At 60.8% G+C, this 108,703-nt stretch carries 91 protein-coding genes, 1 tRNA gene and 2 pseudogenes; 40 read left to right on the forward strand and 54 right to left on the reverse strand.

Going from position 1 to position 108,703, the window contains the following annotated elements; all coding sequences use genetic code 11:
• Positions 1-217 precede the first annotated feature (217 nt).
• Complete coding sequence (locus FJ417_RS19360; RefSeq protein WP_140784583.1) at positions 218-1,456, forward strand: MFS transporter; 1,239 nt, start codon at positions 218-220, stop codon at positions 1,454-1,456.
• A gap of 136 nt (positions 1,457-1,592) precedes the next feature.
• Here the strand turns inward: FJ417_RS19360 and FJ417_RS19365 are convergent.
• The 7 genes and pseudogenes from FJ417_RS19365 to FJ417_RS19395 form a co-directional block, all read right to left on the reverse strand.
• Positions 1,593-1,970, reverse strand: a pseudogene (locus FJ417_RS19365) (IS481 family transposase); the annotation flags it as partial.
• Between the two features lie 112 nt (positions 1,971-2,082).
• Positions 2,083-2,895 (reverse strand): amino acid ABC transporter ATP-binding protein, encoded by an 813-nt coding sequence (locus FJ417_RS19370; protein WP_281405926.1) that lies wholly within the window; start codon positions 2,893-2,895, stop codon positions 2,083-2,085.
• 2 nt (positions 2,896-2,897) lie between these two features.
• On the reverse strand, positions 2,898-3,806 hold the full coding sequence (locus FJ417_RS19375) for an amino acid ABC transporter permease (protein ID WP_140784584.1): 909 nt from the start codon (positions 3,804-3,806) through the stop codon (positions 2,898-2,900).
• A 126-nt stretch (positions 3,807-3,932) separates the two neighbouring features.
• On the reverse strand, positions 3,933-5,189 hold the full coding sequence (locus FJ417_RS19380) for an aspartate aminotransferase family protein (protein WP_140784585.1): 1,257 nt from the start codon (positions 5,187-5,189) through the stop codon (positions 3,933-3,935).
• 94 nt (positions 5,190-5,283) lie between these two features.
• Positions 5,284-6,210 (reverse strand): ABC transporter substrate-binding protein, encoded by a 927-nt coding sequence (locus tag FJ417_RS19385; protein WP_140784586.1) that lies wholly within the window; start codon positions 6,208-6,210, stop codon positions 5,284-5,286.
• A 180-nt stretch (positions 6,211-6,390) separates the two neighbouring features.
• Entirely contained in the window at positions 6,391-7,854 is a 1,464-nt protein-coding gene (locus FJ417_RS19390) for an aldehyde dehydrogenase family protein (RefSeq protein WP_140784587.1), read from the reverse strand.
• A gap of 149 nt (positions 7,855-8,003) precedes the next feature.
• Entirely contained in the window at positions 8,004-9,122 is a 1,119-nt protein-coding gene (locus FJ417_RS19395) for an FAD-binding oxidoreductase (protein ID WP_140784588.1), read from the reverse strand.
• Positions 9,123-9,238: 116 nt separating this feature from the next.
• Between FJ417_RS19395 and FJ417_RS19400 the strand changes: the two genes are divergently transcribed.
• The 5 genes from FJ417_RS19400 to FJ417_RS19420 all read left to right on the forward strand — a co-directional run bounded on the left by FJ417_RS19400 (position 9,239) and on the right by FJ417_RS19420 (position 15,966).
• Complete coding sequence (locus FJ417_RS19400; RefSeq protein WP_140784589.1) at positions 9,239-10,144, forward strand: LysR family transcriptional regulator; 906 nt, start codon at positions 9,239-9,241, stop codon at positions 10,142-10,144.
• Positions 10,145-10,234: 90 nt separating this feature from the next.
• The gene (locus tag FJ417_RS19405) at positions 10,235-12,313 is read left to right on the forward strand and encodes a hydantoinase/oxoprolinase family protein (RefSeq protein WP_140784590.1); all 2,079 of its coding nucleotides are present in this window, start codon (positions 10,235-10,237) and stop codon (positions 12,311-12,313) included.
• Between the two features lie 4 nt (positions 12,314-12,317).
• Positions 12,318-14,303 (forward strand): hydantoinase B/oxoprolinase family protein, encoded by a 1,986-nt coding sequence (locus FJ417_RS19410; RefSeq protein WP_140784591.1) that lies wholly within the window; start codon positions 12,318-12,320, stop codon positions 14,301-14,303.
• Positions 14,300-14,602: a (2Fe-2S)-binding protein gene (locus FJ417_RS19415; RefSeq protein WP_140784592.1), complete on the forward strand. Its 303-nt coding sequence runs from the start codon at positions 14,300-14,302 to the stop codon at positions 14,600-14,602. Before FJ417_RS19410 ends, FJ417_RS19415 begins: the two co-directional genes overlap by 4 nt.
• A complete protein-coding gene (locus FJ417_RS19420) occupies positions 14,599-15,966 on the forward strand; it encodes an FAD/NAD(P)-binding oxidoreductase (protein ID WP_140784593.1) in 1,368 nt (455 codons plus the stop codon). The genes FJ417_RS19415 and FJ417_RS19420 overlap by 4 nt, the downstream gene beginning before the upstream one ends.
• Positions 15,967-16,007: 41 nt before the next feature.
• Here the strand turns inward: FJ417_RS19420 and FJ417_RS19425 are convergent, their stop codons facing one another.
• On the reverse strand, positions 16,008-17,333 hold the full coding sequence (locus tag FJ417_RS19425) for an FAD-binding oxidoreductase (RefSeq protein ID WP_140784594.1): 1,326 nt from the start codon (positions 17,331-17,333) through the stop codon (positions 16,008-16,010).
• Positions 17,334-17,556: 223 nt separating this feature from the next.
• Here FJ417_RS19425 and FJ417_RS19430 point away from each other — a divergent pair, with 223 nt between their 5' ends.
• Positions 17,557-18,033, forward strand: coding sequence for an Lrp/AsnC family transcriptional regulator (locus FJ417_RS19430; RefSeq protein WP_140504424.1), 477 nt, complete (start codon positions 17,557-17,559; stop codon positions 18,031-18,033).
• Between the two features lie 31 nt (positions 18,034-18,064).
• On the opposite strand, the gene FJ417_RS19435 is transcribed toward FJ417_RS19430, so the two are convergent.
• A complete protein-coding gene (locus FJ417_RS19435) occupies positions 18,065-19,006 on the reverse strand; it encodes a LysR substrate-binding domain-containing protein (RefSeq protein ID WP_140784595.1) in 942 nt (313 codons plus the stop codon).
• Positions 19,007-19,078: 72 nt separating this feature from the next.
• Between FJ417_RS19435 and FJ417_RS19440 the strand changes: the two genes are divergently transcribed.
• Together FJ417_RS19440 and FJ417_RS19445 are read left to right on the forward strand one after the other, a co-directional pair.
• Positions 19,079-21,154, forward strand: coding sequence for an NADH:flavin oxidoreductase (locus tag FJ417_RS19440; protein WP_140784596.1), 2,076 nt, complete (start codon positions 19,079-19,081; stop codon positions 21,152-21,154).
• Positions 21,155-21,163: 9 nt separating this feature from the next.
• Positions 21,164-21,640 carry an Lrp/AsnC family transcriptional regulator gene (locus FJ417_RS19445; RefSeq protein ID WP_140784597.1) on the forward strand — a complete coding sequence of 159 codons (477 nt, stop codon included), beginning with the start codon at positions 21,164-21,166 and terminating at the stop codon, positions 21,638-21,640.
• On the opposite strand, the gene FJ417_RS19450 is transcribed toward FJ417_RS19445, so the two are convergent.
• The 7 genes from FJ417_RS19450 to FJ417_RS19480 all read right to left on the reverse strand — a co-directional run bounded on the left by FJ417_RS19450 (position 21,641) and on the right by FJ417_RS19480 (position 30,037).
• Positions 21,641-23,296 carry an ABC transporter ATP-binding protein gene (locus tag FJ417_RS19450; protein ID WP_140784598.1) on the reverse strand — a complete coding sequence of 552 codons (1,656 nt, stop codon included), beginning with the start codon at positions 23,294-23,296 and terminating at the stop codon, positions 21,641-21,643.
• A complete protein-coding gene (locus FJ417_RS19455; RefSeq protein WP_140784599.1) occupies positions 23,293-24,138 on the reverse strand; it encodes an ABC transporter permease in 846 nt (281 codons plus the stop codon). The genes FJ417_RS19450 and FJ417_RS19455 overlap by 4 nt, the downstream gene beginning before the upstream one ends.
• A gap of 2 nt (positions 24,139-24,140) precedes the next feature.
• On the reverse strand, positions 24,141-25,091 hold the full coding sequence (locus tag FJ417_RS19460; protein ID WP_097572240.1) for an ABC transporter permease: 951 nt from the start codon (positions 25,089-25,091) through the stop codon (positions 24,141-24,143).
• A gap of 84 nt (positions 25,092-25,175) precedes the next feature.
• Complete coding sequence (locus FJ417_RS19465) at positions 25,176-26,786, reverse strand: ABC transporter substrate-binding protein (protein WP_140784600.1); 1,611 nt, start codon at positions 26,784-26,786, stop codon at positions 25,176-25,178.
• Positions 26,787-26,850: 64 nt separating this feature from the next.
• Entirely contained in the window at positions 26,851-27,573 is a 723-nt protein-coding gene (locus FJ417_RS19470) for an HAD-IA family hydrolase (protein ID WP_140784601.1), read from the reverse strand.
• Between the two features lie 237 nt (positions 27,574-27,810).
• Positions 27,811-29,184: an aspartate aminotransferase family protein gene (locus tag FJ417_RS19475; RefSeq protein ID WP_140784602.1), complete on the reverse strand. Its 1,374-nt coding sequence runs from the start codon at positions 29,182-29,184 to the stop codon at positions 27,811-27,813.
• Positions 29,185-29,197: 13 nt separating this feature from the next.
• Positions 29,198-30,037: a GNAT family N-acetyltransferase gene (locus FJ417_RS19480; protein WP_140784663.1), complete on the reverse strand. Its 840-nt coding sequence runs from the start codon at positions 30,035-30,037 to the stop codon at positions 29,198-29,200.
• 319 nt (positions 30,038-30,356) lie between these two features.
• Here FJ417_RS19480 and FJ417_RS19485 point away from each other — a divergent pair, with 319 nt between their 5' ends.
• Together FJ417_RS19485 and FJ417_RS19490 are read left to right on the forward strand one after the other, a co-directional pair.
• A complete protein-coding gene (locus FJ417_RS19485) occupies positions 30,357-31,025 on the forward strand; it encodes a haloacid dehalogenase type II (RefSeq protein ID WP_140713573.1) in 669 nt (222 codons plus the stop codon).
• Positions 31,026-31,041: 16 nt separating this feature from the next.
• Complete coding sequence (locus tag FJ417_RS19490) at positions 31,042-32,316, forward strand: FAD-binding oxidoreductase (protein WP_140784603.1); 1,275 nt, start codon at positions 31,042-31,044, stop codon at positions 32,314-32,316.
• Between the two features lie 22 nt (positions 32,317-32,338).
• Here FJ417_RS19490 and FJ417_RS19495 read toward each other — a convergent pair whose 3' ends face one another.
• From FJ417_RS19495 to argE, 6 genes are all read right to left on the reverse strand, one after another.
• Positions 32,339-33,796: an NAD-dependent succinate-semialdehyde dehydrogenase gene (locus FJ417_RS19495; protein WP_140784604.1), complete on the reverse strand. Its 1,458-nt coding sequence runs from the start codon at positions 33,794-33,796 to the stop codon at positions 32,339-32,341.
• A gap of 17 nt (positions 33,797-33,813) precedes the next feature.
• On the reverse strand, positions 33,814-34,857 hold the full coding sequence (locus tag FJ417_RS19500; protein ID WP_140784605.1) for a tartrate dehydrogenase: 1,044 nt from the start codon (positions 34,855-34,857) through the stop codon (positions 33,814-33,816).
• Between the two features lie 10 nt (positions 34,858-34,867).
• Positions 34,868-36,331: an aldehyde dehydrogenase gene (locus FJ417_RS19505; RefSeq protein WP_140784606.1), complete on the reverse strand. Its 1,464-nt coding sequence runs from the start codon at positions 36,329-36,331 to the stop codon at positions 34,868-34,870.
• Between the two features lie 144 nt (positions 36,332-36,475).
• The gene (locus FJ417_RS19510; protein ID WP_140784607.1) at positions 36,476-36,829 is read right to left on the reverse strand and encodes a cupin domain-containing protein; all 354 of its coding nucleotides are present in this window, start codon (positions 36,827-36,829) and stop codon (positions 36,476-36,478) included.
• Between the two features lie 23 nt (positions 36,830-36,852).
• A complete protein-coding gene (locus FJ417_RS19515) occupies positions 36,853-37,776 on the reverse strand; it encodes a glyoxylate/hydroxypyruvate reductase A (RefSeq protein WP_140784608.1) in 924 nt (307 codons plus the stop codon).
• 11 nt (positions 37,777-37,787) lie between these two features.
• Positions 37,788-38,912, reverse strand: a complete 1,125-nt coding sequence (gene argE, locus FJ417_RS19520) for an acetylornithine deacetylase (protein WP_140784609.1) — start codon at positions 38,910-38,912, stop codon at positions 37,788-37,790.
• Between the two features lie 235 nt (positions 38,913-39,147).
• Here argE and FJ417_RS19525 point away from each other — a divergent pair, with 235 nt between their 5' ends.
• The gene (locus FJ417_RS19525) at positions 39,148-40,050 is read left to right on the forward strand and encodes a GNAT family N-acetyltransferase (protein WP_140784610.1); all 903 of its coding nucleotides are present in this window, start codon (positions 39,148-39,150) and stop codon (positions 40,048-40,050) included.
• A gap of 93 nt (positions 40,051-40,143) precedes the next feature.
• On the opposite strand, the gene FJ417_RS33810 is transcribed toward FJ417_RS19525, so the two are convergent.
• Both FJ417_RS33810 and FJ417_RS19530 read right to left on the reverse strand, forming a co-directional pair.
• A complete protein-coding gene (locus tag FJ417_RS33810; RefSeq protein WP_281405927.1) occupies positions 40,144-40,275 on the reverse strand; it encodes a hypothetical protein in 132 nt (43 codons plus the stop codon).
• A 590-nt stretch (positions 40,276-40,865) separates the two neighbouring features.
• Positions 40,866-41,369, reverse strand: coding sequence for an Lrp/AsnC family transcriptional regulator (locus FJ417_RS19530; RefSeq protein WP_140784611.1), 504 nt, complete (start codon positions 41,367-41,369; stop codon positions 40,866-40,868).
• 384 nt (positions 41,370-41,753) lie between these two features.
• On the opposite strand from FJ417_RS19530, the gene FJ417_RS19535 reads away from it, so the two are divergent.
• From FJ417_RS19535 to FJ417_RS19565, 7 genes are read left to right on the forward strand one after another with little or no spacing between them, the layout of a single operon-like run.
• Positions 41,754-43,136: an aspartate aminotransferase family protein gene (locus FJ417_RS19535; RefSeq protein ID WP_140784612.1), complete on the forward strand. Its 1,383-nt coding sequence runs from the start codon at positions 41,754-41,756 to the stop codon at positions 43,134-43,136.
• A gap of 35 nt (positions 43,137-43,171) precedes the next feature.
• Positions 43,172-43,948 (forward strand): amino acid ABC transporter ATP-binding protein, encoded by a 777-nt coding sequence (locus FJ417_RS19540; RefSeq protein WP_140784613.1) that lies wholly within the window; start codon positions 43,172-43,174, stop codon positions 43,946-43,948.
• A gap of 36 nt (positions 43,949-43,984) precedes the next feature.
• Complete coding sequence (locus FJ417_RS19545) at positions 43,985-44,803, forward strand: transporter substrate-binding domain-containing protein (protein ID WP_140784614.1); 819 nt, start codon at positions 43,985-43,987, stop codon at positions 44,801-44,803.
• A 59-nt stretch (positions 44,804-44,862) separates the two neighbouring features.
• Positions 44,863-45,576, forward strand: a complete 714-nt coding sequence (locus FJ417_RS19550; protein WP_140784615.1) for an ABC transporter permease subunit — start codon at positions 44,863-44,865, stop codon at positions 45,574-45,576.
• A gap of 1 nt (position 45,577) precedes the next feature.
• A complete protein-coding gene (locus tag FJ417_RS19555; protein WP_140784616.1) occupies positions 45,578-46,270 on the forward strand; it encodes an ABC transporter permease subunit in 693 nt (230 codons plus the stop codon).
• Positions 46,271-46,280: 10 nt separating this feature from the next.
• Positions 46,281-46,634, forward strand: a complete 354-nt coding sequence (locus FJ417_RS19560) for a cupin domain-containing protein (RefSeq protein WP_140784617.1) — start codon at positions 46,281-46,283, stop codon at positions 46,632-46,634.
• A gap of 39 nt (positions 46,635-46,673) precedes the next feature.
• The gene (locus FJ417_RS19565) at positions 46,674-48,008 is read left to right on the forward strand and encodes an FAD-binding oxidoreductase (protein ID WP_140784618.1); all 1,335 of its coding nucleotides are present in this window, start codon (positions 46,674-46,676) and stop codon (positions 48,006-48,008) included.
• A gap of 628 nt (positions 48,009-48,636) precedes the next feature.
• Here FJ417_RS19565 and FJ417_RS19570 read toward each other — a convergent pair.
• The 10 genes from FJ417_RS19570 to FJ417_RS19615 form a co-directional block, all read right to left on the reverse strand.
• Positions 48,637-48,861: a helix-turn-helix domain-containing protein gene (locus tag FJ417_RS19570; protein WP_140784619.1), complete on the reverse strand. Its 225-nt coding sequence runs from the start codon at positions 48,859-48,861 to the stop codon at positions 48,637-48,639.
• A 429-nt stretch (positions 48,862-49,290) separates the two neighbouring features.
• Entirely contained in the window at positions 49,291-49,749 is a 459-nt protein-coding gene (locus FJ417_RS19575; protein ID WP_140784620.1) for a MucR family transcriptional regulator, read from the reverse strand.
• 544 nt (positions 49,750-50,293) lie between these two features.
• The gene (locus tag FJ417_RS19580) at positions 50,294-51,610 is read right to left on the reverse strand and encodes an ArgE/DapE family deacylase (RefSeq protein ID WP_140784621.1); all 1,317 of its coding nucleotides are present in this window, start codon (positions 51,608-51,610) and stop codon (positions 50,294-50,296) included.
• Entirely contained in the window at positions 51,610-52,569 is a 960-nt protein-coding gene (locus FJ417_RS19585; RefSeq protein WP_140784622.1) for an ABC transporter permease, read from the reverse strand. Before FJ417_RS19585 ends, FJ417_RS19580 begins: the two co-directional genes overlap by 1 nt.
• Complete coding sequence (locus FJ417_RS19590; RefSeq protein WP_140784623.1) at positions 52,566-53,513, reverse strand: ABC transporter permease; 948 nt, start codon at positions 53,511-53,513, stop codon at positions 52,566-52,568. The genes FJ417_RS19585 and FJ417_RS19590 overlap by 4 nt, the downstream gene beginning before the upstream one ends.
• 46 nt (positions 53,514-53,559) lie before the next feature.
• Positions 53,560-54,546 carry an autoinducer 2 ABC transporter substrate-binding protein gene (locus tag FJ417_RS19595; protein WP_140784624.1) on the reverse strand — a complete coding sequence of 329 codons (987 nt, stop codon included), beginning with the start codon at positions 54,544-54,546 and terminating at the stop codon, positions 53,560-53,562.
• Positions 54,547-54,577: 31 nt separating this feature from the next.
• The gene (locus FJ417_RS19600) at positions 54,578-55,348 is read right to left on the reverse strand and encodes an ATP-binding cassette domain-containing protein (RefSeq protein ID WP_140784625.1); all 771 of its coding nucleotides are present in this window, start codon (positions 55,346-55,348) and stop codon (positions 54,578-54,580) included.
• A 28-nt stretch (positions 55,349-55,376) separates the two neighbouring features.
• Positions 55,377-56,153, reverse strand: a complete 777-nt coding sequence (locus FJ417_RS19605; protein ID WP_140784626.1) for a glutamine amidotransferase — start codon at positions 56,151-56,153, stop codon at positions 55,377-55,379.
• Positions 56,154-56,221: 68 nt separating this feature from the next.
• Complete coding sequence (locus FJ417_RS19610) at positions 56,222-57,406, reverse strand: PfkB family carbohydrate kinase (protein WP_140784627.1); 1,185 nt, start codon at positions 57,404-57,406, stop codon at positions 56,222-56,224.
• A gap of 1,218 nt (positions 57,407-58,624) precedes the next feature.
• Positions 58,625-58,867 carry a hypothetical protein gene (locus tag FJ417_RS19615; RefSeq protein WP_181183264.1) on the reverse strand — a complete coding sequence of 81 codons (243 nt, stop codon included), beginning with the start codon at positions 58,865-58,867 and terminating at the stop codon, positions 58,625-58,627.
• A 2-nt stretch (positions 58,868-58,869) separates the two neighbouring features.
• Between FJ417_RS19615 and FJ417_RS19620 the strand changes: the two are divergent.
• Positions 58,870-59,081 (forward strand): annotated as a pseudogene (locus FJ417_RS19620) (hypothetical protein); the annotation flags it as partial.
• On the opposite strand, the gene otnC reads toward FJ417_RS19620, so the two are convergent.
• The 12 genes from otnC to FJ417_RS19680 all read right to left on the reverse strand — a co-directional run bounded on the left by otnC (position 59,032) and on the right by FJ417_RS19680 (position 71,608).
• Entirely contained in the window at positions 59,032-59,694 is a 663-nt protein-coding gene (gene otnC / locus FJ417_RS19625) for a 3-oxo-tetronate 4-phosphate decarboxylase (protein ID WP_140784629.1), read from the reverse strand. The pseudogene FJ417_RS19620 and the gene otnC sit on opposite strands and share 50 nt — an antisense overlap.
• On the reverse strand, positions 59,691-60,953 hold the full coding sequence (gene otnK, locus FJ417_RS19630) for a 3-oxo-tetronate kinase (RefSeq protein WP_140784630.1): 1,263 nt from the start codon (positions 60,951-60,953) through the stop codon (positions 59,691-59,693). Before otnK ends, otnC begins: the two co-directional genes overlap by 4 nt.
• 32 nt (positions 60,954-60,985) lie before the next feature.
• Positions 60,986-61,972, reverse strand: coding sequence for a D-erythronate dehydrogenase (gene denD / locus FJ417_RS19635; RefSeq protein WP_140784631.1), 987 nt, complete (start codon positions 61,970-61,972; stop codon positions 60,986-60,988).
• 17 nt (positions 61,973-61,989) lie between these two features.
• The gene (locus FJ417_RS19640; protein ID WP_140784632.1) at positions 61,990-62,763 is read right to left on the reverse strand and encodes an enoyl-CoA hydratase-related protein; all 774 of its coding nucleotides are present in this window, start codon (positions 62,761-62,763) and stop codon (positions 61,990-61,992) included.
• A gap of 1 nt (position 62,764) precedes the next feature.
• Complete coding sequence (locus tag FJ417_RS19645) at positions 62,765-63,529, reverse strand: 3-ketoacyl-ACP reductase (RefSeq protein ID WP_140784633.1); 765 nt, start codon at positions 63,527-63,529, stop codon at positions 62,765-62,767.
• A gap of 11 nt (positions 63,530-63,540) precedes the next feature.
• Positions 63,541-64,401, reverse strand: coding sequence for a carbohydrate ABC transporter permease (locus FJ417_RS19650; RefSeq protein WP_140784634.1), 861 nt, complete (start codon positions 64,399-64,401; stop codon positions 63,541-63,543).
• Positions 64,401-65,441 (reverse strand): sugar ABC transporter permease, encoded by a 1,041-nt coding sequence (locus FJ417_RS19655; protein ID WP_140784635.1) that lies wholly within the window; start codon positions 65,439-65,441, stop codon positions 64,401-64,403. The genes FJ417_RS19650 and FJ417_RS19655 overlap by 1 nt, the downstream gene beginning before the upstream one ends.
• 82 nt (positions 65,442-65,523) lie before the next feature.
• A complete protein-coding gene (locus FJ417_RS19660; protein ID WP_140784636.1) occupies positions 65,524-66,807 on the reverse strand; it encodes an ABC transporter substrate-binding protein in 1,284 nt (427 codons plus the stop codon).
• Positions 66,808-66,853: 46 nt separating this feature from the next.
• On the reverse strand, positions 66,854-68,377 hold the full coding sequence (locus tag FJ417_RS19665; RefSeq protein WP_140784637.1) for an aldehyde dehydrogenase family protein: 1,524 nt from the start codon (positions 68,375-68,377) through the stop codon (positions 66,854-66,856).
• A 54-nt stretch (positions 68,378-68,431) separates the two neighbouring features.
• Entirely contained in the window at positions 68,432-69,610 is a 1,179-nt protein-coding gene (locus FJ417_RS19670; protein WP_140784638.1) for a Gfo/Idh/MocA family oxidoreductase, read from the reverse strand.
• Between the two features lie 15 nt (positions 69,611-69,625).
• Entirely contained in the window at positions 69,626-70,627 is a 1,002-nt protein-coding gene (locus FJ417_RS19675; RefSeq protein ID WP_181183262.1) for a LacI family DNA-binding transcriptional regulator, read from the reverse strand.
• Between the two features lie 132 nt (positions 70,628-70,759).
• A complete protein-coding gene (locus FJ417_RS19680; RefSeq protein ID WP_181183263.1) occupies positions 70,760-71,608 on the reverse strand; it encodes a sugar phosphate isomerase/epimerase family protein in 849 nt (282 codons plus the stop codon).
• A gap of 88 nt (positions 71,609-71,696) precedes the next feature.
• On the opposite strand from FJ417_RS19680, the gene ugpC reads away from it, so the two are divergent.
• The 5 genes from ugpC to FJ417_RS19705 all read left to right on the forward strand — a co-directional run bounded on the left by ugpC (position 71,697) and on the right by FJ417_RS19705 (position 77,695).
• Complete coding sequence (gene ugpC / locus FJ417_RS19685) at positions 71,697-72,827, forward strand: sn-glycerol-3-phosphate ABC transporter ATP-binding protein UgpC (RefSeq protein WP_140784641.1); 1,131 nt, start codon at positions 71,697-71,699, stop codon at positions 72,825-72,827.
• 32 nt (positions 72,828-72,859) lie between these two features.
• Positions 72,860-74,068 carry a CaiB/BaiF CoA-transferase family protein gene (locus FJ417_RS19690; protein ID WP_140784642.1) on the forward strand — a complete coding sequence of 403 codons (1,209 nt, stop codon included), beginning with the start codon at positions 72,860-72,862 and terminating at the stop codon, positions 74,066-74,068.
• Positions 74,069-74,077: 9 nt separating this feature from the next.
• Positions 74,078-75,046: a dihydrodipicolinate synthase family protein gene (locus FJ417_RS19695; RefSeq protein WP_140784643.1), complete on the forward strand. Its 969-nt coding sequence runs from the start codon at positions 74,078-74,080 to the stop codon at positions 75,044-75,046.
• A 96-nt stretch (positions 75,047-75,142) separates the two neighbouring features.
• Positions 75,143-76,801, forward strand: coding sequence for a choline dehydrogenase (locus FJ417_RS19700; RefSeq protein ID WP_140784664.1), 1,659 nt, complete (start codon positions 75,143-75,145; stop codon positions 76,799-76,801).
• A 117-nt stretch (positions 76,802-76,918) separates the two neighbouring features.
• Positions 76,919-77,695 (forward strand): TIM barrel protein, encoded by a 777-nt coding sequence (locus tag FJ417_RS19705; RefSeq protein ID WP_140784644.1) that lies wholly within the window; start codon positions 76,919-76,921, stop codon positions 77,693-77,695.
• Between the two features lie 394 nt (positions 77,696-78,089).
• Here FJ417_RS19705 and FJ417_RS19710 read toward each other — a convergent pair whose 3' ends face one another.
• On the reverse strand, positions 78,090-78,518 hold the full coding sequence (locus FJ417_RS19710) for a nuclear transport factor 2 family protein (RefSeq protein ID WP_140784645.1): 429 nt from the start codon (positions 78,516-78,518) through the stop codon (positions 78,090-78,092).
• Positions 78,519-78,654: 136 nt separating this feature from the next.
• Here FJ417_RS19710 and FJ417_RS19715 point away from each other — a divergent pair, with 136 nt between their 5' ends.
• From FJ417_RS19715 to FJ417_RS19750, 7 genes are all read left to right on the forward strand, one after another.
• Complete coding sequence (locus FJ417_RS19715) at positions 78,655-79,587, forward strand: LysR family transcriptional regulator (RefSeq protein WP_246687496.1); 933 nt, start codon at positions 78,655-78,657, stop codon at positions 79,585-79,587.
• A gap of 456 nt (positions 79,588-80,043) precedes the next feature.
• Positions 80,044-82,410, forward strand: coding sequence for a hypothetical protein (locus tag FJ417_RS19720; RefSeq protein ID WP_140784665.1), 2,367 nt, complete (start codon positions 80,044-80,046; stop codon positions 82,408-82,410).
• Positions 82,411-82,687: 277 nt separating this feature from the next.
• Positions 82,688-85,579, forward strand: a complete 2,892-nt coding sequence (locus FJ417_RS19730; protein ID WP_140784647.1) for an SNF2-related protein — start codon at positions 82,688-82,690, stop codon at positions 85,577-85,579.
• On the forward strand, positions 85,576-87,270 hold the full coding sequence (locus FJ417_RS19735; protein ID WP_140784648.1) for a site-specific DNA-methyltransferase: 1,695 nt from the start codon (positions 85,576-85,578) through the stop codon (positions 87,268-87,270). The genes FJ417_RS19730 and FJ417_RS19735 overlap by 4 nt, the downstream gene beginning before the upstream one ends.
• On the forward strand, positions 87,270-89,957 hold the full coding sequence (locus FJ417_RS19740; RefSeq protein ID WP_140784649.1) for a DEAD/DEAH box helicase family protein: 2,688 nt from the start codon (positions 87,270-87,272) through the stop codon (positions 89,955-89,957). The genes FJ417_RS19735 and FJ417_RS19740 overlap by 1 nt, the downstream gene beginning before the upstream one ends.
• Before the next feature lie 62 nt (positions 89,958-90,019).
• Complete coding sequence (locus tag FJ417_RS19745) at positions 90,020-90,811, forward strand: HipA family kinase (protein WP_348639938.1); 792 nt, start codon at positions 90,020-90,022, stop codon at positions 90,809-90,811.
• The gene (locus FJ417_RS19750) at positions 90,808-91,659 is read left to right on the forward strand and encodes a DUF3037 domain-containing protein (RefSeq protein ID WP_140784651.1); all 852 of its coding nucleotides are present in this window, start codon (positions 90,808-90,810) and stop codon (positions 91,657-91,659) included. Before FJ417_RS19745 ends, FJ417_RS19750 begins: the two co-directional genes overlap by 4 nt.
• Positions 91,660-92,106: 447 nt before the next feature.
• Here the strand turns inward: FJ417_RS19750 and FJ417_RS19755 are convergent, their stop codons facing one another.
• Together FJ417_RS19755 and FJ417_RS19760 are read right to left on the reverse strand one after the other, a co-directional pair.
• Positions 92,107-92,355 carry a conjugal transfer protein TraD gene (locus FJ417_RS19755; RefSeq protein WP_140784652.1) on the reverse strand — a complete coding sequence of 83 codons (249 nt, stop codon included), beginning with the start codon at positions 92,353-92,355 and terminating at the stop codon, positions 92,107-92,109.
• 1 nt (position 92,356) lies between these two features.
• Entirely contained in the window at positions 92,357-92,683 is a 327-nt protein-coding gene (locus tag FJ417_RS19760; RefSeq protein WP_140784653.1) for a conjugal transfer protein TraD, read from the reverse strand.
• A gap of 172 nt (positions 92,684-92,855) precedes the next feature.
• On the opposite strand from FJ417_RS19760, the gene traA reads away from it, so the two are divergent.
• Positions 92,856-95,903 carry a Ti-type conjugative transfer relaxase TraA gene (gene traA, locus FJ417_RS19765; RefSeq protein ID WP_140784654.1) on the forward strand — a complete coding sequence of 1,016 codons (3,048 nt, stop codon included), beginning with the start codon at positions 92,856-92,858 and terminating at the stop codon, positions 95,901-95,903.
• Positions 95,904-96,033: 130 nt separating this feature from the next.
• A complete protein-coding gene (locus tag FJ417_RS19770; protein WP_140784655.1) occupies positions 96,034-96,249 on the forward strand; it encodes an AlpA family phage regulatory protein in 216 nt (71 codons plus the stop codon).
• Positions 96,250-96,392: 143 nt separating this feature from the next.
• Here FJ417_RS19770 and FJ417_RS19775 read toward each other — a convergent pair whose 3' ends face one another.
• Entirely contained in the window at positions 96,393-98,165 is a 1,773-nt protein-coding gene (locus FJ417_RS19775; protein WP_140784656.1) for a DNA methyltransferase, read from the reverse strand.
• 365 nt (positions 98,166-98,530) lie between these two features.
• Between FJ417_RS19775 and FJ417_RS19780 the strand changes: the two genes are divergently transcribed.
• Positions 98,531-100,519, forward strand: coding sequence for an ATP-binding protein (locus FJ417_RS19780; protein ID WP_210240658.1), 1,989 nt, complete (start codon positions 98,531-98,533; stop codon positions 100,517-100,519).
• Positions 100,520-100,734: 215 nt separating this feature from the next.
• Here the strand turns inward: FJ417_RS19780 and FJ417_RS33365 are convergent, their stop codons facing one another.
• A complete protein-coding gene (locus tag FJ417_RS33365) occupies positions 100,735-100,881 on the reverse strand; it encodes a hypothetical protein (protein ID WP_210240659.1) in 147 nt (48 codons plus the stop codon).
• A gap of 36 nt (positions 100,882-100,917) precedes the next feature.
• On the opposite strand from FJ417_RS33365, the gene FJ417_RS33370 reads away from it, so the two are divergent.
• Positions 100,918-101,526 (forward strand): AAA family ATPase, encoded by a 609-nt coding sequence (locus FJ417_RS33370; protein WP_246687497.1) that lies wholly within the window; start codon positions 100,918-100,920, stop codon positions 101,524-101,526.
• A gap of 352 nt (positions 101,527-101,878) precedes the next feature.
• On the opposite strand, the gene FJ417_RS33570 is transcribed toward FJ417_RS33370, so the two are convergent.
• Positions 101,879-102,115: a helix-turn-helix domain-containing protein gene (locus tag FJ417_RS33570; protein ID WP_246687498.1), complete on the reverse strand. Its 237-nt coding sequence runs from the start codon at positions 102,113-102,115 to the stop codon at positions 101,879-101,881.
• Positions 102,116-102,268: 153 nt separating this feature from the next.
• Here FJ417_RS33570 and FJ417_RS19790 point away from each other — a divergent pair, with 153 nt between their 5' ends.
• Together FJ417_RS19790 and FJ417_RS19795 are read left to right on the forward strand one after the other, a co-directional pair.
• Positions 102,269-102,859, forward strand: a complete 591-nt coding sequence (locus FJ417_RS19790; protein WP_140784657.1) for a hypothetical protein — start codon at positions 102,269-102,271, stop codon at positions 102,857-102,859.
• Positions 102,860-103,245: 386 nt separating this feature from the next.
• On the forward strand, positions 103,246-104,835 hold the full coding sequence (locus tag FJ417_RS19795) for a recombinase family protein (protein WP_140784658.1): 1,590 nt from the start codon (positions 103,246-103,248) through the stop codon (positions 104,833-104,835).
• On the opposite strand, the gene FJ417_RS19800 is transcribed toward FJ417_RS19795, so the two are convergent.
• Both FJ417_RS19800 and FJ417_RS19805 read right to left on the reverse strand, forming a co-directional pair.
• Positions 104,803-104,876, reverse strand: a tRNA-Gln gene (locus tag FJ417_RS19800). The genes FJ417_RS19795 and FJ417_RS19800 overlap by 33 nt on opposite strands.
• Positions 104,877-105,078: 202 nt before the next feature.
• Positions 105,079-106,011: a YbhN family protein gene (locus FJ417_RS19805; protein WP_140784659.1), complete on the reverse strand. Its 933-nt coding sequence runs from the start codon at positions 106,009-106,011 to the stop codon at positions 105,079-105,081.
• Between the two features lie 265 nt (positions 106,012-106,276).
• On the opposite strand from FJ417_RS19805, the gene FJ417_RS19810 reads away from it, so the two are divergent.
• Positions 106,277-107,644, forward strand: coding sequence for a Ppx/GppA phosphatase family protein (locus tag FJ417_RS19810; RefSeq protein ID WP_140784660.1), 1,368 nt, complete (start codon positions 106,277-106,279; stop codon positions 107,642-107,644).
• 337 nt (positions 107,645-107,981) lie between these two features.
• Positions 107,982-108,695 (forward strand): RlmE family RNA methyltransferase, encoded by a 714-nt coding sequence (locus tag FJ417_RS19820; RefSeq protein ID WP_140784661.1) that lies wholly within the window; start codon positions 107,982-107,984, stop codon positions 108,693-108,695.
• Positions 108,696-108,703 lie beyond the last annotated feature (8 nt).

Below are 108,703 nucleotides of genomic sequence, written 5' to 3' on the forward strand. Positions count from 1 at the left end.
GCGCTGTTCTCGCTGACGGAAAAAGGACACGAGGTGCTCAAGCGAGGGTTGCCGCTGTGGGACAGTGTGCAGCATGGCATAGAGAGAAACCTCGGGGCCGACAAAGCGAGGCAACTTCAACGCCTTCTGGCAAGCCTCTAAATTTTGCCAGATGTGGGTATATACCCTAATAATCCGTGGAACCGCTCCCTGGAGGACCGGTAGCAGGAGCAGCGAAATGCCGTCATTGCAAGTAGAGCGCGGGCTAACGAGCAGAGCGAGGTCGCACCTCTCGGGCGGGATTATCCTCACGCTTGCCTTTGGGTGCGGACTGCTGGTTGCCAATCTCTACTTCGGGCAACCGCTTGCGGCTCCGATCAGCGCCTCTACGGGCTTGCCGCCATCTCTGGCCGGTGTGCCCGTCACCCTGACCCAAGTGGGCTACGCCATAGCGCTCCTTCTGTTGGCACCGTTGGGCGACATTTGCGAAACGCGAGCAGTCGTCGTTCCGATCGTCTTGATTGGCCTGTTAGCCCTCGTCGCTGCTGCCTTGAGCTCGACGCCAGGACCATTCTTGTTATCCTCCTTTGGGATCGGCATCTCTCCTGTCGGCGGCCAAATTCTGCTTCCCTATGCCGCTCGCTTGGCGCCGGAGCATGAGCGGGGCCACGTCGTCGGCAAGGTCATGAGCGGCCTGCTTCTTGGCATCATGCTGTCACGGCCGATGGGCAGCTTCGTGGCAAGCGTCGCGGGATGGCGGGCCATCTACTGGCTCATCGCTGCGGGGGAAGCGGTCCTGGCGGTGCTCCTGTTGAAGGTGTTACCCTCTCTTCGACCGCACACATCCCTCAGCTACACGGCGTTGCTGCGCTCTCTTTTGCCGATCTGGCGCAACCATGCGGAACTGCGCTACCGGGCGGTTATCCACGCGGGTCTTTTGGCCGCCTTCATTCTATTTTGGACGGCTGCCCCCCTTCACCTCGCAAGAGATTTCGGCCTGGGCCAGCAGGCTATCGGCTTGTTCGCGTTGGCTGGCGTTTCAGGCGCGTGTGTGGCTCCCTTCGTCGGGCGCATTGCAGACGCGGGACATCGCCAGCCGCGCATTGCCCGGGCTGCGCAGCTCGTTGCGCTCACCACAGCCGTCATTCCTTTCATCATATCGTTTTTTGGTCAGCGCATTTGGGCTGTGGGATTGTTGGCTTGCGCGGGCATCGTTCTGGACGCAGCCGTGACCGCAAATATGATCCTTTCGCAGCGCGCCATCTTTTCACTGGGGGACGACATTCGGACGAGAGTGAACGCCCTCTACATGGCGTCTATCTTTCTCGCCGGCGCCTGCGGCTCCGCCCTCGGTGGTTGGGGTATCGCCACGGGCGGATGGCCGCTCGCGGCTGCTTTCGGGGTTGCTTTGACCGGCGGTAGCCTGCTCTTCGCCTTGCTATCAGGGGTTCCACGCTCAAACCCTCGAAATTTTTGATCCAAAGGGTTTGAGTGATATGCCGGAGAAAACGCCCCGTTTGTCAGTCTGTCTTTCCAGAAGTCGTTGAAGCGGGCTATCTGCCTTCGCCCAATCCGGCGGCTAGCTGCTCTTCCACCTGGTCGGCTTGCCGTTCGGTGCGCACCTCGGCAACGTCGATGTGGAAGTAGCCAATCGGGTAGCTCTTGAACTTCCTCTTCGCCGGCGTGTCGCCCTCGACATCGGGCAGGCGGCCAATGCCATGGCGCCGCAGGCAGCGGTGCAATGAAGATCGCGTCAGGTGCGGGATCGTCGGCTGTAGCGCATAGAGGCTGTCGTCGAGCGGCAGCAAGGTGTAGCGTCGGAAGGCGACGATGACCGCCTCCTCCTCGACCGAAAGCACTGTCGATCTCGGTTCCTTCGGCCCAGTCGGAAGGTCAGCTGTTGAGCTCCGCTCCCGCCACTTCGCAACCGTCTTCTGGTTGATCCCGTATCGCTTTGCCAGCGCCCTCAAGCTCTCTTGACTATGTTGCATCGCTCGACGGACCGCCTTTGTCGTCGTGGCGCTCCCACATGCAAGGCGCGCCCGCAAACTCACGAACAACGGCAGTCTCCATTCCCACAAAAGGCCACGCGTAGGCAGATATCTAGCCACGATGGTGCCTGTTGACGCGTGCGATGAACGCCCTGGTTCGATCATGGGAAGGCGCAGTCAACACTACTTCAGGAGCTCCCGATTCCACGATCTGGCCGTTGTCCATAAACACGACAATGTCGGCGACATCACGCGCAAAATCGATCTCATGTGTGACCACCACCATCGTCTGGCCGTCCCTCGCGAGCGACCTCATCGCTTCCAAAACCTCTTCCACCAGTTCTGGATCGAGCGCTGACGTGGGCTCATCGAACAGAAGCAGTCGCGGTCGGACCGCCAGGGCGCGTGCAATTGCTACGCGCTGTTTCTGTCCGCCGGACAATTGCTGCGGATAAGCGTCTTCCTTCCCGGTAAGACCCACACGTTCGAGAAGTTCACGGGCGTAGGCCTCGGCCTTCGCGCGCGTCTCCTTTTTCACGTAGATTGGCGCCTCGGTGATGTTTTGCAGAACGGACAGATGCGGAAAGAGATTGAAATGCTGGAACACCATGGCCGTATCGGCGCGGGTCGCGGATGCCTCGCGATCGCGAAGTTCGTAAAGTCTGCCGTTGTGCTCCCGGTAGCCCACAAGCTGCTGGTTGACATAGATCCGGCCCTTTTGAACCTTTTCGAGATAATTGATGCAGCGAATCAGCGTGCTCTTGCCGGCTCCCGAAGGGCCGATGAGGCAGCAAACCTTTCCTGTGTCCACCGTTAGGCTGATATTGTTCAGCACTTGATGGGTACCAAAGCGCTTGAACACATTTTCAATGCGAACCATTGGTTTGGTGTCGATCGAGGATGCCTTTGAACTGTGCGATGTCATCCTCATCCCCTTCTTTTCGAACCGAGGAGGAAACCGGGTCGCGATAGCGAGAAGAGGCCGGAGAGCGCGTCATGATGGCTCGAACGATGTCCGCGACCGTAGTGTCGTTCAATTGCGCGCTGGACGGTCGTCAAAATCGTCGATGCCACGAGATACCAGATCGATGCGACAATCAGCAGCGGGATCGTCTGCAACGTCCGACCGTAGATGCCTTGGACCGAATAGAGTAGATCGGAAATCGACAGGACGCTCACCAGAGATGTCGCCTTGAGCATTCCGATCACTTCGTTGCCAGTAGGCGGAACGATAATCCGAAGAGCTTGTGGGATGATAATGCGGCGCAGCGTGTGCGCCGGCGACATACCGAGCGACTGGGCGGCCTCGCGTTGCCCGGGATCGACCGAGAGAAGTCCGCTGCGGACGATCTCAGCCATGTAGGCGCCCTCGTTGAGCCCAAGTCCCAGCAAAGCGGCGACAAGCGGCGTGATGATGTCGTTCGTGGGAATAGTGCCGATCGGCTCCGCAAATGGCAGCCCGATCGAGATCGCCGGATAAAGTGCCGCAAGATTGTACCAGAAGATCAGTTGGACGAGCAGTGGAACCCCGCGGAAGAGCCAGATGTAGATGGCCGCGATGGTTGCGAGCACCGGATTTGCCGACTGGCGCATAAGCGCGGCTATGATGCCGAGGATGACCCCAATCGTCATCGATGCGATCGTCAGGCCCAAAGTCCAGCCGAGCCCGGTAAGTACCGTTGTCGCCGAGAGATATTTCACGACGATCGCCCATTGGTAGGCGGGATTTTGGAGCATCGAGACGATGACCAACCCCGCGATGGTGATGCACAGCACAGCGGCTACCACGCGGCCCGGATGTCGGGCTGGGATTATTTCATCCTGATGCTCGTTCATTCAGTCCCTGATCCGCCTAGGAACAAGACGCGTCGCGATCCGTCAGTTTCGGCGTCCTGCGCTCGGCTTTCTGCTTCGCAAATGTCTTGCATGGCAAGGCCGCTAAACAATTTTGCGCGGCGTACCTTACCGCAGCACTTCGGCAAGCGCTTCATCCCAGATGCGAATTGCCCGATCCACCTCGGCCTGCGAGATGACCAGCGGCGGTATCATGCGAATGATGTGACCGTATGGGCCGCAGGTGAGAACGATCATGTTGCGCTTCAACGCCGCCATGCGCACGGCCTGCGCAAGCTCCGGCGCCGGGGCACGGTCTTTCTCGGAAAATTCGGTGGCCTGCATCAAACCGAGGCCCCTGACTTCGCCGATTGCATGGTAGCGCTGGGAAGCCGCCTCGAGGCCCGCTCTCAGCCGCTCGCCCATTTTGGCCGAATTCGAAACGAGGTTTTCCTCCTCGATGACCTCGAGCGTGGCGATGGCTGCCGCGCAGGCCACGACGTTCGCCGAATAGGTCCCGCCCTGCGAACCTGGAAGGGCGGATGCCATAATTTCGGTGCGTGCAGCAATGCCCGACAGTGGCAGGCCGCTGGCGATCCCCTTCGCGAAGATCAGGATGTCCGGCTTGAGCTTGAATTGTTCGCAGGCCCAAAACGTGCCGGTGCGGCCGACGCCGCACTGCACTTCGTCGGCGATCAGGACGATACCATATCGGTTCGCGCGCTCGCGCAGTCCCTTGAAGAAGGCCGTCGAACCCGGCATGTAGCCTGCCTCCCCTTGAACGGGTTCGACCAGAATGGCAGCCGTATCGTCGGGCGACGCGATGGTCGCGAAAATGTGGTCGAGCTCTTTCAGGCAAAAAGCATCGGCGGTTTCCCGATCCCAGCCATAGCGGTAAAGATGGGGAAAGGGCGCGACGACGACGCCCGGCGGAAGGGGGCCGGAACGGGTCGAGCGGAAACGCGCTCCCGAAGTGGTCAGGGCAGCCGAGCCCAAGGTGCGCCCATGGAAGCCGTTCTGAAAGACGATGACGTTTTGGCGGTTGGTGTGGTTTCGGGCAAGGCGGACAGCCGACTCGACCGCTTCGGCACCGGAATTTGCGAAGAAGAAGGCATCCAGACCAACTGGCATCGTGCTACCGAGCTTGTCCATCAGCGGCTGGAGTTTGTCGTGGCGGAATATGCCATATTGCCCATGCATGAGCTGGCCCAGCTGCGCTTGAGCTGCGGCAACCACCCTTGGGTGGCAATGACCCGTTGATGTAACCCCAATTCCCGACGTCATGTCCAGGAACGTGTCTCCATTGCCGTCGAAGATTTCACATCCCTTCGCACGGGAAACCTCCAAAGGTGTGGCTTGCAGCAGCGCCGGCGACAGATGAAACATGTCGGTATCCTGTAGGTCACGAGTATTGAAAATGTCCCGGCCAACGGCCGGGACGACTTGCAAAAGCGAAGTGCATTAAGCTATCGCGCCGCAGTCAGCCCGCCGTGGCCTGGTTCTTCAGCGGCTTATCGATGCCGCCGTCGGTGATGCCCCACTTCGTCATGATCTCCTTGTATTTGCCGCTTTCCATCAGCACCGCCATGGCGTCGAAGAGCGGCTGGTAGAGCGGAGAGCCCTTCGGAACGGCGATGCCATAGTAAGGCCTGTCGCCGTACACCGTGAAGCCCACGTTCTTCAGCGCACCGCCAACCTGCTGTGCCGAGTAGCCGTTCGTCGCGCCATCACCGGAAACGGAATCCACCCGGCCGGAGGTAAGCGCCAGAACCGCGTCGTTCTGCGTCGGATAGGCGCTAACCTGAATTGCGGGCAATCCCTGCTTGACGCATTCCTTGCTGCTGTCTTCTGCTTGCGTTTCCGAGGACGTGCCCTTCAGGGCGCCAACTTTGGCGCCGCAGATGTCGGTCAACTTCTCGGGAGCCTTCCCGTCGGCCTTGATGAGAAACGAGGTTCCACCCCGGTAATAGTCGATGAAATCGACAGTAGCCTGCCGCTTGAGATAGTCGCCCATCGACGAAACGCCGATGTCGTAGCGCTTGGACTGGAGACCGGGCATGATGTTGGAAAATTCGGTGGGATTGTTGACGATCTTGACGCCCAGGATCGTGCCTAGAGCCACGGAAATGTCGAGATCGGCGCCGATCAGCTTATTCTGTTCATCGAGAAACTCGAACGGCGGGTAGTCGGAGGCGGTAGCAGCGTTGATGACGCCTGCTTCCTTCACGTGAGCAGGCAGAGAATTGTAGATATTCTCGGAGCGGGTGAGATCCGCCGCCGAGGCGAGGCTGACGGACGTCGTGAGAAACGCCGCGCCTATCGATGTCAGGACAGCTGTTTTGATCATGTCGTTCCCCTTGTTATTCTGCTGACTAAATCGGCAGCACCTTTTAATGGCGCGGAACACAGCAGTTTAGCCAATCGAAATGTGCCCCCCACCCATAGGCTCGACTTATGGGCAGGCGGCAGCGCTTCCTAACCAGTCGCCTCTCCCAATAGCGATCGTTGACGTTCCGGCTGAGAGCTTTCTGCTTAGGCCGCCCGTTTCGTGGGCGAAGCGGCAGTGCCTTTAAAGGATCCGAAAGGACTAAAGCGCAATGAGCACGGTCTTGCTTTTGCGGTTGGCCTGATAGGCCTCACGACCGAGGTCCTTTCCGATACCGGATCGCTTATAGCCGCCGGTCGGAAGGATGTGGTCGCGCGAGCGATTATAGCGATTGACCCATACGGTGCCAGACTGGAGCAGGCGACTCAATCGCAAGGCGCGCGATACGTCTCTTGTGTAGAGACCAGAGGCGAGGCCGTATTGCGGGTGATCGGCGAGCGAGATCGCTTCCTCTTCGGTCGTGAAGCTCTGCATCGTCAACACCGGGCCGAAGATTTCCTCGGTAATCGCGGGAGACGATTGATCGATATCAGCGAGCAAGGTAGGCTGATAGAAATAACCTGAACGGTTCATCATCTCGCCGCCTAAGAGGCATGTTCCGGCCTCGGAAACAGCAGCCTTCACGATCATGTGGATACGGTCGATCTGCCGGCGCGAGATGATCGGTGAATACTGAGTTTCTGCATCCCATGTCGGGCCGGGGCGAACCGCCTTCATGTGCTCGATGATTGCACTTGTGAATTCCTCGGCAATGGACTCCTCGACGATCAGGCGTGAACCGGCGACGCAGGCTTGGCCAGCGTTTCCGAGAATGCTGCTGATGATCGCGGCTGCCGCCTTTTTTAGGTCTGCGTCCGCAAAGACGATCTGCGGGCTCTTTCCGCCAAGTTCGAGGGTCATCGGCTTGATACCCGTTCGGGCAACGTTAGCCATGATGGCCGACCCGGCGGCCGTGGATCCTGTGAAGCTCACCTTGGCAATGTCGGGATGGCCGGTGATGGCATGTCCGGTCGTCGCGCCATCGCCAAGAACGATGTTCAAAAGTCCATCAGGAAGCCCGGCTCTGGTGGCGAGTTCAGCCATGTAGAGCGTCGAGAATGGCGTCATCTCTGACGGCTTCAGCACGATGGCGTTGCCTGCCGCTAGCGCCGGGCCAATTTTCCAGCCAGCCATGTTGATTGGAAAGTTCCATGGGGTGATGGCGCCGACCACACCATAGGGCTCTGTGATGATCATGCCGACGCTGGCGTCGTCGGTCGGCGCCACGGCCCCGCCCTCCTTGTCTGCGAACTCCGCGAAAAATCTCAGTTGTTCAGCCGTTACCGCAATATCGCCTTGCACCAGTTGCCCGATCGGCCGCGTCGAATAGCTCGCTTCAAGCCTGGCTAACGTCTCAGCTTCTGCTTCGATGAGATCGGCCCAGCGATGCAGGATTTTCGTGCGCTCGCGTGGACGCACGCCTCCCCAGTTGGAAGTCTTCAGCGCGCGCTTGGCCACCTGCACCGCTTCGTCGACCAGCCGCTCATCCGCGATCGGGCACGCTGCGGCAATTTTACTGTCGGACGGGCGCGTCACGTCAATTTCGCCCTTCGCGTGCACGTAGTGGCCGCCGATGTAGTGCCCCGCGGGTGGGGAAATGTCATCAGGGTTGAAGCTTTTGCTCATCGCGTTTCACCTTGTTTGCATTTCGTTAAGGCTGTGAGGCCATCAATCTGGGGCGCCCATGACTTCGACACGTCGAAGAACAGACTGCGCTCATGTTCGTCTACCCGACAGCGCCCCCTGAGCATCGAATTACCAGCCTCACGAGAGCGTCAAGCGGCGCGGCTGAAGCGATCGATCCTGAAATCCTCGAGCGGCGTTTCGCAACGGTCGGTCATGATAAGCTCGGCCATGACGTCGCCCACGCCAGGGCCGAGCTGAAAGCCATGCCCGCAGAATCCGAAGGCATGGAAGAGGCCTGGCGTTGTTGCCGAGCTTCCCATGACCGGCAGCATGTCCCGCACGTAGCCCTCGCAGCCCGACCAGGTGCGGATGACCGCGACCCGCGCAATCGCCGGCAACAACCGAGCGACGGCGCGCAACTGCACCGGAAGTCGTATCGAATCGGCGGTCGCATGACCGGGATCAAGGTTCACTGAAACTCTTTCGGCCGCGCCGCCGAAGACAATGTTCCCACGCTCTACCTGACGCAGATAGGCGCCATAATCCTTGTCGCGCGTCCAGATTCCGACCACTGGCAGGATGCGGTGCGGTAGTGGCTCCGTCACCCCCATCTGCGGGCCGCGGGCATCGAGCGGAACCTCTTCGCCGAACCCGGCGGCGATGCGCGCGCCCCAGGCGCCGGCGGCGTTGAGTAGACATTCGGCGCCAAATGCACCTTTCGAGGTGGCGATAACGAAGCCGGAGCCGGCGTGCCCTATCGTCTCGACCTCCGCGTCCTCAATGATTTCCGCGCCGAGCTTACGGGCAGCCTCGGCAAAGGCCGGCGCGATCAGCCGCGGATTGCCGCTGCCGTCATGCGGCGAGAACGACGCCGCGATCGCCTCGGGACCGAGGCCGGGAAACCGGACACGGATCTCACGTGGGCCCAGCTCCTCGAGTTCCAGTCCCCAAGGCCGCGCCGCCTCGGCGTAGGTCCGCATGTCGGCCAGACTTCCCTCATCGAAGATCAGTCGGATATGACCGGTGGCGCGGAATTCCACGTCCCGTCCGAGCATTTTCTCGGCCTCGCCCCACAGCCGGAGCGAGCGGTGAGCCAGCGGAAGCTGGGCCAAGTGGCGGCCCGTGCGCCGGATGTTGCCGAACGAGGCGATGGTCGCCCCCGTGCCGATCCGGTTGCGTTCGATCAGCGTCACACGCGCGCCGCGCCGGCCGAGGAAATAGGCGGAAGCCGTCCCCATCAAGCCGCCGCCCAGTACGATCACATCCATAGTCGTTCCTTAGCGCCGAGAGGCTGATCCGTGGGTGCATCCATCTTGTGGATGTCCCGGCATTGCGTCAAAGATGGGTTTAGGCAACAGCCATAAGCTTTCCCTATGGAGTGGCAATGCGGGCTCGGCAGCTCGAAGTGTTTATCGCCGTCATGCGCGCCGGCACCGTGACTGCTGCGGCGCGGATGCTGAACATCTCGCAGCCTGCGTTAAGCCAGATACTGCTTCACACCGAGGATGAACTCGGTTTCACGCTATTCGAGCGCGTCAAAGGCCGGCTGCGCCCGACCCCCGAGGCGCTCGAGATATTCGTCGATGCCGAACGGCTGTCGGCGGCACTGGAGGGTTTGCGCCGCAAGACCACTGACCTGCGCCTGGGAAAGACGGGGTTGGTGCGGGTGGCGGCCTCGCCGCCGCCGGCCATGACGATATTGCCGCGCGCATTCACCAAATTCAGGAGGCAGCATCCCAAAATCTTGCTGCGATCCCACATGGCTCCCATCGCCGCGATCGTCGACATGCTGCGCGCCGGCGACGCCAGTCTCGGCATCGCCTTGGACGATCGTCTTCCTCCCGACATCGACGCGCAGGTGATTGGCAGTATCGGCTTCGCATGCCTGCTGCCTATCGGACACGCCTTGGCTGGGAAAGGAGAACTGACGCTTGCCGACCTCGCCGGTCAAGAGTTGATATCCTACCGCGGAAACACCCGACCCGCCGACGAACTGGCACATGCGGCCCGGGCGCAAGGCGTCGTACTTTCGCCATCGCTCGAGATCGACGTCTCCATTTCCGCGGTCGGCTTGGTCCAGGCCGGGCTGGGCATCGCACTCGTTGACGCACTGCTGCCGTGGCATCAGTTTGGCGGGCTTGCCGTTCGGCCGCTATCGAGCGGGCCTGAATTTCCGATTGCGCTTCTCACTTCGCGTACACGGGCCATTTCGCGGGCTGATGAGATGATGCGCGACGAAATCCGCGCAGCCTGCACCGCCGTTCTGGGCAGCGATAAAACGAAGGCATAAGCAGGGCTTATATCCTCACCTGTCATCCATCTTGGACCCTGACCATCCGTATGTGCCAGCTTTCGCCTGCCAGACAGGAAGGGACGCATTATGGACGGAGCCATCGCGGCGGACGGGGCGCAGAGCGAGGCCGACTGGAAAGTTGGCGTCGACATCGGCGGGACGTTCATCGATTTTTGCGCGCTCGAAGCCAACTCCGGGCGCGTCGCTTCACTGAAGGTGCTGACGACGCCGGATGATCCGGGCGCCGAGCTGATGACGGGCCTCACCCTCCTGGCTGAGCGCGAGGGGTTCGATCCGTCCCGTATGACGCGTTTCGTGCACGGCACCACCGTCGGCATCAACACCATCATTCAGCGCAAAGGCGCGCCGCTGGCGCTGTTCACCAATGCAGGCTTCGAGGACGTCATCGAACTGGCGCGGCTTCGCATGCCGGACATGTATTCGCTGTTCTGCTCGCGGCCGGACCCGCTGATCGCGCGCGATATGGTGTTCGGCATCCCGGCGCGGATGCGCGCCGATGGCACCGAATCCCAAGCACCGGACATGGCTGAGGTGGAGCGGGCGGTGGCAGCGGCGAAGGCAAATGGAGCGCAGGGGATCATCGTCTCCTTCCTGCATGCATGGCGTAACGGCGCGCAGGAGGCTTCGGTGAAGGCAGCGATCGCGCGTCTCGCGCCCGAGCTCTTCGTCTTCACCTCGGCTGAGGTCTGGCCGGTGATCCGTGAATATGAACGCAGCTCGACCGCCATTCTCAACGGCTATGTCCATCCGCGCGTCTCAGGCTATCTGACGGCACTGGAAGAGCGGCTGAAGGGCCGCGGTGTGCCGGCCCGTCCGATGCTGACGAAGTCGAACGGCGGGCTGATGAACGCAGCCGAAGGCAAGCGCGCCTGTGTCAACATGCTTTTGTCTGGAACCGCCTCCGGCGTCATCGGCGCCTCGTGGCTGGCGCGCCAGGCCGGGGAAGATAAGGTGCTGACCCTCGACATCGGTGGGACCTCGGCCGATTTCGCGCTCATCATCGGCGGCGAGGCACAGTTCGGCACCGGTGAACTGATCGGCGAGTTCCCGCTCCATATCCCTTCCGTGTCGGTGAGCTCTATCGGCGTCGGCGGCGGCTCGATCGCGAGCGTCGACGCGCAAGGGGTGCTGCGTGTCGGTCCGGAATCCGCCGGCTCGATGCCGGGACCGGCCTGCTATGGCCGGGGCGGCGAGCTGGCGACGGTGACGGACGCCATGGTGGTGTGCGGTTGGCTCGGCCACAGCGAAATGGCCTACGGCCAGCTCCGGATCGATATCGGATTGGCGCATCGCGCGGTCGGCGATCTTGCCGCCCGGCTGGGCCGCACGATCGAGCAGACCGCGCAGGCGATCCTCGACATCGCGGTATCGGAAATGTTCGTCGAGGTCGAGAAGCTCGCCTCGCGCGCCGGCGTGGACCTGCGCGATTTCACGCTGATGCCTTTCGGCGGCGGCGGCCCGATGCTCGGCGGCTTCCTTGCCCGCGAGCTCGGCATGAAGCGGGTGATGGCTCCGCGCCGCCCCGGCGTGGTGTCGGCGCTGGGCGGACTGGTGGCGGACCTTCGCGGGGATTTCATACGCACCATCTTCACCCCACTCTCGGCCATCTCGCTCGCCGGGGTTTGCGAGGCTTTCGAGGCTCTTGCGCAAGAGGGCCGCGACTGGCTCGCAGCACAGGGGCATGATGCGGCCGCTGAGCTCAACCTCTCCTGCGACATGCGCTATGTCGGGCAGAGCTATGAGATCGAGGTCGTGCTGTCGCCGCAGTGGCTTGCTGACCGCGATGAGGCGGCAATCGCGCAGGCCTTTCATCTCACCCATCAGCAGCTCTACGACTTCCACGACCCGGACGGCGCAATCGAGCTTGTGAACGTCCGGCTGTCGGCCATCGGCGCGGGACCGGCGCTCTCGTTCCCGGAGGTCGACGAAATCGATGGCACGGCCAACCCGGCCCGCAGGCTCCCGGTTTATACGGGCCTTGGCGTCGAAACCGTCGATCTCTATGACCGGCAGACGCTGGTGCCCGGCAGCATGTTCCATGGCCCCGCCGTGGTCGTGCAGGAAGACACCACCTTTGCCATTCCCGCGGGAACGCAGGCACGCGTCGACCGCCATCTCAACCTGTTGCTGACCTTCGCGGAGTGACGTCATGTTCGACCCGACAAACCTTCAGGTTCTGGCGAACCACGCCCGCGCGGCCGCCGAGAACATGGCGCACACGCTGCATCGCACCGCGCACTCCGCCTTCGTGAAGGAGACGCAGGACTTTACCGTGATGCTAATGGACCGTTCGGGGGCGACCTTTGCCGTGCCGATGGAACTCGGCGCAACCTGGTATCCGGGGCTTTCCTATCACCGCGCTATTGCCATGGTCGACGACTACCGGCCGGGCGACGTCGCCTTTACCAACGATCCCTATTCCGGCCACGTCGCCACGCACGCGCCCGACACGCATCTGTGGAAGCCGGTCTTCGTCGACGGCGAGATCGTCGCTTGGACTGGAGGCCACATCCACAACACCGACATGGGCGGCGCGGTGCCCGCCTCGCTCAGCCGGGCGCTGACCGAAATCCACCAGGAAGGCATCCGCTTCCCGCCGATGAAGCTGGTGAGGGAAGGCGTCTTCGATGAAACGATCCTGCGCATCATGAGCACCAATGTTCGCAAGCCCGACCTCAACATCGGCGACATCAAGGCGCTGGTCGGCGCGCTCAACACCGGCGAGCGCAAGATCCAGGCGATGGTGCGGAAGTTCGGCAAGGCCCGCTTCATCGAAGGCGTCTTCGCGCTTCTTGACCATGCGGAGGCGCAGGCGCGCGACGTATTGCGCGCCATGCCCAACGGCACGTGGGAATTCGCCGACTACGCGGACGAGGATTCTGTCGAGGCCAATCCCTGCCGGCTGAAGCTGAGGCTGACGATCAAAGGCGACGAGGCGGTGCTCGACTTCACCGGCTCCGACCCCCAGCTCGGCTCGTCACTCAACGTGCCTTCGGGCGGCGACCCGCGCCACACCATGCTGCTGGTCGGCGTCTACTACGTGCTCTATACAATTAACCCGAAGCTCCTGCTCAACATGGGCCTCACCCGGCCGTTCACCTGCATCACACCGCAAGGGTCGGTGCTGAACCCGGTCCATCCCGCAGCCGTCGGCATGCGTTCGCTCACTTGCGCGCGGCTGCGCTCGGTCATTTTCGGCGCTTTCTCGCAGGCCGTGCCGGAGCGCCTGCCTGCGGCGCCAGCCGGCAACAATTGCATCGTCAACGTCATGACCGTCGATGAGCGCACCAGCCGGAGCGTGATCGCGGCGGTGAACCCCGTGGTGGGCGGCGGCGGCGCGATGCCACATCGCGACGGTACCAATGGGTCGGGCGCCGATGCCGCCTACCTGAAGAACACCCCGATCGAGATCACCGAAACCGAGACCCCGGTCGAATTCGTGAGATATGGGCTTGCTCAGGACAGCGGCGGCGCGGGTCGCTGGCGCGGCGGGCTGGCGACCGAGATGGCTTTCCGCGTCTTTGCCCCCGACTCCCGGATCACGGCGCGCAATCGCGACCGCAGCTTTTTCCGACCGTGGGGTGTGCTTGGCGGCAAGGCGGCCGGCCTGTCGGACATGGTCGTCAGTCCGGGAACAGAGCACGAGCGGCGGTTGGGCAACATCGACACGGCAGTGCTGCAGCCTGGCGATGTGCTGGAGATCCGTTCCGCCGGCGGCGGTGGGCGTGGCGATCCGTACCAGCGCGAGCCTTGGCGGGTCGTGCAGGACGTACAGCGCGGCTATGTCTCGCCAATAGCCGCTGAGCACGACTATGGCGTCGTGCTTCGCGGCGGCGAGATCGACGAGACCGAGACTGGGCGTCTACGCGCGCTGCACAAGCCACCCGCCAGCCATTTCCATTTCGGCCCGGAGCGCGAAGGTTACGAAGCGCAGTGGACGCCGGCCGCCTATGATAGGCTCCACGCTTTGCTGGATGCCTTGCCGATCCACTGGCGGTTCTTTGCCAAGACGGAGATCTTCCGCCGTATGAAGGGGCGGTCGGGAGCTGAAGGCGTCCAGGCGGCCTTCGACGCGGTCTGCGAACGCTTCCCTGAACTGCCCCGTCCGCGCCCGGTGCGAGAGGCCGCGGAATGATCACTGCCGGCCGCATTGTCCGGCTGGCCGAGCGGGACCGTGCGGCGGTTCATTTTTTTCTCGACGGTGACAAGCGCCGCGCACTGGCGGGGGATACCGTACTGACCGCAATACTGACCTCAGTGCATTTGTTGCGGAGGTCGGAGTTCGGACCCGAACTGCGCGCCGGTTTCTGCCTGATGGGCGCTTGCCAGGATTGCTGGGTATGGCAGGAGGAGGGGGTGCGCCTGCGGGCGTGCTCGACGTCCATCGCCGAAGGCATGCGGTTGCGCACGCTGCCGCCGGAGGGCTGGTCGTGAGCGACGCCGCACCGCCCAAGATCGTGATAGTTGGCGCCGGTCCCGCTGGCATAAGGGCGGCGACAACACTGGTCTCGGCCGGGCTCCATCCGGTGGTAATCGACGAAGGCCATCGCGCGGGCGGACAGATTTATCGCCGTCCGCCCGCTGGATTCGTCCGTACGCCGGAACAGCTCTACGGGTCGGAGGCAGCCAAGGCGCGCGCGCTGCATGCGCTCTTCGATCGGCTGGTTGAAGAAGGGCGGCTCACTCATTGCGCGGCGAGTTCGGTCGTCGCCGCGCATGCGGGGCGGCTGCACCTGCTGGGGGGAGGCAGCGTGCAGGTGATTGGCTACGACCGCCTAATCCTTGCCACCGGCGCGTCAGACCGCGTCGTTCCGGTGCCGGGCTGGCAGAACGCCGGCGTCTACAGTCTGGGTGCTGCGCAGATCGCACTCAAGGCGCAGGCTGTGGCGCTTGGGCGGCGGATCGTTCTGATGGGATCCGGGCCTTTGCTCACGCTGGTTGGCGCACAACTCGTCAAGGCTGGCGCGGATGTGGCGGCGGTGCTCGACACCGCGCCATGGCGCCGGCAGATGCGCGGCGTCTTGGGGCTTGCGGCGCGGCCGGTCGTTGCGCTGCGCGGTCTCACCCTGCGGGCACGTCTCGGCGGCCGCTACCATGCGGGCGTGACACTCGAGCGTATCGAGGCCGACGCTGGTGGCGTTACGGCAATTTGCTGGCGCGACGCGCGCGGGCGCCGGCGCCTCACCCCGTGCGACATGGTCGCCATGGGCTGGCATCTGTGTGCCGAGACGCATCTGGCCGACCTTGTGGGATGCACCTTCACCTATGACGAGCAATGGCGGCAATGGCTGCCAAGGGCCGACCAGTTGGGTCGGGCCGGCAACGGGATCTATCTTGCTGGTGACGGGGCTCGCCTACTTGGGGCGGACGGCGCCGAGATCGCGGGACGGCTGGCCGCGACCGCATGCCTGTCCGATCTCGGGCGTCCGGTGCCTTCCGTCGACACGGACTTGCGCAAGCTTGCGCGGCTCGAGCGCTTTGCCCGCGGCCTGGCTTGCGCTTTTCCCTGGCCATTCGAGATGGTGCGAGCGCTTCCCGACGCGGCGATCGTCTGCCGCTGCGAAAACGTGACTGTTGGGGCCTTGCGTGAGAATGTGGATTTTGGCGGTGCCGAGGCCAACAGGGTGAAGTCGCTTTCACGCGTCGGCATGGGGCGTTGCCAGGGACGCTATTGCCAATTGGCCGCTGTCGAGCTCGTTGCGGCGAAAGCCGGCTGCACTCCCAGCGCTGTTGGCCGGTTACGCGGGCAGGCGCCTGTCCGCCCGGCACCTATCGGTGCCTTTCTCCGGGACGGTTGATGCAATTCCGGAGGCCACACCAGGATGGCATGGATCACATCCTAGAAGTCGGCGACCTTCCCCCAGGCCGAAGCGTCGAAGCGTCGGGGATCATAGGATGTCGCATCGACGACCGATTCCGACCTGGTCATCAGATCGGCGACCAGATGCCCGGCGCCGGGTCCGATGCCGAAGCCGTGTCCCGAAAATCCGGCAGCCAGGAAGAAACCCGGCACAGTATCGATCTCGCCGATGGCAGGCACGCCGTCGGGCGTGCTGTCGATGTAGCCGGCCCAGGCCGCATTGATCCTGGTCTGGCGCAGTGCCGGCAGCAGATCGAGCGCCCGGGCGTGGGTCAGGCGGATGGTCGCCTGGTCCGGGGTCGGATCGAGGATGCGCATCCGCTCCATTGGCGTCGGCTGGTCGAGCCGCCAGTGCCGGAGCGTTTCGTGGCCCGAGCGCACACCCTGCAGACCGCCGGGCGCGAGGCTTCGCCACCGCTTCAGGAACATGGGCAGGAACTGCGACGAGAAGCGCAGCTGCTGCGGCGTGACGTCCACGCGGCCGCATCCGCTTATGGCGAGCGTGTAGCCGCCGTCGCCGCGACGCGTGGCCGAAATCTTTGCGGTATGCAGCGCATCCGGCAGGCCCTCAGCGCCGGGCGAGACGGACAGGATGGAGGATCGGACCGACGCCTGCGGAAAGCGGAAACCGAACTGATGGCAGAAGGAGGACGCCCACGCGCCGCCGGCCAGGACCGCCAGCTTGGTTCGGATCGTTCCGTTTTCGGTGACCACGCCGCTCAGGCGCCCGCCCTCGGTCTCGATACCGCGCGCGGCGCAATTCTGGTGCACGGAGCTCCCGAGCTTGAGGATAGCGCGGGCGACCGCGGGCGCGGCCCGCGACGGATCGGCGGTGCCGTCGGTCGGCGAGAAGACGCCGCCTGTCCAGGTCCGGCCGGTGGCGAGGCCCCGCGCTGTGGCCTCGGCACTGTCGAGCATGTGCGTGGTAACTCCAGCGGTTTTGGCGAAATCACGCCAACGCGCCCATCCGGCGAGTTCCGCCTCGTCATTGCTGAGATAGAGCAGGCCGCAGCGCCGGAAGCCGGTGTCTTCACCGGTCTCCGCCGCAAAGCTGTCCCACAGGTCCAAGCTTCTTGTTGCCATCGGCAGCTCGCGGGCGTCGCGGTTCTGCTGGCGGCACCATCCCCAGTTTCTGCTGGACTGCTCGGCGCCGATTCGCCCCTTTTCGACAAGCGCGACCTTCAGACCGCGCTGGGCCAAGTAATAAGCCGTAAAGACACCGACGATGCCGGCGCCGATCACCACCGCGTCCGCGGACTGCGGCAGTTGCTCAGTCGTTTCGATTTGCTGCAGCGGCGCGCGCATGGTTCTCCCTGCCGTGAAGCGCCAATCTAGCGTGTTGCGCAGGCAGCCGCTGCTGCACTTGTAGCCGTAGCAGAATTTTATTCCGGCAGTCGCGTTAGAATCGGGAGTCCCTGCGTTTCAAGCGGCGTCCACTCGGATGGACAGCCCAGCGGGCTGTGATAGTGTCGACCGTCATCAGCAGGGCAGCATTTTGTGCTGCGGCACGGTTCCTCGGAGGCCACCCGTGAAACTCGATCGGATCGATATCAAGATTCTTCACGAACTGCAGAAGAACGGCCGCATCACGAACGTGGAATTGGCCGAACTGGTGCATCTGTCGCCGAGCCCATGCCTGATGCGGGTCAAAAGACTGCAATCGGAGGGCTATATCGGAGGCTATTCCGCGCAGGTCAATATCGGCAAGCTCGGCCAGACACTGACAGTCTTCACCGAGATCACGTTGAAGAACCACCGCCAGGTGGACTTCGCACGTTTTCTCGCCGTCGTGGACAAGATCGAGCAGGTCATCGAATGTCATCTTGTGTCGGGTGGCTACGACTATTTGATGAAGTTCGTGACCTCCGGCATCGCTGAATACCAGACGATCATGGAGCGGCTGACCGACATGGATATCGGCATCGACAAGTATTTCAGCTTCGTGGTGCTGAAGTCTCCCATCGTCAAGGCGCACATGCCGCTGCCTAGCCTGTTTCCGAGGTAGTCAACGACGAGCGCGCTGCGCTTGTCGCCCGCTACAAGGTGTCCGGCCGCAATATCGGGTGCAGCGCTTTCAATTCGACTTGCATCTCGGCGATCATCCACGCGCAGATGTCGGAGACGACAGGCCGTACCGGCCTTGAGCGCGGTGCAATCAGCTGATGGATCCGGCCCGTCTTGATCTGTCTGTCCGAGGCCGGGACAAGGGTTCCCTGAAGCAACGCCCTTGAAACGTTACTGAGCCAGCCGAGCGCTACGCCTTCCCCGTTCATGGCGGCTTGAAGCACGACCGCGTAGTCCGAGAATTCGAGCCACTTTGCCCTGCTGGTCTTGCGGTCCGCCACACTGCCCCATGCGTCCAGCCACTGCTCCTTGGCGTCGGTCAGGTGAAGCAGCGCATGACCTTCCCCGGTTCCGGCATGGATCAACCGACCGTGGGCCGACAAATAGGATGGGCTGCATACCGGAACGATGACTTCCGGCGAGAATGCCCAGTGGTGATAGTGGGTGTCGTCATCGGCCACGATTCTCGTGGCAAGGTCGACATTCTCGGCTGGTCCTCGCAAAACGCCCGCGATCAATTCGAACCTCAGGTCGACGTCAGGAAATCTCGTGTTGAATGCCCCTAACCTGGGAACGAACCAATAGGTTGCCAGAGAACTCGAAAGTGAAAGGGTCACCACCGGCTTTGCAGCGCTGTTCTGCTTCATCCTCCGGATCACCTCAGCGATGCCGTCAAATCCCTCCCGCACAGCCGAATGGAGGGCACGTCCTTCTGCAGTCGGGGCCAATCCCGTTGGACCCCGCGTGAAAAGAGGCACACCGAAATCGGCCTCGAGCTGCGCAATGCTGCGGCTGATCGACGGCTGCGTGACGTTGAACTCGCGAGCGGCGGCCGTGAAGCTGCCCAGCCGGACAGCAGCCTCGAAAACGAGAAGTCCGCGCGCGGAAGGAACGAGTTTTGCAAATCCAGCCATACGCCCAGCGTATAACCACCCCAACAATTTTCAAGCTTTCCGCAATCCTGGAATTGGCGAACTATAACCCTTATGAATGGGGCGGAGCAGAACGTGAAGGTAGCGGGATCTCAAGCAGGCAGCACATCCAGCGATCCACTGCTTCAGCCGTTTCGGCTCAAGGGTCTGACGCTCCGCAACCGCGTCGTCAGCACCAGTCATGCCTCGATGCTGGACGATGGCGGCCTGCCGCTGGAGCGCTACCAGCGCTACCATGAGGAGAAAGCGCATGGCGGCCTTGCGATGACCATGGCGGGCGGCTCGGCCATGACCTCGCTCGACTCCAGTTGGGGCGGCGGTCAGCTGGACCTTTCGAGCGATCGCGTCGTGCCTCATCTCCAGTCGCTGTCGCAGCGCATCCACCGCCACGGCGCCGTCGTCATGTGCCAGGTTTCGCATCTTGGCCGGCGCGCCACCGCCTATGCCGGGAACTGGCTGCCGCCCGTAGCGCCGTCACGCGTTCGCGAAACGCGAAACCGGAATTTTCCGAAGGAGATGGACGCAGCCGACATCGACAGGATCGTCAGGGACTACGCCAGTGCGGCAAGGCGCTGCGTGGACGGCGGTCTGGACGGCGTCGAAACCGTCACCGCCGGCCATCTGATCGGGCAATTCCTCTCGCGCAGAACCAACAGACGCACGGATGGCTTCGGAGGTTCACTCGAAAACCGCGCGCGCTTCGGCCTGATGGTTCACGAGGCGATCCGCCGCGCGGTGGGCGACGATTTCGCTGTCGGCATCCGGTTCGTGATCGACGAGGCGGTCGAGGATGGGTCGGATTTCGACGAATGCCTGGCCTTCGCCAGGCTGTTCGAGCGGGCAGGCCATATCGATTTCTTCAACTGCATATTCGGCCGCATGGACACCGATTTGTCCCTGGCCGAGCAGAACATGCCCGGCATGTTCACCAAGAGCGCGCCGTTTCTGCCTCTGGTCGGGCAGTTCAAACGGGAAACAAGGTTGCCCGTCATCCACGCGGCGGCCATCAGGGATGTGGCCACGGCCCGCCACGCGATCCGCGAAAACCTTGTCGACCTGGTCGGCATGACCCGGGCGCATATTGCCGACCCCCATATCGTCAACAAGGTGATGCGCGGCGAAGAAGAACGCATTCGCCCGTGTGTCGGCGCATCCTACTGCCTGTACAAGAAGGTGCAGTGCATCCATAACCCGGCCAGCGGCCATGAAACGATCATCAGCCATACCATCCTGCGTGTTGAAACGCTGAAACGTGTGGTCGTGGTCGGCGGCGGTCCGGGAGGCATGGAAGCGGCAAGGGTCGCCGCCGAGCGCGGACACAGAGTGAGCCTGCTCGAAGCCGGAGCGCGACTTGGTGGGCAGGTGCTCGTCGCGGCCGCTGCCGTCGACCGCAAAGATCTCATCGGCATAGTCGAATGGCGTACCGGTGAGCTCGATCGCCTGGGCGTCGAAGTCCGCCTCAACACCTATGCGGACGCAGCGATCGTCCTCGCCGAGAGACCGGACACGGTCATCATCGCCACCGGCGGCATTCCGGACATGGAATGGCTGGAGGGCGCCCAACATTGCGACAGCGTCTGGGACGTCTTGACCGGGGTCGTGCCGGCGAAGGACGACGTGCTCATCTACGATGAGACCGGACGCCAGGCGGCAGTTTCCTGCGCCCTGCATCTTGCCCGTCCGGGGCGCCTGGTCAGCCTGGCCATGGCGGACGACACGCTGGCGATCGAGACGCCCTATCCGGACAGGGTGAGTTTTCGCAAACGCGCCTCGGAACGCCGCATCCGCATCGTCAGCGATGTGCGCCTGGTCAAAGCAGCGCGCCAGGGCAACGGCATCGCCGCCACGTTCCGGCATGAGCTCACCGGTGCGGAGATGGAAATGACCGCCGCCCAACTCATTGTCGAGCGCGGCACCGTGCCAATGGAGGATACCTACCAGGAATTGCGCGCGCGCTCCGTCAACAACGGAGTCACCGACATAGCGCTGATGATGGGAACGGAAACGGACGGGGACAATGGTTCCCAAGCTGCCGGATCGTTCGTCCTGCACCGCATAGGAGACGCGGTCGCCAGCAGGGACATCTACTCGTCGATCTATGAGGCCTACCGGCTCTGCTCGCAATTGTAGACAAGGCCCATGAAACTCGATCGGATCGACATCAAGATTCTGTACGAGCTGCAGAAGAACGGCCGCATCACAAATGTGGAGCTGGCGGAACTGGTCAGTCTTTCCCCCGGCCCATGCCTGATGCGGGTAAAGAAGCTGCAGGCTGAAGGCTATATCGTGCGCTATTCGGCGCAGATCGACATCGCAAAGCTGGGACGGACGCTCACCGTCTTCACGGAAGTCACGCTAAAGAATCATCGTCAGATCGACTTCGCGCGTTTCCTTGCCGCCGTCGATAAGGTTGACGCGGCCGTCGAATGCCATCGCGTTTCCGCCCGTTACGACTATCTCTTGAAATTCGTCACGGGTGGGATTGCCGAATATCAGGCGACCGTGGAGCGGCTCACCGACATGGATATCGGCATCGACAAGTGTTTTAGCTTCGTGGTGCTGAAGTCTCCCATTGTCAAAGCACACATGCCGCTGCCCAGCCTGTTTCCCTTGTAATCAGCGATGGCCGTACTGGCTTACCAGTTCGGGGTCGCGGACGAGGCCATCGAGCCACGTCGGATCGAGCTTGGGCACGGAGGAGAACAGAAGCTTCGAATAGGGGTGGGTGGGCGCTTTCAGTCCGTCGGGCGTGATCTGCTCCACCCGCTCGCCATTGTACATGACCATGATTTCGTCGCAGATCGCTTCGACGACGGAGAGGTCGTGGCTGATAAAAATGTAGGAAAGGCCCAGCTCGCTCTGCAGCTCCTTGAGCAGTTCGATCACGGCCGCCGCCACCACCGTGTCGAGCGCCGAGGTGATTTCGTCGCAGATGATGAGCTTGGGTCCGGCCGCCAGGGCGCGCGCGAAGTTCACGCGCTGCTTCTGGCCGCCCGAGAGCTCCGACGGGCGACGGTAGCGCAGCGTCCTTGGCAGGCGAACCATGTCGAGCAGTTCGTCGACGCGCTTCGAGCGCGCCTGCCGGTTGAGCCCGTGATAGAAGGCCAGCGGCCGGGAGATGATGTCCTCCACCGGCTTGGCCGGATTGAGCGCGGTATCGGCATACTGGAACACGATCTGCATCTCGCGCAGTTGGTCCTGGCTGCGTTTGCCTGCGGCGCGCTCCAGTTGCTTGCCCTCGAAGACGATGTCGCCGGCCGCCGCCGGATGGATGCCGGCGATGACGCGCGCCAACGTCGATTTTCCGCAGCCGGATTCGCCGATGACGCCAAGATTGCGCCCCTTCTCGACGACCAGGCTGACGGAATCGACAGCGCGTATGAGTGGCAGTCCGTCATCCCGCACCGCGCCATAGCCGGCCGTCACATTGTCGATGCGCAGCAACGGCTTCGCGCCGGCATCCGCGTCCGCATGTGCTTGCCGCGGTTTCGGCTCGAAGGCAGCCAGCAGTTCGCGCGTATAGGGGTGCCGGGGGGCCGAAAGAATCTGAGCCGTGGTGCCGGTCTCCTGCACTTCGCCGCCCTTCAGCACCACGATGTGGTCGGCGATCTGGGCGACGACAGCAAGGTCGTGGGAAACGTAGACACCCGCTATTCCGCCAGCCCGCATGACCGACTTGAATGCCTTAAGCACGTCGATCTGCGTCGTCACGTCGAGTGCCGTCGTCGGCTCGTCGAAGATCATCAGCTTGGGATCGCCTATCAGAGCCATCGCCGCCGACAGCCGCTGCAACTGCCCTCCTGAAACCTGGTGCGGATAACGGGCGCCGAGCCCTTCCGGGTCCGGCAGCGACAACGCCCGGAACAGCTCGACCGCGCGCTTTCGTGCCTGCTCGGGCGCCATCAGCCCGTGGATGCGCGTAACCTCGATCACCTGCTCCATGATGGTGGACGAGGGGTTGAAGGAGGCGGCGGCGCTTTGCGGAACATAGGCGATATCGGTGCCGCGCAACCTGGCGCGCTGCTTTTCGGTAAGTGCGGCCATGTTCTTGCCGTTTACATTGATCTCGCCGTCGGTAATCCGGCAGCCAGGTCGCGCATGGCCCATCAGCGAGAGCGCGATCGTCGTCTTGCCGGAGCCGCTCTCGCCGATCAGGGCGACGATCTCGCCGTCGGCGATGTCGAGGCTGACGCCCTTGATGATTTCGACAACACGACCGGCATCGGTCGTCGCCTCGATCCGCAGGTTCCTGACCTCGACGAGATTGGTCATGCGTCCCTGTCCCTGATCTTCTGCGGAAGGTTGTCGATCAGCAGGTTGACGCTGATGGTGAGGCTGGCGATCGCCAGCGAGGGAACGATGACGGCGGGCGCCGCGAAGGGCAGGCCGCCTATGTTCTCGCGCACCAGCGCGCCCCAGTCGGCGAGCGGCGGTTGCAGGCCGAGCCCGAGGAAGGACAGACCGGACAGCAATAGCACGATGAAGACGAAGCGCAGGCCGAAGTCGGCCAGCACCGGGCGCATGATATTGGGCAGGATCTCTGACCCGATGAGATAGGCGGTGCTTTCGCCGCGGACGCGAGCGACGGTCATAAAGTCCATGGTGTTGATGTTGACGGCGAGCGCCCGCGCGAAGCGATAGGCGCCCGGTATGTAGATGACGGCGAGCGTCAGGATCAGCGCCGGGATCGACGAGCCGACCGCGGCTACCACCACAAGGCCGAACAGCTTGCTTGGAATGGAGTTCATGGCGTCGAGGAAGCGGCTGAGGCAGGTGTCGAGCCAGCCCCCGGTGACGGCCGCGATCATCCCCAGCACGACGCCAGAAAAGCAGGCGATACAGACGGCGGCGAGCGATATGCCGACGGTGTAGCGCGCACCCATCAGTACCCGCGAGAGCATGTCTCGCCCCAGATAGTCCGAGCCGAGCCATAGGCCGTGACGCATGGGGCCGAAATAATCGTCGTCGACAATGTCGCCGATCGAATGGGGAATGATGGCGGGTGCGAAGATGGCGATCAGCGTCCACGCCAGAATGACCAGCGAGGCGACGACGCCCACGAGATTGTAGCTGTGGCCCAGCAAGGACCGTCGGGAAGCTGCCACGCGTGCCATCGTCACCTCAGCCTCGGGTTGGACATGATGGCGATGATGTCGGCGACGGTGATGAGCAGGAGATAGCCGAGGCAGAAGATCATTGCGCAGCTTTGGATCAGCGGCAGGTCGCGGGTCGCGACCGCATCGACCATCAGCTTGGCGATGCCGGGATAATTGAAGATCGTCTCCACGATGATGACGCCGCCGACCAGATAGGACAGCGACAGCGCAACCGCGTTGACGATCGGCCCGAGCGCATTGGGAAGTGCGTGCTTGAGCACCATGCGGCCGCGTGAGGCGCCTTTGAGCAGCGCCATCTCGACATAAGGCGTGGACAGCGTTTCGATCACCGCGGCGCGGGTCATGCGGATCATCTGAGCCGAGATGACGAAGGTCAGCGTGATCACCGGCATTGCATAGATGCGCACGAGGTCGGTCAGCGTATGCGCCTCATTGACCGAGGACAGCGCCGGCAGCCATTTGAGATAAACGGCGAAAAGCAAAACCGCGAGAGTCGCGACCATGAATTCCGGTACCGAGATGACGCCGATCGCAAGAATGGTGACGGTGCGGTCATAGAGCGAACCACGCAACATGGCGGCGGTGATGCCGAGCGTCAGCGCTAGGGGCACCGAGAGCAGCGTGGTGATGCCGGCGAGCTCCATGGTGTTGACGAAGCGCCCGCCGATCAGCGCCGCGACCGGCATCTCGTTGGCATAGGAAGTGCCGAGATCGCCGTGGAGCAGGCCGAGAAGCCAGCGCAGGAAGCGCAGGATTGCAGGATCATTGAGATGCATGGCCTCGCGCAGGCCGGCGACGGCTTCGGGGGTGGCCGCCTGGCCGAGCAGAATCGACGCGGTGTCGCCAGGCAGCATGCTGGTGGCGAAAAACACGGCGAACAGGACGATCAGAAGTGTAACGACCGCGATTGCCAGCCGCTTCAGCACGAGGTTTAGAACCCCAGACGTCATGGAAGCGCTCCTGCGGTTGCGTTCGGCCAGCCATGTTGCGCAATAGTGCCAGGGACCGGCTGTCCGGTCCCTGGCAGGCGCCTCTCAGGCTTCGAGCCAGAGATATTCCGCCATTGCGTAGCCCATCATGCCACCGAGTGGGTTCGCCTCCAAACCCTTCACCTTGCTGGAGAGAGCATCCACGTTGGAAATGTAGGCCGGGATGATGGTGCCGGCCTGCTCGGAGACCATGGTCTGCATCTGGCCATAGATTTCCTTGCGCTTGGCCTGGTCGAGCGAGCCGCGCGCCTCGACGAGCAGCTTGTCGAACTTCTCGGACTTGTACTGGCTTTCGTTCCAGGGCGCGTTGGAGGCGTAGAGGAGCGAGAACAGGATGTCGGGTGTCGGGCGCGGATTGATGTTGCCGAAATGGATCGGCGCCTTGAGCCAGTAATTGTCCCAATACCCGTCGGACGGGACGCGTTGGACATCGAGCTTCATGCCGATATCAGCACCGGCGGCCTGGATGATCACGGCCATGTCAATCGACGACGTCGCGGCATCGGAGGCGACCACGGGGATGGACTGGCCGAGCAGGCCCGACTTCTGGAAGTGGAACTTGGCCTTGTCCGGGTCGAAGGCCTTCGGCTTGAGGTCGGCATTGTGGAAGATGTTCGCCGGCGAGACAGGCTGGTCGTTGCCGATTTCGCCGAGGCCGCGCAATGCCGATTTGACGATCTGCTCGCGGTTGACGAGGTATTTCATGCCGGCGACGAAGTCGGCCTTATTGCCCGGATCCATGTCGAGCCGGATGTTGAGGTCCGTATAGTTGCCCGAGGTGGTTTTCGACAGTTCGAAGCCCTGCTGGCCGCCGATGAGCTTCATCGCGCGCGGATTGATCGAGGCGGCGAAGTTGACGTCACCGGAAAGCAGGGCGTTGACGCGAGCGCTGTCGTCGCTGATGGCGATGAACTCGAACGAATCCAGGTATGGCTTGCCGGATTTCCAGTAGTTCTTGTTCTTGGAGACGACCGACCGCACGCCCGGTTCGAACGTTTGCAGCACGAAGGCGCCGGTGCCGTTGCCCTTTGAGAAGTCGGTGGTGCCATCCGCCACGATCATGAAGTGATGCAGGGCCATGATGGTCGGAAGGTCGGCATTCGGGTCGGCGAGCGTGATTTCGACGGTCGACTTGTCGACCGCCTTGAAGCCGGTCATCTGAGCGGCGATCTTGGCAACCTTGGAGCCGACCGCCGGATCGAGATGGCGCTTCATCGAGAAGACGACGTCGTCGGCCGTGAGGTCCTTGCCGTCGTGGAAGGTAACGCCCTTGCGCAGCTTAATGGTCCAGGTCTTGGCGTCCTTGCTGTCGAAGCTCTCGGCCAGCTCCATCTGCGTGACGCCATCCTTGTCGAGGAAAGTCAGGCGGTTGTAGAGCGAGCAGCAGCGGACATAGTCGGTCGACAGCGACGCTTTTGCAGGATCGAGCGTGTCGGCGGTCGAGGACGACCAGCCGGCGGCCTTGAAACTGCCGCCGGAAACCGGCGTGGCGGCGACGGCATTGGTGGCACGGCCAAGCACCACGCTGCCCGCGGCGATCGCGGCGCCGCCGGCCAGCAGCATCTTGAGGAGTTCGCGGCGGCTTGCGCCCCGCCGAATGGCATTCTCGACCATGGCATCTTCTGCGCTGGTCCAGTTTGTTATCTTGTCGGTCATATCATTCCCCTTTCTGTTTGTTTTTCCGGGATGCTCGTCTTGCTGCGGCTTTCCGGGCTTGGGCTCAGGTTCGTTCCTTCAGGCTTTCCCGCACGGCGGCGGCAAGGGCCGCCATTGACGTGAAGTGGTAGTCAGGCGCGGTGAAACGCTCGGGCTCGAGCGTGCCGCCGTAACCCTTCTGGGCATGCCGGCGCTCGATCCAGCAATTGGTCATGCCAAGCGCCCGGGATATGCCGATGTCGTGGTACTGGCTTTGCGCCACGTGGAGGATGTCGTCCTTGCTGTCGTCCCTTGAGGCCACGAAATCGAAAACCTTCTGAAAGAAGGCCGGGTCCGGTTTTTCCGTACCTGTATCGTCGGCCGTGAAGGTGGCGAAAAAGGGCGAACCGAGTTGCTTCTCGAAATGATCGAGCGCCCAGCGCCGGGCATTGGTCATGGCGATCAATCTGTGCGACTTCGCAAGGTCCGCCAATGCCGCCGCGCTGTCAGCAAAGCCTTGCCATGCACGGGCGGAGTCCCGCAGGCGCACACCGTATTTCTCCTCGGGAGGGAGGCCGAGACGCGGCGCGATGACCGTGTAGACACGCAGGAGATCGTCGGGAAACAGGCTCGCATCGGGCATGTAGCGGGCCTGCCGGTAAAGGGCCAGCGCCTCCTCGCCATCGACCGAAACGCCGGCCTCGGCGGCAATTTGCGCCAGGCAGGTCGTGATCCCGCCCTCGAAGTCGATCAGCGTGCCGACGACATCGAAGGTCATGTATTTGAACTCGCTAAAGCCCCTGGCCAAGACTGGGTCTCCTCTGCATGCGGCCGAATTGCACGTGTTGGACAGAACAAAATTCCGTGCTGTCCGGGGCGTCGGTCTCTTTTGAAGGCCTGGAAATCCGGGCTTTCTGGCCTTGTCTTCTCAGCAGTCTGGCACTTCCCCCGCGCTGGATTCGCCGAAAAGGCGTTAGGAGGCGGCACAAAATTGCGAAATGATCTGCCCCGGCGCTATTTCGAAACACAGGGTATTCGTCTGCCGTTATGCCAGGGCCTGGCGGACATCGGGATCGTCCAGCGTCTGGTCGAGCGTCCGGCGCGTGCGCTCGATGATCGCGTCGATGTCGGCGTCGGTGCAGCAGAGCGGCGGTGCATAGCCGATCACCCCATGCGCAAAGGCACGGATGATGAGGCCATTGTCCCACGCCCTGTCGAAGACGCGCCGCGCCGGCATGGCCGACGCCGGAAGCGGCGTCTTCGTCTTCTTGTCGACCACCAGTTCGATCGCGGCAAGCATGCCGCGGCCGCGCACGTCGCCGACGAGGGGGTGGCCGCTCAGGCTTGCCAGTCCTGCCATCAGGCGGGCGCCGGCGTTGATGCCATTCTCCAGAAGGCCGTCTTCGTAGAGCTTCAGCACCTCGAGCGCGACGGCGGCGCTGACGGGATGGGCGGAATAAGTGTAGCCGTGACCGACGGCCGAGGCGCCCGCGCCATCGGCGATGACGTCGTAGACATGATCGGCCATGCAGACGGCGCCCATGGGAACATAGCCCGAGGTCAGACCCTTCGCCGTCGTCATGAAATCGGGAACGATGTCCTCATCGGTGCAGGCGAACAAGGGCCCCGTGCGGCCGAAACCGGTGATCACCTCATCGGCGATGAACAGGATGCCGTACTCCCGGCAGAGTTCGCGTATCGCCTTGATCCAGCCTTTCGGTGGAACGATGACGCCACCCGAGCCCTGGATCGGCTCGGCATAGAAGGCGGCGACCCGCTCCGGCCCGATCTCCTCGATCTTGGCCTTCAGCGTGGCGAGCGATGCGGCGATGATCGCTTTGCCGTCCTCGCCGACCGGGTTGCGGTAGGGATAGGGGGAGGGGATCTTGTGCTGCCACTCAAAGGGAATGCCGAAACCGGCGTGAAAGGCGGGCAGGGCGGTCAGGCCCGCGCCAACCACCGACGAGCCGTGATAACCCTGCTCGATGGAAATGAACTGATCGCGTTTTGGCTCGGCCCTGGCATTCCAGTAGTAGCGGACGAACCGGATCGTGCTGTCGACCGCGTCCGATCCACCAAGAGTAAAATAGACGTGGTTCAGATCCCCGGGCGCGCGCTCGGCCAGTTCCGAGGCGAGGCGGATCGCCGGCTCAGAGCCGAGGCCGAAATAGGCGGTGGCGTAGGGAAGCTCTCGCATCTGCCGGGCCGCCGCCTCGACGATGCTGTCATGGCCGTAGCCGGCATTGACACACCACAGCCCCGCGAAACCGTCGAGAAGTTGCCGGCCGGACGCATCGGTCACGGTCGCGCCCTTCGCCGATTTCAACACGCGCACGCCGTGCGCCTCATGACCACGGTATGAAGAGACTGGGTGGATGAGATGGGCGCGATCGAGTTCGATCAGGGAATTGGCGAGCATTGTTGTTCTCCGACTATCCTAGCGCCTGGTTGGCGAGGGCGTAAACTTTTGGCCTGGCCTGTTCCGCGACCGTCTTGGGCGGACGGTCCATGGCTACGCCGCCGCCGACATGGGTAAGGCCGATTTCCTCGAGCCAGCCGGCGATGCCGGTTCCGCTGCCGGTATCCACGCGCAGGAAGGCACCGGCGCGCGCGGCGGCGAAGAAGCCGATCAGGGCCTTTGCCTCGTCGATACTTCCCGCGATGACCGGACCAATCACCTCGCCGCGTCCGAACGGCCGGATCGCGGCATAGGCCCCGATGGCGCCGTCGCGGCGGATGACGGCGAATTGGCCGCGCTCGGCCAGCGCATCGATTAGAGCTCCACGGTCGGCGCCATAGGCGTCGCGGTCCAGCGCCTTGATTTCCCGGAGATCGGCGGCGTCCGCAGCTTCCACGCCGCCCGGCGCACCAAGCTTGGCAACGCTACCTTGATGTTGCCGGATCGTACCGGACGGCACAAAGCCGAGCTTTTCATAAAGAGACATGCCGTCCGCTGTGGCGACGAGCCGCAGCGGACGGTCACCGGCAAGGGCGAAGGCCTGATCCATGAGCCGGCGCCCAAGCCCCTTGCCGCGCACAGTCCTGTCGACGATCACCATGTTGATCATGGCGCAATCTGCGCCGTAGGGCGTTACCAGGATGGTTCCGGTGACGCGGCCCTGATCGTCGAGCGCAACCGCGCCGTTCGAGAGCTGCAGCGCCATCTGCCAGTCCTGCGGGCGATGTGGCCAATTCTCCTGGCGAGAAAGCACTACGGCTCCCTCGATATGGTCGGGCCCGAAGGCCCGGAGTTCGATGTCGCCCTGCGGCATAAGGCATCCTTCCGTCTGACGACAAGTTTCGACCATCGGCGCGCCGCAGATCATCTGAAGGCTTTGGCTTGGACAGTATCTTTCGCCGTAGCGTAAGCGGTGCGCCGCATCTTGTGCTGGCGTCATCCACGGCGGGGGCGCCTCACGCCGTGCGCGGCGCCGCAATCGGCACGCCAGATGCCACAGCGTGCCAAACCGGATGGCGGATACGGAACTTTCTGCTTTCGGAAGGCCTATTTCGGTCAGGTGGGTCGCCGCCTGCCGCTCTATGATGAAATACATCCCAGCGCGGATGTGCTTCCACCGGAGATCGACGGACATGGCTTCCTTCAGGCCCAAATACATCACCTTCGACTGCTACGGCACGTTGACCTTTTTCCAGATGGCGGAAGCGGCGCGCGATCTCTACGGCAGCCGGCTCGACGAGCCGCGCATGCAGGAGTTCATCAAGAATTTCGCGGCGTATCGGCTGGATGAGATTCTGGGCGACTGGAAACCTTATGCCGACGTCGTCCACAATGCGCTCGAGCGCGCTTGCAAGCGCAACGGCGTCGCCTTCAGCCCGGACGACGCCAGGATGGTCTATGAGCGCGTGCCGACATGGGGACCTCACGCCGATGTCCCCGCGGGCTTGGCGAAGGTCGCCAAGGAAATTCCGCTGGTCATCCTGTCCAACGCGATGAACGCGCAGATCATGTCCAATGTCGAAAAGCTCGGCGCGCCCTTCCATGCTGTCTATACGGCCGAGCAGGCGCAGGCCTATAAGCCCCGCTTCAAAGCCTTCGAGTACATGCTCGACATGTTGGGCTGCGGCCCGGACGATATCCTTCACTGCTCGTCCTCGTTCCGCTACGACCTGATGTCGGCGCACGATCTCGGCATCAAGAACAAGGTCTGGGTCAACCGCGGCCACGAACCAGCCAACCCCTATTATGGCTATGTCGAGATACCGGATATTTCAGGCCTTCCAGGCGTGGTCGGTCTCTAAAACAGGCGGATTGCCGATGAAGCTGGTCTCCTACTGGCACGACACTGCCCCCGTCTTTGCCGGCGCGGCGCAAGGCCCGGTCGAGGGTCACTACGATGCCGCCATCGTCGGCGGCGGCTTCACCGGACTCGCCGCCGCCCGCCAATTGGCGAAGGCCGGCGCCAAGGTGGTGGTGGTGGAAGCGGAGCGCGTGGGCTGGGGTGCATCCGGGCGCAATGGCGGACATCTAAACAACGGACTTGCCCACAGCTACCTCTCGGCCAAGGCGGAGCTCGGAAAGGAACGCGCGGTCGCGATCTACCGGGCGCTGGACGAGTCCGTCGACACCATCGAGGCGCTGGTCGCCGAGGAAGGCATTGATTGCAACTTCCGCCGCGCCGGCAAGCTGAAGCTAGCCTCTAAGCCGCAGCATTTTGGTTCGATCGCCCGCAACTTCGAAGCGATCCATTCCGAGGTGGATCCGGATACGGCGCTGCTGTCAGCGGCCGATCTCAAATCGGAGATCGGCTCGCCTTTCCATGGCGCGATGCTGTCGAAGAAGAGCGCCATGATGCATATGGGCCGCTATGTGGCGGGTCTCGCCACGGCAGCCGCGCGCCACGGCGCCGTCATCCACGAGATCGCTGCGGTGACCGATCACAAGCAGGCCGGCAAGCGGCATGAGTTGACCACGTCGCGGGGTCGCATCAGCGCCGACGCCGTGCTGGTAGCGACCGGTGCCTATACGACGCCTGACTTCGGCTATTTCCGCCGCAGGATCATTTCGGTTGGCAGCTTCATCATCGCCACGCAGCCCTTGAGCGACACCGAGATTGCCGCGACCATGCCGGGCAACCGGACCTGCGTGAACTCGATGAACATCGGCAACTACTTCCGGCTCTCACCCGACAACCGGTTGATCTTCGGCGGCCGCGCGCGCTTCTCGGCGACATCGGACCAGCGCTCCGACGCCAGGAGCGGACAGATATTGCGGGCAAGCCTGGCGGCCATCTTCCCGCAGCTCGCCAAAGTCGAGATCGACTATTGCTGGGGCGGGCTGGTCGACATGACCAAGGACCGTTTCCCGCGCGCCGGCTACCATGACGGGGTGTGGTACGCGATGGGCTATTCCGGTCATGGCGCGCAGCTTTCCACCCAGCTCGGCATGATCCTGGCCGATGCCATGCTTGGCCGCGAGGACCGCAATCCGCTGAAGGGGCTCGAGTGGCCTGCCATTCCAGGCTATTCAGGCAAGCCGTGGTTCCTGCCGATGGTCGGCCTCTACTACAAGGCGCTCGACCGGATCCAGTGACCACTGATCCGGCGGATGGAGTTTAGCCCAGCCCGCCCATATGGAAGCTTTTCATCTCGAGATATTCCTCGATGCCGGCCTGCGCGCCTTCGCGGCCGAGGCCGGACTGCTTGACGCCGCCGAAGGGTGCCACCTCCATCGAGACCGAGCCTGTGTTCAAGCCCACCATGCCGAACTCCAACGCCTCGCCGACGCGCCAGGCGCGTTTCAAATTCTCAGTGTAGAAGTAGGAGGCAAGACCGTAGGGTGTGCCGTTGGCCAGCGCGATCGCTTCCTCTTCCGTCTCGAAACGGAAAAGCGGCGCGACCGGGCCGAACGTTTCCTCGCCGGCAAGCTGCATGTCCTTTGTGGCGCCCGTCAGCACCAGCGGCGCGACATACTGAGGGCCGTCGGGCAGTGCCGGCTTCTCGGTTACGATCGCAGCACCCTTGGCGAGCGCGTCCGCGATGTGGCGGTTGATTTTCTCGACCGCCACCATGTTGATCATCGGTCCGATGACGACGCCGGGCTGGGTGCCCGGCCCCACCGTCATGGCGTTGACGCGCGCGGAAAGCTTCGCGGCGAAGGTCTCGTAGACCCCGGCCTGGACGAGGATGCGGTTGGCGCAGACGCACGTCTGGCCGCCGTTGCGGAACTTCGAGACCAGCGTGCCCTCAATGGCTAGGTCGAGATCGGCGTCGTCGAAGACGATGAAGGGGGCATTGCCGCCGAGTTCGAGGCTGAGCCGCTTCACGCTATCGGCCGCGCCGCGCATCAGCAACGAGCCGACCCGCGTCGAGCCGGTGAAGGAGATCTTGCGCACAGTCTCATTGGCCATGATTTCGTTGCCGATTTCCGCTGGCATGCCGGTGACGATGTTGATGACGCCGGCAGGGATGCCCGCCCGTTCGGCGAGCACGCCGAGCGCCAGCGCCGAATAAGGAGTGAACTCAGACGGCTTGATGACCACGGTGCAGCCTGCGGCCAGCGCCGGCGCGACCTTGCGGGTGATCATCGCGTTGGGAAAGTTCCACGGCGTGATGATGCCGCAGACACCCACCGGCTCCTTCAGCACGATGATGCGGCGGTCCGGGGTGGGCGAGGGGATGGAGTGGCCGTTGATGCGGCGCGCTTCCTCCGCGAACCATTTGACGAAGGAGGCGCCGTAGCGGATCTCGCCCTTGGCCTCGTCCAGCGGCTTGCCCTGTTCGGTAGTCAGGATCAGCGCGAGATCGTCCAGATGCGCCAGCATCAGGCCATGCCAGGCCTCCAGCAGGGCCGCGCGTTCGGCGTTGGTCTTCTTCTTCCAATCCGCATAGGCGGAAGCCGCGGCCTCTATCGCCGCACGGGTCTCCGTACCGGCCATGTCGGGTACTGTGCCGATCGCCAATTGAGTGGCTGGGTCGAGCACATCGACAGTTTTGCCGGAGCCGGCGGCGACCCATCTGCCGCCGATCAGGCCGGCTTCGCGGAAGAGATCTTCGTCTTTCAGGTTTTTCATCGAAAAATGCCCTGCAATCAGGTGAGTGCCGCGACGATGGCCGCTGTGATGGCTTCCGTCCTGTCCTTCCCGGGAGCGGTTCCAATGCCGCGCGCGGTTGTCGCTTCGACCGCCTTCATGACGCGGCCGGCCGCAGCCGTTTCGCCGAGATGTTCGAGCATCATCGCGCCGGACCATATGGTGGCGATCGGGTTGGCGATGCCCAGATGCGCAATGTCTGGTGCGGAGCCGTGCACCGGCTCGAACATGGACGGCGCCGAGCGGTCGGGGTTGATGTTGGCGGAGGCGGCGTAGCCTAGCCCGCCCTGGATCGCCGCGCCGATGTCGGTGAGGATATCGCCGAACAGGTTGGAGGCGACGACCACGTCGAGGCTCTCCGGCGCCATGATCATGCGCGCGGCCAGCGCATCGACATGATAGCTGGTCACGGCCACGTCAGAGTACTCCGCAGCCAGCTTTCGCGTGATCTCGTCCCAGAACACCATCGAGTATTTCTGCGCATTGGACTTGGTGACGGAGGCCAGCTTGCCGCGCCGTGTCCGCGCCTGCTCGAAACCGAAGCGCAGGATGCGCTCGACGCCGGCGCGGGTGAAGATCGAGGTCTCCACCGCCACCTCGTCCAGCGTGCCTTGATGCACGCGCCCGCCGGCGCCCGAATATTCGCCTTCGGTGTTCTCGCGGATGCACAATATGTCGAAGCTTTCGGCCCGCAGCGGTCCCGTGACGCCCGGCAGCAGGCGATGCGGCCGGATGTTGGCGTACTGCACGAATGCCTTGCGAATCGGCAGCAGCAGGCCGTGCAGCGAGACCGAATCCGGCACTTCCGCCGGCCAGCCGACAGCGCCGAGAAGAATGGCGTCGAAGCCACGCAAGTTTTCGATGCCGTCTTCCGGCATCATGCGGCCGGTATCCCGGTAGAATTTGCAGGACCAGGGAAATTCGGTTCCGGCCAGCGCAAAGCCGGCATGTTTGGCCGCCATCTGCAGCACGGACCAGGCGGCGGCGGTCACATCGGGGCCGATGCCGTCACCGGGGATCAGGGCGATCGAATAGGACTTCATCGGCATCTCTCTAGAGGCTGATCAGGACGCTCTTGGTCCTGCGATTGGCGAGGTAGGCTTCGCGGCCGAGGTCCTTGCCGATGCCGGAACGCTTGTAGCCCCCGGTTGGAAGGATATGGTCGCGCGAGCGGCTGTAGCGGTTAACCCAGACGGTGCCGGCTTCGAGCTTACGTGCGAAGCGTATGGTGCGGGACAGGTCTGACGTGAACAAGCCGGAAGCCAGCCCGTAGATCGGATGGCTGGACAGCGCCAGCGCTTCTTCCTCGGTTTCGAAGGTCTGGACGGTCAGGACCGGGCCGAAGATTTCCTCGACGATCGCGGGATTGGCCTTGTCCACGTCAGCGATCAGCGTCGGCTGGTAGAAATAGCCGGGGCTGTCCATGACGCCGCCGCCGGTCAGGCATTCGCCGCCGGCCTCGACCGCGGCCCGCACGATGCCGTCGACACGTGCCCGCTGCCGCTCCGAAATGATCGGCGAATAATGCGTCGCCTCGTCCCAGGTCGTACCGGGCCGCACCGCCATCATCCGCTCCAGGATGGCGGCCGTCAGCCTGTCCGCCACACCCCTCTCGACGATCAGGCGCGTGCCGGCCACGCAGGCCTGGCCGGCGTTGAAGGTGACGCTGCCGGCGATCGCCGTCGCCGCCTTCTCGAGATCGGCATCGGCAAAGACGATCTGGGGGCTCTTGCCGCCGAGCTCCAGCGTCATCGGCTTGACACCGGTGCGGGAGACGTTTTCCATGATCGCGGAGCCGGCGCGGGTCGAGCCGGTGAAGCTGACCTTGGCGATCTCAGGATGACCGGTCAGCGCCGTGCCGGTGGTTGGCCCATCGCCGAGAACTACGTTGACAAGTCCCGCCGGCAGACCGGCTCTGACCGCGAGCTGCGCCAGGTAGACGGTCGAGAAGGGGGTCATTTCCGAGGGTTTCAGCACGACCGCATTGCCGGCTGCCAGCGCCGGGCCAAGTTTCCAGCCGGCCATCGAGATCGGAAAATTCCAGGGCGTGATCGCGGCTACCACGCCATAGGGCTCGCTCATGATCATGCCGAGACTGGCGTCGTCTGTCGGTACAAGCTCGCTGCCTTCCTTGTCGGCGAATTCGGCGAAGAAGCGGATCTGCTCGGCGGTAACCGCAATGTCGCCGGCGACGACCTGGCCGACAGGACGGGTCGAGCACATCGCCTCGATCCTGGCGAGCGTATCGGCTTCCGCTTCGATAAGATCGGCCCAGGCCTGGAGTGCCTTGGTGCGCTCGCGCGGCCGAACGCCGCCCCAATTGCTGGCTTTCAGCGCCGCCTTGGCGCTTTCGACTGCATAGTTGACGATGTCCAAATCCGCCACTGGACAGGCGGCATAGGCTTTGCCGTCCGAAGGGCGGCGCATCTCGATGGCACCCTCGGCCGCGATCAACTCTCCGCCAACGAAATGGCCAACGGGGAGGAGAACGGCGTCCGGATCGAAGCTCAGGCTCATGGGCGATCACTTTCGAGCATTTGCTCGAGCCTAGCGCGTGCCGGCACGCAGCATGCGCTGTTCGGCGACACGCAGCCGACGAATGTTGCGTGCCGGATGCGAGGGACGGCAAAATCTTCCGCGCGGCACCTCGCTCGGATCCTGTTATCCCACCGTCACGTAGATCTTGCGCACCGTTTCGATGGTCTTCCAAACACCGGTAAAGCCCGGCTTCATCACGAAGCTGTCGCCAGCGCGGTAGGTCACCCTCTCGCCGGCGTCCGGTATGATCTCGATTACGCCGGAGAGAATGTGGCAGAACTCGAAAGTCTCACCCTTGATCGAGCGCGTCTCACCCGGCGCCGCCTCCCAGACGCCGGTATGGACGAGATCGTCCTTGGCGACATCCTGCGCCCAGGTCTTGAAGGCAGGGTCGCCGGCGATCAGCCGCTCTGGCAGCGCCCTGGATTCGCGCGGCGAAAAGGTTGGATTGGTATCGACGGTCTTGAGCAGGGACAAGGGATGGCCTTTCTGGTTGGACTTCAATAGCCGCGCGACCGGTCGACGAGCCCGATCGGCTCAACGCCGGCACGGTGGCGCCGGATGTTGTCGATGACGGCGCGTGCCGCGGTCTCCGGCTGGGTGACGCTCGCGACATGCGGGGTGAGGATGATCTTCGGATGTGACCAGAACGGATGGTTCGCGGGCAGCGGTTCGGGATCGGTCACGTCGATCATCGCCGCTGAAAGGTGGCCGCTCGCGAGCGCGGCGACAAGCGCCTTATGGTCGAGCTGCGGCCCCCGGCCTGTGTGAACGAGAGCCGCGCCCTCCGGTAGTTTGGCGAACAGATCGGCATTGAGAAATCCGCGCGTGTCTTCGGTCAGCGGCAGCAGGCAGACCAATATGTCGCTGGCCGCCAGCATCGTCTCCAGCCCAACCTCGCCATGATGGCAGGTCACGCCGTCGATCTGACGCGGCGAACGGCTCCAGCCGGCGAGCGGGAAGTCGAAGGGTTTCAGCCGGTCGAGGACCGCCTGGCCGAGCTGCCCGAGACCGAGCACGCCGATGCGGCGCGAGGCGGCCTGGATCTGCGGGACATCCAGCCATTGACCGGCCCGCTGCTGCGCCAGATAGGCGGGCAGGTTGCGGTGCAGCGCAAGTACGGCCAGCGACACGTACTCCTGCATCATGCGCACGATGCCTTCCTCGACCATGCGCACGATCTTCACCGTCGCGGGCACCGCATCGAAGCGAAACTGGTCGACGCCGGCACCAAGGGAGAACAGGAGCTCCAGATTCCGGTAGCGGGCGAGATTATCCGGCACCGTCCAGGTGATGAGATAACGCACCGCGTCGGCATCGACCGTCGCGGCATTCATGGCGAACGGGAGGCCGGGCAATTCCTTGGCGAAGGCTTCGGCAAAGACCGCGCCGCGCCGCGCATCGGAATTGAAGAGGAATGTCATCCGGGTCCCCTTCAGGCGGTGCAATGCACAGCCAGCGCTTCGATCATAAGCTGGCAGGCGGTGAGTTCGCTGGCGAGAATATATTCGTCCGGCTTGTGGGCACGGCCGATATCGCCAGGACCGCAGATGATCGCATCCAGGCCGGCGGCTTGGTAGAGCCCAGCCTCGGTGCCATAGCTGACGGCGGCGAGCGGTGCTTCGCCGGTCAGGTGGCTCAGCAAAGCCACCAAGCCTGAATCTTGTGACAAAGACAGTGCGGGATAGGCGCTCATAGGCGTCCACTCGACAAGATACCCCTTCGCGGCAAGGGCCTGGGCCCGCGCCTTGACCGGCGCGAGCAGGCGCGCCGGATCGACGCCAGGTATGGCGCGCGCCTCCAGGTCCAGCGTGCAGGTGTCGGGAATGATGTTGACCTGATGTCCACCCGCCACCACACCCGCTTGCAGCGAGGAGTAGGGCGGCTCGAAGGTTGGATCGAACGGGCCGTGCGTCAGCCGCTCGGCTTCGCTGACAGCCGCGCTCAGCGCCTCGGACATCGCATGGATGGCATTGAGTGCGAGATCGGGCCGGGAGGAATGGCCGGAGCATCCCTTGATGGTGACGCGGGCGGCCGCCTTGCCCTTGTGACCGCGCACGGCGCGCATGCCGCTTGGTTCGCCGACGATGACGCCGAGTGGCATGGCGCAAAGTTCGGGAAGCCGGGCGATGAGATGAGGCACGCCGCGGCAGCCCATCTCCTCATCATAGGAGAAGGCGAGATGGATCGGCCTCGCAAGGCGCAGCCGCGACAGGGCAGGCACCGCCGCCAGCGCAGCGGCAAGAAAGCCCTTCATATCGGTGGTGCCGCGTCCATAGAACCGCTCGCCCTCTTGGCGCAATGCGAAAGGAAACGAACTCCACTGCGGCTCGCCGGCAGGGACGACGTCCATATGCCCCGACAGGATATAGCCGGGGACATCGGCGGGACCGATCGTCGCGAAGAGATTGGAGCGGCCGCCTTCCGGCCCCGGGAGCAAGGTGACCTTCGCTCCCTGTTCTGCCAGATAGGCCTCGATCCAGCCGGCAATGTCCCCGTTCGGCTTGCCGGCCACGGATGGAAAGGCGACGAGACGGCCGAGGATGTCGAAGACGTCCATTCCAGACCTCAAGGTATTTTGGGGTTTGGGCATTTGGCATTCCGGTTCGTCGGGCCGATACGGTCGACAATGTCAGCGTTCCTTCGCGATTGCGTGCCGAAAGCGGAAGTGTTTCAGTTGAATCTTGCGTTGGCGCGGGGCTTTCGAACAGATCATATTGGTCCGATTGGTTAGCGTCGGCAGGGGCAGGGTAGGCCGTTGTGGGACCTCTCCATATCGGCAAAGTTTCAGAGGCATGGAATTGAAGCCGTCCGAAAGCTTGAAGATCGACGCCTTCTCGATGCGCATCGGGGACATCGAGGGCATCGAACTCGACCGGTTGCACGCGCATTCCCTGTCGGTGGGATGGCCGCACCGGGCCGAGGATTGGCAGTTCCTGCGCGAGTCAGGACAGGGGTTCGTGGCACTCGATGAGATCGGCCGGGTTCTGGGCTCCGCAATGTGGTTCGCGCACGGCGCCGACTTCGCCACCGTGGGGATGGTCATTACCTCACCGCGACTGCAGACGCTTGGCGCCGGGCAATGGCTGATGAAGCTGGTCTTCGAGAAGGTCGCCGGGCGCGACCTGCGCCTCAATGCAACCCGGGCGGCAAGGCGGCTCTATCTTTCGCTCGACTTCCAGCCGGAACAGACCGTCTACCAATGCCAGGGAATCGCCCGCACGGAAGCGATCGGCAGATTGACAGAGGCGCGGGGCGACGTCCGGATTTTGCGCGCGAAGGATGTTCCCGCAGCGATCGAACTCGACGCGGCAGGATTCGGTGTGAGGCGGGCGACGCTCATCGAGAAGCTGTTCGCACACTCGACCGGCTATGGTCTTTTCAGCGGTGACAAGCTGAAGGCTTTCGCGCTCTGTCGGCCGTTCGGGCGGGGCCTTGTGGTGGGGCCGGTCGTGGCGGGAAACGACGCCGACGCCGTGGCGGTCGTCCAGCCGCACGTAGCCGATCATTCAGGATCTTTCCTCAGGATCGACACGCGCATGGACAATGGCGAGTTCGCTGCCTTTCTGTCGCACGCCGGAATGCCGGTCTTCGACACGGTGCTGACCATGTCGATGGGAAAGCGCCTTGCCGATTTTGCCGATGGCGGCTCGGATATGGCGAAGACCTATGCCTTAGCAAGCCAAACCCTCGGGTAGTTGCCTTCGGATTGCTTGCTAAAAACCGTTGTCCCGGAAGCCCGTCCGCAAGCAAGGCGATCCCGGCGTTTCCAGGTCCGCCTTTTTGCTCCACTACAATTGCAGATGCGGGGATAGGACCACTTGATCCTCATAGCCGGCGAGGTGGGCGGTCAGTATATCGTGGCGCTCAACAGCGACGAGTTCGATAAGGCCGTACTCGCCAGCGACGTTTCGTTCAGCCATTCGTCAATCCGGTCAAACTCGCCGACGACGAGACCCAGGACTTTTCGGTTTCTGCTTCGATTTAGAATAGTACTAACCACCGGACCGATACGACATCGCAGCGCACGATGCACCGACCTACTTGGCCAAGAGCGTCTGCTACCAAAGTTACGTCATCAGACCTGTCCGACTGCTTACGGCCCCCAAAGAGGACATGGCGGCTTCGCGCCCAATCTCGGTCGTTGAACAGTCCATAGCCCACTGCCTTAAAGCGGGCCTCGATGCTAAGCGGCACATATTCATCGTGAGCGCAAAATTTTCGCCGTCAGCTAGATCGCCGATGGGCCACTGCAATATTGTCGCGCCGCCTGGAAACCATCCCCGTGAGCCAGCCTTGTCCAGCATGGAAATGGCCTTGGCTTCGCCGGCAGGGCTCGCTGAACTGGAGACGCCCGCCGAGCCCTATCATTTCGGCTTGGTGCGGCCGGCTGAAGGAAAGGATGGTTAGCTCGGCTTCATGCGCAACAGTATTCGTACGTAAATCCAGCCGGAATGTACCAAAGCCCTGCAGAAGAGCTAATGCTCTTCCTTGATGTTCCGCCAATCGACATCTAACGAAGGCCATCACTTATAAAATCATCAAAATGGATCGGCATGGAGAATCCGACCTTCACGCGGTCCATGATAACCATGGTCTTGAATCCCTTAATGTCAGGGTTCTCGTAGAAGAATTTCCGCGTGAAGGCCTCGTAGTCTTCCATGCTTCGGGATGTTACTATGAGGACGAAATCCGATTCCCCGGTCACATAGTAGCCGTTCATCACTTCAGGCGTCTGGCGGATGGCTTGCTTGAAGCGGTCGACAATGTCAGCACGTTCGCGCTCGAGCGAAACCAGCACTAACATCGCAACAGGGCGCCCGACCATTTTAGGTTTGATGATCGAGACGTCAGCTTCGATCACACCCCCGTCGCGAAGCCGCTTGAGACGACGCTGGACGGCCGTTGCCGAGAGACCGACCATTTGCCCAAGCTCTTCCGTGCTGGAGCGGTTGTGGGTTTGCAGGATGTTCAGCAAGCGAGAATCCAGCCGATCAAGCTTGAGAGATGTGCGCATTTTTTCCTCTCATTGGCTTCAAACAAGCATTATTCCTGCGAATTTTGGATCGAATAAGCGGCAAAACGTTGTCTCATGTCAATAGCTTTAGCATATGAAGGCAATCGTACGGGAACGGAAAACGAAATACGGCAACAAAGGCGCAGCCAAGGCTTGCCCGCTTCAATGTCCGAGGCTTCTGCGCTCTCAGTTGTTCATCGGCGCAGTCTGGAAGAATGCAGCCGAAAAAATGGGGAACGCAGATCCGGCGACCGGACGGGAAATCTCCCGGGACGCGATCAATAACGGATTTGACCTGGACGCCGCATCGCTGCGGCCAAGGGGCGAAAAGGTTTCGACACCCTTGGCATTTCATGGACCTGAAGGCCGCTTGAGGATCCCAGGATGACAACTACTGCCGACATCGCTGAAATGGACCGCCGTTCAGTTCTGCATCCCTTCACTTATTTGAAAGATTTTGCTTCGGGCGCGAATGAGCCGACGATCATGGAAACCGGCAAAGGGGTCCGCATCCGGAACGCCAGCGGACGGGAATATATCGATGGCTTTGCTGGACTGTATTGCGTCAATATCGGCTATGGTCGAACTGAAGTCGCGGAAGCCATTGCGCGCCAGGCCTATAAGCTGGCTTACTATCATTCTTATGCTGCGCACACGACCGAAGAACTCGCCCGCCTGTCGGATCGGCTCGTCAGGATGGCGCCAGGTAATATGTCGAAAGTCTTCTACGGGCTTTCTGGGTCTGATGCGAATGAAACACAGGCCAAGATCGTTTGGTATTTTAACAATCTACGCGGTAGGCCGAAGAAGAAGAAGATCATAGCCCGCGAGCGCGGCTATCACGGCTGCTCGGTGGTGTCCGGCTCGATGACGGGAATGAGTTTTTATCACGATCATATGGATCTGCCTGTTTCCGGCATCCTCCGCACGGGTGTGCCGCATTTCTATCGTGGCGCCCTCCCGGGCGAAACGGAGGAAGCGTTCTCGCAGCGCCGCGCCGATGAGTTGGAGGCGCTGATCGTTGCCGAAGGGCCCGATACCGTTGCCGCTTTCATAGCCGAGCCGGTGCTCGGGACTGGCGGGCTCACGCCCCCACCGGCGGGCTATTGGGCCAAGATACAGGTCGTATTGAAGAAATACGACGTGCTTCTGATTGCCGACGAGGTGATTTGCGGTTTTGGCCGAACCGGGGCCATGTTCGGCTCGGACCTCTACGGGATGGAACCAGATCTGGTCACCGTCGCCAAGGGGCTGACTTCCGCCTACTCGCCGCTGTCGGCGTCGATCATCTCCGAGGAAATCTACCAAGTCATGGAGGAGGCGACGCCCAGAGTCGGCCCCTTCTCGCATGGCTATACCTATTCGGGGCATCCGATCGGGGCGGCGGCGGCGAATGCCGTACTCGATATTGTCGAGCGCGAGGATCTCCCCGGGCAGGCCACAAGCAGGGGCGCCTACCTTCTCAAAAGCCTTAAGGCGACTTTCGAGCAGAATCCGATTGTTGGGGAAGTGCGCGGCGTCGGCATGATGGCCGCCGTTGAATTCGTCGCGGACCGCGAGACCAAAGTGGCATTCGACCCAGCCCTGAAGGTCGGGACCCGCATCTCTCAGGCGGCGCGCGACCGCAATCTCATTGCCCGTGCCATGCCGCATGGAGACATTCTAGGGTTTGCGCCGCCCCTTGTTATGACGGAATCCGAAATCGATGAGATGGTCTCGATCGCCGAGGCGGCCGTAAACGAGATCGCCCAAACGATCGAAGGTTGAAGCGGCGGAGCAACGGTGGAGTGGATGGAAACGGCGTGGCACCTGTTCTGAAAGTTCACGAACTTCGCAAAGCCTTCGGCGCAACCAGCGTTCTAAAGGGGGTGAGCTTCCAGATGCGGCAGGGCGAGGTTATTTCCCTCGTTGGCTCTTCCGGGTCAGGAAAGAGCACTGCGCTACGATGCATTAATTTCCTGGAGACTCCGAGCTCGGGCGAGGTCGAGCTGATGGGCGACATGATTTCCACCGTGCAGAACGATCGCCACGAAACGGAAATTATCAACGCGGCCAATATCAGAATTTTTCGCCGCCACATCGGCATGGTGTTTCAGAACTTCAATCTGTGGACCCACCGGACCGTGCTCGGGAATGTGACCGAAGCACTGATCTACGTGCTTCGCAAGGACAAGCGGGAAGCGGAAGAAACAGCGCTTTCCGCACTCTCGAAGGTTGGCATGGCCGACTTCAGCCACCAGTATCCAAGCCAGCTATCGGGCGGCCAGCAGCAGCGTGTGGCAATAGCCCGCGTGCTAGCAATGCGGCCTAAACTAATGCTTTTTGATGAACCAACCTCCGCGCTTGATCCCGAACTAGTCGGCGAGGTCTTGAAGGTTATCAGAACGCTTGCCGGCGAGGGGGCGACCATTCTCCTCGTCACGCATGAAATGAGGTTCGCACGGGAGGTGTCGAACCGAATGATATTCCTGCACAAAGGTACCGTTGAGCAGGATGCCGTGCCGGAAGAACTGTTTTGCAACCCCACATCCGAGGCGGTGAAGCGGTTCCTTTCCAGCGTTATTTCAACCGCCGCCTAATGCGGCCATTAACCAAAAACAAAAGGGGAAAATTACATGCTCGCAAAGAACACATATCGCTTGGCCTGCGCATCCGGCCTCATCCTGATCGCTGCAATGAGCACTGCATGGGCTGAGGATGGCGTCTTGCGCGTGGGCACTGAAGGCGATGCGCCGCAGTTCAGCATGGCTGACGCCAATGGCAACGTTACCGGCTTCGACGCCGACATCGCCAACGGCATTTGCGCCGAACTCAAGGTCAAGTGCAAATTCGTGGTTCAGACGTTCAGTTCCCTGGTCCCGTCGATGGACAGCGATCGCTTCGATGTCATCATCTCGGGTCTCGGCATCACCGACGAGAGAAAGAAGAAGATCGACTATTCCATTCCTTACGCAACCACGCCTGAGTATTTCGTGGTCCCAAAGGATTCTGCGTTGGCTGGGCTAAAGAGTCTTGCGGAAATTGAGAAGGCTCTAGCCGGCAAGACCATAGGCGTCGTGAACGGCACCACCTACGCACAGTTCATCAAGAAACATATTCCAACCGCGGACCTGAAGACATACGACGCCACGACCCAGCAGAATTCGGATCTCGCGACAGGCCGGCTTGACGCTGCCTTCGGCGATTCCCCGACCTGGGTCGACTTCCTCAGCACCCCGGAGGGAGCCAATTTTGTCCGCATCGACGTCAAGGTCACCGGAGCGGACGATCACGAAACGCTGGGTTATGGCATGGGCGTCGGGCTTCGCAAGGGCAATACCGAACTCAAGGCCAAGCTGGACGGCGCGCTCTGTGACATGATCAACAGCGGGAAAGTAAAGACGGCGTCGGAAAACTGGTTCAAGGACGACTACACCATCGCGTGCAACAAGTAATCATCCGACACTAACAGATCGTCGCGGTAACGCCGCGGCGATCTGATGGAATGTTTTTTATGTTGCACGATATCTGGGTCCTCATGATCGAGAAGGGCTGGCTGCTTGCGCTGCTGCGCGGCGCCGGCATCACGCTTCTGATCGGTTTTCTTGGCATGGTCATAGGGTTGGCGGCGGCAATACCGCTTGCCATCCTTCGTTGGCGCAGGGTCCTGGTACTGTCACAGCTTGTTGATGCCTACAGCATCGTCATTCGCGGTGTTCCAGGACTGCTTATCATCTATCTCCTGTTTTTCGGCTCAGTCGATTGGGTGCAGAAAATTGCCTCGGCGTTCGGCTACGCTAACAGCGCAGAGAACGCCTATCCATTCATTGTCGGCATTTTAGCAATCGCCGCCATCTCCTGCGCGTACTCGATCGAAGTAATACGAGGCGCGCTGCAGTCAGTTCCTGTCGGCGTCCTTGAGGCGGCGCGATCGCTTTCGCTGTCGTCACGCGTGACCTTTTTCCAGGTGACCCTGCCGCTCGCCGTCCGGCTGGCTCTGGGTGGCATCAACAATGTATGGCAGATGACGATCAAGGATACCTCGCTCGTATCTGTCGTAGGCATGCAGGAGCTGATGCGCGGGGCCGCGGTCGCCGCAGGAATTACACGCTCGCCGCTTCTGTTCTATTGCCTGGCGGCCGCGATGTTTTTCGCCATGACCGCAGTGAGCCAAGTTCTGTTCAACCGCGCCGAAAGACATTTCAACCGCGGCTTCGGTAGAGGTTAGGATGGACTTCAGCATCGTAACATATGCGGTACCATTTCTCCTCATCGGCGCGAGGACGACCCTGCTGATTGCAGCTTTCGGCGTCGGTCTTGGGCTGCCCTTCGGCATCCTGCTGGCAACCGCCCGCACATCCCAGAGCAGCACGGTTCGAAAATGCGCCGACTTCTACTGCGCCGTCTTCAGGGGCACGCCGATGCTCGTACAGATCTTTGTGATCTACTACGGCCTCGCGCAGGTGGGTTTCATACGCCACAATCTGGTTTTGTGGTGGTTGATCGGCGACAGTCTGCATGCCGCCATCCTCGCTGTCATTCTCAATACGGGGGCCTATACGGCGGAGATATTCCGGACCGCCCTTTTCTCGCTGCCGCGCGGACTGGTCGAGGCGGCGGAGGCTTGCGGCATGTCGCCTTGGGTGGTCTTCCACCGTATCAAGTTTCCCCTGGCGCTGCGTCAGGCCCTGCCTTCCTACAGCACCGAGGTCGCCGTTATCGTCAAGGAATCAAGCCTTGCCTCCACGATAACCGTGCTTGAAATCACCGGCTTTGCCAAACGGTTGATGAGCGAGACTTTCGCCATCATGGAAATCTTCGTCATCACCGCCGTCTTTTATCTCGTGATCAACGTCGTCTGTCTGACTGCTCTGAATGTCATCGAAAGGCGCTTGTCTTTCGAGACGCGCTCCGCACGCTGAAAGGTCCTCCATGTCAAAGCTTACCTTCGTCGACCATGACAATGTTCCCGAACCCAGGCGAGGCGAACCGCTGCCGGAACGACGCGTGGAAGGCGATCCGCGTTTTCTGACTTGGGATATCGCGCAAACCGCCGATGGACAGGTGCAGGCCGGCTTATGGGAGGTCACGCCGGGTGCCTATCGTTCCGTCAAGGGTGAGACCTTCGAGTTCTGCTACATCCTTTCTGGGGTCTCAGAACTCATCGAGGACGGGTTCGAGCCACGTCGAATCGCGGCGGGCGATGCTTTCGTGATGCATCCCGGGTTCACGGGGGTCTGGCGGGTGATCGAAACGACACGAAAGCTATGGGTCTCCCGCGATTGAGCGGAACACCTGTGAGTTGATTGGATCAAGATGCACGTCATGGATATCGAAGATTCCACACGCCCCTTCAAGTCCGCGCCGTATTGGTGGGACGATTGCTCATTTTCTCCCCTGCAAGTGCGGCCGGTAGTCCCTCGATGCGACGTTGCCATCGTCGGCGGCGGTTATGCCGGGCTGTCGGCGGCCATTGAACTTGCAAAGGCCGGCCGCAGCGTTCAGCTGTTCGACCGCCTGTCGATTGGGAAAGCCGCATCCAGCCGCAACGGCGGCATGGCGAGCGGCAGCATAAGGCCGGGCCGCAAACAATTGATCAGGAGGTTTGGCGAAGATCGCGCCAACGGCATCTTGATGGAGGGAAAGTCCGCACGAGATGATCTTCGCGCCTTTCTTGAAGAGGAGAAGGTAGAGTGCGAATTTTTCCTGTCGGGCCTTTTTGACGGCGCGATAAATCAACACGATTGCGATGAACTGAGCCGCTACGCCGAGCTATTAGAACGTTTTCTTGGGATTGAGGCATATTCAGTCGCCCGCGGGGACGTGTCGCGTTACATCGGAACTGACTTCTACGCCGGTGGCTTCGTGCGCATGGATATTGGCGGGCTTCACCCCGCCAAGCTGCTTTCCGGCATACTGCGAGCCGCCCAGGCGACAGATGCGGTCATCCACGAGAACACCGCGGTTCTGGGGACGAGTGCTGAGGTGGGTGGCGTGCGCGTCACCACTTCGCGCGGCGAGGTGTTTGCGAAGAAGGTGCTGGTATGCACCAATGCCTATACTGATGGCTTCGATCCTTGGCTTCGCCGGAGACTTGTGCCGGTCCGAAGCCGCATCATCGCCACTGAGCCCCTGGGTGACGGCATTATGGAGCGCCTGATGCCGAAGCGGATGATGTACGGCGACACGAGGCAGCTCAGCTATTACTACCGTCCATCGCCAGACGGCTCACGCATTCTCTTTGGCGGGCGCGACGGCACGACGGAAGGGGACCCGCTCGCCCCCACCACACACCTGCGCTCCGAACTTGGTCGCATATTCGCCGAACTGGCGAGTGTTGGTCTTACGCATAGTTGGTTCGGGCAGGTCGCAATGAACCGTGACATGGTTCCACGCATGTTTACCGTGGGAGACACCGTTTACGCCACCGGCTTCTGCGGCTCAGGCGTGGTTTGGGCCCGCTGGCTCGGTAAGAAAGCGGCCTTCAAACTTCTTGGCGAGACGGAGAAGGCCCGATCGGCTTTCGACTTCGATCCGCCGCCAAAACCAGTGCCGTTCTACCGAGGCAAGCCATGGTTCATTCCGTTGGTCTATTCGCTCTACGAATGGAAGGACAAACGCGCCATGTTCCGGCGGAATGGAAGGCAAGGGCGGACATGACCTTTTTCTTTACTCTGTGATCACACGAGCGGGATTTTCGGCCTGATTTCAAGCAGGGTTAGCCAGACTAACATTGAGCACCCGAAGACGAGGCATTCGTTTCCAGCCACTCCGGCAACACGATCTGAATCAGATCAGGCTTGCTCGCGGAACGGCAGCTTCTGCAAAGAAGCTGACCTATAGCGAACAGTCCGGTTCCGGCCCCGTTTCAGTCATTCCGATCGCGGGCCAGTGGGGCCGTTTCTGAGAGCAATACATCCTTTTGGCGAACGGCTCTCGGCAGGTTCGTCAAAGAGTGCAGTGACGCGAAATCGACGCTGCGTTGTGGGGCAGGGAAGGGCGTTATCTTGCGCCAACGCCTCGCAGGTCGCTGGCTATGTTTTTCGCGATCTATCACCCATCGCACGGGGGTTGGGCAAACTCGCAAATCCATGATTTTAGGGGAGATTGGACCGAAGCGTGACCAACCGTGATCCACAATGGTCGTAGGGTGTCGAGCGGGTCGTTTTGGAACTTCCTCCCGTCGTAAATTATCTTATTGAAATCTATCGCAAAAATCAATATCTGACATAGCATGAGGAGCGGCTTCTGGGGGCGGTATTGAATGCTCCTTAGTCACGAATCATGCTCAATCACTGCCTTTCATGTTGAGTCCCTTTGACGCACGGCACGCCACTGTATTCTTTCGATCCCACGTCTCGAGTTCCTCAATTGGGTACAACACGGCTTTGCCAAGCTTGACGTACGCCGGTCCAATCCTCTTGGCTCGCCAATTTCGCAGCGTTCCAAGAGAGATGCTGCCTCGATAGCGTTCCGATACTTCCTCAGCTGTCAAAAACTTCCTGTTGTCCATCAGGCTCTCCAAATATCCGGCGTCGGGAGCATGTGAGCGGGCTCACGCACGCTCCCAAACCCTGGATCATGCAGTTGCGCGGCCATGAGTGGATATGTGCGTCGGAAATAGAAGCCGCTGAGCGAGGTAGTACGAGCAGGGGATATGCCTGGATAGAAATCGGATCGACTGCCAACAAAATGTGCAAGGTCGGTCGACCCGGGCCAGCCGGAAAATGAGGATGGCGATCTCCGGCACCATCGCCTCGACGCGTCCAGCTTGGCGTTGACGTGGGAGTCGAGGCGAACGAAATTTAAGGCTTTCCAGACAGAAAATGACCGGCGCCCTCGCTGGGGAGGTTGCCCGAATGGCGCCGGCCAGACGGTCCCTTTCAGGTCCGCCGCTCTCCAAGCATAACTGAGTCTTTCCGTCGCGTCAGGTGGTTGCGGACTACGCTTTGGCTTTCCGCTTCGCAGGTGCCTTCTTGACTGTTGCGACGGGTTCAGGCTTGCGACCAAGCCCGATAGACTTCGCCAGTTGCGAGCGCTGAGCGGTGTAATTCGGAGCTGTCATAGGGTAGTCGTGCGGCAAGTTCCATTTGGCCCGGTAGGCGTCCGGTGTCAGGCCAAAGTCCGTGCTAAGATGCCGCTTCAGGGATTTGAACTTCTTGCCGTCCTCGAGACAGATAATGAAGTCCGGCGTCACCGATCTTTTCGGGTTGACTGCGGGAGTTTGCGGTTCAACGACAGGCGAGATCGGCGTGCCAAGTCCGGACAGCGAAGCATGAACCGATGCTATTACGTCCGGCAAGCCAGACACCGGCAATGGATTGTTGCTGACATACGCTGAGACAATATCGGCGGTTAACTCAGCTAGTTCGGCAGAGCGGGTATCGGTTTGGTTGGTCATTGGTGGGCCTTTTGGCTGCTTTATCCCTTCTCTATTGGTTGATGATCAACGACGCAATCGCTCTCCTGACCCTGGACCATCGAACTGCAGTGGAGCCGACGCAGAATTCGTACGGTCTTCGGACAACCCTTTGATGTTATTCCAGAAGTATTCGCGACCGTAGAACGAAAGAGCTTCCTGGGGCGAAGTTGCCTGCCTAGCATCCGGTTTGGCTGGGGTTCTTGGAAGCTTTTCGAACTTTCTGGGCCGCGCCTAAGCCCGAATTGCGGGTGCTTATGGATAAAGTGGGACACTAGATTCGGTTTTTGGATAGTTTGGGAGGCACCGACTTTCTGCCACGCGTGCCTTCCTGATAGCGCGCGTCAGCACGACCTTCCAAGTGTTCTTACCCAAATGCGGACATGGGATTAACCGCTGCGCATTTCACTTTGATTCTGAGCCGGCAGTATCAAAAAATAAACGCTCAAGATGGTTCCACCGGTGATGGCATCAAAAAGGTGAGCCTTAACCCGAGGTGACCATAGCCACAGGTCTGCATGGTTCGCTAGCGGCACCATTTCTCAACAGCGATGGCGATCGCCTTTGTGCAGTCGATGAGGTCGCGCACCGCGACGCGTTCATTTGGCTGATGCGCCTGCGCGGGATCGCCGGGACCGAAGTTGACGGTCGGCGTGTTACCGAGGCCAGTGGGCAGGCCAATATCGCTGTGTGCGCCAAAGCCGCTGAGCGCAGGCGACAGATTGGCGACCTTCACAGCCTGCTGGAAGACACCGACGAACGGACTGTCCGAAGGGATTTCGGCGCAGTCGGCGTCGAGGATCCATTCGACGCGGGCAGGGTGCAGGCGCAGGTAAGGGTCCGCTTGGCAGACATTGGCAATATGCTCTTCGATCTCGCGCTTGACGTTGCCGCCCAGCCTGAACTCGTCATGTTCGCTCGGCAGGTACTGAGCGTCGATGATGATCTCGCCGCGGCCGGCCATCGACGACGGGTGTTCGCCGGCATTGATCTGGGTGACGATGATCTGGTTGGGCAGGTCCATCAGTGGATGGTTCTTCTTCGGATCGAACATCCAGCGCCGGTTGAGGATGTCGATGCCGTCGAGGATCTGCCGGCAAAGCTGCACGGCATCGACCGGGCCGCTCGAATACCAGGCATTCGGCGTTAGCTCCGCATGGCCACCTATGCCGTCGATGATGATCTTGCCCCAGAGAATGCCGTGACAGAGCGGCGCTATCCTGTTTGCCGTCGGTTCGGTCATGATGCCGGCATCGGCGCAAAAGCCGCGATCGACCATGGCGAGCGACCCCATGCCGCCGATTTCTTCATCGACGACAGTGGTGAAGACGATGTCTCCGGAAAGGCTGACATTCAGCTCCTTCAGGATCTCGACCGCCATCAGCATGCAGGCGACGCCGCCCTTCATGTCAACCGTGCCGCGGCCATGCAGGAAGCCGTCCTTCAACACAGGCTGGAACGGGTCGGTCGTCCAGTGTCCAGCCGCACCAGGCGGCACGACGTCGATATGGCCGGTGAGCATGATGGAGCGCCCACCGCCTGTGCCCTTCAACACGCCGCCGAGATTGGGCCGTCCATCGAAGGTCCTGCCCTTGTTGGCGCCGGCGCGTCCCTTGTATTTTTCGTAAAGCGCGGGGCCATCCGGTTCCCAAAGATCGGTCGTAAAGCCGAGCGCCTCGATGCGCTTTTTTAGGTAGAGCTGGCAATCCCGTTCGCCCGGGCCGGCCTCCTTCGGATTGGACTTCACGATCGAGGGAAAGGCGACGAGATTGCTCAGCGTCTCGACGATGCGATCGGCCGCTGCCTCGACACGCGCGGCGATGGTCTCTTCCATGGAAGGCATTATGATCTCCAACGTTGGGAAAGCCGGTCGGCCAGAAGGAAGAACACCAGAAGGGCGCCGACAATTCCCACCTGCCAGACCGTGTTGATGTTCAATTGCAGAAGGCCGGTCTTGAGCGTGACCAGCAGCAGGACGGCCGCGAAAACGCCGCCGACGCCGCCACGCCCGCCGGTGATGGCTATGCCGCCGAGCATGGCGGCCGTGAGCGATTCGAGCTCCAGGTTCTGACCGATATTGGGTCTGCCGCTGCCGAGCCAGGCGAGTGAAACAAGACCGGCGGCGCCAGCCAGCGCGCCGCTCAGCACATAGAGGATGAAGCGCACGCGCTCGACGGGAATGCCGACCAGCCTGGCCGAGCGTTCATTGAAGCCCATCGCGTAGATCCAGCGCCCCCAGGCCGTCGCCATCAGTACAAGGCCGGCCAGCGCGAAGCATGGAATGGCAAGGGTGAGGAAGGGCACGGGAATGCCCACCAGGACGCCACGCCCCCACAGGAGCAGCCAGGCGGGCACGCCCGACTGGGCCGCGCCGCCGGTGACGGCAAGCGCCACGCCGGAATACACGAAAAATGTTCCGAGCGTGGCGATGAAGGGCAACAGCGCTAAGCTATTCACCAGCAATCCGTTGAGGGCGCCGAGCAGCGCACCGGCTAGGATGCAGACGACTGGCAGCAGGACCGGTGGCAACCCCAGTTTGAGCGACAGCATGGCGAGGATGGCGGACAGCGAAACCGCGCCGCCGACGGACAGATCTATGCCGGTTCCGCCAGCCAGGATGACCAGACCCTGCCCGAGGCCGACCAGGGCCAGGATGGTCGAGAACTGGAGGACGTTGGTAACCGTACCGAGACTGAAAACCGATGGCTTGAGCGCAAGCAGGCCAACGATGACGATCAGCCAGAGCGCGCACAGAAGCGCGAGGGTAAGGGTCGGGCCCTGCAGGTTCCGGAGCGTTTTCATGCGCGGGCTCGCTGGAACCGGGCCATAGGAAGGCGGTTGGACACAGCTTCGAAGCCAAGCACGCCAATGATGAGAGCGCCGGTGACGACGGGCTGCCAGAGCGAGGGAACGCCGATCAGGAGTAGGCCGTTCTGGAGAATTCTGAGCAACAACACGCCAAGCACGGTGCCGATGAGGCTGCACCGTCCGCCTAGTATGCTCGTGCCGCCGAGAATAACCGCGGCAATGGCATCCAGCGCCGATGTGCTGCCGATCGACATTTCCACGTTGCGGTAGGTAGCGACATAGAAGGTCGCGGCGATGCCGGTCAGGACGCCGCTGATGACAAAGGTCACGAAGCGGACCTTGATCACCGGAATTCCTGAAAGCCGCGCCTTTTCCTCCGAATTGCCGATCGCCAGCAGGTGCAACCCATAGGGCGTTCGCCGCAGCGCCAGCCAGACCACCAGATAGGCAACAGCGATCACCAGGGCAGGGACGGGGATCCCGAGCGCGGTGGCACCCAGCAGATCGGTAAGGCTTGAGGGCAGGCCGGAAAGCCATTGCCCGCCAAGCAGCGCGAATACGGCGGTACGGTAGACGCCAAGCAGGCCAAGCGTTCCGACGATCGCCGGAACGCGGCCGAGGACGACAACGGCGGCCGTCACGCATCCCAGCAACGCGCCGACCGCGGGCCCGGCAATGAGCGCCAGGAATGGGGTGCCTTCAGCGCCGAGGATGCGGCCGATGGCGATGGCCGCGAGACCCATGACAATGCCGATGGATACATCGATGCCGCCCATGGCGAGCAGCAAGGTCATGCCGAGGCCGATCAGCAGGAGCTCAACGGCGTTGCGCAGGACGGTGACTGCGTTGCCCGAGGTCGCGTAGTGCGGTGATGCGACAGAGAAGATGACGATCGCCAGCAAACAGGCGATAAGCAGAGACCACTCCCGCCCGTTCATGGAGAAGACACCGATTCCAGCTGCCGCATCGCGTTCACGTCAGGGCTCAGAAGTTAAATTTATCGACATTGTCCTTGGTGAAGATAGCGGGCGGCCCGAGCAGCAGGATGCCTTTCGTCGCATCATAGGTGGCGGGCTTCTCCAGACCGGCAATCTTGTTTTCGGCCTCGAAACTCTTGCCGTCGATCAGCTGCTTGCCAGCCCAGACCGTCAGATAGCCGAGCTGTTCGGGGTCCCACAGCACGGTGAAGCCGAAAGCGCCGCTCTTCAGATACGAGCGGGCGGTGTTCGGGCTGCAATAACCCGTGCCAACGACGGAGCCGATCTTGCCGGCGGTTTCAATGGCCTGGGCAACGCCTGGGCAGGTCGAGGACGCAACGGCGATGATGGCCTTAATATCGGGGTTGGCGGCCATGAGATCGCCCGAGATCTGCGCGGCGCGCTCGGCCGTGCCGCCGGCATATTGCGGCGCGAGCAGCTTCAGCTTCGGATATTTGGCTGTGGCTTCCTTCTGCATGAAGCCGATCCAGGCGTTGAGGTTGGATGCCGTTGCCTCGCCAGAGACGATGCCGATGGTGGCGCCCTCTCCGACGCGCTTGACGAGTTCGTCGATGATCGTGGTGCCAAGCCCCTCGTCGGTCGCTTGCGCCACATAGACCGCGCGGCCGCTGTCGGGCGCGTCACTGTCGGAGGTGAACAGCTTGATGCCCTTGGCCTTGGCGCTCTCGACCACCGGCGCGATGCTCGAGGCATCGAGCACGCTGACCGAGATCGCTTCGACGCCTTGGTCGATCATATTCTGCACGATCTGCAGTTGGTCCACCGGATTGGTGCCGACCGGGCCAGAGTAGATGAAATCGACGCCAAGATCCTTGGCGGCGCGATTGCCGCCGGCTTCCATGGCGTTGAAATAGGGAATGCCGATCAGCTGCGGGACGAAGGCAACCCTTTTTTTGTCCGCCGCATGCGCTCCCGTGACAATGGCGAGTGATAGCACGGAGACAGCAAGCGCCTTTTTGAATGGTGAAAGCATTGTGTTGATCCTCTCTGGAATGACGTGCGTGTCAGTTTGTTTTTTCGAGCGCCCGCACGTCGGGATGGGCGCCTGTTATGAGTGAAACGACTTCCTCGTGATTGGTCTCAGTAGCCAGCCGTTCGGCCACCTTGCGGCCGCGCCGGAACACCACGATTCGGTCGGCAACCTCGAAAACTTCGGAAATGTTGTGGCTGATGAGGACGACGGCACAGCCGCGCGCGGCAAGCCGCCGTGTCAGCGCCAGCACCTTGCGGGTCTCTGCGACGGCAAGGGCGGCCGTCGGCTCATCCATAATGACCAGCCTGGCGTTGAGATTAAGCGCCCTGCAGATGGCAACGGCCTGGCGCTGACCGCCCGAAAGGCTGCCGACAGGGGCTTCAGGGTCTGTGATATGGGCGTCGAGTTCCTGCAGAAGACCGTCGACGCGCTGGCGCATCTCCCTGCGCCTCAGAAAGGGAACGCCCAAAATGGAGCGTTTCAATTCTCGACCCAGAAACACGTTTTCGGCGATCGACAGGTTTTCCGAAAGCGCAAGTTCCTGGAAAATCGTTGCGATGCCGGATGCGGCCGCATCCTTGGGCGAAGAGAACGCGACGGCGTTGCCCTCGATAACAAGCTCGCCGTCGCTCGGCGGATGGGCGCCCGCCAGAATCTTGATGAAGGTCGATTTGCCAGCACCGTTGTCGCCAAGCAGCGCCAGCACCTCGCCGGGCCGAATTTCCAGGTCGACATTGGCAAGCGCCGTCAGAGCGCCGAAACGCTTGGCGATGTTCCGGGCGACAAGAAAGGGTGCTGTCATGGCGGTTCCTCCTGCAGTTGCGGATTGGCTAGACGGCCTTGCTGACCCAGCGCAGCACGTTGGTCCAAAGGCTGGTGTAGCCGGGCCACTCTACGAAGTTGTTCGGCAGCCAGTGCGGTCCGATGTCTGATGTCCAGACCAGCGTGCGGCCCTCGCCATGACGCCCGGTGACCAGTAGCGGATGGCCGCCCTGGTCCTGCGGAAGCCGCGCTAAAACCTCGACATCGCCACGGTCACGAGCGACAACTTCGTTGGCGCCGAGTAGGATCGGCCACTCGCCCTGGATGCCGGCAAAGATCGGATGATCCCTGGGGCCGGTGATCTCAGGCCGGAAGCCCTCCGGGATTTCGAGCCGGTCGTCATTGGGAAGGCAGGTCACCGGCAGTGCATCTTCAACAGCGGTGCGATGCCAGCGCGCCTTGCCGTCGATGCCCTGGAAGCTGAAATAGCCGCCGATCATGACCAGGCCGCCGCCGGCCCGCGTCCAGTCGCGCAGCAGCTTGAGACGGTTCGGCACGGTCTTGCCGTGAAGCCAGACATCGGGGTGAAGCAGCAGCGAATTCGCGCCGATGTCGGAGAGCACGATCGCCTTGTACTGCGAAAGTCCTTCCATGGTGAAAGGCAGCTTTTCGACGGCCTCGTGCGCCGGCATGTATTCAAGATCGAATTCACTGTCCTTCAGGGTGTTGACCAAAGGCGTCGCGCCGAGATGGAAGGTAACGCTTCCGAACTGGTCGAAGCCCTTGTAGTGGGTGGCCGAACTCATCCAACTTTCGCCGACCAGAAGGACTTTCGTTTTCGCCATGACCATGTTCTCCCGATAATGCCTTGTTGGTCGCCTGCCGGATGCTTTGGACCCGGTAACGTATTGATCTAGCTTGCCATCACGTCATTTGCCGAAGCGGTGGCCTTCAATGTCGCGAAGTCGGCGATGTAGCCCTGCGCACCCTCGACGGTTGTCGTCAGGCTCGCGCCGATCGCTGCGTAGCGGGCGGCTGTTTCCAGCGATGCGCCATGCAGCCACAGACTGAGGAAGATGCCTGCGAAGCTGTCGCCTGCACCGGTCGCATCCACCCGGTTGACGGGTAGTGCCGGCACTTCGATTTGCGGTCCGCCGGTTGCCGGAAAGACGACCGCGCCGAATTCGCCCAGGGTAAGCACGACCGTTCCCCGCGGTTTGATGCGTGACAACATCTGCCGCACTTCGTCGATCATGGTCGCCATGCGGGTGCCAAAACCGTAGATCTCGCGGATCATCACATCGTTGATAAAGGTCAGGTCGATCTGCTTGACCATCCGAGCAAAGACTTCCGGCGTGCGCGCGCTTCCGGGCAGGCCGGCCGAATGCAGGCTCACTTTCCAGCCGGCCTGATGAAAACGGGCGACGGAGGCCGTCATCGTCTCATAATGGAAGCCTTCGATATGCAGGCAGGCCGGGCGCTGCTCGGGCTGGATGTCGAGGTTGGCCGTCAGGTCGACCTCGCCGAGTTCGAACGGTTCGCTGATAATGGTGCGGCTGCCGTTGCGCTCGATGATGACGATCGCCTGCGAGAGCCGGTTGTTGGGCGTGCTGCGGATGGGCAGGGCGTGGACACCCAGTTTGGAAAGCTCGCCCAGCGCCCAGTCGCTCTCCGCGTCCTGGCCAACCGCCGTCGCAAGCTCCACGTCAAGCGCGTAGGGCATGCCGACGCCAGCGGCGGCAACCGCGAGATTGGCCGCAGGACCACCCAACGCCTTTTCGATATGGGTCGCCGTCACCCGATCGTCGCGATGCGGCAGCACGTCGACGCGGCACAGGAAGTCGACGCTTACCCGGCCCGCGACCAGAAGCCGGGGTAAATGGTCGAGGCTTTTCAGCCGCTGCGGCACGCGGCCGGGTAGAGAGCGTGCAAACGAACTTGGCCGGTACATCAAGACGGCAACCGCCTTTTCGATACGATCTCGTGTGCCTTGCTTGAGGGCTGCGGTCCCGTTGATGAAGTTCGAAACCGTGCCGATGGAAACGCCGGCGGTTCGTGCAACATCTGCTATGGTGGGGCGCTTGCGTTGCAACAACATGGCTCCTATTGAAGCGTTTCAAACGCTAGCAACGGAATCGTGCCACCTCAACGAAATCATTTTCCAAAGAGTTGAGGACTGCCATCGCATATTGGAATGCTGATCCGAAAATATGCGAATCCCAACGGCGCCATTCCAATATTGAAGGATTTTCAATTCAGGGGAAGCGGGCATGCTGTTCAGAACGGTCCAGGAGAGCGAACGCATTCTCTCAATGACTGGGCTTCCAGACCATCCATTTGTTACCGCCGCCCCAGGGCGCACACCAGGAAGCGTGTTTGTGGCCTCGCCAAGAGGGAAAAAGCCGTTCACATTCCGGCGATCAAGCCTGCGTCCAGCTTGCCTTCGTGTGCCGTTCCCGCTTGGCCAATTACGAGACTAACAACGGTTTGAACGTCCGCCATCCGGTTGGCGAGCCCCAGAAGCCGTCAATCCATTTCGGCCGATCGAGAGACGACTTAGCCCGCCTTTAAAGGTAAGTGCTTGTTTTTATTGCATGCCGTTACCGGTCGCAGCGCTCGAAGGTCAGGCCAACGGAGGCGAGCAGACCTTGCGATCCTCATGGCAGGGCCGCAAGCTTTCCGCTCGGGTGCTGGATCCTGGCCAAGCCGCATTTCGCCAAAGAGGACCATTGCTGCTGTTCTGCCGCCATAAGCGCTCAAACCCAAACCTAATCGAAAAGGACATCCTGTTCGCCGCCATCGGCTGTCGAGTCGCAAGGAGGATACCGTCAATACGGCGTTACATCTGCGTTCGTCAGCTGAGGGGAATTTCTCAAGCGAGGTTTGCGGCTTCAGAGCCGGTCCCCGCAACCAATTTTATCATAAATCTATAACCGTCCCGGTCTAACGGGGGCGGTTATTTGCGTTTCGAGAAGGCGCGATTGATCTTGACTCACATGAAGCTGTGAGGCGAGTTGCGAAAACTGTACTGGTAGTTGTGCCCTCCTCATCAAGGCCGCCCAGGGATATTGTCGCGGCACGCTAGAACCGGTTGCGTGAAGCGGCCGCTTTGCGCCTGATTTCAGTCATTGGCGACCCGAGACAAATCCTGGAAGCAGCCAGTCCGCTTACCGCCGGAATGTCTATGACGGGGTGGGAAGCGGATTGGCAGGTTCTCGGCGCAGATCCAGATGGCGGACGTTCGATTCTTCGGCGGGGTTCCGTGATGTGACGCTTGGGAGTTTTGAGAGGACACCCAGTCTACGTTATCCTCATCCTAAGCAGGGATTGCCGCGCCGCTGGCCAGCAAACGGCGGGCGATAGCAGCTTTCTTCACTTCTTCGACCAGAGGCCGGGACTTCACGCTGTCGCGAGCGACGGGAGCCCCCAAGGTCATTAGCGCGTCCCTGACGATCACCACCGCCTCGTCGAAAGCGGTCTTGGCCTTTGCAGTATCCACCAGCTGTGCTTCGAGTGTCTTGCAATACTCAGCGTTCTTCCGGTTTCCTACGAGAGCCACGACAACTCCGGACCCATCTCGCCGACTTCGTCGCCGCCTACAACTTCGCCCGCAGGCTCAAGACCCTCAAAGGTCTCACACCCTACGAGTTCATCTGCAAGGCGTGGGTCTCACAACCGGAACGTTTCAAACTCCGCTCCAGCAAATGCCGGGACCAAACACCTTCAGGGCTCGCCGAAAGTCGCCCGGAGTTCCCCGATCTGGTCAGCATTGAGGGGTCGAGTCTCTGACCCTCGCAAAAGCAAAAAAAGCTTGGCGGTCTCTTCGAGTTCCTCGATCGCATAAACCGCCGCTTCAAGACTTTTACCGGAGACCAGCGGACCATGGTTTGCGAGGAGAACGGCCGGGCCGCGCGTGGCGGCTGCCCGGATGTCAGGGGCTAGTGCGGGATCACCAGGTCTGCGATACCTGAGCAATGGCAGCTTGCCGATTTTCATAACAAAATACGGTGTCAAGGGCGGTAAGCAGTCATCTTCCGGTAGACGGCACATGCATGACACCGCTGCGGAGTGGGTCGCGTGGAGGTGAACGATCGCCTCACATTGCGGCCGCGCACTGTACATCGCCAGGTGCAGCACGGTCTCCTTGGAGGGAGCGTCGCCTTCCACCGGCTTGCCCTCGAAGTCGACGACGCTGAGCCGTGTTGGGTCCAACCTCCCAAGAGAAGCATTGGTAGGCGTGACTACATAGCCGTCCTCGACGCGAACGCTGAGGTTGCCGCTGCTGCCGGCAGTCAGACCGCGAGTGAACAGGCTTTGGGCATGACTCATGATGCCGTCGCGAGCGTTCGTAATAGCCCTTTCGCGAGATGGCACAACATGGCTCATGAAAGCTTCTCCCAAGCCGACAAGAAGAAATCAACGTTGCCGAAATTTCCGGACTTGAGGGCAAGCGCCACTCTTGAGCCGTTAACTTCTGCGATTGTCCAGGGCACTCCAGGGGCAATCGTTGCGCCGATCGCCAAAGCGTCGATCCCGAGAGCCCCTACAACGGCGCCAGACGTTTCGCCGCCCGCGACGATTAACCGGCGCACACCGCGCTCCACAAGCTCTGTCGCGATGCGCGCCAATGTAGACTCGACCAGCTGCCCTGAGGCGGCAACTCCCAGCTCCTGCTGGACCTGGCGCACCTTATCCGGCGTAGCTGTCGCGTAAACCAGTATCGGCCTGGCACCCAGCTGTGGTGCGGCCCAGTTCAGGAAATCGGAAACAACCGCTTCAGAATCCTTTGCCAAGGCCAGCGGGTCGATCCGATACGTCGGCAGGCCATTGGCTTGCATGAGAGCGACCTGCCGGTTGGTCACCTGCGAGCAACTGCCGGATATCACGGCAGCTGGGCCGGCAATCTCAACCTTCAACGCACCAGAACCCTTCGACGACGAAAGGTTTCGAGCGATGCCGAGACCGAGACCAGAACCGCCGCTGACGAGCTTCAAGCCAGCGCAGGCCGACCCAATTTCGACCAGGTCGGCGTCGACAATCGCATCGATGACTGCGTAGCGGGCGCCGACGTCGGCCATGGCGTCGAGGCGGGCGCGAATGGCCCGCCTTCCTTGCCGCACCGTTCCGTGTTCGACGAGGTCAACTCTCGCCGGAGTTTGCGCAGCTAGCAGCCGCACCAGGCTGCTATCGATCATGGGCGTGAGCGGATGATCGCGCATCCCTGACTCGTCCAGGGGCTGATCTCCTACAAACAGGTGGCCTTTGTAGATCGTCCGGCCGTTTGCGGGCAGAGCAGGGCAGACCACGGTAATCGGCGCGCCGATTTCCTTGGCCAGCATGTCCGCGACCGGCCCGATGTTGCCTGCCGGCGTAGAGTCGAAGGTCGAGCAGTATTTGAAGAAGATCTGCATTGCACCCGCCTCTCGAAGCCAATCCAGGGCTTGCCGAGAGAGGGCTACCGCTTCGGCGGCCGGCGTTGTGCGCGACTTCAGGGCGACAACCACGGCATCATAGCCTCGCGCGGCGGCGAGGTGGGCGTTGGTGGGCACGCCGATGAACTGGATGGTCTTCATCCCTTCCTCCACGAGCATGCTCGCCAGGTCGGTCGCACCGGTGAAGTCGTCTGCTATACAGCCGAGAAGCATGAAATTTCTCAGATATCCTAAGCGAAGTCTGTTTAGTTTAAGGTGCCGCTGAGCTCGTCCTCGATATGGACGCGAATGATCTCGTCCATCGAGGTTTCGGCGGCGAAGCCCAGCTCCTTCGCGCGGGTTGCAGTGAAACCCCTGGGCCATGACGACACGATGTCGAAAACGGCGGGGTCCGGCTCTTCTCGGATCAGGTCCACCGCGCCGTCACCTGCCACGCGGCGCAGCGCGTCGATCTGGTCGCCGACCGTCGCCGACACGCCGGGGAGATTTATGCTGCGACGTGCTCCGAGCGCCTTGAGGTCGATTGCTGCGGCGTGGACCAAGGCGCTTACGGCGGAACGCGGGCTTGCGAACCAGTGCCGCAATGTTCGTGGCACCGGCAGCACCGAAGGTTGGCCGGCCAGCGGCTCGCGGATGATTCCCGAGTAGAAGCCGGATGCAGCCTTGTTTGGCTTGCCAGGCCGGACACATATGGTCGGGAGACGCAAAGCGATACCGTCCAAGAAGCCGCGCCGGGAATAATCCGCCAGAAGCAGCTCACAGATCGCCTTTTGTGTTCCGTAGCTGGAAAGCGGCGCAAGGACGAAGTCATCCGGAATCTCGTCAGGCAACGGTTGGCCAAAGACGGCGAGCGAAGACGTGAAGACGACCCGGGGTCGGTATGCGCGCGTCTCGCCTTCGAGTCGGATCGCATCGAAAAGGAACCGGGTGCCATCAAGGTTGATGCGATAGCCCTTCTCGAAATTCGCTTCCGCATCGCTAGAGACGATCGCTGCGAGATGGAAGATGACATCCGGACGTGACGCAGCCAAGCTCGCGGCAGCGCCCGCCTGGGAAAGATCTGAGGTGACGCAATCTACCGCTACCCCGGGGAGGTCCACGCTCATCGGCGGCACTACATCAACCAAGGAAAGCTGGGTGATTGCGGCTCCGCCCACCGATCCTCCTTGCACCAACCGATCGCTCAACTTGCGACCGATCATGCCGGCCGCCCCGATTATCATTAAATGCATGGCATCATCCCGTTTGATTAGCGTCCGGACCAGGTCGGACGGCGCCTTTCAGCGAATGCCGTCATGCCTTCGACCCGGTCTTCGGACTGAAAGACCCTAAGCAGGCCATCGCGTTCCCAGCGAAGACCGTCGGCCAATCCCCCTTCATCAACACGTCGGATCAGCGACTTGGTCACCGCTACGGAGAGCGGCGCATTGGCAGCGATCGCAGTTGCAAGTGCGATCGCCGTCTGCACGACGAGGTCGTCTTCGACTACGTCGCAAACCAATCCTGCCTGTTTGGCCCCTTGGGCTGAAAGCGGGGCGCCGGTCAGTAGCATCTTGGTGGCGACCTGCCGGCCCACGAGGCGTGGTAACCGCTGCGTACCCCCGTCACCGGCCATACCTCCGATCTTGACTTCCGGTTGGCCGAACTGCGCACTGGTTCCCGCGACCACCAGGTCACAGATCATCGCAAGTTCATTGCCGGCGCCGTAGGCAAAGCCACGCACCGCAGCGATCAAGGGCTTCGGAAATATCTCGATCGCCCGCCAAGCCGCCAATCTCTCTTCATCGAGAATGGCAGCAATGCCTCTTTCGTTCACTTCAAGGATGTCGGCTCCGGCCGAGAATGCTCGCTCATCTCCGGTGATAATCACCGCCCGCGTGGCGCTAGAGGACGCCGCCTTTGCAAGCGTATGGGCGATATCGAGTACGAGTTGCTTCGTGAGCGCGTTCCGGCGTTGCGGCCGGTTGAGCCGCAGTAGCAATACCCCATCGATAGGGGTCTCTTCGAGCAGATGTTGGTCCATGTCAGAGCCTATACAGGTGGAGGCCGCCGTCGACCCAGACCGCGTCGCCAGTTGAAAACTTGAATGCGCCGGACGCGAGGTTCGCCACCGCTTCCCCTACATCCTCCGGCTCGCCCCATCTGCGCATGGGAACCAAACCCTCCTCGATCACGCGATCATATTTCTCCCGCGACGGTTGGGTCATTTCCGTCATCGTGATCCCGGGCCTTACCTCGTACGCATGGATCTTTTCCTCCGCGAGGCGCGCAGCGAACAGGCGGGTCGCCATCGAGAGGCCAGTCTTGGTGATACAGTAATCAGGCCGGTTGACGCCGAGGATCTCGACGTTGACCGACGTGATGTTCACGATGGAGCAAAAGTGCGTGTCAGCGGCCTTGGTCCGTATAAGCCGCTTGCTGAACGCCTGACTGAGCAGAAAAGGTGCCCGCAGGTTGATGCGAAGTGCTCGATCGAGACTTTCGACAGGGAGGTCGAGCATGTCCCCCCGCACCGTGGAAGACACTCCTGCATTGTTCACCAGGGTCGTGAGCGTCCCGAGTTCACCTGCCGCATCCAGGATGGCTTCGTGACACGCTTCGTCGCCAACGTCGGCGGCCATAAACGCGGCTGGGACACCGCTTTCCTTGAGCAGAGACACCGCCTCTTCGTCGGACGCGTCATTTTCTAGATCGACCACGAGTACGCCCTGTCCGCGTCGCGCGAGACACTGACCGATCGCGCGGCCGATCCCGCGCCGGCCCCCCGTTACAATTGCGATTCCTGACATGTCGACATCCTTCACGATTTTACCGAGCCGGACGTCAGGCCCTGCACAAAGTAGCGGCCAAGAACGAGGTAGATCAGGATCGTGGGCAGAGCCGCGACGATCGCACCCGCCATGACGACGTTCCAGTCGACCGAATAGTTACCGGACAGGTTCGACAGCGCGACGGTCACGGGTTGGGCCGCAGGGTTCGGCACCAGGATCACGCCAAACAGGAAGTCATTCCAGATGTTCGTGAATTGGAAGATGCCGGCCACGACGAAGCCCGGTGCCGAAAGTGGCAGGATGATCTTGAAATAGGTCCTCAAGATGCCGGCGCCGTCCACCTTTGCAGCCTCGATAAGTGCTTTAGGAATGGTCCTATAGTAGTTTCCAAACACAAGGATATTGACGGATTGTCCGTAGATGACGTGGACGATGATCAACCCTGCCAAGGTCCCATAAAGGCCGAGCTTCTGCGCCAAGAAAGTCAGCGGGATGATGATGCTTTGGTACGGGATAAACATACCAAAGATAATCAGCACCGAGATCCAGCGCGAGAACCTGACGCCCCATAGTGTTAGGATGTAGGCGGTGAGTGAGCCGATTAGGCAGGAGACGATCGTCGCGGTGCCGGTCATGATCAAGCTATTTTGGAACGATGGCCCGAGCTTCTCCCATGCCTCGGCAAATCCCCCGGGACCTATGGTGCGGGGCAGCGACCACATGTCGGACACGGACACATCGCGGGCAGATTTGAGGCCGTTCACGGACAACATGTAGACTGGCATTAGGAAGAACGCCGAGAGCGCAATGAGGAGGGCATACGTCAGCCCACGGCGGGCTACCTGCGCAATGTTGCTCTCTTGGCCAGTCTGAAGCGCGTGCGCTGACATCACTTGTCCTCCGGCATTGTGCGGATCAGGTACGGAACGACGATCACCGCCACCATCGCGAGCATGACCACCGAGCCTGCGGCTCCGACGCCATATCTCAAGGAACGGAATGTGGTTTCGAATACGAAGATGCCGGGCACGTCCGTCGCAAAGCCGGGTCCAGGGCCAGACATGACGTACACCAGATCGAAAATCTTAAGAGAAACGTGGCCGAGGATCACCAGATTGATCACGGTGAATGGCGCCAGCATAGGCCAGGTTATTTTGCGGAAGTAGGTCCAACCGCTGGCATTGTCGATCGCGGCCGCCTCCTTGATATGCGAAGGAATGGTGGCAAGCCCCGCAAGAAAGGTCGCCATGGCAAAGCCCGCGAGCTGCCATGACGCGGCAATCGCGACGCCGATCAGGGCCACAGGGATGCCGAGCTTGAGCTGGATGGTCGCAAGGAAGGGGAAGATGCTGCCCAGTGTGTCGTTCAGGGGTGCAAGGACGGTCGGGTCGGTCAGCCAGCCAGGCTTGAAAGGGCCGATACCCGCCGCAGCGAGCACTGAGTTAATGCCCGTCATGTTGATTAGGACGTTCACGCCTGTCTCCGGGTTGAAGATCCAGCGCCACGCCACCCCGGTGACAATGAACGAGATGGCATAGGGGAACAGGAAGACCGAGCGGAAGAACCCCTTGCCGGGCAGGTTGCGGTTGATAAGGAGCGCTAACACAAGCCCCAGGCCGACCGAGCCGGCCAGGAACAGGAATGTAAAGATGACGGTGTTGCGCAGATCGATCTGAAAACGCGGATTGGCGAAAAGCGCATGATAGTTCTTGAACAACGGCGTGCTGAAGCCGCCGCCCAAATTGACCACAGACCAGTCCGACAATGAGATCAGGACGGTCAGAATGATAAAGAGATAAACGAAGACCAGCGTCGTTACGATGACAGGAGACAGCAGAAGTGCCGTCTGCAGTTTCTCGCCGATCCACCGGTGCGCTGGTCGACCCGGCGCAACCTGGAATTCGGGCGTGAAAGTATCAAACGTGCTCATGTGTAGGGTCCCGCACTGTTTGCGTCGTTGATGCTGAAATGCGGGGGCCGAGCCCGTGGGACACGGACTCGGCCCAGCGACTTTACGTCTTCGGAATAGCGTCGAAGGCTGCCTGCATGTTGTCAGCGAAGGCGTCGATGTTCTTGTCAACCACGAAGGTGGTCAGGGCATCGAAGGAGCTCTGGTTGAACGATGACGGCACCTGCTCGCCGTTGACGCTCGAGCCCGTGAACTTGTTCTTCGCGAACTTCTCGAATGACCACTTGAGATACGGGGGCAGCGTGGATTTGTCGACGTCAAGGCGCGTGGCGACCGAGCCCTTCTTCAGGCTGAACGCCAGCTGGACTTTCGGGTCACCCATCACCTTCAACCAGTTGCGGGCCGACTCCGGATTGGGGGCGGCCTTGGCGATCGGGAAGCCGTCCGTCACGATGATGAAGATGTCTTCCGTGCCGGGATGGCTGACCCAGCCGAAGTCCACGCCGTCCTTGGCGCCGGCCTTGGCGAATTCGCCATATGACCAGTCGCCCATCATGGTGAAAGCCGAGCTGCCTTCAATGACCTTCTTGACGGCCTGGTCCCAGCTCAGTGCGGAGTGGTCAGGGTTCTGGTAGTCGAGCATGCGAAGGTGGATCTTGTAGGCCTCCTTCATCTGCGGCGAGTTGAAGGCAAGCTTCCCATCCCAAAGCTGCACGGTCTGGTCATAGCCGAGCACGCCGTTGAATGTGTTCTCGAGCATGCGCATGTTGGCCCAGATGCCGTTGTCGCCGACCGCGAGTGCATTCACGCCGGCCGCTTTCAGCTTCTCGGCCGCAGCAAAGAACTGGTCGAACGACAGGGAGTCGCCGATCTCGATGCCGTTCTTGGCGAGCAAAGGCTTGTTGAACCACACTTCGTTGCAACGATGGGCGCCGACCATCACGGCGTAATATTTTCCGTTTTTCCGGACGAGGTCGAGGACGCCCGGCGACATGGTCTTTTCCCACCCCTCGGACTTATAGAGGTCAGTGACGTCCTCGATGTAGCCGGGGTCGGCATAAGAGTTGAAGAAGGCCGTGCCGCTGTTTCCCTGCCAGGTGTCGGGCGGTGTACCGCCGGCCAAGCGCGCCTGGAGCACGGGAAGTGCATTCGTGCCGCCGCCGCCGGCCACGGCAGCGTTCGTGATTTCCGTAGAAGGATAGTGCTCCTTGAAGCCGTCGATCAGGGCCTGGAGGGCCGCTGACTCGCCACCTGACGTCCACCACGAGAAAATTTCCAGCTTGTCGGCGGCCATTGCAGACCGTCCGGCAAGTCCTGAGAATGCGGCCCCAGCGGCCAGCGCCGCGCTCGTCTTCAATAACGAACGTCTGTTGACATTCCAGTTCATGTTCACTCCTCCTTTTTTGGCGCCGCAGCGCTCTTCACGTTGACTGTTAGTTACCCTTGGGGACCCAGCGATCAGCCAGCGGGCCGAATTGCAGTTGGACTGTCTTGAGTTCGGTGAACTCTTCGACCGCGAAGCGGCCCTTCTCGTGCCCCACGCCGCTTTGACGGTGGCCGACCAGAGGCAGCTCGGGGGCGCCGGCGATGTACGTGTTGATTTCGACGGTCCCCGATCGCAGGCCGCGCGCGCACTTGAAAGCCGTGTCGAGGTTCGAGGTCCACACGCCGGACGCGAGCCCGTAGATTGTGCTGTTGGCGATCTCGAGCGCCTCGTCGACGGTATCGAACGGGATGATGGCAAGGACCGGCCCGAAGATTTCTTCCTGCGCGATGCGCATGTCCGGGCTGACATCGGCAAAGATCGTGGGCTCGACGAAATAGCCGTCTACGCCTCCGTGCTGCATGCTCTGAGTGCCGCCCAGCATCAAGGTCGCGTTTTCTTCTTTGCCGATCGCGATGTAGCTGCCGATGGTTTCGTATTGCTGCTTGGAAATGACCGGGCCGACCTTCACGGCGGGGTCCAGTGGATCGCCGACACGAACGGATTTGATCTGAGCAGCCACGGCCTGGCTGAATTGCTCTGCTACAGAGCGCTGCACGAGCAGCCGAGTGCCGCTGACACAGCACTGGCCCGCGTTGTGAAGGATACCGAAAACGACCTTGTCGGTTGCCGCCTCGAGATCAGCGTCGGCAAAGACGATATGTGCGGCTTTCCCACCGAGCTCCAGCGAGACGCGCTTGAGCGTGTCCGCCGCGGCCCTGCTGATTGTCTTCCCGACCTCGGTAGAACCGGTGAACGAGACCATCGCAACGTCGGAATGCGAGCACAGCTGCATGCCAATCGTGGAGCCGGCGCCAGCGAGGATGTTGACGACCCCGGCGGGCATGCCGGCCTTTTGAAGAAGCTCGCCCAACAGCAGGGCCGTGCCCGATGTCAGCTCGCTCGGCTTGACCACGGCGGTGCATCCGAGAGCCAGCGCGAAAGGCAGCTTCTGACTTAAGATGAGGAGCGGGAAATTCCACGGAGTGATCATGGCCACGACGCCGATCGGTTGGCGCAAAACCAACCCCATCGTGTCCTTTCCGAGGGTATCGTAAGTGTCGCCATAGGCATGGCGCGCCAAGGTCGCGGCATACTCCCAAAGATCGACCGAGACGTCGATTTCGCCCTCGATCGCAGAGACGGGCTTGCCGCCCTCCAAAGCCTCGATCCGAGCGAGCTCAGCTTTGTGCTCACGGATCAGGTCAGCGACCTTGAGGATCAATCTTGCACGGGCGGCGCCAGGCATGGTCGCCCAGTCGGTCTTGTCGAAGGCCGTTTTGGCCGCCGCTACTGCACGCTCGGTGTCGGCAGCGGTTGCTCTGGGATACCGGCTGACCAGACGACGATGCGCCGGACTGGTCCGGTCAATCGCCTCGCGGTCGGATACGGGTATCAGCGATCCGTCTATCAGCAGACTGAAATCGCGGGGTGTGTCGGGAAGGGCGTAGAGCGTGGAAGGATGTGCATTCATGGACAAGGATCATCCGTTTCGTCGGCGGCATCTGTAATCGATTACAGAGCGTTGTCAATGAGAATCTTGATTGTCTAATGGAAGCCAGCTTCCGTTGGTTGAACTCGAGCGGATGGCGACGTCGCACAGCGCCACCCCACGCGCACCTTCCTCCAACCCTGGTGCCGGAAATAGAGGGATTGAGCCAGGTGCCTGGATGGCATCCGCGAAGTCGCTGTAAAGGATGGCGAGTGCCTCATGGTAGCCTTCAGGATTGCCGGCGGGGAGTGTGGTTTGCGTCGCCCCGGCTGCAGTCATGATCCGTTGACCCCTGTGAAGTGTACGGTCTGCTTGGCCGAGTTCACCGATACGAAGCGCTTCCGGAGCTTCCTGTCGCCACTCGACTGACCCTGTCGACCCTATGACCTTGATACGAAGACCGTTGCGATGTCCGGGCGCAGCTTGAGTCGCCCACAGGAGCCCGGAAAAGCCAGCGTCGAAGCGCAGCTGCACGATGTCGTTATCGTCGAGCGCACGACCTTCGACGATCGTCGTTAGATTGGCCGAGAGCTGGTTGACCTTCGCCCCGGAGACGAACTCCGCGAGATTAAACGCGTGGGTTCCGACATCGCCAAGCGTGCCTGTCGGTCCGGCTTTTTGTGGATCCGTTCGCCAGCCGCCGGCCTTTGCGCCGAGGTTCTCCGGCTTGTCGGCGAGCCACTCCTGCAGATACTCGACGTACACGAACTTAACGCGCCCAATCGCGCCTTCCGCGACGAGCTGGCGGGCCTCACGCACCATCGGGTAGCCGCAATAGGTGTATGTCATGCCGAAAAAGACGCCGGTCTGCGCGGCGAGCCGCTGCAATTCGCGCGCTTCCTCCAAGGAATTCACCAACGGTTTGTCGCAGATCACGCCGATGCCGTTTTCCATCAGGATCTTGCAGGCATCAAAATGCAGATGGTTAGGCGTGACGACGCACGCCGCCCGGATGCCATTGCTGCGCGCCGCTTCGGCTCGGGCGAGATCGGCGACTGTCTCATAGTTGCGATCGGCAGCCACGCCGAGCGCGGCACCAGCTTCGAGCGACCTAGAACGTTCCGACGAGAATACGCCGGCGACAAGCTGCCAGCGGCCGCTGAGGCGAAGCGCCGCACGGTGATAGGGGGCAAAAAACGATCCCCGGCCGCCGCCTACCATTCCGATCGGCAAGCGCGGTCCCAGATCCAAATCTGAGGCAAGTTTGTAGACCATCTGTAGTGCTCCTGATTAAGTTGGTTTCGGACGGGCGGTGGACCCGCGCATGATGAGTTCCGGCGCTGGCACCTCTCCCAGCTGCCCGCCCTTGCCGCGCAGAACGTCGATGAAAAATCGGCCGGCCATTTCACCGACCAGTTCGTCAGGAACCTTCATGGTCGTGATGCCAGGCTGCAGCAGGCGCGCTAAATCGATATCGTCAAATCCGGTGATCGAGACATCGCCAGGGATGTCGATACCCATCTCGCGCGCTTTGAGCATGCACCCGATAGCCAGATAGTCGTTGCCGCAGATGATGGCCGTCGGCGGATCGTCAGTGCGCATAATCTTCTCGAAAGCCTTCATGCCGTCCTCGAATTTCCACTCGCCCTCAATGAAATGGCGTGGACGGATGGCAATGCCCTGTTCAGCAAGCGTTGTGCGAACACCTTCCTGACGGGCGCGCGCTCGATCGTTGAAAGAGGTATCCTGGGCTATAAGGCCGAAGGTGCGGTGGCCGAGCGACAGCAGGTGCTCGGTCATAGTCACAAAGGCTTGGTAGTTGTTATAGCCGATGACATTGCGGCCTGGAGCGCTGCCCGGCGCCACATACAGCAGCACGAACGGGATGCCTTTCTCCTCGAGCAACTGCATCAGTTCATCAGGATGATCGGCGCCGACAAGGACGAGAGCTTCCACGCCCTTGTCGACCATTGCGCGGGCCTGCTGTGTCGCGACCTCTCGGTTGTAGTAGGTCACGCCCACCAGCAGCTCATATTTCTCGACCGCCATCGTTGTCTGGAGGGACTGGACGATCCGAGCGAAGTTCTGGTGATCCAGGGTGGGCATGATTGCCCCCACCGTGTGTGTGCGGCTCGTTCTAAGCGATTTGGCTGTCGCGTTGGGCACCCATTTGAGCTTCTGAATCGCGCTGAGGACCCGCTCCTTTATCTCGTCAGTCACGATCTCAGGCGTGTTCATGACGCGTGACACCGTGGCCGTGCTTACCCGAGCCGCCTTGGCGACGTCTGCCAAGCGAGGTTGCTGCTGCCCCCCGTTGTGCCTTGGCGCCCTCTTGCGGACCATTTTGCCTTCAACACTCCCGCTCACATCGACCTCATCACGTTTCGAACGATCGCCCACTGAAAGGCGACAGCGCCCGAAAGGTCAAATTTTTCGCAACATCTCTATCTCCTCAAAACACTCCAGAGCCCGCCCGAGGCATCGCGATGCAACAGCTGACGGCGCCATGGTCCAAAGGTCATTTTTGGAAAAGATCTCGATTTCCATCCAGCCGGAGTAGCCCGCGTCCATCACCGCGGCGGTAATTCGAGGGATGTCCGCAACTCCGTCCCCCATCACCCCTCGGTCGGCGACAGGGTCGACGGCGTCCAGTTTCCAATCGCAGAGATGATGGCCAAATATGCGCGTGCCGGCACGGGCAATGGCTCGATAGACGCTGGGATCCCACCAAACGTGGAAAATATCGGTGACGACCCCGACGTTTTCGCCGTGATCCTCACAAAGGTCCAGAGCCAGATCGAGTGTGTTCACGACGCCGCGCAGCGCCGTCAGGGCTGGATGGAATGGCTCGATTGCAAGACGAACGCCATGATCGCGCGCGAACGGCGCGACACGGGCTATCCCCTCCTTAACCTGGTCTCTCGCGACCCGAATATCCGTCATATCCGGCTGCAGACCGCCTGGAACGATGACTAGGGTGTCAGCTTGCAATTCCGCCGTCGCCTCGATCTGACGCAGCGTTTGCTCGATGGCGGCCTTGCATTGTTTCTTCGTCGAACCTGTAAAGAAACCTCCCCGGTTAACACCGCTGATCGCGAGGCCGTGGTCTCGGATGAGCTCACCAGCCGCAGTAGGCGACAGCCCGTCAAGCCGCTCGGTCCATACGCCGACGCCCCGTGCGCCTGTCGCAGCAACGGTCTCCAAAATCGTGGTGAACGACGCCTCCGGACCGAATGTGGCGTGGTTGAAAGAAACACGTTCGAGAAATGACAATTTACAGCCTCTAGACAAGCGTTCTGTAATCGATTACAAGCCCGACCTTAGGTAGTCAAGCGCAATTGGATTGCGGAGGAGGAAACCGATGCAGGGCGTGGAACTCGTCGGAATAAACAAATCGTACGGGGCCGTTCAGGTCGTGAAGGATGTCGACCTGTCGCTTGGGCACGACGAATTCGTGGTGTTGGTCGGGCCGTCTGGTTGCGGCAAAACGACTACCCTTCGAATGGTCGCGGGTCTTGAGACCATCACGTCGGGCAAGCTGTCTATTCGGGGGCAGCATGCCAACCACCTCAGTCCCGCCCAGCGGGACATCGCGATGGTGTTCCAGAACTACGCGCTGTACCCGAACATGAACGTTTACGACAACATGGCCTTCGGACTGCGAAATCGCGGTATGCCGAAGGCGCAGGTGGACAGCGAAATCAAACGCGCCGCCGATGTTTTGGCACTCGGGAAATTGCTTGACCGCAAACCCCGCCAGTTATCAGGCGGACAGCAACAGCGCGTTGCGCTCGGCCGCTGCCTTGTCCGGCATCCGAAACTTTTCTTGTTCGACGAACCGCTTTCAAATCTCGACGCCAAGCTTCGTTTGGAAATGAGGCAGGAGCTGAAAAGGCTCAAAAGCCGTATCACCGCGACTTCGATCTACGTCACTCATGACCAGATCGAGGCTATGACGCTCGGCGATCGCGTCGTCGTGATGGCAAACGGCGAGGTCCAGCAGGCTGGAACACCCGAAGATATCTACCATCGCCCGAGGAACATTTTTGTCGCCACCTTTATCGGTTCGCCACCGATGAACATCATCGAGGTCGGCATCACCTCGACCGGCGACCGCCTGTTCTTCACGGCCGGCGACCTTAAGATGCCGGTACCGGATCGTTTGAAACCGGCAGTCCTGGCGCTCCGTGGCAATGCACTGCTCGGCCTCCGGCCAGAACACATCGTCATCGATGGCGCCGGCTCAGGCAGTTTCGCATCCGGCAACGTCGATATCACCGAGCTTCTGGGGTCGGAGCAACTCGTTCAGGTGCGCCTCGGCGAGAAGCAAGTGACAGTGACCCGTGTCGACCCGTTCCGGCGCCTGTCACCCGGTCAAGCCGTCAACCTGTCGATCGCTACAGAAGAAATCCACGTGTTCGACCCTGCGACCCAACAGAACATCGCCGACCAGCACGATCGACGCGCTGCGACCCCTGTGATTGCGGCGTAACGCTACCGTTTACTGCACAAGGAAATGCACAGATGCTTCTGCAAGGAATGAAAATCGTCAGTTTCTGCCACTTTCTGCAGGGGCCGGCCGCGACCCAGTACCTGGCGGACATGGGGGCCGACGTCATCAAGATCGAACCTGCTAAGGGTCCATTTGAGAGAAGTTGGTCAGGCGCCAAGGTATTCGTCGGCGGCGTGAGCGGGTTCTTCCTGGCGGCCAACCGCAACAAGCGCAGCTTTTCCGTTGACCTGAAGTCGGCCGAGGGCAAGGAGCTGGTCCTCAAGCTGATCGATCAGGCGGATGCCGTGGTAGAGAACTTCCGCACCGGCGTCATGGACAAACTGGGCCTGTCCTATGAGGACCTGAAGAAGCGCAAGCCGGATATCATCTTCGCAAGCGGGACGGGCTGGGGCCTGAATGGACCTATGGTCGGCCGCACGGCTCAAGACCTGATTATCCAGGCCCGCTCAGGTTTCATCTCCGCCACTGGCCCACACGATCGTCCGACGGCGGCAGGGTGCGCTATCGTCGATCAGCACGGCGGCGCTTTGCTCGCGATGGGCGTTCTGGCCGCCTACATTAAGAAGCTGAAGACGGGTAAGGGCACTCACGTTCAAGGCAGTCTCTTGAATTCCGGCCTGGACCTCCAGACCGAGCCACTCACGAACTACATGTCCAGCAGGCCCGGAACAGAGGCATTCGACCGCCAAGAAAATCTGATCACCTGGTTCCACGAAGCTCCGACCGGCGTTTATCGTATCGCCGACGCCCAGGTCGTGATCCCGACGAATGACATCGCTAATGTCGCCGAGGCGCTGGACAGCGATGCCCTTCGGGCGCTGCAACACCTCGATCGCTACGACGACCGTGACGTGCTGGCGGCGGCGGTTGCCGAAGCCGTTCGCAGCTGGACGTATGATGATCTCTCAAAAGCGTTCGATGCGCGCGGCGTATGGTACGGGATCGTCCAGGACTATGAGGCCGTTGCGGCCGATCCGCAGATCGCCGCGAACAACGTTTTCCGCGAGGTTGAGGTCAACGGGAAAACGGCAACGCTCGTCAACCACCCCCTTCGCTACGACGGCCAGGTCCCGGAACTCCATACTCTCTCGACCGAAGTCGGCTCCCACACCTCCGAAATTCTGCATGAAATGGGATTGTCGGATGCCGAAGTACAACGCCTTTTCACCAAGAAAATCGTATCGGGCCCGGCCGAAGTTGTCGGCGCCCTCGCTGAGTAGGAGGAAACCATGAAGCTCGATGGTGGCGTGCTGATCGCCAATATAACGCCTTTCAAGGATAACCTTGAGGTCGACTGGGACGAAATGGCCAAGCGCACAAGCGACCTGGCGTCAGTGCCTGGGATACAGGGTTTTGTCGTCAACGCATTCGCCGCGGAGTCCCCGGCGCTGACCACCGAGGAACGTCAGCGTGCCGTCGCTGTGCACAAGGAGAACCTCCTTCCGGGCCAAGCACTTGTCGCGGCGATATTCGATTGGGCACCTCCGGCAACGATACGTCGCGGCGAAGAGGCACGAGAAGCGGGCGCCGACGCGGTCATGGTCTGCTCGCCCTACCTCTCGGCGTACAACGCCAATCATAGCCCTGAGTACGCTTTCCACTTCCACAAGGAGGTCGCGGAAGGCTTGGACATGCCCATTCTGCTGTTCCAGCTGGCCTCCGGCGACCAGCTTTCCTATCCGCACGAAGCCTTGATCAAGATGGCAGCCGAGATCGACCAGGTGGTCGGAGTGAAGATGGCGCAGGCCGGGGACTGCGTGCGTTATGATCGCGACTATTACGCCTTGAAATCTCTCAACAAGAAGATCATCTGCCTGCCTTCGGTAGGGTCCACCTTCTTCCACAACCTCTCGACCGGCGCCGATGGCATCCTGTCCGGGCTGGCTGCGCTCGCTCCTTACGAATGCGTGGAAATGCTGCGTCTCGTCGAAAAGGGCGACCTGCTGGCAGCGCAAGCCCTCCATCGTCGTCTCGCGCCGCTCAACCACGCGATCTATGGCTTCCCCTACGCGGACCTTCACACGCGTTACAAGGAAGTGGCCTACATGGTCGGCGCGATCTCACGCCCGGTGGTGCGTTCGCCGCAACTGCGCATGCAGGCGGCTGAACTGGATCGCCTCTGGCGTGCGGCCCAGATCGCCGACCTGCGTCCGATCCCTGGTGCGGACACGGCGCGGCCTCGGCTGGTCGCAGCCTAGATCGACCCCACTATCAGGGAGTGGGCCGTTCACCTCTTTCATCGCGCAACGGCGCCGAGCCATTGCCACTACTCGCCGGAAAGATTGGTGCGCAACATGCGTAAAGACTACGACTACATCATCATCGGTGCAGGCTCCGCCGGCTGTGTGCTCGCAAGCGAGCTAAGCCAGGATCCAGATGTCCGGGTCCTGATCCTGGAGGCTGGTCGCCGCGACTTGTCGCCGATGATCCACATGCCTGCCGGCATCCAGAGCCTGATCGAAGGAACCAAATACAACTGGGCGTTCCGCACGGTACCTCAGAAGCACCTGAACAATCGGGAAATGTTCATCCCGCAGGGCAAAGCGATTGGGGGTACGAGTTCAATCAACGGGATGATCTATATACGCGGCAGCCATCAGGACTACGATCGTTGGGCCGAGGATGGATGCACAGGTTGGAGCTACCAAGACGTTCTGCCGGTCTACAAACGCCTGGAGGCCAATACCCGACTGCACGACGAATATCACGGCAACGACGGCCCGCTGAACGTCACCGACTTCACCTACCTTAATCCTCTGACCGCGACTTTTATTGAAGCGTGTACGGAGGTCGGGATACCGCGTAGCAGGGATTTCAATGGTGCTAGCCAGCACGGTGTCGGCCACTTCCAATACACTGTGAAAGACGGACGGCGCATGAGCTCCGCCCGCGCGTTCCTACATCCGGCGCGCAAGTCCCGCTCGAATCTCGACGTCTACGCGAACACCCTCGTTTCGCGGATCATCATCGAGAAAGGGCGCGCCGTGGGGATTGAACTGGTCGGGAATGACAACCGCACCGCCCGGGTGCGCGCGACACGGGAGGTTATTGTCAGCTCTGGAGCCTTCAATTCCCCTAAGCTCCTCCTTCTTTCCGGCATCGGCCCGGCATATGACCTCGAGCAAGCCGGCGTGACGGTAATGCACGACCTGCCTGGTGTCGGCAAAGGCCTGCAGGACCATCTCGATGCGGCGGCCATTTGGCACGCGACCACGAACCTCACCTACGATAACGCGGCGCGCTTCCCCTACAAATATATCCACGGCGCCCGCTACCTGCTCTTCAGATCAGGCCCGGTCACCTCATCGGGGTGCGAAGCCGTGGCTTATACCATGAGCGAAGCCGGGCTCGAGGAGCCCGATATTTCCGTCCACTTCCTGCCGGCGTGGGTCATCGACCATGGGTTCACCAAGCTGCCCGGCAATGGCATCACGCTACACAACAATAACATGCGGCCAGTGAGCCGCGGCGAAGTCAGGCTTGCCTCGTCGAACCCTCTGGATGCTCCGCTGATCGACCCGAACTTCATGGCCGATCCGTCTGACGCCAAAAAGATGATTGCTTGCGTCAGGATTGGCAGGGAAATCATGGAGTCCAAGGCGTTCAGACCCTATGTATCCCGTCCCTATGCACCTCTGGCCGACGTTAAGACTGACGCGCAGATCCTCGACTTTGTCCGGCAGACTGCTGAGACCGACTACCATCCGGTTGGCAGCTGCAGGATGGGTGTTGACGAGCTCGCGACGGTCGACCCGAGGCTCAAAGTTCGCGGCCTCGAAGGATTGCGTGTTGTCGACGCTTCCGTCATGCCGAGGCTGATTGGCGGTAACACCAATGCTGCTTCGATCATGATCGGTGCCAAGGGCAGCGATCTCATTCGTGAAGACAACGGGGGAATTGAGACGTCGTCCAGGGGAACCCGCGCTTCCAACTGGTCTACGCAAGACGCCTGATGATGCGGATGCTGCGACCGCCACGAGCGCCATCCTAATCAGCGACCATAACTCTGATCAACAAGGCAGCGTTCGGATCTAAACACCCAGGACGCTTCGTCCAATGATGGATCGACCATGCTCCGCTTCTCCGCAAACCTAGGATTTTTGTGGCCCGACCGCCCGCTCGTTGATCGCATCGACGCAGCGGCGGCAGCGGGGTTCAAAGCCATCGAACTGCATTGGCCGTACGCGACGCCAGCGGAATTGGTGAAGCAGCGTTGTATCGATCACGGACTCACTCTTCTTGGGATCAACACGCCGCTGGGCGATACCGACAAGAGCGATTTCGGACTGGGCGCCATCGATGGACGCCAGAGCGAATTTCGCACGGGATTCGCGATGTCCGCCGGCTATGCGCGCCAAGCCGGCGCGAACTCGATCCACGCGATGGCTGGCGTCGTTCCGCTGGACCAAAGAGCGCGAGGAAAGCAAGTGTTCATCGAGAATCTTGTCTTCGCCACCAATGCTGCCCCAGACCTGACGATCCTGCTGGAGCCAATCAACCAGCGCGACAAACCGAACTACTTTTACTCCACGATCGAGGAAGCCGCTGACATGCTTGATCAAGTCGGAGCGCCGAACCTAAAGATCATGTTTGACATATATCATGTCGGGATTAGCCAAGGCGATGTGCTGACTCGACTTTCCCGTCACTTGCCGAAGATCGGCCACGTCCAGATTGCGGCGGTGCCGAGCCGTGCCGAGCCCGATGAAGGCGAGATCAGCTATCTTGCCGTGTTTGCAGCGCTTGAACGGCTTGGCTATCGGAACTGGGTTGGATGCGAATACAAGCCCAGGGCCGCAACCGACCATGGCTTGAAATGGATTAAGACGCTCAGCCTTGAATTATGAGACTTGCGGGCAATTCGACACGCGATGTGGCAGTTTTGCGCCTCTACTCGGTCGTCAAGCGGGCTTCCGCACCATTCCAGAAGCGAACGTGTTCAATAGCCGTCGAAACCGACAGCCTTGCGCCACAAGCGGAGCGCTGATGGGGGACAGCGGCGGCGGGTGTCGGACTGCCGGCGCTGCCATCCTGGCGCGCGATCGCCGCGGGCCCGGCCATCGGCTTGGGAAGAGCGGCCAGCAAGTTCGGGATCAAGGGTGTAGGCCATTTTGAAATCTCCAAGAAAAGTGCGTGACTGCTCGCGGCCGCAACATGGCTCGCGGGCCTGGTCAGGCGATGATGTGGGTTGAGGGGGGCGAGTGGTGCGGCCCGAGGGCCGCCGGCACGTCGCCGCGAGTTTTAGGCCGTCACGATCTTGCCGTCCCATTCGCCACCCGAGGCTAGCGAGGCGTGCTCATGGAACAGCTTCCAGCTGCCGCCGCGCCGCTTGAAGCAGTCCGTCTGGCGGATGAGCGCGTGCTTGGCACCACCGTTCTTGAGGACGATGTTGACGTCCTGGACGGTGCAGACCACGCCCATATCTCCGCTGATGGTGACGTCTTCTTGCAGGATATTGATGTCGCACGACTTGAACCCTTTGAAGACGCGATCGAACGTCTTCATTGCCGGCTGGATCCCACGCGAGGCAAACGGCGGGATGTCGAACCACAGCGCGTCGTCCGCCCAATGCCGCGTGCTTTGTTCGCCCGTCATGGAAGCCGCCATCTCCTTCACGATCGCAGTCAGCGCTTCCGTGTCGCAATGCTGATTTTCAGCAATCTTGGTCATTCCATTCTCCTCGAGTTGCTCGGGCTGTCTTCAACCCGATGGGGAGAGGCTAGGCCATCCCTTTGAGGAGGGGTAGAATGGCGGATGGAATAGGATCAATTCCCAAAATGGAATGGTGGAGGCGAATTTGGATCGGATGGAAGCGATCAGGCTCTTCGTTCGGGTAGTCGAGAGTGGCAGCTTTTCGGCCGTAGCCCGCTCGCTCGGCGTCGGCCAGCCGGCCGTCAGCAAGCAAGTTGCAGCGCTTGAGGCGCACCTGGGTGCGCAGCTGCTGCAGCGCACCTCACGCAGCCTCATGCTCACCGAGGCCGGCCGCGACTTCTACGAATCCGGCGTTCGGCTGCTGGGCGACCTCGAAGCCGCTGAATCGCGGGTAGGCCGGGGTCGGGTCGCACCGTCGGGACTGGTCCGCGCCACGGTAGTCCCGGTCTTTGGTCGCATCTACGTCGTGCCGCGGCTTGAGCAGTTTTTCGCCCGCTACCCCGACGTGTCGGTGGAATTGGTCGTGGCTGACCGGATGATGAATCTGATCGAAAACGGTATCGACCTCGCCGTGCACAATGGCGACCTCTCCGACTCCGGTTTGATTGCCAAGAGGATCGCACAGACGCCGGTGGTAACCGTGGCGACCCCCGCTTATCTCGAGGCTCACGGCGAGCCGGCAATACCGGCCGAACTGGAACAGCATTCCTGTATTATATACGCGCCGCAGGGTTCGCCCCGCATATGGGGGTTCCGGGATCGCTTTGGTCCCGTCATGCATACTCCCAAGTGCGCCTTCCGCACCAACGATGCGGAACAAATACGAGCCGCCGTCCTGTCCGGCATCGGAATCGCTCATGCTCCCGGTTGGTTGTTCGGAGCAGAGATTGCGTCAGGTGCAGTGCGCGAAATCCTGACGGACTATGCGCCGAGGCCATTAGTAATCACAGCCGTGCGGCCAGCGGGCCGCTCCCTCGCTAGCAAAGTCCGGGTCTTCGCCGATTTCCTCGCCGAACTCTTCGCCCAGGAGCCCAGCCTTGCGCTCAATCGTGCCGGGACGGAGGGTCTGTCCGACCAAACGGGTTGACGTCTGGGGCGCCCGTCGATTCCGAATGTCGGCTGAGGGCCAATCCGAGACCTCGGTCCCTTCGAGTTGTACGTCCGTTCTTTGGGTTTCGGAGCTCAAAGCTGCCGATCCGCTGTCGGCCCCAAAGCGGTCGGCAAATAGTTCTACAATTCGCAATCGACTGGGGTTCTTGGAAGCTTTTCGAACTTTCTGCCATGCTGCACCAACCGAATTGCGCGTGTTCGCAAGCGAGGCCGGAGCATGAAAAAGCTGCCACGACGGGATCGGATCACGCCTTCCACTGCGGGTAGGAAGAGGGTCCGGCGCGGCGCCCTTAAGTTCCAGCTCGTGCTCATATAAGCCTTTTGCGACATTTCTGTCAGATACATGCGCTTTGGTCCTCCCAAGCGATAAGAATCGCGTATGTGCGCGCTCTCCTTCACTCATCTCGCTGACAAAATCGCATCGCTTGCCCGCATGACTGAAACTCCGCATACCAGACTGCTCTCCCGCAAAATCTCTGATTTCTGCCGTATCCGTCTCGACCCACTGTTTCCCCCTCAAGAAAGTGCCCGCATCAGCGCGTTTCTGCTCAACCTGATCTCCTGTGCTAAAACACCGCCGCGAAAATTGCGCGGCTATGATTGGCAAGAAATCGGCATTTGTTGCGACGTCGACGGTGAAACGCTTCGATCTGCCCGAACTGCAATCGAGCCAGCATTGGACGCGATCGCTCGAAATACGAAAGCTGCGCCGAAGCGGGCGACCATCGCCGGCCGTCGCAACACGAAACCGCAGCGTCATGAGCGGGAACGCCCGCAACCGCCGGCAGGGAAGGCGCCAGCTCCAAGTCGTCAAAAAAAGCTCGAGCGGTTAGAGCGGGAGCCTGCAGTAGCGGTCGACCGGCAAAAGTCCGGCATGAAACCGCGCGCTATCGAGGAGTTCCCACCACCACTCTTCGAGGAAGCGTCTGATCACCCGAGCTTCCAGGCGGCGCTGGAGTTCCAGATGCGCCGCCATGGCGACAGCTATTGGCATCTTCATCGTGCTGTTGTGCGAGACGACGAAAGTCTAGACCGCTCGACAATTCGTCACTGGCTCCAGGGATCAAAATCGCCGCGCAGCGTGGCAAGCATGGAAGTGCTAGCGCGGATCGAGCGTCGTTATCGTCTTTCAGCAGGGTATTTTAAAGCGAGACTCCCGCTTCAGACGCGCTCCGCCTCCGGCCACATTCTCGATGATATCGGCCCAGCTGAACGCCGTCGGCTCGCGTGGCACCTGCCTGACGACTTCAACACGCGTCGTTCCGAGGAGCAGGAAGAGATTTTGGAATGGGTTCGGCGCGTAATTATCAGCGGATCAACTGACTACCGGAAATTCCAGGCGGCCGCGTTGAAACAGCGTTACGCCATCCGTTTCCCGGGTATCACCTATGGCCAGTCGGATGTTGCAAATGACGGCTATCGAGTTCAGCGCGAGCAACAGGACGATCGTGGCGCCCAATTCACGGACCCCGACCTGATGTCCGGCGTCATCGACGCTCCACCTGCGCTTGCCATGGAAATGGCGGATCTGATCCGCTTCAAGACTGCGACACTTACTGCGTTCGGTCTGCAGCGCAACGGTGTTTGGGGCGAAGAGACGGCATCGCAGAAGGTCGAGCATCTCGGTTTGATGTTCGGTGCCTTGGCCGCGCATCCGCGCGGACCTGTACGTGGCTATGGCGTTCCAACCCAGCATGTGACTTTTGGCCTGCTCGTCTTTCCCTCTGTCTGGGACTGGTATGTGCAATGGCGCGAGAGGCGGCGCGGGTTCTACACTGCATGGGAGGTGGACATGCTGCGAATTTCTCTCGCGCTCACCCGCAAGGACACGGGCTGGCTCAGGCAGCAACCCCATCTGGCGTCTCGGGTCCGCCCCATCAATGGACTGGTTTCACAGACCGACATTGATCGCGCCAGCGGAGACTGGGACGACGCCTGCGATGTCTACTTCAAGCACGCCACCTCTCGCGTGAAGGAAATTCAGCGTGTCGCGCGTGTGCATCGTGATCCCTTTGAACCAATCATGCCTGTGCTGGAGGCCGATAGCCCAGTCGGCGAGTATCGAAAGATCACTGAAGAGATTCTTCGGCTCATGCCTGATGAGCGCTTCTATCGCCGTCCTGCCGCCGAAGCAGTCCGCTCGTTCCTGATGCTTAGGTTCGGGCTGCATCTAGGGTTGCGACAGAAGAACCTTCGTCAGTTGATGGTCAGTGAACGCGGCAGACTCCCGCGGTCTGAGCGCCAGCTTGCCGACATGAAACGCGGTGAACTCCGCTGGAGCGAGCGCGAAAAGGGCTGGGAGGTGCTCATTCCGTCAGTCGCTTTCAAGAACGCGAACTCGTCCTTTTTCGGAAGCAAGCCGTTTCGGCTCGTCCTGCCGGACCTGGGTGGATTATACGAGCACATCGAAGCGTATATCGATAGGCACCGCCGAGTGTTGCTAGGAGGAACGGAAGACCCCGGCACCTTCTTTATAAAAACGGTTAAGGCGACCAGCAAGGATGCCGCATACGATCGAAACACGTTCTATGAGGCATGGCGCCTGGTTATCCAGCGATATGGCATCTACAATCCATACACCCAGCGCGGCGCCATTCACGGTCTTCTTCCTCACGGTCCGCACAATGTCCGTGACGTGCTGGCGACGCATATCTTGAAACAGACCGGCTCTTATGAGCAGGCAAGCTACGCTATCCAGGACACACCGGACATGGTCGCGCACCACTACGGTCGCTTTCTGCCGCAAGATAAGGCCGCGCTCGCTGCGCGGATATTAAACCAAGTGTGGCAGGCGGCCTAAAGAACATCAAGCAAGGCGACCGTGCGCCTTTCGGTGGTTTTTGGCGGAAACGGCCCTGATGATGCCAAGTATGGCCCTCGACTGATTGAAGAGATCGAGCATTTCGCCGGAATTTTGCGAGATGCCAGCGACAGAGACGAGATCCACTAACCGACTTCACTAATCACGGCAAAAAAACTTAGTGAAGTAGCGCAACCGGTTTAGGGTGGCGCGCTATCGCGATTGTCCGAATCAGCACTTCCGATTGATCCGACATCCGATCCTGGGCTTGGGGGAAATGACGGAATACACGCACTACCACAGCAAGTTCTTTGCCCATCGCATCATGCTCGAAGGGCGGAACGACGAAGCCTTCGCGAAATCCTTGTCGACTGCTCGCGTCGACATGAAACCCCATCAAGTTGAGGCGGCGCGGTTCGCGTTGCACTCACCTGTTTCCAAAGGCGTGATTCTGGCCGACGAGGTCGGGCTTGGGAAGACGATCGAGGCCTGTCTGGTAATTGCCCAGAAATGGGCTGAGCGCCGCCGTCATGTCCTGCTGATAGTCCCGGCATCGCTCAGGACACAGTGGCAGCAGGAGCTTCAACAGAAATTTTCCCTTCCGAGCGTCATCCTCGACTCGAAGACATATCGGGAGGCAGTGAGGGGCGGCCAGAAACACCCGTTCGACAATCCGGCCGCGATTGTCATCACGTCCTATGAGCACGCCGCCCGGCAGCATGAAGAGCTTCAGCATGTCGGTTGGGATCTCGTCGTCATCGACGAGGCGCACAGGCTGCGTAACGTTTACAAGAAGGGCCAATCGGGCAGAGCGAAGAAGTTGCGTGATGTGCTCGCATCTCGCTTCAAAATACTGCTGACGGCCACGCCCCTTCAGAATTCGTTGATCGAAGTCTACGGGCTGGTTTCCGTGATCGATGACAGTTTCTTCGGCGACGAGCAGAGCTTTCGGACCATGTATGGCCGCGCATCGGATAGGCTGTCCTTGCAGGGTCTCCGGCGGCGCTTGAGTCCGATCTACAAGCGGCACCTGAGGCGCGACGTATTGAAGGCCGGGCACGTCCGGTACACCGAGCGGATCGCTGTTACCTTCGATTTCAACCCTCCCGATCTGGAGGCCAAGCTTTACGACAGCGTTTCGGATTACCTGCAACGCAAGGACTCTATCGCCTTCGGTTCTAAGCCGAACCAACTGGTGCTGATTGGCGCGCGCAAGACGCTGGGCTCATCCATTGCGGCGATAACTCAGTTCCTTCAGAACGTCATCGCCCGACTTCGCCGCAACCACGTTGCGGATGAAAGCGTCGTCGCTGACATTGACGACATGGCTGAAGTTGGCGCGGAGATCGCCGACGATGCCGCGCTGTCTGTCGAAGAGAGCGACAACGGGACGGACGATGCGGGCGCAACCGACAAGCCCGGCGCAATCGATCCGAAGGTTCTTGCGGCTGAAATCGCCGAGCTGGAGGGTTATGTCGAGCTTGCTCGGTCTATCGGTCCAAGTTCGAAGGGCAACATGCTGCTTCGGAAGCTGCCCGAGGTTCTGGACGCGGTTGAGAAGCTAGGCGGCAAGCGCAAGGCGGTGATTTTCACCGAGTCAGTACGGACACAGCGCTACCTCGCTGAAATCCTGTCAGAGCACGGATATGCAGGACAGATCGCTTTAATGAACGGCTCGAACAGCGATCTGGAAAGCCAGAAAATCTACAAGGCCTGGAAGAAGGAGAAGGAAGGCACCGACGCATTTTCCGGCTCGAAGGGAGCCGACATGAAAAGCGCGATCGTCAACGCCTTCAAGTCTGACGATAAGGCCATTCTTATTGCCACGGAATCCGGCGCGGAAGGCATCAATCTGCAGTTCTGCTCCCTGGTCATCAATTTCGATTTGCCATGGAACCCGCAGCGCATCGAGCAGCGGATCGGCCGTTGCCATCGCTACGGGCAGGCGATCGATGTGACCGTCGTCAACATGCTGAACCTAAAGAACCAGGCCGAAAAACGCATTCACGAACTTCTCAGCAGCAAATTCCATCTGTTTCAGGGCGTGTTCGGAGCGAGCGATCAAGTTCTCGGTTCAATCGAATCTGGCATCGATTTCGAGAAGAAAGTGCTCGCCGTTGTCCAGAGTTGCCGCCCCGGAGTTGAGATCGATGCGGCATTCAAGAAGCTGGAAACTGAGCTTGAGGACCAGATCAAGGCCGACATGACTGAGACCCGCCAACAGCTCTTCGACAATTTCGACAAGTCGATCTCCGACATGTTGAAGCAGCGCGATGCGGACATACGTCATGGCATGTCCGAGTTCGAACGCCGCCTCTGGCTGGTCGCGCGCGCAGAGCTTCCTGAGGCAACCTTCCATAGCGAAGACATCCCCCACTTCGAACACGATGGAAGGATCTGGTCGACTGCGTGGCCGTTGGCTGATGAGAAAGGCTGGCAGTTTTTCCGATTGGGTGATGACACCCTTGCCGATCGTCTAGTCGAGACAGCCCGAGCCCGTGATCTTCAGGAGACGAAGCTGGTCTTTGATTACAAGGCCTACCGGGCGGATGGCCAGCCTCGACTGTCCGATCTCGAGCGGGTTGCCGGAAAGGCTGGATGGCTGAAGGTTTCTCTCCTGCGCGCCGAGACGGCGCTTGGATCACGCGAGAGCATCGTTGTCGCGGCGGCAACCGATGATGGGAAGGTTCTTGCTCAGGAAACAGCCGAGCGGCTCTTCCAGGTGCCCGCCGTCGCCAGCGCAGTCAATATCGCCTATCCGGCTGACAGGATGGCAACCATAGACGGGGAGGCGATGAAGGCGGCGCAGCAGGAAGCCGAGAACGAGAGTCGGAAATGGCTGGACGAGGAGACCGTGAAGCTAGAAGCCTACGCCGACGACCTCGAAAGCGCCAACAAGCGCCGGGCGAAGGAGCTCCATGCGGAAGCCGAGGCGGCCAAAAGATCACTTCGCGGTAACCAGTCGATCCCGCTAGCTGAGAAGATCGAGGAAGAACGCCGCATCAAGAAACTGGAGCAGGAACGCGACGACCTTGTGTTCGATAGCTTCAAGAGGCTGCGGGAAATCCGCAGTGAAATCGACGACAAGTTGAACGATGTCGCGGCGAAGCTGGCGATCACGCCAAAAATCACGCCCTTGATGACGATCCGTTGGGAACTGGTGGTATGAGCAAGAAAACGCGCCTTGAACTCACCTGGATCGGGAAGGACGAGCGGCCAAGGCTTGAGCCGAGGATTCTGATTGAGGATGCCGGACTTTCCGACCATGCAGCGGAGCGTCATTCCGGGGAGGACATCTTCGACAACATCCTGATCCACGGCGACAACCTCCTCGCGCTGAAAGCGCTGGAGGCAAATTTCGCGGGGAAGATCAAATGCATTTACATAGACCCACCGTACAACACAGGCGCGGCGTTTACTCACTACGACGACGGTCTTGAGCATTCTGTTTGGCTCTCCATGATCCGGGATAGAATCGAGCTGTTGCGTCGGCTTCTTTCGAACGACGGGTCGTTGTGGATAAACATAGATGAGAATGAAGGACACTACTTAAAGGTAGTTTGCGATGAGGTGTTCGGAAGAGAAAATTTTGTTCGCCAGATAAATTGGCAGAAGAAATATAGTGCAAGCAACAATTTTAAGGGGATTGCGTCGCTGTGTGATCTGATCCTCGTCTACAGAAAATCAGACTCATTTGCCAATAATCTCCTCCCGCGATCAACCGAATCCGAAGCTCGGTATTCAAATCCTGACAACGATCCAAGAGGGCCTTGGAAGTCGGTGGACTATCTCAATCAGGCGAGCGTAGCACAAAGACCAAATCTCGTTTACGAGATTGAGAATCCGTTCACGGGTGAGTTGGTAAAGAATCGCGTAAAAGCATGGAAGTATGACAAAGCGACACACGCGGTTCACGTTAAAGAAGATAGGCTGTGGTGGGGACTACGAGGAGAAAATTCCGTACCTGCCCTGAAGTTGTTTCTGTCTGAAGTTCGTGACGGGATGACACCTCACAACTGGTGGCCGCATGCTGAAGTTGGTCACACCGATGAGGCGAAGAAGGAAAGCATAGCTCTATTTGGAGCGTCGAAAGTGTTCGATACCCCGAAGCCGGAGCGATTGATCCAACGCATTGTTCAACTATCCACCAATCCTGGCGATCTAGTGCTCGATTCTTTTGCGGGATCAGGTACTACCGGGGCCGTAGCACACAAAATGAGCCGCCGTTGGATCATGGTCGAACTCGGGGATCATGCTGTCACCCATATCGCGCCCCGGTTAAAGAAGGTCATCGACGGCGATGACCCCGGCGGTGTGACGGACGCGACCGGATGGAAGGGTGGCGGCGGCTTCCGCTTCTATCGGCTCGCCCCGTCTCTTCTGGAGAAGGACCGTTTCGGCAATTGGGTGATCGCCAAAGAGTACAATGCAGCGATGCTGGCGGAGGCGTTGTGCAAGCATCTCGGCTTTACCTACACACCCAGCCAGGATCCGGCTGAATACTGGCGGCACGGCCATTCGACGGAGACCGATTTCGTCTACGTCACGACGCAATCGCTCACCTATGACGCGCTGAAGAAGCTGTCCGAGGAAGTCGGTCCGAAGCGGACTCTGCTGGTCTGCTGTAAAGCCTTCAACGCCAAGGAGGATAGCTTTCCCAATCTGACGGTGAAGAAGATTCCTCACTCCATCCTGGCCAAATGCGAGTGGGGTCGAGACGACTATTCCCTGCGGATCGCCAACCTTCCGGAGAAAGTGGATTCCGTCGAGCCGGCGGAGCCGGCAGACAGAATGGAGGAACCCAAACGAGGGAAAGCCGAAGCAATGTTGCCGCTTTTCGACATTGCGGGAGAAAAATGATGTTGCAGCGCCAGCTTCACCAGATCAAAGCGCGGCTTTCTCTGCGAACGCCGCAAGCCGAGGCGCTCGACATCCTCGCTGACGTGCTCGACACGTTGGAGTTCTCCAAGGGTGCGGATATTGTCGCCGCGCTGGAGGCCATCAAGGCGACCTACCCCACGGTGACGGATTTCGAGCGGGACTTCCCGTCGCTCTGCTTCGCGCTGGCGACTGGGGTTGGCAAGACGCGCCTCATGGGCGCGTTCATCGCCTATCTCTATCTTACCGGGCGTTCGAAGCATTTCTTTGTCCTCGCGCCCAACACGACAATCTACGACAAGCTCGTCGCGGACTTCAGCCAGCAGAACGCTCCCAAGTATGTTTTCAAGGGCATTGCCGAGTTCGCGCAGCTGCCGCCTATCGTCGAAACGGGAGACAACTGGGAGCGCGGCTACGCCGTGCGCGGCGATCTTCTCGGCGACACGGCGATTGTCTTCATTTTCAATGTCGACAAGATCAATAAGGAAGCTGGACGGATTCGGAAGCTCCACGAATACATCGGGGAGAGCTATTTCGAGTACCTGTCAGGGCTGCCGGACCTTGTATTGTTGATGGACGAGGCGCACCGCTACCGCGCCAAGGCGGGCATGACAGCCATTGCCGAACTGCGGCCTGTGATCGGTCTGGAACTGACTGCAACACCACGCTCGGTCGGCGCTCGGTCGGTGCCGTTCCAGAACGTGATTTATGATTATCCCCTCGGCCAGGCCATGGTCGACGGCTATGTCAAAGACCCGGCGGTTGCCACACGGGCAGGATTCCGCGCAGACAGTGTCACACCAACGCAGCTTGAACGGATGAAGCTGGAAGATGGCATTCACTGTCATGAGTACACAAAAGCGGAACTCGCGATCTATGCGCAGCAGACCGGGCGAAAGCTTGTCCATCCGTTCATGCTCGTGGTGGCGCAAGATACCGCCCATGCCAGTGAAATCCGCAGAGACATCGAGTCCGATGGCTTCTTCAAGGGCCGCTACAAGGGTCGCGTGATCGAAGTCCATTCCGGTACGCGCGGCGAGGAGACCGAAGAAGCAACAACCAAGCTCGTGGCGCTGGAGCATGACGCACAGACCGACATCGTCATCCATGTAAACAAGCTCAAGGAAGGCTGGGATGTCACCAATCTGTACACGATCGTTCCGCTGCGTGCGTCCGCCTCCGACATTCTGACAGAGCAGACGCTGGGCCGGGGACTTCGTCTGCCCTACGGCCAGCGTACGGGCGTAGAAGCCGTGGACCGCTTGACTATCATCGCACATGATCGCTTCGACGATGTGATCAAAGCGGCGCGCGATCCGGACTCCCTCATTTCTATCCGCAAGACGGTGATCGTCGGCGGCAACGGCGACGTGTCCGATATCGGCGCGCATGTCGTTGAAGCTCCTTCGAATGTCGAAACATCGCTCACCGGAACCGCTGGAAGCTTCGGGGAATCCGAACAGAGTCCTTACGTGTTCGAGACTCAGGAAGAGCGGGAAGTTGCGCGCGTTGCTTGGGACGTGATCGAGCGGGAGTTCGAGCGCCGGATCAAGACGGGTATCGAGAAGCTGGAAACTCCGGAAGTTCAGGCCGAAATCACGCGGATCGTGAAGGAGGTGATGGCGCCGGAGCAGGGAACGTTCGAAACTTTCGAAGGAAAAACGGATGTAGCCGCGACTGTGGCCAAAGTGACGAAACAGCTCGTTATGCACACCATTTCGATTCCTGAAATCGTTGTGCTGCCGACGAGCGAGGTGAACTTCGGCTTCAACGACTTCGATCTTTCGAATCTCGAAACAATCGCCAAGCAGCCACTGTCAGATCAGATCATGGTGCAGCGGCTTCGCGACGAGTCCCGCGCCTTCCTTGCGCGCACAACCGAGGGCGTGAAGGAAGAGCGGCTGGAGAACTACCTCGTCCGGCACCTCATGGATTTGCCGCAGGTGGACTACGAAACCCAGAGCGAACTCCTCTTCAAGCTGTCTGCACAGATGGTGAAGCGGCTGGGGTCGTATCTGGCAACGCCGGAAGACGTTGAAAACGTGCTAATCGTTCATGGCAAGGATTTGGCCCGGTTCATTTTCGCGCAGATGCAGAACCACTATTGGGAGACAGCGACAGATTACCGGGCGAGCGTCTCCCGAGGCTTCGTCATGCTGAAGCCGCAGGCTTTCAACGTGCCGAGCGAGGCATTCGTTCGGGATTTCCGAACGCCTGTGAACCCGTTGGGCCAAACTCCGAAGCATGTCTTCGAAGGCTTCGCGAAATGTTGCTACCCGTACCAGAAATTCGATTCCGACACCGAACGAGAATTCGCAGTCATTGTGGAAGCAGGGAGCGAAGCCGGAGTCATGCGTTGGATGAAGCCTGGCATCGGCCAGTTCCGGATCGAATATGCGGCCGGGCAGTCATACGAGCCCGACTTCGTCGTCGAGACGGACAGGGACAAGTTCATCGTCGAGATCAAGGCGAAGAATGAGATAAGCGACCCGGTGGTTCAGGCGAAGGCCAAAGCTGCTCGGAAATGGGTTCATCATGCGAACGACCACGCTAGGGACACGGGCGGAAAGCTATGGACGTATGTGCTCATCCCGCATGACGCGGTGAAGCCGAGCGCGACGCTGACATCGCTGGTTTCGACGTATGCGCAGGCTGCGGAGTTGGTGTAACTGATCAGAATTTTTAAGGGCGAGGGATAGCCAACAGTGCCATCCTTGCTTGGGGGGATAAATTGCTGGAAAGCGTAACTGCTACAGAGTTTCTGCGTCCGGCCTCTCAGGGTCGCACCGCTCCCATCCTTCTGATGTGCGAGAATGCGGCAGGAGAGACCGTCGAGGTTTTCTGCAAGCTATCTGTCGGATGCGATGCCGGGGTGTCGAGCTTGTCTCGGGAGAGCATAGGTGCCTGCTTGGCTGCGCACCTCGGATTGCCTGTGCCCCATCCTTATTGGGTTCGGCTGCCTTCTGAGTTCATAGAGTCCGTTTCAGACGAAACTGTTCGCCAGAAGCTTGGCGCGAGCTCGCCTGTCGGATTCGGATCGCTGCGTGTCCCCAACCAGTTTGCAGCATGGGCGAAGGGCAATTTGATTACTGACACAATGCTGCCCGATGCAACTGGTATTCTGGTCTTCGATGCGATCATCCAGAATCCTGATCGACGCGACGGGAATCCCAACTGCCTGGTGAAGGGTGACAATTTACGGATATTCGATCACGAGCTGGCTTTCATGACCGAGCAACTCCTGCTCTGGAAACCACCCTGGACACTAGGTGGCCTGAGCTGGATCGGAGCGCCGGGAGCCCACATCTTCGTCGGGGGATTGAAGGGGCGCGACGTTGATTATGATCTCATCAAGGATCGCTGGGTTAACTTGTCAGATAAGGTAATTGCGAGCTATCAGACCGCAGTTCCGCACGAGTGGGCTGGCTCAAAGGCCGCCGTTGACGCAGCGCTTAAGCTAATTCGAGATGCACGAGACAACATCGACGGGTGTTTGGATGAAGTGCGGAGGATACTGAAATGAGCGATCGCCATCCCTACAGCTTCATTGTCCTGCGCTACGTCCACGACATCATAACCGGTGAGTTCGTGAACGTTGGCGTGATCCTGCATGTCCCACGCGAGGGCATCCTGAGGTGGCGCACGCGGAAGACCATTGGCCGTATCAAAAGCGTGTTCCCGGATCTCGATCGCGAGGCCTTCGTCACTGCCATGCGGAGTGTCGAGCGGGGTATGCGTGGCGCTTCCAAGATGCTGCCCAAGGAGGGCCTGTTCAGGGACGATCGCAGACTGGACTCCTACGCCAAGTCAATCGTACCGAACGATGATAGTTCGTTACAATGGTCACCTGTCAGTTCCGGTGTGACCAACGATCCATCGAAAACCTTCGAGCGTCTCTATGAGCGATTTGTCGGGCGCTACGATGTGACTGTGAAGGCCAGGAAGACTGACGAAGATATCTGGCGGCCCGTCCGCACCATGCTCGCCGAGCGGAATCTGAACGTGGAACTTGAAAAGAAGGTCTTATCCAGCAAAGCGGATAGTATCGAGTTCAAGCACGCATGGAAAAACGGCAGTTGGCATGCCTATGAACCGTTGTCGTTAGACTTGGCCGATGCTGATGGGATTAAGGACAAGGTCCGTCGCTGGCGAGGGCATCTTGCTGCGGTCGCAGATGGCGTGCAAGAGCCATTGAAACTGCATTTCATTGTGGGTGCGCCAGAGGATCGTCAGCTCATCTCTGCGTACAATAGCGCGCTTGAGATCCTACGGGGCTCTCCTTTCGCACCAGAGATTGTTGAGGAAACGCAGATCGCTTCGTTGGTCGACGAGATCGAGGATGAAGTTCGATCGCACAATCAGCGGATTTGATCCGTGATGGTGCAGCCTCGGTGCGGCTAATCGGCCAATCTCAATAAGCGACGATAATCTCAGAAGGTCGGCGGCTTGATAGCACCATGCCTTCGTTCATTTCCCTAAGCTTAGGCTCGCCTGTCGGCGGAAATCGAAAATTTGGAGCTTGTATTAACACGCGCCACGAAGAGGTGAGCCAGCTACGTGCGGTGCTTCCCCGACCTTTCCCCAAGGGCGGGCCATCCGGCCTGATAGCGGCAGGAGATGGATGAATGGCGGAGCAGCGTCAAACGATTGTCACCCACGTTCCGTCTCTAACCAGAGCATCAGGCGCGCAGGATGCATCTGCCGAGCCCGCCTGGCTTGGCCCGAGCAGCTTTGCCCGCGCCGTCATGGCGGCAGTTGGCCAAGCTGCCGGCGCCGGGCTCTGTTCGGGGCTTCGCGCCGCCTGGACGCGCGCCCAATCTACGTTCGCCGGCTTTTTTGCTCTCCATGTCGTTCAGCATCGAACGCCTCCTTTCCTTTCGCGCCCCACGTGTCTCGCACATGGTCGCCTTCTTGGCTCTGCAGCTTCGCGGCGACCCAAACAAGCGCGCCATAGATGATGGCGCGATCGTCATTGGTGAGCTCGACAATGCCTGCCTTGATGACGAGGCCGCCGAGTTCGATCAGATGTCGGGTGCGCTGGCGGCGCTCGACCTGCCACGTGCGCATGTCACTGCGAGCTAGTGCCACTTGCCGGCGATTGTGCGCTGCCTTGTTGCGCTGGAGTGCTGCGAGGATTGCCCTGAGATGCCGGAGCAGTTCGCCGGGACCGGCTCTCGAAAAACATAACTCCACGCTTAGCCCATGCCTCACGCTTTCCGGTGTCTTTCGTCTCAGTGATTGCGACCAACGCGCCAGCCAGTTCTTCGGTGCTGAGCTGATCGGCGCCGGTGGCGATCACCAGTTCGCCAAGCTGCTGCACCTTTCGGATTTTTAGTTCCTTGGCTTTGTCCTCCAGCGCTTTCAGTTCCGTGTCGTAGTCGCGTGGTTTGCGCATAGCTGTCTCCGTTGATTGTCGATGTGGCAATGATAGGGGAGCGCCTGCCGTAAGGCTTCAGGGTTGCCGAGACAGCCCGGGACGGGCTGGTCCATCCCGAGAATTTTTCGAGGGAGGGCGCGCTTATACGTCGTGCCGACGTACGCTTTGACGTGCAAATGATCTGATCGCGATGGCGATCTATCATCTTCACGTCAAGGTCATTGGCCGCAAGGCCGGCTCAAGCGCTGTGGCATCCGCCGCGTACCGCTCGGCCTCTCGGCTGCGCGACGAGCGGATCGAACGCAGCCATGACTTCTCGGCCAAGCGCGGCGTGGTGCATTCCAACTTGATGCTGCCGGAGAATGCACCGCAAGCGTGGAGCGATCGCGAACGGCTGTGGAACGATGTCGAAGCCTTCGAGGTGAGGAAGGATGCGCAGCTTGCCCGAGAGGTGGAGTTCGCCCTTCCGCGAGAACTGAGCCAGGCGCAAGGCATCGAGCTAGCGCAGGACTTCGTGCAAGCTGAGTTTGTCAGCCGAGGCATGATCGCCGATCTCAATGTGCATTGGGATGTCGCTGAGGACGGCAGCATCAAACCGCACGCCCATGTCATGCTCACCATGCGATGGGTCGACGAGAACGGTTTTGGCGCAAAGGTGCGCGACTGGAACCGCACCGATTTGGTTGAGCGCTGGCGCGAGCGATGGGCGGAGCTTGCCAATGAGCGCCTTGCCGAACTTGATATCGACGCCCGCATCGATCATCGCAGTCTGGAATCGCAGGGCATTGCCCTGGAGCCGCAATCGCAGATCGGTGCACCGGCGCAGCGCATTGAGGGCAGCGGCCTCGACGACGCCGGCACTGAGGCAGATCGCGCCGAACTGCATCGCGAGATCGCCCGCAACAATGGCGAGCGGATTATCGCGGATCCATCGGTGGCGCTGGTGGCAATCACGCATCAGCAATCGACCTTTACCCGAAAGGACATTGCGAAGTTCTCGCACCGGCACAGCGACGGGATCGATCAATTCAACGAGGTCATGGCAGCCATCAGCGGAGCGCCCGGCCTAGTCGGACTGGGCAGGGACGGACGCGGCGAAGATCGCTTCACCACCCGGCAGATGATCGAGACTGAACAGCGCCTGCATCGCGCGGCAGAAGGCATGGCCGCCGATAGGCAGCATGCGGTGATCGACACACATCGCGAGCGGGCTCTGGCACAGTCAGCGCAACGCGGGCTTGTCCTGTCAGGCGAGCAGGCTGATGCACTCGATCACATTACGGATGGCCGGGGTCTTGCTGTCGTTGTCGGCTATGCCGGTACTGGCAAAAGCGCCATGCTGGGTGTCGCGCGGCAGGCTTGGGCAGCGGCAGGTTACGAGGTTCGAGGCGCGGCACTCTCCGGCATCGCGGCCGAGAATCTCGAAAGCGGTTCGGGCATCTCGTCTCGCACCATCGCCAGCATCGAACACAACTGGGGACAGGGCCGCGATCTTCTCACCGCGAGCGATGTGCTGGTGATCGACGAAGCCGGCATGGTCGGCACGCGCCAGTTGGAGCGCGTGCTCTCCCATGCGGCGGGCGTCGGCGCAAAGGTTGTGCTGGTCGGCGATCCGCAGCAGTTGCAGGCGATCGAGGCCGGCGCCGCATTCCGCTCCATCCACGAGCGTCAAGGCGGCGTCGAGATCGGTCAGGTGCGCCGGCAGCGCGAGGACTGGCAGCGTGACGCCACGCGCGATCTTGCAACCGGCAGAATCGGCGCTGCGATCAGCGCTTATGACGCACAAGGCATGGTACGCCAGGCCGCCTCACGCGAGGAGGCGCGCGGCGATCTGGTCGAGCGCTGGGATCGCGACAGGCAGGCTGAGCCTGAGGCGAGCCGGATCATTCTCAGTCACACGAATTACGAGGTGCGTGCGCTCAACCAGGCAGCGCGCGAGCACATGCGCGCTGCTGGACATATCGGCGACGATGTTCACGTGGATGTCGAGGTCGGCGCAAGGACCTTCGCACGGGGCGACCGGGTCATGTTCCTGCGCAACGAGCGGTCGCTCGGCGTCAAGAACGGCACGCTCGGTGTGATCGAAGAGGTCAGCGTCAAGAGCATGACGGTTCAAACCGACAACGGCAGGTCTGTGCGGTTCGATCTGAAAGACTATGCCCACATCGATCACGGCTATGCCGCGACCATCCACAAGGCCCAGGGCATGACGGTCGACCGCACCCATGTGCTCGCTACACCGGGCATGGATGCGCACGGCAGCTACGTTGCCCTGTCTCGGCATCGAGACAGGATGGACCTGCATTACGGCAGCGACGACTTCGCGACGCGCGACCGGCTCGTCCGGACGCTATCACGCGATCGAGCCAAGGACATGGCGTCGGACTACGACCGGATCGATCCCGCGCAACACTATGCCGAGCGGCGTGGCATCACTTTCCGACAGCGTGTGGTCGAGATCGTGCGCCGCGTCGTTCCTGAGAAGCTGCGCGACAGGATAGGCGCGCTGCTGGACGGGGTCCGCTCGCCCGCAGACGCCGTGCCCGGCCACGATCGTGGACGTTGGCCGGGAAGGGGAGACGACGGAGCGCCGCACGGCGATGCCGGCGCCGCGCCTGGAAGAGAAGCTTCCGACAAGGGCGCGAAGCGCGAGGCGGATGCTCCGGTGGATGCGGAGGCAGCGTTGCGCAGCGCTCGCACGAAGGCGCTTGTGCGCCACGCGCGCGCTCTCGACGCGGTTATCCGCACCGGAAATGCGGACGGGCAGGGGACGCCTGAGCAGATGCGCGAATTGAGTGATGCGCGCGACGCCTTCGAGAAGGTTCGGCGGCATGGCTGGCGCGATGCCGAGGCGGCCTATGTCAAGAACCCCGAGCTGGTTCGTGAAGCGGGGGCAGGCCGAGTCAACCGCATCGTGCTGGCTCTCCAGCTTGAAACTGAGATCCGCACCGGACTGGAAGCCGATCCGAGCCGCCGCGCTGACCGTTTCGTGGAACGCTGGCAGAAGCTCCACCGTATAAGCCAGGAGCGGTACCAGGCCGGGGACATGTCGGGCTACAAGTCAACGCGCTCGGCCATGTCCGACATGGCCAAGAGCCTCGAGCGCGATCCGCAGCTCGAATCCCTGCTTGCCAATCACAAGAAGGCGCTTGGGATCCAGGTTGAAGCCGGCCGGCGCCTGGGCGTGGAACTCGCATTCAATCACGGCATTGGCAGCGGGCGTGGGCTAGGACTCTAAACCCTCCGATTGGCCGCCGTTTCCACGCCCCAGCTCGATGAGTTGACAAACTGGTTGCGCGCGAGGATTGGTTTTGTCCTGTCTGGTTCCAGCAAGCGTCACTTGCTGTCAACGAAGGGCAGGGCAGCCTATGCCGGAACCGGACCGAATCATTCGCCTCAGGACCGTCCTCGCGCGGACCGGCTTGTCCCGCTCAACGATGTACCGTAAAATTGCCGAAGGCACGTTTCCGGCTCAGATCAAGATCAGCGTAAACGGTGCAGGGTGGAGGGAATCCGATATCAATCGGTGGGTCGCTGACCCTGTCCTCTGGCACACCAGGGAGGGACGAAAAAACAGCGACTGATGGCGGTCATATGGCGGGTTGCTACCGATGAGCACTCCCGATTTGTTTGAGGTTTGCGTCAACAAGATCCGCGCCCCCAAGCTCGGCAATGAGCAACTAAAGGAACAGCGCGGCACAAGCGTCAAGAACCCTCCGACGCGTAGCTATTTCGCCTTACGTCTGTCGGCCCGCGTTACCTCGATTGTTACGGGTCGGATTGAGCGGTTTCCCTTGGCCTTCCCTTTGTCTTCGGCCCTTGGTTTCCCTTCGATAGGGAAAAGCATCTCCGTCTGACCTTCTATACGCTTTCGCCCACGCTTGCCCGGCCCTGTCGCCGGCGTTGAGATAGCCTCTGGCGGGTCAAGCATACCGGGAAGGTCGACCGGAACCGGCCGGAAGAGTTGTTCGACAGTGACAATTTGAATCTTCGGCACGCGCTTGGTCGGCGGCCCAAATTCGCCCTCTGAAGCGGCTTCGCGAAGCATAGGGCCAGTTGGCGGGTTGACGCAAACAAGGATGCCGATTTCTGCCTCTTCCCGCTTCACTACCGATTTGAGTTTGTGGATTGTATCGACGCCGACATTCAATCCCCCCTTGACCGAGACTATAGCGCGACTGGCCCTCTCCATACCTATCCGATGATAGCGGATAACGCCGTCAATGCCGCCATCCGCGCCCGGCCGGTCTTTGGGCAACCCGCCTAGTGTAAACACCGCCCACTTCTGGAATTCGAGCCAGTCGCGCGCGGCCAGCGCCTTCGCGTCTTCAGCGTCTTCGGGGCGGCCATACAGCGTATAGGCGTCCTTGATTTTAGGCCCGAAGGTCTTTTGAAGCCGTTCCTCGATGACGTGAATAGCGAGGTAGGTGATGTCGATACCCATCCATTTGCGGCCAAGCTTTTCTGACGCTTCGATAGCTGTCCCGCACCCACAGAAAGGGTCAAGCACTATGTCACCGGGATTGGATGAAGCCGCTATTATCCTCTCAAGGAGCGTGAGCGGCTTCTGCGTGGGGTAGCCTAGGCGTTCCTTTGCGACATTGTTAAGCGGCGCGATATCCGTGATTACATCCAAAGCTGGTATGCCGGGGCTTTCATCAAGATACCGCTTGAACATCGGCATTCCGTTGGCTTTCTTTGGCCAATAAAGGCGACCTTGCTGATCCAATATTTCAAGCGCCTCTTGCGCAGGGATGGCGGCTAAGCCGACATACCCTGGAATCGCCCAATGTCGGCCTTTGGAAGTTGGCTCTATTCCCCGCCATGGCAAGCCCGAAGACCCATTTCTCTGGCCAGCGGCGGTAAGGTCTGCGCGGTTGAATCGCCTTCCCGTCCCGGGTTCAATATTGTTATACCATGCGTCAATAGTTTCCTGAGGGATGGGCTGGAACGCTGGATTCCACGTAAATTTCTCGGATCTTGAGTAGAAAAGAATCGTATCGTGCACAGGCGAATATCGCTTGGACGAACTGTGAGCGCTCGAACGTTTCCAAATTACTTCACTCCTGAAGTTACTAGCGCCGAATATGGCATCAAGAAATATCTTCAGATAATGACTGGCAGTTGGGTCACAATGCAGATAGAGCGCTCCAGTTGACTTCAAAATGCGCTGCATCTCGATTAATCGTACTGCCATCATAGACAAGTAAGCCATCATGGTGCTGCCGGCGAATACCTTCTGGAACGCGTCGAGCAGCGCACCAGCTTCGAGATGGCGTTCGGCCGTCTCGTTCAAAGCGCGCTGCGCATCTAGTCCCCAGGTCCAAGTATCCTCAAAAGCGTGAGATTGAGCTTTGGACGCGCCACCGCCCTTCGTGCCATACAGCACGTTATAATTGGCGTTCGAATTGAACGGAGGATCGAGGTAGATTAGGTCAACAGATTGCGAAGGCATCGCCCGCAGTACGTCAAGGTTATCGCCAAAATGAAGTTCATTCATAGCCTGACTCCCCGGCAACAGAGTTGCAGGCCGTGGTTAAATATTCGTGGAGGTGGGGTTTATTAACGGAATCTTAATTTCGGAAGGCATTGGGCCACACCGAAGGCGTTACAGATAATGTAGCGTGATTCACGCTTCGAACGGAGCCTGACATAAGGTCATGGATCGACCGCTTTCTGCTGTTCTTGCGAAGCACCAAACCCTTCTTCGGCGCTCATGCGCCGCACCTTTCATGGGGGTTACCTGTGAATGGACGATCTTATTGGCATCTCCAAATACCCGCTGTAGTATTGGCGTGGGGGAAACGCGACTATTGGGCCGCCATAACGCGGCTCCGCCCTCAAATTTATCACTGAGGGCGTAAAATGGACGACAAGAAGAACCGACGCGGCTCGATCTGGCATCGATGGGACCCCCATATCCACGCGCCAGGCACCATTCTCGCCGACAATTTCGGCCACAATGCTTGGGAGCCATATCTGCAAGCGATCGAACAGTCAGCGCCGCCCATTCGTGCCCTCGGCATCACGGATTACTACAGCTTCACGCTTTACGAGCAGGTGGTCGTTCACAAGAAGGCTGGGCGTCTGCAAGGTGTTGAGCTGATTTTCCCCAATGTCGAGATGCGCTTCGAGATGGGCACATCCTCTGACGGCGTCATCAACTTTCATCTCTTGGTTTGCCCAGACGAACCCGACCATCTAGAGAAACTGCAGAGCTTTATGCGGAAGCTGACCTTCGAGGCGCACGGCGAAACCTACGCATGCGACCGCGATGAACTAATCCGATTGGGCCGCGCCCATAAGCGAGATCCAAACCTAGCCCGGGAAGCCGCGCTGAGGGAGGGCGCTAATCAGTTCAAAGTCAGCCGTTCGAAACTCCGGGATGCGTTCGATAAGTCGGAGTGGGCTCAACGCAACATCTTGGTCGCGGTGGCGGCTGGCGAAGGCGACGGGACTGCTGGGTTGCAGGGCGACGCGTCGCTGGTGACGATGCGGAAGGAGATCGAGAAAGCGGCGCACTTCATTTTCGGTTCATCCCAGAAACTACGCGACTTCTGGCTCGGGCTTGGTGCGGCGACCCTTGAGCAGCTCATTCTGGGCTGGGGCGGTCGCAAACCGTGCCTGCACGGGAGCGATGCTCACGAGCTGGGCAAGGTGGGTAAGCCGGATCGCGACCTCTACACCTGGATCAAGGGAGATGTGACCTTTGAGAGCCTCCGGCAGGTCGTCCTCGAGCCTAACGCGCGCGTCTTTGTCGGTCCGACGCATCCCATCGGGGCGCTATCGTCCGAAGTGATCGAGCGCGTCACCGTGACTAATGCCTCATGGTTTTCGAATGGGGCGATAGATCTCAACGCCGGGTTGGTTGCGATCATCGGCGCACGCGGATCGGGTAAGACCGCGCTCGCTGAGATCATAGCCGCGGGAGCCTATGCGGCCCGCCAATCCAAGGATGACGAGGCAAAGAAGTCATTCCTATACCGAGCCGCCAAACTCCTCGGATCCGAACGCGCCACGCTGAAATGGGCCCTTGGCGACGAGACCTACAACGACCTTCGGGCCGTTGAGATGGAGGACGTTCTCGACGATTCCCGAGTACGCTATCTCTCCCAGCAATTCGTGGACCGGCTTTGCTCCGCTGAGGGGGTCACCGACGAACTGCTTACCGAGATCGAACGGGTCATCTTCCATGCTCATCCCGAGGAAGACCGTATGGAGGCAGCCAATTTTGGCGAACTGCTTTCGCTACGCGCCGAACGCTGGCGCGCCGAACGTCAACGCCAAGAACTAGCGATTGTCCAGACTTCCAACGAGATGAACGTTGAGCGTCAGCGCAAAGACGCGCTCGAAGGCTTGAAGAAGCAGCGCGACACCGTCCAGGCAACGTTGGAGAAGGACAGGAAGGACCGCCAAGCACTTGTAAGCAGTGGGAATGCGAGTGCTAAGGCCGCATCCGAAACCCTCGCCAGGGTTGATGAGGCGGCGGTCGCCCGCAGGAATTTGATTCAAGCACAGCAGCGTCGCCGCCAAACCTTGCTCGCGCTGCTTGATGCCATCCGTTCCTGGAAGGAAAGCATCCTCCCCAGCATGTTACGCGACCTCAGGGATGCCCACATTGAAGCTGGCTTGCCGGAAGCGGATTGGAAAACCTTCGAAGTCGACTTCAAGGGCGATCCCGCTGGTACGGTCAACGCAGCAATTAAGAAGCTCGAGACGAGCACGGCTGGACTTCGCGGTCAGGCTCTTCCGCCGCTCAACCCCGGTGCTGATCTGACGGTCTCCAGGCTGGCCGAGGATGTTGCCCTTGACCAGCAAACGCTCGGCCACCTCGACGCAGAGTTGCCCGCCTGACGCAAGTCGTTGGTATCGCGACGGAGAACGCCCGAACCTACAGTAGGCTTACGGAGAAGATCACCCAGGGCGAAGCAAATCTCAACAAGCTCCGGCGTTCGATAGAACTGGCCGAAGCGGCCGATGACAGGATCAAGACGCTCGCGACGCAACGCACGGAAAACTACAAGAAGGCCGTTGCCGCGATCATTGGCGAGGCCAACGAACTCGCAAGCCTATACGAACCGCTTGGTCAGCAGATCGCTGGCCAGCCCGGCGCGCTTGGCAAGCTGACCTTCAATGTTCGCCGTACCGTAGACGTAGAGGGGTGGGCGGCGCGCGGCGAAGAGCTGCTCGACGCCCGCAAGACCGGGCCCTTCCAAGGCAAGGGTTCCCTGCTAAAGGCGGTCAAGACGAAGTTGCTGGCGATTTGGGAATCTGGCACCGCCGACGACATCGCATCGGCGCTGGCAAAGTTCAGAACGGACCATGACCGTGATTTCGTCGCCGAAGCTTTGGAGGATCGCTCCAATCTGGAGCGATACCGCGCATGGGCGGCAGAGCTCTCCGCTTGGCTCTACAATCTCGACCACATCCGCATTCGCTACAGCGTTCAATACGACGGCGTGGAGATCGAACAGCTTTCACCTGGTACTCGCGGCATTGTCCTGCTTCTGCTGTATCTGTCCATCGATCGCAACGATGACCGACCGCTCGTGATCGATCAGCCGGAGGAAAATCTCGATCCAAAGTCGGTGTACGACGAACTGGTCGAGCGCTTCCGTGAAACGAAGCTTCGCCGCCAGATTATAGTGGTGACACACAATGCAAATCTGGTCGTGAACACCGACGCGGATCAGGTGATTGTTGCAAAGGCCGGGTACCACCAGCCGGGCGCTTTACCGGCGATGACCTACATCGCGGGCGGTCTCGAAAACCCTGAAATTCGGAAAGAAGTATGCGAAATCCTCGAGGGTGGAGAACTCGCTTTTCTTGACCGGGCCAAGCGGCTTCGTCTCCGCCTATAGAAGACTTAACTTCGTTTGACCCAAACTTGCGTTCCCTGGCCTCGGAAGCTCGCCTGGAGAGGAACCGAGTACCACGGGGCTGCCTGTCAAGCCCGTTGCTGGAGTCCTCAAAGTGAGCGCTGTCGCGAACGTCAGGTTGTGGCGCAAAGACGGCAGCGTGCTGTACCAGCGGCTCATCTTCGCGCTGGGAACGATGGCAGCAACGCCCGTATGGGGCGCGTTGCCGCCGTCCCTTCGCTCCGGCCGATCATGGCCGTCAGCCAAGGGAATGTTTGCCTGAATGTCCTCGATGAGGCGCATTGCTGACATGGATAACAGATAAGCTAATGGCGCCCGCAGGTGACGATTTCGGCTAAGTGTTCGCGGTACTGCGTGACAAGCGCACGCCAGGGCCACCGCCATTTTCCGGAATGAACTCAATGCCTGCAGCTTCCAACGTCGCCTGTATGGTAGCTATGGTTGAGCCCTTGAGCTGTTCGCCTCTTTCAAAACGCGCGATGGTGTCCGGGGAAACGCCGGCATTCCGAGCCAAGTCTCTTGTGCCCCAGCCAAGCGCCACCCGCGCCATTTTACATTGGATTACGTTCATTTCGTAACATCGATACGATTTCAATTGATCTGCACGAGTAGCTGCGCTATCGTATCCCTGATACGAATTGTGGAGCCCGACTGCTCGGCTGCTGACGGTGTTGAGACCACCTTCAGCAGCCTGACCACGCCCAAGCTTACCGGAGCTCGGATCATGGCTGATTCCGACAATAGCACGACTTTGTCTTCCGTCACGCTCGGGCAAGGCGGGGAGGGGGCTCTAAAGGTATCTGCTCATTCCGACGAAGCAGACCCTGCGCTTGCGCTGCTACGAGACTGGTTGCGGGCGCAGCAGGTCTCGCAGGTTCTCTGCCGGCTTCAACAACGCCTGGAAGCGCGCCTTCTCGCCGCCGCCTGTCCGGCGGCAATGGATGCGAAGGTTGGTTACTCGATCGCCTACCAGGCGGAAGTCGAGGCCGCGACAGCGGCTTTGAAGGTTCAAGATAGGCTTCCGCGTACGCCCGCACGCTCACTTCTCGGCGTTGTCGCCAAGCTCGAAATAGTCGTCGGCGCAGATCGCGACATCGACGACCCGACAGAGTTTCCCTGGCCACATATTGAATCGATCCTGCGTGATCTGAAGGAAATCGCCGGGAGCGTGCCGCTTGAGCGGCCTGAAAGATCCATCATTCAGGCGGATTGTCAGCGATATCAAGCGATCGCCGCCGATCTGATCGGTCTCGGAGAACACGCGGCTGATCTCCCGCTTGGTCAGGAACCGGCCGTTGCCGTCGATACAGAGTAGAAAAGGATACGCAGGCGCACATAACGGCCATTCGGCGCTGAGGCGATTTCAGCCATCCTTGTCCCGACGCAGATATGTTCGGGACAGAAGCGGTGAAGGCGACACGGCGCGCTACAAAACGAGGCGTTAGACGCGCTGCTAAGGCGGATCTGTTTTCGCGCCAGCGCGTCGTCGACGAGGCCTTCCTGGAACGAACGGTTCGCTTGTTTAAGGCTCGTGCGGGACGGTCGCTCTCAACGGAGGATGCGCGGCAAATCGTCGACAATGTCAGCGGCTTCTTCCGCATTCTTGCCGAATGGGAACGGATTGACCGAGGCAAATAGCTGGCGCTTGATGCTTAGTAGCCTTCGGTTGTGCGATCGTGCGATGAACGAGAGGCACCCCAGATGAACCAGCTAATTGTCCGGCTCGCCAAGCCCGCAGGCCTTGTAAAGGCGCTACTTTATGCGCGCGTCTCCTCCAAGGAGCAGGAGAAGGAAGGCTTCTCCATCCCGGCGCAATGCAAGCTGCTGCGCGACTACGCCCTGCAACAGCGGTTCGACATCGTGCAGGAGTTTATCGACGTCGAGACGGCCAAAACCACCGGCCGGACCAATTTCACCGAAATGGTCAAATACCTGCGAAAGCATCCCGGCATTCGGAGCGTCCTGGTCGAGAAGACCGACCGCCTTTATCGCAACCTGAAGGACTGGGTGACGCTCGACGAACTGGATGTAGAAATCCACCTTGCCAAGGAAGGTGTGACGCTGTCGCGGGACTCGCGCTCATCTGAAAAATTCATGCACGGCATCAAGGTCTTGATGGCCAAGAACTACATCGACAATCTGTCTGAAGAAGCCCGCAAGGGGCAGATGGAGAAGGCGGAGCAGGGCATCTGGCCGACGAAGGCTCCGCTCGGCTACGTCAACACCACAGGGAAGGATGGCAGGAAGGTTATCGAGCCGCATCCTGAACTGGCTCCAGTCGTCACGCAGTTGTTCGAACGCTACGCGACCGGCCAGTATTCGCTCAAGGCCTTGGCTAAAGCAGCCCATGGCGATGGCCTGATCTATCCAAAGAGCGGCAATCCGGTTCCGGTCAGCACCGTGCATATGATCCTGCGCAACCGCCTCTACACGGGACTTTTCCAGTGGGACGGCAAATTGCACCAGGGCAAACACGAACCTCTCGTATCGATCGAACTATGGGAGCGGGTCCAAGGCATCCTGACGGGCCGCAATGCCGTGCCGACCCACCCGATAGGAAACGAGTTCGCTTTCACCGGTCTGATGACCTGCACCGAATGCGGCTGCGCCATCGTGGCGGAGATCAAGAAGCGCAAATATGTCTACTATCACTGCACTGGGCACACCAACAAAGGCCGGGGCGGGTACGGTGATTGCCGCCGCAAATATGTGCGCGAGGAAGTGCTCGATCAGGCATTCACAAACCTGCTCGACCGGTTGCATTTCGACGAAGAGATACTGGAATGGGTCAAGGCAGCCCTCGTGGCCAGCCATGCCGACGAGCGCCGCGAGCATGAGCAGGCGATCCATCGATGCCAAGTCGAGTACAAGCGGCTCGAGGACCGGCTGCACGCCATGTACCTCGACAAGCTAGATGGCCGGATTGATAACGCCTTCTACGACCGGATGTCGGCACAGTGGCGAATCGAACAGACGCGGCTGCTTCGCGAGATTGAGCGTCATGGTAGCGCCGAAGAATCATACATGGAGGACGGCATCCGGCTGTTAGAACTGGCACGCAACGCCAGCCAACTGTTTGCGAAACAGCCTGTGCACGAGAAAAAGCGGCTCTTGAATCTCTTGCTATCGAACTGCCAATGGGATCAAGGCGAGGTTCACGCGGTTTTCAGGCAACCGTTTGATCTACTTGCGGAAACCGTCGTTGCCGGCGCAGCAATGGGTGCACAGCAGACAGCTTTATCGACAGGGAGTCCAGTTTGGCTGGGGAACCTGGATTCGAACCAGGACTAACGGAGTCAGAGTCCGTGGGTCTACCGTTAACCTATTCCCCAGCAGGCGCGATTGGTATCGCGCGAAGCGGGCGGCTCATGCGCCGCGAGCGCTGCCTTGTAGCCGCCATCGAAAAATAGTCAAGCCCGCAGCAGAGATCAACCGCAGGCTTTTTGAGCCTTTGTCCGATGCGTGTCGTTCCCCCAAAACCGCCCCGCGCTTTTGGGCGACATGCATTGGCTCCGCCGCCAGGCGCCGAAGGCTTCAGTTCTCCTCGCGGCTATATTGCGAATGCTCGAAATAGAGCACCACGCCAAGGCCGATCAGCAGCGGAATGATGAGATAGAACAGGCGGAACACCAGAAGGGCGGCGAGCACGCCGACTGGGTCCATGTCCGAAAGGCCGGTGAGGAAGACGAACTCGAACACGCCGAGCGCGCCCGGCGCGTGCGACAACAGCCCGATCGAGAACGACACCATGAACACGCCGAGCACGACGAAATAGCCGGGATTGCCAACCTCGGGCAGGGCAAAATAGATGATCGCGGCGGTCCCAAGCAGTTCGACCGGCCCGATCAGCAATTGCCGCGCCACGATCGGCAGCGCCGGATAGTGCAGCTGGAAGCTGCCTATCTTCAGCGGTCTGAGCCGCAACCAGCTGCCGAAGGCATAGGCGCCGACAAGGATGAGCATGGCGAACCCCGCGGCGAGGGCCGCGCCGTGATGCGGCGCGCCCGTGAAACGATCGATGATCTGGGGTTCGAGCAACAGCACGAGGCCGCCGAGGAAGATGCTGGACAGGATGAAGGTGAACCAGCAGATCGCCACCAGCACGCCGACCTCTTGGCCGGTCAGCCCTCTTGTGGCGTAGGCGCGGTAGCGGATCACCGCGCCGGAAAACACCGAGCCGCCGATATTGTGCGACACCGCGTAGGTGGTGAAAGAGCACAGCGTGACGAACAGCCACGATACCTTCTTGCCGATATGCAGCAGCGCGATGTGGTCGTAGCCGGCGAGCGCGGCGTAGGCGACGATCGAGCTCAGCGCCGCGAGCAGCCAGCCGCGCGGCGGGATGGCGGAGATGCCGATCCAGACATCGTTGAGCGAAATGCCGCGCAGTTCGTGAATGAGCAGCCACAGCGAGAATGCGACGGCCGCGATGCCTATGACCGGCCAGAAATAGCGCCTCCAGTTCATGGCGTCGTCATCATGCGTTGCAGCTCATTGATAGATGTGCCCAAAACCCTTTCGAACCCTCATTTGAGACATGCCCGATTGAAGCCGGCTATTCAACCGGCAAGACATTGCCCCAACGTGACGCTGGCAAAATGCGACGTTAGCGAAATTCGGCCATGCGCTCTTGGTGATTGCGAACGGCGCTGCTACTCTGCCCTCAACTTGAAACAAATCGAGGTGCCTGCTGCGTCCGTTCCCGGTTCGCGCGGCGCCGGAAGGAACTGAAGTGGAAGACCACGATACCGGCGCGGGCGCGTCGGCAGTGGGCATGTCCGGGGCATCGCCGACGCAGTCGGCGGGCCCGCACACGGCGCGATTCAGCCGCCACGCGGGTGCGCACCAAAGACACGCCGACCCCAGACATGCCAACCAGAGGCAGACTGGCGCAAGTCAGGCCGACCAGCAGGGCGATCAGCCGAAAGGCAAGACGCGCAAGCGCCGCAAGCGCAGGCGTGGCCGCAAGGTGTTCGCGCGCGACGACAGCGGCGCCCTGCCGCATGCCGCGCCTGCCAGCCCGGCGGCAAACCAACCTCGGACCGCGCCGCCACAGGTTGAGCCAAGGCTGTCGGTCCCGCCACGTCCGCCGCAGCAGGAATTGCCGGTTTTCGCCGCGCTCGACCTCGGCACCAACAATTGCCGGCTGCTGGTCGCGGTGCCCGGCCGTCACGGCCAATTCCGCGTCATCGACGCTTTCTCGCGCATCGTCAGACTGGGCGAGGGGCTCACCGCCAGCGGCCGGCTAAGCCAGGCCGCGATGGACCGCGCCGTCGAGGCGCTGAAGATCTGCGGCGAGAAACTGCGCAACCGCAAGATCAGGAAAGCCAGGCTGATCGCCACCGAAGCCTGCCGTTCGGCCGCCAACGGCGTCGAATTCCTGGACCGCGTCGAGCGCGAGGCCGGGCTGAAGCTCGAAATCATCGACCGCCAGACCGAGGCCCGCCTTGCCGTCTCCGGTTGCGGCTCGCTGGTCGAGCGCGACACGCAGGGCGTGGTGCTGTTCGATATTGGCGGCGGCTCGTCCGAAATCGCCCTGATCGACCTGACCGGGCGGCGCTCTCCGCGGCTCGCCAATCACATCGTGTCGTGGACCTCGCTGCCTGTCGGCGTGGTGTCGCTCGCCGAGCGCTTCGGCGGACGCACGGTGACGCGCGAGACCTTTGCCGCCATGGTCGACGACGTGGCTACGCGGCTGAAGGTCTTCGACGGCCGCGACCGGCTCGCGCATGTGCTGGCCAGCCCGAACTTCCATCTGCTCGGCACCTCCGGCACGGTGACGACGCTGGCCGGCGTGCATCTCGATCTCGAGCGCTACGACCGCCGCCGTGTCGATGGCCTCTGGATGGATCGCGACAGCGTCGATCGTATGATCGAGCGGCTGATCGGCTGGGATTTCCAGCAGCGCTGCGCCAATCCCTGCATCGGCGCCGACCGCGCCGACCTGGTGCTCGCCGGCTGCGCCATACTGGAAGCAATCCGCGGCGTTTGGCCGTCCGAGCGGCTGCGCGTCGCCGACCGCGGCCTGCGCGAGGGAATCCTGAGCGAACTGATGGCCGATGACGGCGTCTGGCGTGGCGATGGTGGGCGCCGCGCATGATCCCAAAAGGTGGATGCGTTGTTTTGATCAGCAGTCGACCCTCACTCCGTCGAGCTTCGCTCGACACCTCTCCCCCGGTCGACGGGGGAGAGGAAAGGCGCGAGGTCGCCAGCCTTGGCTCCCTTCCTCTCGCTCCGGAGGGGGGAGAGGTGGCGCCGCGAAGCGGCGACGGAGTGGGGGAAGCCCTCCGTGAAACGCGAAGCCGTCGCAAAACCGGCACGATGAAGCGAGCGAGAAAAAGCGGACCAGAAATCCTGATGCCGAATCTCAGGACCGGGCCAGCGAAAAGTGGCGATCGGTTTTCTCACAGGATCATGCTCGGGCAAGAAATCAGGCAATGACCAAGAAACCCGAAAAGCCAGGATCTGCCGGCATTCGCGTCCTCAAGACCAGGATCAAGAAGAAGAGCGGCTTGAAGGAATCTTCGCGCCGCTGGCTCGAGCGCCACATGAACGATCCTTATGTGCAGCGCTCCAAGGCCGATGGCTACCGCTCCCGCGCCGCCTACAAGCTGATCGAGATCGACGACAAGCATCGTCTGCTGAAGCCCGGCATGAAAGTGATCGACCTGGGCGCCGCGCCCGGCGGCTGGTGCCAGGTGGCGGCGGCGCGGACGAAGTCCACGGCGGAAAATCCGCATGTCGTCGGCATCGACTATCTCGAAATGGACGCGGTCCCGGGCGCCGTCATCTTGCGGATGGATTTCCTCGATCCCGACGCGCCGCAAAAACTTGCCGAGGCGCTGGGCGGCCAGCCGGATGTGGTGCTGTCCGATATGGCGGCGCCCACGACCGGGCACCGCCGCACCGATCATCTGCGAACCATGCATCTGTGCGAAGTCGCGGCCGATTTCGCCCTGCACGTGCTCAAGCCCGGCGGGCATTTCCTCGCCAAGACATTTCAAGGCGGCGCCGAGAACGAGCTTTTGTCACTGCTGAAGCAAAATTTCCGCTCGGTCCATCACGTCAAGCCACCGGCCTCGCGGGAGGAGTCGGTGGAGCTTTATCTGCTGGCGAAGGAGTTCAAAGGTCCTGGAACTTCGTCATTCTAGGGCGGAGC

The sequence above is a fragment of the Mesorhizobium sp. B3-1-7 genome (genome assembly GCF_006439385.1).
Taxonomy (GTDB): Bacteria; Pseudomonadota; Alphaproteobacteria; order Rhizobiales; family Rhizobiaceae; genus Mesorhizobium.

Bases quoted from the DNA above. Each gene is read 5' to 3' on its own strand.
- otnC (WP_140784629.1), bottom strand. From the start codon at position 59,694: ATGAGCCATGTTGTGCCATCTCGCGAAAGGGCTATTACGAACGCTCGC.
- FJ417_RS19595 (WP_140784624.1), bottom strand. From the start codon at position 54,546: ATGCTTTCACCATTCAAAAAGGCGCTTGCTGTCTCCGTGCTATCACTC.
- FJ417_RS19640 (WP_140784632.1), bottom strand. From the start codon at position 62,763: ATGGACCAACATCTGCTCGAAGAGACCCCTATCGATGGGGTATTGCTA.
- FJ417_RS19550 (WP_140784615.1), top strand. From the start codon at position 44,863: ATGTTGCACGATATCTGGGTCCTCATGATCGAGAAGGGCTGGCTGCTT.
- FJ417_RS19705 (WP_140784644.1), top strand. From the start codon at position 76,919: ATGCTCCGCTTCTCCGCAAACCTAGGATTTTTGTGGCCCGACCGCCCG.
- FJ417_RS19780 (WP_210240658.1), top strand. From the start codon at position 98,531: ATGGACGACAAGAAGAACCGACGCGGCTCGATCTGGCATCGATGGGAC.
- FJ417_RS19580 (WP_140784621.1), bottom strand. From the start codon at position 51,610: ATGCCTTCCATGGAAGAGACCATCGCCGCGCGTGTCGAGGCAGCGGCC.
- FJ417_RS19440 (WP_140784596.1), top strand. From the start codon at position 19,079: ATGAATGGGGCGGAGCAGAACGTGAAGGTAGCGGGATCTCAAGCAGGC.
- FJ417_RS19535 (WP_140784612.1), top strand. From the start codon at position 41,754: ATGACAACTACTGCCGACATCGCTGAAATGGACCGCCGTTCAGTTCTG.
- FJ417_RS19415 (WP_140784592.1), top strand. From the start codon at position 14,300: ATGATCACTGCCGGCCGCATTGTCCGGCTGGCCGAGCGGGACCGTGCG.
- FJ417_RS19445 (WP_140784597.1), top strand. From the start codon at position 21,164: ATGAAACTCGATCGGATCGACATCAAGATTCTGTACGAGCTGCAGAAG.
- FJ417_RS19700 (WP_140784664.1), top strand. From the start codon at position 75,143: ATGCGTAAAGACTACGACTACATCATCATCGGTGCAGGCTCCGCCGGC.
- FJ417_RS19735 (WP_140784648.1), top strand. From the start codon at position 85,576: ATGAGCAAGAAAACGCGCCTTGAACTCACCTGGATCGGGAAGGACGAG.
- FJ417_RS19545 (WP_140784614.1), top strand. From the start codon at position 43,985: ATGCTCGCAAAGAACACATATCGCTTGGCCTGCGCATCCGGCCTCATC.
- FJ417_RS19695 (WP_140784643.1), top strand. From the start codon at position 74,078: ATGAAGCTCGATGGTGGCGTGCTGATCGCCAATATAACGCCTTTCAAG.
- argE (WP_140784609.1), bottom strand. From the start codon at position 38,912: ATGGACGTCTTCGACATCCTCGGCCGTCTCGTCGCCTTTCCATCCGTG.
- FJ417_RS19465 (WP_140784600.1), bottom strand. From the start codon at position 26,786: ATGACCGACAAGATAACAAACTGGACCAGCGCAGAAGATGCCATGGTC.
- FJ417_RS19760 (WP_140784653.1), bottom strand. From the start codon at position 92,683: ATGCGCAAACCACGCGACTACGACACGGAACTGAAAGCGCTGGAGGAC.
- FJ417_RS19455 (WP_140784599.1), bottom strand. From the start codon at position 24,138: ATGGCACGCGTGGCAGCTTCCCGACGGTCCTTGCTGGGCCACAGCTAC.
- FJ417_RS19390 (WP_140784587.1), bottom strand. From the start codon at position 7,854: ATGAGCAAAAGCTTCAACCCTGATGACATTTCCCCACCCGCGGGGCAC.
- denD (WP_140784631.1), bottom strand. From the start codon at position 61,972: ATGCATTTAATGATAATCGGGGCGGCCGGCATGATCGGTCGCAAGTTG.
- FJ417_RS19645 (WP_140784633.1), bottom strand. From the start codon at position 63,529: ATGTCAGGAATCGCAATTGTAACGGGGGGCCGGCGCGGGATCGGCCGC.
- FJ417_RS19670 (WP_140784638.1), bottom strand. From the start codon at position 69,610: ATGGTCTACAAACTTGCCTCAGATTTGGATCTGGGACCGCGCTTGCCG.
- FJ417_RS19790 (WP_140784657.1), top strand. From the start codon at position 102,269: ATGGCTGATTCCGACAATAGCACGACTTTGTCTTCCGTCACGCTCGGG.
- FJ417_RS19665 (WP_140784637.1), bottom strand. From the start codon at position 68,377: ATGAATGCACATCCTTCCACGCTCTACGCCCTTCCCGACACACCCCGC.
- FJ417_RS19605 (WP_140784626.1), bottom strand. From the start codon at position 56,153: ATGGCGAAAACGAAAGTCCTTCTGGTCGGCGAAAGTTGGATGAGTTCG.
- FJ417_RS19505 (WP_140784606.1), bottom strand. From the start codon at position 36,331: ATGAGCCTGAGCTTCGATCCGGACGCCGTTCTCCTCCCCGTTGGCCAT.
- FJ417_RS19660 (WP_140784636.1), bottom strand. From the start codon at position 66,807: ATGAACTGGAATGTCAACAGACGTTCGTTATTGAAGACGAGCGCGGCG.
- FJ417_RS19720 (WP_140784665.1), top strand. From the start codon at position 80,044: ATGACTGAAACTCCGCATACCAGACTGCTCTCCCGCAAAATCTCTGAT.
- FJ417_RS19575 (WP_140784620.1), bottom strand. From the start codon at position 49,749: ATGACCAACCAAACCGATACCCGCTCTGCCGAACTAGCTGAGTTAACC.
- FJ417_RS19590 (WP_140784623.1), bottom strand. From the start codon at position 53,513: ATGAACGGGCGGGAGTGGTCTCTGCTTATCGCCTGTTTGCTGGCGATC.
- FJ417_RS19480 (WP_140784663.1), bottom strand. From the start codon at position 30,037: ATGCCGCAGGGCGACATCGAACTCCGGGCCTTCGGGCCCGACCATATC.
- FJ417_RS19395 (WP_140784588.1), bottom strand. From the start codon at position 9,122: ATGGATGTGATCGTACTGGGCGGCGGCTTGATGGGGACGGCTTCCGCC.
- FJ417_RS19730 (WP_140784647.1), top strand. From the start codon at position 82,688: ATGACGGAATACACGCACTACCACAGCAAGTTCTTTGCCCATCGCATC.
- FJ417_RS19530 (WP_140784611.1), bottom strand. From the start codon at position 41,369: ATGCGCACATCTCTCAAGCTTGATCGGCTGGATTCTCGCTTGCTGAAC.
- FJ417_RS19495 (WP_140784604.1), bottom strand. From the start codon at position 33,796: ATGAAAAACCTGAAAGACGAAGATCTCTTCCGCGAAGCCGGCCTGATC.
- FJ417_RS19715 (WP_246687496.1), top strand. From the start codon at position 78,655: ATGGAAGCGATCAGGCTCTTCGTTCGGGTAGTCGAGAGTGGCAGCTTT.
- FJ417_RS19500 (WP_140784605.1), bottom strand. From the start codon at position 34,857: ATGAAGTCCTATTCGATCGCCCTGATCCCCGGTGACGGCATCGGCCCC.
- FJ417_RS19360 (WP_140784583.1), top strand. From the start codon at position 218: ATGCCGTCATTGCAAGTAGAGCGCGGGCTAACGAGCAGAGCGAGGTCG.
- FJ417_RS19490 (WP_140784603.1), top strand. From the start codon at position 31,042: ATGAAGCTGGTCTCCTACTGGCACGACACTGCCCCCGTCTTTGCCGGC.
- FJ417_RS19375 (WP_140784584.1), bottom strand. From the start codon at position 3,806: ATGAACGAGCATCAGGATGAAATAATCCCAGCCCGACATCCGGGCCGC.
- FJ417_RS19460 (WP_097572240.1), bottom strand. From the start codon at position 25,091: ATGACGTCTGGGGTTCTAAACCTCGTGCTGAAGCGGCTGGCAATCGCG.
- FJ417_RS19770 (WP_140784655.1), top strand. From the start codon at position 96,034: ATGCCGGAACCGGACCGAATCATTCGCCTCAGGACCGTCCTCGCGCGG.
- FJ417_RS19600 (WP_140784625.1), bottom strand. From the start codon at position 55,348: ATGACAGCACCCTTTCTTGTCGCCCGGAACATCGCCAAGCGTTTCGGC.
- FJ417_RS19525 (WP_140784610.1), top strand. From the start codon at position 39,148: ATGGAATTGAAGCCGTCCGAAAGCTTGAAGATCGACGCCTTCTCGATG.
- FJ417_RS19710 (WP_140784645.1), bottom strand. From the start codon at position 78,518: ATGACCAAGATTGCTGAAAATCAGCATTGCGACACGGAAGCGCTGACT.
- otnK (WP_140784630.1), bottom strand. From the start codon at position 60,953: ATGCTTCTCGGCTGTATAGCAGACGACTTCACCGGTGCGACCGACCTG.
- FJ417_RS19370 (WP_281405926.1), bottom strand. From the start codon at position 2,895: ATGACATCGCACAGTTCAAAGGCATCCTCGATCGACACCAAACCAATG.
- FJ417_RS19610 (WP_140784627.1), bottom strand. From the start codon at position 57,406: ATGTTGTTGCAACGCAAGCGCCCCACCATAGCAGATGTTGCACGAACC.
- FJ417_RS19410 (WP_140784591.1), top strand. From the start codon at position 12,318: ATGTTCGACCCGACAAACCTTCAGGTTCTGGCGAACCACGCCCGCGCG.
- FJ417_RS19380 (WP_140784585.1), bottom strand. From the start codon at position 5,189: ATGTTTCATCTGTCGCCGGCGCTGCTGCAAGCCACACCTTTGGAGGTT.
- FJ417_RS19435 (WP_140784595.1), bottom strand. From the start codon at position 19,006: ATGGCTGGATTTGCAAAACTCGTTCCTTCCGCGCGCGGACTTCTCGTT.
- FJ417_RS19755 (WP_140784652.1), bottom strand. From the start codon at position 92,355: ATGCGCACGTGGCAGGTCGAGCGCCGCCAGCGCACCCGACATCTGATC.
- FJ417_RS19585 (WP_140784622.1), bottom strand. From the start codon at position 52,569: ATGAAAACGCTCCGGAACCTGCAGGGCCCGACCCTTACCCTCGCGCTT.
- FJ417_RS19425 (WP_140784594.1), bottom strand. From the start codon at position 17,333: ATGCGCGCGCCGCTGCAGCAAATCGAAACGACTGAGCAACTGCCGCAG.
- FJ417_RS19690 (WP_140784642.1), top strand. From the start codon at position 72,860: ATGCTTCTGCAAGGAATGAAAATCGTCAGTTTCTGCCACTTTCTGCAG.
- FJ417_RS33570 (WP_246687498.1), bottom strand. From the start codon at position 102,115: ATGAACGTAATCCAATGTAAAATGGCGCGGGTGGCGCTTGGCTGGGGC.
- FJ417_RS19450 (WP_140784598.1), bottom strand. From the start codon at position 23,296: ATGACCAATCTCGTCGAGGTCAGGAACCTGCGGATCGAGGCGACGACC.
- FJ417_RS19515 (WP_140784608.1), bottom strand. From the start codon at position 37,776: ATGACATTCCTCTTCAATTCCGATGCGCGGCGCGGCGCGGTCTTTGCC.
- FJ417_RS19795 (WP_140784658.1), top strand. From the start codon at position 103,246: ATGAACCAGCTAATTGTCCGGCTCGCCAAGCCCGCAGGCCTTGTAAAG.
- FJ417_RS19485 (WP_140713573.1), top strand. From the start codon at position 30,357: ATGGCTTCCTTCAGGCCCAAATACATCACCTTCGACTGCTACGGCACG.
- FJ417_RS19775 (WP_140784656.1), bottom strand. From the start codon at position 98,165: ATGAATGAACTTCATTTTGGCGATAACCTTGACGTACTGCGGGCGATG.
- FJ417_RS19650 (WP_140784634.1), bottom strand. From the start codon at position 64,401: ATGTCAGCGCACGCGCTTCAGACTGGCCAAGAGAGCAACATTGCGCAG.
- FJ417_RS19570 (WP_140784619.1), bottom strand. From the start codon at position 48,861: ATGGACAACAGGAAGTTTTTGACAGCTGAGGAAGTATCGGAACGCTAT.
- ugpC (WP_140784641.1), top strand. From the start codon at position 71,697: ATGCAGGGCGTGGAACTCGTCGGAATAAACAAATCGTACGGGGCCGTT.
- FJ417_RS33810 (WP_281405927.1), bottom strand. From the start codon at position 40,275: ATGGCTGAACGAAACGTCGCTGGCGAGTACGGCCTTATCGAACTCGTC.
- FJ417_RS19805 (WP_140784659.1), bottom strand. From the start codon at position 106,011: ATGAACTGGAGGCGCTATTTCTGGCCGGTCATAGGCATCGCGGCCGTC.
- FJ417_RS19750 (WP_140784651.1), top strand. From the start codon at position 90,808: ATGAGCGATCGCCATCCCTACAGCTTCATTGTCCTGCGCTACGTCCAC.
- FJ417_RS19475 (WP_140784602.1), bottom strand. From the start codon at position 29,184: ATGCTCGCCAATTCCCTGATCGAACTCGATCGCGCCCATCTCATCCAC.
- FJ417_RS19555 (WP_140784616.1), top strand. From the start codon at position 45,578: ATGGACTTCAGCATCGTAACATATGCGGTACCATTTCTCCTCATCGGC.
- FJ417_RS19655 (WP_140784635.1), bottom strand. From the start codon at position 65,441: ATGAGCACGTTTGATACTTTCACGCCCGAATTCCAGGTTGCGCCGGGT.
- FJ417_RS19400 (WP_140784589.1), top strand. From the start codon at position 9,239: ATGCGGGCTCGGCAGCTCGAAGTGTTTATCGCCGTCATGCGCGCCGGC.
- FJ417_RS19820 (WP_140784661.1), top strand. From the start codon at position 107,982: ATGACCAAGAAACCCGAAAAGCCAGGATCTGCCGGCATTCGCGTCCTC.
- FJ417_RS19560 (WP_140784617.1), top strand. From the start codon at position 46,281: ATGTCAAAGCTTACCTTCGTCGACCATGACAATGTTCCCGAACCCAGG.
- FJ417_RS19405 (WP_140784590.1), top strand. From the start codon at position 10,235: ATGGACGGAGCCATCGCGGCGGACGGGGCGCAGAGCGAGGCCGACTGG.
- FJ417_RS19740 (WP_140784649.1), top strand. From the start codon at position 87,270: ATGTTGCAGCGCCAGCTTCACCAGATCAAAGCGCGGCTTTCTCTGCGA.
- FJ417_RS19565 (WP_140784618.1), top strand. From the start codon at position 46,674: ATGGATATCGAAGATTCCACACGCCCCTTCAAGTCCGCGCCGTATTGG.
- traA (WP_140784654.1), top strand. From the start codon at position 92,856: ATGGCGATCTATCATCTTCACGTCAAGGTCATTGGCCGCAAGGCCGGC.